Here is a 113,877-nt window from a genome sequence, read left to right on the forward strand (position 1 = left end):
CGGGCGCCGACCTGGCCAACGTCATCAACGAGGCCGCGCTGCTCACCGCCCGCCAGAACGGGCACGTGATCACCGACGCGGCGCTGGAGGAGTCGGTCGACCGCGTGATCGGCGGTCCGGCCCGCAAGAGCCGGATCATCTCCGAGCAGGAGAAGAAGATCACCGCCTACCACGAGGGCGGGCACGCGCTCGCCGCGTGGGCGATGCCGGATCTCGAGCCGGTGTACAAGCTGACGATCCTGCCGCGCGGCCGGACCGGTGGGCACGCGCTGGTCGTCCCCGAGGACGACAAGCAGCTGATGACCCGGTCCGAGATGATCGCCCGGCTGGTGTTCGCGATGGGTGGCCGCACGGCCGAGGAGCTGGTCTTCCACGAGCCGACCACCGGTGCGTCCTCCGACATCGAGCAGGCGACCAAGATCGCCAAGGCGATGGTCATGGAGTACGGCATGAGCGCCCGGCTGGGTGCCGTGAAGTACGGCCAGGACCAGGGCGACCCGTTCCTGGGCCGCTCCGCCGGGCGCCAGCCCGACTACTCGCTCGAGGTCGCGCACGAGATCGACGAAGAGGTCCGCAAGCTCATCGAGACCGCGCACACCGAGGCGTGGGAGGTGCTCAACACCTACCGCGACGTGCTCGACGACCTGGTGCTGGAGCTCCTGGAGAAGGAGACGCTGAACCGCAAGGACCTCGAGCGGATCTTCGCCACCGTCGAGAAGCGCCCGCACATCACGGTCTTCAACGAGTTCGGTGAGCGCACGCCGTCGGACAAGCCGCCGATCAAGACCCCGGGCGAGCTGGCGATGGAGCGCGGCGAGCCGTGGCCGCCCCCGGAGAAGAAGCCCGCGCCGCGTCAGGTGCCGACCCCGGTCGGGACCGCGCCCGGTGGCAGCGACCTCCCCGGTGGCCCGCCGTACGGCCAGCCGGAGCCGCCGTCGAACCCGTACGCGCCACCGCCGTCCAACGGCGGCCGGCCCTACGGTCCGAACGGCAGCGGTCAGTGGCCGCAGCCCTCCAACGGTGGCAACCAGTCCGGCCCGCCGAACTACGGTGCGCCTCCGGGCTGGACCCCGGCGACCCAGCCGGGTGGTCAGACGCCGTGGCGCCCTGGCCAGGGCGGCCAGCAGCGGCCGGGTGACTGGTTCGGCGGCCCGGAGGAGGGCCAGGGCCAGCACCGGCGGAATTCCGACGAGCAGGACGGTCAAGATCGACAGTGAGCTGACGCCCGACGAGGGGCCGGTCTTCGACCAGGCGCGGGCCGAGAAGGCGGTGCGCGAGCTGCTCGAGGCCGTGGGCGAGAACCCGGACCGGGAGGGTCTGCGTGACACCCCCGCCCGGGTCGCTCGCGCGTACCGGGAGATGTTCGCCGGGCTCTACACCGATCCCGCCGCGGTGCTGGAACGCACCTTCGACGAATCGCACGAAGAGCTCGTGCTGGTCACCGACATCCCGATGTACAGCACCTGCGAACACCACCTGGTGCCGTTCCACGGGGTCGCGCACGTGGGGTACATCCCGAACAGCCACGGCAAGGTCACCGGGTTGTCCAAGCTCGCCCGCCTGGTCGACCTCTACGCGAAGCGCCCGCAGGTGCAGGAGCGGCTGACGTCGCAGATCGCCGACGCGCTGGTGCGCAAGCTGCAGCCGCGCGGCGTGATCGTCGTGGTCGAGGCCGAGCACCTGTGCATGTCGATGCGTGGCATCCGCAAGCCGGGCGCGCGCACCACCACCTCGGCCGTGCGCGGCATGTTGCAGACGTCGGCGACCTCGCGTGCGGAGGCCCTGGAACTGATCAAGGGCCGTCGATGACGGACGGGGTGCCGGACCGCTGTCTGGTGATGGGCGTCCTGAACGTCACACCGGACTCCTTCTCCGACGGCGGCCGGTACCTCGACCTGGACGCGGCGCTGGCGCACGCCCACGAGATGTGGGAGCGCGGCGCGGACATCATCGACGTGGGCGGCGAGTCCACGCGGCCCGGTTCGTCCCGGGTGGACGCGGAGACCGAGATCGCCCGTGTGCTGCCCGTGGTGCGCACGCTGGCGGCCGACGGCCTGCGGCTCTCGGTGGACACCACGCGCGCCGCCGTCGCCGAGGCGGCGCTGGACGCGGGTGCCGCGATCATCAACGACGTGTCCGGCGGTCTGGCCGACCCGGACATGGCGAAGGTGGCCGCGACCAGCCAGGCGCCGTGGGTGCTGATGCACTGGCGCGGGCACAGCAAGGACATGAACGCGCTGGCCACCTACGACGACGTGGTGTCCGACGTGCGGGACGAGCTGCGGGCGCGGGTCGACGCGGCACTGGCGGCCGGTGTCGCGCCGGAGAAGATCATCCTCGACCCGGGGCTGGGGTTCGCCAAGCGCGGCGAGCACGACTGGGCGCTGCTGAACCGGCTGGAAGTCTTTCTGGACATGGGTTTCCCGGTGCTGGTGGGGGCTTCGCGGAAGCGGTTCCTGGGCACGCTGCTGGCCTCGGACGGTGTGCCGCGCCCACCCGCCGGACGCGAGGACGCGACGGCGGCGGTGACGGCGATCGCCGCGGTGAAGGGTGCGTGGGGCGTGCGGGTGCACAACGTGGGGGCGTCGCTGGACGCGGTTGCGGTCGCGGCGGCGTGGAGGCGCGGGCGTGCCTGACCGGATCACACTCACCGGGCTGCGGGTGTTCGGGCGCCACGGGGTGTTCGAGCACGAGAAGCGGGACGGGCAGGATTTCGTCGTCGACATCGTCGTGTGGCTGGACCTCGCGCCGGCCGCCGCGTCGGACGATTTGCGGGAAACCCTGCACTACGGCGAGCTGGCCCAGATGGCGGCGGAGATCGTCGGTGGGGAGCCGTACGACCTGATCGAGAGCGTGGCGGGCCGGATCGCCGATGAGGTGCTGAAGGATTCGCGGCTGTCAGCGGTGGAGGTGACCGTGCACAAGCCGTCCGCGCCGATCCCGTTGGATTTCGCGGACGTGGCGGTCACCGTTCACCGGGAGCGTTCGTGAGGGCGGTCCTGTCGCTCGGTTCGAACCTCGGTGACCGGCTGGGATACCTGAGGTCGGTCGTCGAGTTCTTCGGTCCGGCCGTGGTCGCGGTGTCCAGTGTGTACGAAACGGAACCGTGGGGCGTCGAGGACCAGCCGGATTTCCTGAACGCGGTGTGCATTGTGGACGATCCGGCGCGGGACGCGTGGGCGTGGCTGCGGGCGGGCCAGGCGCTGGAAGCCCGAGCCGGCCGCGTCCGGGAGTTGCGGTGGGGGCCGCGGACGCTGGACGTGGACGTCGTCACGGTGGACGGCGTCCGCTCCGACGATCCCGAGCTGCTGTTGCCCCACCCCGGAACCCCCGAGCGGGCGAGCGTGCTCATCCCGTGGCTGGAAATCGACCCGGACGCGGTGTTGCCGGGGCACGGCCCGGTCCGCGCGCTGCTGGAGGCACGCCCGGACTCGGACCGAGCCTCCGTCCGGCTCCTGCAGCCCTTCCCCCGCTGAGCACGGGCGCCCAGCGGGTTTCCCCCTGGGATGCCTGACTGTCTGGGCGGCTGGGGATCGGGGCGGGGGAGGTGTGGGTGAGGTGGCGGTCCGGTCGCCGTTGCCGGGCGCCGGTTCCGGGCGGCGGAATTCCTTCCCGTCCGATCAGTTCCGCAGGGTGGCGGTCATCCGCTGCACTGCCGGTAGCGGGCTGGGCGTGGGTGGCCAGCGGGTTTTCCCGTCCGATCACTTCCGCAGGGCGGCGGTCATCCACTGCACTGCCGGTACCCGGCTGGGCACGGGCGGCCAGTCGTTCATGATCGCCATCAGCTGCCAGTACCGTTCGGCCCGCACGTCGGTCCCGGCCGCGATCCGGTCGGCCACCGTGTCCCGGAAGGCGCGGTCATCCGGATCCTGCCCCGTCGTCGCCCAGCCGCGAGCGATGTCGTCCGCCAGTGCGCGGCCCTCCGCGGAATCCGGGGCGAGTCCGGCGTCCAGTGCCTTCTGGGCCCGCTCGCTCCAGGCGCACCACTCCTGCGACGGCGGGCTGACCTCCTCGCCGGCCGCGAGGGCGTCCGAGTGCCGCTCGCTCATGCGGCGGATCGCGGCGCGGAACCCGGGGTCCTGGATGAGCTCGGCGAACTCGATCCAGGCCTCCAGCTGCTCGGGCGTCGGGTCGTCCGGCAGCTGCGGCTTGGCCGAGCGCATCCGCTCGTAGAACTCCGGGTCGACGGCCAGCCCTTCGCTCACCTCCCGCCAGAACTCGTCGACCAGGCGGGCCCGTTCCTCGTCGGACATCGACGCGAGCTTGTTCATCAGCTTCACCTCCTCCGGTTCGGACTTCCGCTTCACGACCGCCCGGAGCACCGCGCGTCGCAGCCGCAGCCTGCGGATCTGCTCGTCGAGCGCGTCGATGTGCCGGTGCGCCAGCCGGGAAACGCTCGTCTCCCGCGACAGCACCGCGCCGACGTCGGCCAGGCCGAGGCCGAGCTCCCGCAACGTCTTGATCAGTTCGAGCCGGGCCATGGCCTTGACGTCGTAGAGCCGGTAGCCGGAGCGCGTGCGGTCGGCGGGCGGCAACAATCCCTCGTCGGAGTAGAACCGGATGGTCTTGACAGGCAACCCGGTCCGCCGGCTCAGCTCGCCGATGGTGAACATCCCGCCCACTCGCTCCATCGTCAACCCTCCAGTCGCTGGAGAGTCAACTCTCGCACGGGCCGCTCGGTACCGTGGCCGTATGCACTTCACCCGGCCCCGTGAACTGGTGATCGCCGGGCTGGTCGGGCTCGTGGTCGCCTACCTGCTGTTCGAGTTCGCCTACGGCGACCTGCCCCGGTTGCCGCGGCTGGCCGGCGTGTCGCTGGTGGCGCTCGCGGTGATCGAAGTCGCACTCGCCTTCTCGATGCGGTCGCGCGTCAGGTCCGGCCGGGTCGTCAACGCGGTCTCGGCGGCGCGCACCGTGGCGCTCGCGAAGGCCTCGTCGTTGCTCGGCGCGATCATGCTCGGTGCGTGGGTGGGCATCGCGGCCGCGTTGTTCCCGCGGGCGTCGGAGCTGGCCGCGGCGTCGAGCGACCTCCGCAGCGTCGCGATCGGCGGGGTGTGCGCGGCGGCGTTGATCGCCGCGGCGCTGTGGCTCGAGCACTGCTGCCGCACGCCGGAGGACGACGAACGTGATCCCGATCATCACCCGACCGGTTAACGCTGGGAACCGACCGCTCGAAGTACCAAACAGGTCTCAGACGGATAACTAGCGGGTACGGTGTGGTTCATGACTGGCGAGGGTGACGAGACGCGCGGCCGCGTCCTGGGCAGGCCGTGGTTTCTCATCGGCCTTGCCCTCGCGGTCGCCGCCACGATTCCCCTGGTGTTGGCGGACGACGTCCGGTACATGCGGCTGGGGATCGTCGCCGCGCTGTGGGCGGCGCTGATCGGCGCTTTCCTCGCGGTGCGGTACCGCAAGCAGGCGACCACCACCGAGGAGGCGGTCGCGCAGGCGCAGGAAGTGTACGAGCTGGAGCTCGAACGCGAGATCGCCGCGCGGCGCGAGTTCGAGCTCGAGGTGGAAGCCGAGACGCGGCAACGGGTCGAGGCCGAGTCCCGCACCGAACTGGACGCGCTGCGCGCGGAGATCGCGTCCCTGCGGGACAACCTGCAGGGCCTCTTCGGCGGTGAGGTGCTGCTCGAGCGCGTCGCGCTGACCGCGCAGGCCACCCGGATGCGCGCGCTGCGCGAGGAGCAGCGGGTCGTCGAGCCGGGTTCGGGCAAGCCGGCGCAGATCACCGCGGCGAAGAAGGAGAGCAGCGACCGGCCGACCGAGTTCATCGAGCGGGTGCGGGAGAAGGAGCCGGTGCGCACCGGCGGCCGCCCCACGGCGCCCGAACCGCGCCGCCCGGAACGGTCGATGGACCTCCCGGTGCGCCGCGTCGCGAAGGCCGAGCCGGTGGCCCCACCGGCCGACCTGGAGCGGACGCGCGTGCAGCCCGCCGCGAAGAAGCCGGAACGCCCGCAGGCGCGGCCGGTCGAGCCGAGCCGTCCCGCGCCCAGCCGCCCCGAGCGGGCCCGGCCGAACGCCGCGACCACGCCGGTCAAGCGCGAGCCGCCGCGCGAACCCGACCCCGTGGAGCAGCCGACCCAGGTCGCGAAGGCACTCGACCCGGACTGGACTCCGCGGGCCGAGCGCTCGGCGACGGACCTGTCCGCCGCGTTCCCGACGCGGATGACGCGACCGGTGCAGCCGGAGCCCCCGCGCGCCGAGGTCGCGCGCCCGGAGCCCGCGCGCGCCGAGCCGTCGTGGGTGGAGCCGGTGCAGCCGGAGCCCGCACGTGCGGAGCCGGAGAAGCAGTCGGCGGTCGTACCGGTGCCCGAGGACCACCCGGTGGTCAACGAGACGTTGCCGGTCGAGGTCCGGCGGCTGGCGCAGCAGGGCAGGCCGGGCGGTCGCCGTCGCCGCGCGGAGGACGACGAGGCGCCCGCCGGACGCCGTCGCCGTCCCGACGCGGACGAGGCCCAGCCCGGCGTGCCGGTGCCGGATGCGGACGTGGCGCCCGGGGGGCCGCGCCGGTCGGTCGCCGAGGCCGAGACCGCCGGACGACGCTCATCCGCGGGGGACGCGGTGAGCAGCCGCCGGCCCGCGGAGTCGAGCGGGTACCGGTCCGCGGACGCGATCAAGGGCCGCCGCTCCGCCGAGGCCGGCCGCCGTGCCGAGCCCGACGAGGCCCCGGCCGGACGACGGCACCGCGCCGAGGGCGAGCCGCCGTCGTGGGTGAGCACGGGCCGCCGCGCGAAGCCGGAGGCGGACACCCCGCGCTCCGGGCACCGCACCACAGCGGCCGAGGACACCGGCTCGCATTCCGCGGGGCGCTCGGTGAGCGAACTCCTCGCCGCGAACGGCAAAACAGCCACCCCGCGACGCCGCCGCCGCGCCGAGGACTGACGCCGCGCCGAGGACTGACGCCGCGCCGAGGGCCACCGGCCGTAGCGACCGGCAAGATCGCCGCTTCGCGACCGCCGTCGCCGGGGGGGTGCCGCGTCGGGGCTACTCGCGGAGTGACTGGCGAGTTCGCTGCTTCGCGACCGTCGCCGCTGGGAGTGGCGCGCCGAGCGCCACCCGCGGAGCGACCCGCGAGTTCGCTGCTTCGCGACCGCCGTCGCTGGGGAGTGACGCGTCGGGGCTACTCGCGGAGTGATCGGCGAGTTCGCTGCTTCGGGACGGTCGCTGCTGGGGGGTGCCGCATCGAGGGTCACCCACGGAGCGCAGGGCAGGTTCGCCGCTTCGCGACCGTCGCCGCGACCCAGAGGTGGGCGCGCCTCGCGGCGAGTGACAACGCCGCTGTCGCCGCCGCCCCTGCAGCCGCACGGCAGCCGCACCGTCGCCGTCGCGGCGGCCGCCGTGCGCGGCGCTGGAGGCAGCGAGGCGCCTCCGCCGGAGGGCGGACAGGGCGCCGCGGCGCAAAAGCAGTCACCGTAGAGTTCCGGGCTGTGACCGCACCTCCTCGCAGGCTCACCGTGCTCCTGCCCGTGCTCGGCCTCGTCGTCCTCGCCGTCTGCGGGCTGACCGTGCTCGGCCTGGTCACGGTGCGCGTCGGGCCCGTGGCGGTGGCCATCGGCGTCGCCGCGGCGCTCGTGCCCGTCGCGGTCGTCGTGGCGACCATCCTGTGGGTCGATCGCTGGGAACCGGAGCCGGCGAAGTTCCTGCTCGTCGCCTTCTTCTGGGGCGCCTGCGTCGCCGCGATCACCGCCCTGCTGATCAACAACACCGCCGAAACGGTGGGCGACCTGCTGCTCGGCGAGGGCCGCGGCAGCAAACTGTCCGCCCTCCTGTCCGCGCCGCTCGTCGAGGAAGCGGCGAAGGCCTCGTTCGTGCTCGCGATCCTCCTGCGCCGCTCCGACGAGTTCGACGGGATCATCGACGGCATCGTCTACGCCGGATTCACCGCGGCCGGCTTCGCGTTCACCGAGAACATCTACTACTTCGGCCGCGCCTTCAACGACTACGGCTTCGGCAACGCCACCAGCAGCGGGGTGATCGCCGCGTTCGTGCTGCGCGGTGTGATGTCCCCGTTCACGCACCCGTTGTTCGCCGCCCTCACCGGCATCGGCTTCGGCTACGCCTCCCGCGCCGACAGCAGATCCGTCAAGATCCTCGCCCCGCTCGGCGGCTACCTCGCCGCCGTCCTGTTGCACGCCCTGTGGAACGGCGCGGCGGTCCTCGGGGGCGCCCAGACCTTCCTCAACGTCTACTTCCTGATCATGGTGCCGATGTTCATCGCGGTCGTGCTGCTCGTCCTGCTGCAACGCCGCCGCGAACAGCGGATCGTCACCGCCGCCCTGCCCGCGATGGTGGAGGCCCGCCTGATCGCGCCGTCGGAGGTCGAACTGCTGTCGACCCTCGCCGGCCGCCGCGACTGGCGCCGCCAGGCCCGGCAGCAGTCCGGGCGGGACGCCGCGAAAGCCGTCGCACGCTACCAGGCGAGCGTGACCGAGCTCGCGTTCCTGCGCCGCCGCAAACCCACCCCCGAACACGAAAAGCGCAGGCGGGAACTGCTGACCGCGCTGCGCACCTCCCGCGCCGACGCGGTCCGGCTCGCGGGTGACGGCAGCCGAACCGGATGAACCGGGTCGGGTGAAGCTGGTCACCCGCGCCCGACTCGGCGCGTTCCGGCGAGCTACCCTCGCCCCGTCGTCCGGTACCCGCACCAAGAGCGGGACTGGAACGAGCTGAGGAGTTCTGCTGCCATGAGCGTCCACAGGGGCACGCCGTGAGTCGTCCCGCCAGGCTCGGCGTCGGGGTGATCTCCGCCGGGCGCGTGGGCAGCGTGGTCGGCGCCGCGCTCGCCCGCACCGGGCACACCGTGGTCGCCGCCGCCGGGATTTCGGCCGCCTCGCAGGCCCGCGCCGAACGCATGCTGCCCGGTGTCCCGCTGCAACCGCCGGACCAGGTCGCGGCCACCGCCGACCTGGTCCTGCTGGCCGTGCCCGACGACGAGCTCGCCGGCCTGGTCCGCGGCCTGGCCGCCACCGGGTCCTGGCGCCCCGGCCAGATCGTCATCCACACCTCCGGCGCGCACGGTCTGGACGTGCTGGCCCCGGCCGCCGAAGCCGGTGCCCTGCCGTTGGCGCTGCACCCGGTGATGACCTTCACCGGGCGCACCGAGGACCTCGACCGGCTCGCCGCGTGCAGCGTCGGCGTCACCGCCGCGGCCGACGACGAGATGGCGTGGAGCGTCGGCGAGGCGCTGACCGTCGAGATGGGCGCCGAACCGGTCCGGGTGCCGGAGGCGGCCCGCCCGCTGTACCACGCGGCGCTCGCGCACGGCGCCAACCACCTGATCACGCTCGTCGACGACTGCGTGGACCTGTTGCGCGGCGCGGGCATCGGGAACGCGGAGCGCATGCTCGGCCCGCTGCTGTCGGCCGCGCTGGACAACGCGCTGCGGCACGGGGATCGCGCGCTGACCGGTCCGGTCGCGCGCGGCGACACCGGTACGCTGCGCAAGCACCTCGCGGTGCTCGAAGCCACCGATCCCGCGATCGTGCCCGCCTACACCTCGCTCGCCCGGCGCACCGCGCGGCGAGCCGAATCGGCCGGCCTGCTTGAACCGCGCGCCGCCGCCGAGATCACCGAACTCCTGGAAGGGCCGGGAAACCCGTGACCACACCGAAATTCAGCCGCGGGCGGCTGAACACGTTCCAGACACCGGCCGACGTCCACCGGGTCACCGCGGCGCTGCGCTCGGTCGGCCGCAAGGTCGCGCTGGTGCCCACGATGGGCGCACTGCACGCCGGCCACCGTGAGCTGATCCGCCGCGCGAAGCGGCTGCCGAACACCGTCGTCGCCGTGTCGATCTTCGTGAACCCGTTGCAGTTCGGCGAGGGCGAGGACTTCGACGCCTACCCGCGCCCGCTGGAGCGGGACCTGGAGATCCTGGCCGAGGACGGCGTCGAGATCGCCTTCGTGCCCAAGGTGGGCGACCTCTACGCCGAGGGCCACGCCGTGACGTTGCACCCCGGCCCGCTCGGCGACGACCTGGAGGGCGCCCACCGGCCCGGCCACTTCGGCGGGGTGCTGACCGTCGTGGCGAAGCTGTTCAACATCGTCACCCCGGACTACGCGTTCTTCGGCGAGAAGGACTACCAGCAGCTGGTCCTGATCAAGCGGATGGTGCGGGACCTGAACCTGGACGTCCGCGTGATCGGTGTGCCGACGGTGCGCGAGCCGGACGGGCTGGCCCTGTCCTCGCGCAACGTCTACCTCTCGCCGGAGCAGCGGGAGTCGGCGATGGTGCTGTCCGCGGCGCTGGTGGCCGGCGCGCACTCCGGTCCGAAGGGGGCCGGCGCCGTGCTCGCGGCGGCGCGCGAAACGCTGGCCGCCCGTCCGGGTGTCGCAGTGGATTATCTCGAGTTGCGTGGAACCGATCTTGGTCCCGCGCCCGTCGATGGGGAAGCACGGTTGCTGGTCGCCGCCCGCGTGGGGCGGACCCGGCTGATCGACAACGTCCCGGTGGTGCTGGGCGCGTCGGAGGAAGAGAGATAACCATGTACCGCACGATGCTGAAGTCGAAGATCCATCGCGCGACGGTCACCCAGGCCAACCTGCACTACGTCGGGTCGGTCACGATCGACGAGACGCTGATGGAGGCGGCGGACCTGCTGCCGGGCGAGCTGGTGTCCATAGTGGACGTCACGAACGGCGCGCGGCTGGAGACCTACGTGATCCCCGGCGAGCGCGACAGCGGTGTCATCGGGATCAACGGCGCGGCCGCGCACCTGGTGCACCCGGGCGACCTGGTCATCCTGATCTCCTACGGGCAGATGGACAACGCCGAGGCGGCCTCGTTCAAGCCGCGGATCGTGTTCGTCGACGACGAGAACCGGATCAAGCACGAGGGCGCCGACCCCGGCCACGCGCCGGCCGGTTCCGGTCTGGTGAGCGGCAGCATCCCGATCGTGTCGCCGGACCGGGAGAACCCGTTCCCGGTCGCCGAGACCGTCGACGCGGCCAAGCTGGACGCGCTCCTGCACGCCGAGAGCTGACGACGTTGCTCCTGGCGATCGACGTCGGCAACACCAACATCGTGCTCGGCCTCTACGAGGGCCGCGGGGACGGCGCCCGGCTCGTCGGCGACTGGCGGATGCGGACCGACGCGCAGATGACCGCCGACGAGCTGGCCCTGACCATGCGCGGCCTGCTCGGCGAGCACGCCGACGCGATCACCGGGATCAGCGCGCTGTCGACCGTGCCCGCCGTGCTGCGCGAGATGCGGGTGATGCTCGGCCGGTACTACTCGCGCGTGCCGAAGGTCGTGGTCGAGCCCGGTGTGCGCACCGGTGTGCCGCTGCTGGTGGACAACCCGCGAGAGGTGGGCGCGGACCGGCTGGTCAACACGCTCGCCGCCCACCACCTGCACCGCACGGCGTGCGTGGTGGTCGACTTCGGCACCTCGACCAACGTCGACGTCATCTCGGCGAAGGGCGAGTTCCTCGGCGGCGCCTTCGCGCCGGGCATCGAGATCTCGGTCGACGCGCTGGCCTCGCGGGCGGCCGCGCTGCGCAAGGTCGAGCTGGCCCGGCCGCGGTCGGTGATCGGGAAGAACACCGTGGAGTGCCTGCAGTCGGGCATCGTGTTCGGGTTCGCCGGGCAGGTCGACGGGCTGGTGCGGCGGATCGTGCGCGAGCTGACCGAACGGACTCGCGAACCGGTGACCGTGCTGGCCACCGGCGGCCTCGCGCCGCTGGTGATCGGCGAATCTGAGACCATCACCGAGCACGTCCCCGATCTGACGCTGCTGGGCCTGCGCCTGGCCTTCGAGCGGCAGACGCGTTAGCGGCGTTCGCCGCGCAGCACGGTCGTCTCCAGCGGCAGGTCGAATTCGCCCGCCGCGGTGTCCGGGTGGGTGCCGAGGAATTCCCGCACGCGCTTCCGGATCTCGTCGCGCTCCGGCTCGGGCGCGACGAGCAGGGCGGAATGCGTGAACAGCGTTTCGACCAGGCTTTCGGCGGTCCGCCGGTGCGCGTGCCGGAATGTCCGCCGCTCGAACGGACCGAACGCGGGGTGGTCGGCGAGCCGGGCGTTCGTGCTGCCGCGCTGGACGAAGCCGGAAATCCGGGCGAATTCGGCGACCCACGGCACGGAACGGTCGTTGCTGTTCCACAGCCCGGCGACGAACCCGCCGGGACGCAGCACGCGCGCGATCTCGGTCAGCGCGGGGACCGGGTCGAACCAGTGGAACGCCTGTCCGGCGAGAACCGCGTCGGCGCTGCGGTCCGGGAGCGGAATGCGTTCCGCGGTGCCGTCGAGCACGGGCACGTCCGGGTGGTGCCGGGTGAACTCGGACCGCATTTCCGCGTCCGGCTCCACGGCCGTCACCTCGAGGCCGAGGGCGAGCAGACCGGTGGTGAGCTTCCCGGTGCCGGCGGCCAGGTCGATCACGCGGGTCGCCCCAGGCGGCAAGCACCATCGCAAACCGTCGAGCGGGTAGTCCGGCCGGTGCCGCGCGTACTCGGCGGCGCGTCCCCCGAATGAGCGGGACCGACGGGACCAGAGTTCACGCTCCGCAGGTGAGGTGGCTTCGCTCACTTGCGCGATGCTAACCACGAACACGCGCAGGTCGATACAGGTAATCCGGTTGGCCCAGCCGGAACGCGAGTTCGTACCCTATCCGCATGACGGATTCCCCCTCCCCGGATCGCCCGGTGCCCGCTGACGACCTGCCCGAACAAATGCGGGTCCGGCGTGCCAAGCGCGATCGGCTGCTCGCGGAGGGCGTGGAGCCGTACCCGGTCGAGGTGCCGCGCACCCACACGCTCGCGGAGGTGCGCGCCGCCCACCCGGACCTGCCCGCCGACACGGCCACCGGCGAGATCGTCGGCGTGACCGGTCGCGTCATGTTTTCGCGCATCGGCGGCAAGCTGTGCTTCGCGACGCTGCGCGAAGGCGACGGCACGGAACTGCAGGCGATGATCAGTCTCGCGAACGTCGGCGAAGAGGCGCTGGCCGCGTGGAAGGCGAACGTCGACCTCGGCGACCACGTGTTCGTGCACGGCGAGGTCATCACCTCCAAGCGCGGCGAACTTTCGATCATGGCCGACGAGTGGCGGCTCACCGCCAAGGCGCTGCGCCCGCTGCCGGTCGCGCACAAGGACCTGGCCGAGGAAACGCGCGTCCGTCAGCGCTACGTCGACCTGATCCTGCGCCGTCAGGCCCGCGACGTCGTGCGCACCCGCGCTGCCGTGATGCGGTCGCTGCGCGATTCGTTCCACCGCCGCGGTTTCACCGAGGTGGAAACGCCGATGCTGCAGACACTCCACGGTGGGGCCGCGGCCCGGCCGTTCGTCACCCATTCGAACGCGTTCGACATCGATCTGTACCTGCGGATCGCGCCGGAGCTGTTCCTCAAGCGGTGCGTGGTCGGCGGGATCGAGAAGGTCTTCGAGATCAACCGCAACTTCCGCAACGAGGGCAGCGACTCCTCGCATTCGCCGGAATTCGCGATGCTCGAGTACTACGAGGCCTACGCCACCTACGACACCAACGCGGCGATGACCCGCGAGCTGATCCAGGAAGCCGCGGAGGCGGTTTTCGGCGGTCTCGAGGTGACGCTCGCCGACGGTTCGCCCTACGACCTGTCCGGGGAATGGACCTCCCTGAGCATGTACGAGTCGTTGTCGGACGCGCTGGGCGAGGAAGTGACGCCGGAAACGTCGGTCGAGAAGCTGCGCGGGTTCGCCGCGGCGCGCGACCTGGAGGTCGATCCGAAACTCGGCCACGGAAAGCTCGTCGAGGAACTGTGGGAGCACCTCGTCGGTGATCACCTGCACGAACCCACTTTCGTTCGTGATTTCCCGATCGAGACCTCGCCGCTGACTCGCCAGCACCGCAGCAAGCCGGGCGTGGCCGAGAAGTGGGACCTCTACGTGCGCGGTTTCGAGTTGGCCACCGGATACTCCGAGCTGGTCGACCCGGTGATCGAGCGGGAACGATTGATGGATCAAGCCCGCCAGGCCGCCGCGGGTGATAGCGAAGCGATGCGCCTGGATGAGGATTTCCTGCGCGCGCTCGAGTACGGAATGCCACCCAGCGGCGGTGTGGGAATGGGCATCGATCGCTTGCTGATGGCGCTGACCGGGCTGGGCATCCGGGAGACCATCCTGTTCCCGCTGGTGCGACCCGAATAACTGGTACCCACTAGTCACGGTATCGGTAACGTGATTTGCGCGCGGCCGTGATTCCGGGTATTAATGTCCTAGTCAATGGCTTCTGGTCAGGGCGCCTGCCCCTGCCCGATCATTCGCGGCTGGCCTAAAACAGGAGGAAACACATGGCACAGAAGGTGCTGGTGTCGCTCATCGACGACATCGACGGCTCGGAGGCGGACGAGACCGTCGAGTTCGGACTGGACGGCATCTCGTACCAGATCGACCTGTCGGCGGAAAACGCCGAGGAGCTCCGTGACGCGCTGGCCCAGTACGTCGAGCACGCACGCCGTGCCGGTGGCCGCAAGCGGGGCACGCCGGGTCGCGCGCCAGCGGGCAAGGTGGCCGGCCGTTCCGCATCGGTGGACCGGGAGCAGAACCAGGCTATTCGCGCCTGGGCCCGCAAGAACGGCTACCAGGTTTCCGACCGCGGGCGTATCCCGTCGGAGGTCGTGGAGGCCTACCACAAGAAGAACTGAGCGCAGTTCGGGTAAAGCGGGGCGGAAGAGGCCGCCGGGGGATTCCCGGCGGCTTTTTTCATCGCCGCCGTAGGTTGAACGCAGTTCTGTCCCGGCCGGTGATTCGCGTGGCGCTGTCGCTTTTGTTCAAGACGACCGCGCCGTGATTCGGCTGAATGGACGCATGACCGACCTTCGACCCGTGCTGACCGCGGCGGCGGAGCAGTTCACCGGGCTCCTCCGTCAGATCGAACCCGCACAACTCGGCAACCGGACCCCGTGCACCGAATACGACGTCCGGACCCTGCTCAACCACCTCCTGTACTGGGGCCCGTGGCTCGAGGCGGCGCTCCGGCGGGAGCCGGCGCCGTCCGTGTCCGGCGGCGAGCGGGACGTGGATCTCACACAGGGTGACTGGCTGGGTGATCTGTGCACGCTTGTGGATGGACTTGTGGATGCCTGCTCGCGACCGGGCGCGCTCGAGGGGACCACGAAGTTCGGCGGTTCGGAGATGCCGGCGCGGATGATCGCCGAGATGGTGCTGACCGAATGGGTCGTGCACGGCTGGGACCTCTCGCGAGCGACCGGGCACCCGCTGGCGGTCGCCCCCGAGGTGGCGAAGGCGTTGTTCACCGCGGTTCAGGGGACGGCTGAGCAGGCGCGGGAGATGAAGGTCTTCGGCGCCGAGGTGCCGTGCGCCGAGGACGCCCCCGCGCTGGACCGCCTGCTGGCCCTCACCGGACGGGACCCGGCCTGGAGCCGCTGAGCCCGTGTGGTGAAAGTCACCGGCGGCAGGTTCGCGGGCAACCTTCGCACAGGGGCTGGTCCGGCAGCAGGTAGGAGAAGCAGCAGCTCTCCCGGCGCCGGGCCCAGCCCTCGCCCGTCCGGCGCAGCCGGGTCGAGGCCGTCAGGGGCGGGTGGCGCTCGTCGAGCACCAGGCCGGCGTCCGCGACACCGGCGTCCTCGTTTCCCGCGTACAACCCGGCCCACCACAGGGTGCTGTCGAGCGCGTCGGTCGCCGCGGCCCAGAGCATGCGGCGGCCGAGGCGGCTGAGCGGGGCGTAGGCCTGCACGAACTGGGCCGCGTGCGCGGTGTACCGGGCGCGCAGCACCGCGGCCAGCGCCTTCTCGTCGGCGACGACCGTCGCCTCCGGCAACCCGGCGCCCGGGTCGCCGGGCAGGCAGTAGAACTCCTCGCCCAGCACCGCCACCCCTTCCGGGTGCGGCCGGTCGGCGCACAGGCGGAAGGCGAGTTCGCCCGGCCGGAGCATCGGTACGCGCCGTTCGTGATGGAGCAGCAACGCACCGGTGAACGCCGGCACGTGCAGGTACCACGACATGACGAACCCGGCCGTCGTCCGTTCCGGTGCCTCGCCGAAGTGGTGCCGCAGCCATTCGGCGAGCAGCTTGCGCCACACGTCGAACCGCGCGGTGTCGGTCAGCAGGTCGCTGCAGCGCTGCCAGGTGCCCGTCGTGGGCACGTCGGTGCGCACCTCCATGCGGTTCTGCAGGCCCGCCACCCTGGTGACGGACGCCCCGAGGGTGCCCGGCGCGGTGTCGATGGGGACCTCCCTGCTGCTCCGTCCGAGTGGTTAGGTTGGCCTTACCTTACTCAATCCGGTGGGGAGCGCCAGTCCGGTCCCCGGAACGAGGTGTTCGCGGTGAGCGGACAAACCGGGGCTTGCGGAATCGCCGGGAGAAGTCCCGCGTTGCACAGTTACGTCAGCTACCAGCGCAGACGTCGAGCCGGGGTCGTCCGGCACCTACATCAGCTGTGACCCGATTCGCCCCTGTGGTAGTCCGGCGCGACCGCATGGCTACTACAGTGGACTCACGGTGCTGAATCCATCGCGACGATGGGTGCTCACCGCCGGCGCAGCAGTCGAGGGAGTGGGAATGTTCGAGAGGTTCACCGACCGCGCGAGGCGGGTGGTCGTCCTGGCCCAGGAAGAGGCCCGGATGCTCAACCACAACTACATCGGCACCGAGCACATCCTCCTGGGCCTGATCCACGAGGGTGAGGGTGTCGCCGCCAAGGCGCTCGAATCGTTGGGTATCGCGCTGGAGGGCGTGCGTCAGCAGGTCGAGGAGATCATCGGCCAGGGCCAGCAGGCCCCGAGCGGGCACATCCCGTTCACCCCGCGAGCCAAGAAGGTGCTCGAGCTGTCGCTGCGCGAGGCGCTGCAGCTCGGCCACAACTACATCGGCACCGAGCACATCCTGCTCGGCCTCATCCGCGAAGGCGAAGGCGTGGCCGCGCAGGTCCTCGTCAAGCTGGGCGCGGACCTCAACCGGGTGCGCCAGCAGGTGCTGCAGCTGCTGTCCGGTTACCAGGGCAAGGAGCCGGCCGAGGCCGGCGCCGGCCGCGGCGAGGGCGCCCCGTCCTCCTCGCTCGTGCTCGACCAGTTCGGCCGCAACCTCACCCAGTCGGCGCGTGAGGGCAAGCTGGACCCGGTCATCGGGCGCGGCAAGGAGATCGAGCGGGTCATGCAGGTGCTGTCCCGCCGCACCAAGAACAACCCGGTGCTGATCGGCGAGCCCGGCGTCGGCAAGACCGCCGTCGTCGAGGGCCTGGCCCAGAACATCGTCAAGGGCGAGGTGCCCGAGACGCTGAAGGACAAGCAGCTCTACACGCTGGACCTGGGCTCCCTGGTCGCCGGTTCCCGGTACCGCGGTGACTTCGAAGAGCGCCTGAAGAAGGTGCTCAAGGAGATCAAGACCCGCGGCGACATCATCCTGTTCATCGACGAGCTGCACACGCTCGTCGGCGCGGGTGCCGCCGAGGGCGCGATCGACGCCGCGTCGATCCTCAAGCCGATGCTGGCCCGTGGCGAGCTGCAGACCATCGGTGCCACCACGCTCGAGGAGTACCGCAAGTACATCGAGAAGGACGCCGCGCTGGAGCGCCGCTTCCAGCCGATCCAGGTCGGCGAGCCCTCGCTCGAGCACACCATCGAGATCCTCAAGGGCCTGCGGGACCGCTACGAGGCGCACCACCGCGTGTCGATCACCGACTCCGCGCTGGTCGCCGCGGCCACCCTGGCCGACCGGTACATCAACGACCGGTTCCTGCCGGACAAGGCGATCGACCTGATCGACGAGGCCGGTGCCCGCATGCGCATCCGCCGCATGACGGCTCCGCCGGACCTGCGCGAGTTCGACGAGAAGATCGCCAAGGTGCGCCGCGACAAGGAGTCCGCGATCGACGCGCAGGACTTCGAGCGCGCCGCCCGGCTGCGCGACGAGGAGAAGAACCTCCTCGCGCAGAAGTCCGAGCGGGAGAAGCAGTGGAAGGACGGTGACCTGGACGTCGTCGCCGAGGTCGACGACGAGCAGATCGCCGAGGTCCTGGCCAACTGGACCGGCATCCCGGTGTTCAAGCTCACCGAGGAGGAGACCACGCGTCTGCTCCGCATGGAGGACGAGCTGCACAAGCGGATCATCGGCCAGGAGGACGCCGTCAAGGCCGTCTCCCAGGCGATCCGACGCACCCGTGCCGGCCTGAAGGACCCGAAGCGCCCGTCCGGCTCGTTCATCTTCGCCGGCCCGTCCGGTGTCGGTAAGACCGAGCTGTCCAAGGCGCTGGCGGAGTTCCTGTTCGGCGAGGACGACGCGCTCATCCAGATCGACATGGGTGAGTTCCACGACCGCTACACCGCCTCGCGGCTGTTCGGTGCCCCTCCGGGGTACGTCGGCTACGAGGAGGGTGGCCAGCTGACCGAGAAGGTCCGCCGGAAGCCGTTCTCCGTGGTCCTGTTCGACGAGATCGAGAAGGCCCACCAGGAGATCTACAACACCCTCCTGCAGGTTCTGGAGGACGGCCGGCTCACCGACGGTCAGGGCCGCACGGTCGACTTCAAGAACACGGTGCTGATCTTCACCTCGAACCTGGGCACGTCGGACATCTCCAAGAGCGTCAGCCTGGGCTTCTCTTCCGGTAACGACGAGGGATCGCGTTACGAGAAGATGAAGCAGAAGGTCAACGAGGAGATGAAGAAGCACTTCCGGCCCGAGTTCCTCAACCGGATCGACGACATCATCGTCTTCCACCAGCTCACCCAGGAGCAGATCATCGAGATGGTCGACCTGATGGTGACGCGGGTGGAGACCCAGCTGAAGGCCAAGGACATGGCTCTCGAGCTGACCGACAAGGCGAAGGCGCTGCTGGCCAAGCGCGGCTTCGACCCGGTGCTCGGTGCCCGTCCGCTGCGCCGGACCATCCAGCGGGAGATCGAGGACCAGCTGTCCGAGAAGATCCTGTTCGGCGAGGTCGAGCCGGGTCAGATCGTGATCGTCGACGTCGAGGGCTGGAGCGGCAACCCCGAGGACCGCGACGAGGAGGCCCGCTTCGTCTTCCGCGGCGAGCCGAAGCCGTCCGACGTCCCCGACGCCCCGCCGGTGTCGATCGGCGCGGGCAGCCACGAGGACGACGCCGAAGGCGAGCGCTGACCTCGTAGCAGGCCGGGCGAGTGCCCCCAGGGAGCGATCCCTGGGGGCACTTCGCGTTTCCAGGGCCAGACGCGCCCGGTTTACGGCGCGTGCGGCTCCGTGCCGGCGCCGGCCCCGGCCGGCGGTTCTCCCCGAACCGTTTCACCAGGCCCTTCGCCTGGATCGCCAAGGTCATGAAATCCTCCTCCTGTGTCGGAACCGACTCTCCCGGGTGAACCTGACAGCGCGCGCGCAGACGACTGTCAGCCGCCGAAACGGCGTGACGGGAAAACTGGTCGTGTGGTCTTCTTCGCCGTTCTGGCCGCCGTGTTCGCGGTGTTCGCGGCGATGCGCCTGGCCGGTGTCGACGGCGGCCGGCTGACGTCGTCGCTGGTCGCGCTGACCCCGTACTGGGTCGTGTGCGGCCTGGTGCTGGCGGTCCTCACCCTCGCGCTCCGGCACTGGTGGATCGGCGGGATCGTGCTGGTGCTCGCCCTCGCCGTGGGTGGGGTGGTGCTGCCGCGCGCGTTCCCCGCGGCCCAGCCGCAGGTGCATGGCCGGACGCTGCGCGTGATGTCGTCGAACATGTATTTCGGCGAGGCCGATCCGCAGACCCTCGTCCGGCTCGTGCGGGACAACCAGGTCGACGTGCTGAACCTGCTGGAGCTGACGCCGCAGGCGGTGTCCGCGCTCGAGGCGGCCGGGTTGTTCGACGTGCTGCCCCACCGCGTGCTGGAGCCGGCCCCGCGTGGCGCGGGGTCCGGGCTCGTGTCGCGGTACCCGGTGACCGAGCTGTCACTGGCCGGTCCGTCGGGTTTCGCGCAGCCGAGCGCGCGCCTGGACCTCGGTGGTGGCGTGTCCATCGAGGTCGTCGCCGTGCACCCGACCGCGCCGGTCGCGGACGCGGGCGCCTGGAAGTCGGAGATCGCCGGCCTGCCGCATCCCGCCCCCCACGGCCCGGTGCGCGTTCTGGCCGGCGACTTCAACGCGACCCTGGACCACGTCGCGTTGCGGAACCTGATCTCGACCGGCTACGCGGACGCGGGCAGCGCGCGGGGTGACGGGTTCACCGCGACCTGGCCGTCGAAGCTGCTGCCGCCCCCGGTCACGATCGACCACGTCCTGGTGGACCGGCGCGCGGCGGTGACTGGCTACCGCGTCTTCCCGATGCCGGACTCCGATCACAAGGCCGTGTTCGCCGCGATCACGCTCCCGTGAGCGGCGCCGGTTCGGTCGCGTGCCGGACGAAGCGCGCCACGTCCGGCGAGGTCGTGGTGGACGGCCAGGCGATCCGCAGCTCGCTGGCGGACAGCCCGGTCACCGGCACCACGCTGACCCCGGTGAGCGGCAGTTCGGGCAGCAGCGTGATGGGCACGAAACCGACCGCCTGGCCGAGCCGGATCGCGCTGGTGTACTGGGCCGCGTCGCGCACGATCGGGCCCGCGCGCCAGTCGTGGTGGGCGAGGTCGGTGCCGGTCCAGTACGCGGTCTCGGCCGGGCCCACGTCCGCCCACTGCGGGAACGCCTCGCCCGCCAGTTCCGCGCGGTCGATCAGCTCGCGCCCGGCCAGCGGGTGGGACTGCGGCAGCAGGGCGACCCGCTCATCGCTGCGCACCGGATCGCTGTCCAGCCCGCGATCGTCGAACGGAGTGCGCAGCAGCGACACGTCGGCCGCGCCGGCGCGCAGCTCGTCGGCCTGGGTCGGCCAGTTGGCGACCGCGGCGCGGGCGGGCAGCCCGTTGCGGTACCGCACGTTGTAGGACTCCACGAGCCCCTGCAACACGTCGACGTCGCACGCTCGCGCGGTCACCCGCAGCTGGGGCCCTTCGCGGCCGAGCCGCGCCACCCGGGCGAGGGCGGCCCGCGCGTACTCGTCGACCCCGGGGGCGTCCTCGGCGAGCACTCGCCCGGCGGCGGTGAGTTCCGCGCCGTGGCGGCCTCGCACGAACAACGCGGTCCCCACCTCGTCCTCGAGGGCCCGGATCGCGCGGGACAGGGCCGGTTGCGTCATGCCCAGGCGCTGCGCCGCCGCGGTGAAGGTGCCTTCGGTGGCGCCGGCGAGGAAGTAGCGCAGGTGCTTGAGATCCACTCCGACAGGCTGCCATGCCGTGGCGGCATGGACCCATGTCAGCGGGGCTTTGGACGTTTTCCCGCTACTCGGCTGAGGTCGAGGTATGACACGCAAGGCGATCGTGACGGCAGGCACCCGGGGTCTCGGCTTCGAGGTGGCCGCGGAACTGTCACGGCGGGACCACGCCGTGACGATCATCGGACGGGACGTCGAACGCGGGAAGGAAGCGGCACAGGAGATCGGGGCGCGGTTCGTCCAGGCGGACCTGTCGGTGCTGGGTGAGGTGCGCGCGCTCGGGGCGCGGCTGGCCGAGGAGGGGCCGTGGCACCTCCTCGTCAACAACGTCGGCGGCATGTGGTCCACGCGGTGGGAGACGGCCGACGGCATCGAGGCGAGCTTCGCGGTGAACCACCTGTCGCCGCTGGTGCTCACCGAGGCGCTGCTGGACTCCCTGGTCGCGGGGAGCCGGATCGTCGACGTGACCTCGTCGTCCATCCAGGCCGCGCTGATGCTCGGCACGCCGGTCTACGACGACGTCGATCCCGGTGAGTACTACGGCATGGCCGCGTCCGGGCGGGCGAAGCTCGCGCACCTGGCGTACAACCGGGACCTGGCTTCCCGGTTGCGCGGCAGCGGCGTCTCGGTGTTCGCCGCCGATCCCGGTGCCGCGGCGACGCCCAACGCGGCCGCGATGACGCCCGAGATCCTGCCGCCCCCGCTGCGCCCGCAGTGGGACCAGATCCGGCAGGGCGTCCAGCGGCCGGCGGCGGAGGCGGCCCGGTCGATCGTGTTCGCGGCGACCGATCCGTCGCTCGAGGGCGAGACGGGCCTCGTGATCGACCCCGGGTGCCGGCCGTCGGAAGCACTGCGCTCGGCGCTCACCGGCGAGCTCGCGGCCGCGGCCACGTCATTGACCGAACGGGTTCTGAAGAGCTAGTGCAGTACCGGATCCGGCCGCTCGGGGGGCGTGACGGCCGGATCCGGTATGCCGACAGTTGCCATCGCACGGTGGCGCCCGTGCGGCCGCAACTGCTGGGTTAGAGGGGCGAACGGGCCGGGCGGGACGCGTGGGGCCCACGGTTCCACCCGATCGAGTGGTTGGATCAGTAGTCCTTGACCGCGTACGACCGCACGACCTGGTCGAACTGGTCGGCGCCGGCTTCGACGAGCACTTCGGCGGCCTCGCTGTCGCCCTCCGTCTGCGTCGTCTCCGCGCGGCGCATCCGCAGGTTCGCGACGGCCATGTCCTGGTTGGCCCGCACGTAGTCGCGGAGCTCGTTCTCGTAGGCGGGGAACGCGACGAGGTGGTCGCCGCCGCCGGCCTTGAGCTCCCCGGCCAGCACGTACGCGCCGACCAGCGCCATGCTGGTGCCCTGCCCGGACATCGGCGAACCGCAGTAACCGGCGTCACCGAGCAGCACGACCCGGCCGCGCGACCACGAGTCCAGGTGGATCTGCGCGGCGGAGTCGAAGTGGAAGTCGGTGGCCGTGCGCGCCAGCTCCAGCAGCCGGGGCATCACCCAGCTGTCGCCGGCCAGTTTCTCGGCCAGGAGCGCCTTCTGCCCCTCGATGTCGCGGTAGTCGTACTCGACCGGCTCGTCGGAGTCGAACATCAGGTAGGCGCGGGCCTCGGTGTTGCCGCGGGCGCTCATCACCATCCCGCCGCGCATCCCGTCGCCGGGCATCTGGTGCATGACCTGCCAGCGGTCGAGGCCGAGGAAGTTCGGCACCGTGTACACGGCCATGTAGGTGCCCAGGTGGCTGATGAACCGCTCGGTGGGGCCCCAGACCAGGCGGCGGGTGTTCGAGTGCAGCCCGTCCGCGCCGACCACCAGGTCGAACGTGCGCCGCAGCCCGCTGTCGAACACCACACGGACCTCGTCGTCGTCCTGCTCGAGCGCGGCGATCGAGTCATCGTAGAGGTATTCGATCCCGTCACCGGCCGCTTCGGTGACGATCGCGACCAGGTCGTCGCGGAGGACCTCGATGTCGGGGCTGTCCAGGTCGCCGCCGGTGGCCGTGCGCTCGGTGGTGCGGTAGATCTCGTTGCCGTCCGGGTCGACCACCGACATGCCGCGCATCTCGGTGGTGCAGGCGCGCATTTTCTCCAGCACGCCCATGCGCTCGGCGACGTCGAGCGCCGGTCCGCGCACGTCGAGCGCCTGGCCGCCGGGGCGCGCGCCCGGTGCGCGCTCGACGACGGTCACCTCGAAGCCGTAGCGGGAGAGCCAGTGGGCGAGGGCGGGTCCGGCGATGCTGGCGCCGGAGATGAGGACCTTGGTGTTGTTCATGCCGCAAGCGTGCTGGGCGCCGCTGACCACCCGCTGACAGCCGGCTGTCAGCTGCCGAGCAACGCCGTCAGCGCGGGCAGCGCGGCGTGGGGGAGCGAGATGCCGCGGTTGTGCCGGACCTCCGGCTCGCGCGGGTTGATGCGGATCAGGGCACCGGTCGCGGCGGAGGCCAGCTCGGCGTAGCGGCGCACGGTCGGCACCGCGCGCCCGGCGCCCACCTCGACGACGACGGCGTCCCGGTTCGCGCGCCGCCACTCGTCGAGCGCCCGCATCTGCGCGTCGGTGCGGTGGGAGATCCAGTCGAAGTCGCCGAACATCAGGATGTTCGGGCGAGCCGGCCCGCCGCAGTTCGGGCAGGACGGCAGTGGCGGCCGGGCCTTCATCGTCGACTCGTCGACGTGCAGCACCACGTCGTCCGCGGGCCAGATGTCCGGTCCACAGGGGACGGTGCACTGCAGGTGGTGGATCGACCCGTGAGCCTCGGCGACCAGCTCGAAACCGGCCCGCTGGAACTGCCCGTCCACATTGGAAGTGAACACGGCGGCGCCGCCGGGCAGGCGGGAGCCGTGCCGCAGCAGCAGACCGAAACCGGCGTGCGGCTCGGTGCGGCGGTACAGGTCGAGCCGGTGGCCGTAGAACCCCCACGCCAGCTCGGGGTCCTCGGCGAAGTGGCGGGGGTCGGCGATCTCGGCGAAGCTCAGCCCGAGCCGGGCGTACGGCGGGTAGGCGCGCCAGAAGCCCTCGTCGCCGCGGAAGTCCGGTAGCCCCGAATCGACGCCCATACCGGCGCCCGCGCAGACCAGGAGCGCGGAGGCGCCGGCGAGCAGCTCGGCGGCCTTCGCCAGACCGTCGTCGTTCATCGCCTCAGTCGAACGAGACGACCTCGAACTCCAGCAGGTTCGCCCCGCTGGCCACCGGCTTCGCGCGCTGGCCCGCGTGGGCCTCCTTCGCCGCGCCGTTAGCCCAGGCCTGGTAGGCCTCTTCGGACTCCCACTTCGTGTAGACGAAGTAGCGGTTCTCGCCGGCGACCGGGCGGAGCAGCTCGAAGCCGAGGAAGCCGGGCTGCCCGTCCACCGAGTGCGCCCGGTTGGCGAAGCGTTTCTCCAGCTCGGGGCCCGCGCCCTCGGGAACCTCGATCGCGTTGATCTTCACGACTGCCATACCGCCAGCCTACCGACGCCCCCACCGCGGACCGGGCCCCTCGGTATGGTGGAACGTAATGGGGATCACAGATGAAGAGCGGACACTGGCCCGGGGGCTCGCCGGGGACCTGCGGAAGATTGTCCGGGCGGCGGCCGTCGTGGTCGACGAGGACAGCCCGGCCGAGGAGCTGATCGGCAAGATCACCGGGCACCTCGGGGTCGAGTTCCGGCAGGTCGTGCTGGTCGCGCAGGAGTTCCCGCCGTGGGAGCACGGTTGCGTCCATCGGGGCGTCGAGGCCTACCTCGCCGAGCGCGGCGGGCGGGCGGAGTGGTTCGGCGCCACCGGCGCGAACCGCACGAACGAGGAACTGACGGGCATCCTGTCCGCGGCCCGGCGGCACGGCGGGTTCGAGCTGGGCGCGGTCGACATGGCGACCGTCGCGACCGGACCGGAGTCGGCCGAGGAGGTCATCCAGTTCGGGCTGGTGGCCACCACCGCCCCGGACGGCAGCCCGGCGATCGTCGCGGTGCGCGGGCCGATCGCGCAGCACGGGCCCAGCGCGGTGTCGCGGGTCGAGGTCCTGGCGGCCGACCGCGACACGGCCGGCGCGATCCGCGACCGCATCGACCACCTCGCCCGGGTGCACGACGTGCTGCGCGGGCAGGTCCTCGCGTTCGGCAGCAGCGAGTACCGCGGCAACGAGCTGCTCACGTTCCTGCCGCGCCCGGACCTGAGCGCGGAACAGGTGGTGCTGCCCGCCGGTGTGCTGCCGGCGATCGAGGACCACATCGTCGGCATCGCCGAGCACGCCGACCGGCTCCGGAGGGCGGGGCAGCACCTCAAACGCGGGCTGCTGCTGCACGGCCCGCCGGGCACCGGCAAGACCCACACGGTGCGGTACCTGATGAGCCGCCTGTCCGGCAGCACGGTGATCATCCTGACCGGCGCGGCGATGCGGTTCATCGGCAAGGCCGCGGAGCTGGCGCGGCGGCTGCAGCCGTCCATCCTGGCGGTGGAGGACGTCGACCTGGTCGCCGAGGACCGCACGATGCCCGGTGGCGGTGGGGCGCTGCTGTTCAGCCTGCTCGACGCGATGGACGGGATCGGCGCGGACGCCGACGTCACGTTCGTGCTCACCACGAACCGGCCGGAGGCGCTGGAGGCCGCGCTGCGGGACCGGCCGGGCCGGGTCGACCTGGCGGTGGAGATCCCGCGCCCGGACGCCGAGGGGCGGCGGAAGCTGATCGAGCTGTACGCCCGCGGGGTCGAGCTGCGGGCCGACCTCGAGCCGGTCGTCGCCGCGACCGACGGTGTGACGGCGTCGTTCATCAAGGAACTGCTGCGGCGGGCGGTGCTGCACGAGGTGCGGGCCGGTGCGGACGGCGACCGGGTACGGGTGGGCGACAAGGCGCTGACCACGGCGTTCCGCGACATGCAGGATTCGCGGAACTCACTGACCAGGTCGTTGCTCGGCAGCTGATTGAATGGCGCGGGTGAGGGTCGTGGACTTCGGCGGTGCGGGCCGGCCCATCGTGTTGCTGCACGGGCTGATGGGCCGGGCGCGCACCTGGTGGCGGGTGGCGCAGTGGCTGCGGCCGTACGGGCACGTCGTCGGGCTGGACGCGCGCGGGCACGGGCGGGCGCCGCGGGTCGGGCCGTGGACGACGGAACAGTTCGTCGCCGACGCCGCCGAGGCGGTGCGGTCGCTGGGTTCGCCCGCGGTGCTGATCGGGCACTCGATGGGCGGCCTGCACGCGTGGGCCCTGGCGGCGACGCACCCCGAGCTGGTGGACGCCGTGGTGGTCGAGGACATGGCGCCCGACCAGCGCGGCAAGACCGTCGAGACGTGGCGCGGATACTTCGAATCGTGGCCGGTGCCGTTCCAGTCGCTGGCGCACGTGCGGGACTTCTTCGGGGAAACCGGCGACTACTTCACCGAATGCATGGCGGAACGCGACGATGGCTGGCACCTGATGGCCTCGCTGGACGACCTGTACGAGATCGCCGCAGAATGGGGGCGGCGCGAGTACTGGTCCCTGGTGGAGGCCGTGAAGTGCCCATTGCTGGTCATCGAGGCCGAGCACACCCTGATGCCGCCGGGCCAGCAGGCGGAGATGGCGAAGCGGGCGGTGCGGGGACGGCACGTGGTGGCCCCCGGCGCGGGGCACGTGGTGCACGACTCGGCGCCCGACTTCTATCGCGGCGCGGTGGAGGCCTTCCTTTCCGAGGTCCTGGAGCGGTAGGTATCGGGAAAACCGCGCGCCGCACGAGACCCTCCCGCCGCCCGGCAACGCCAAGCGACGTGGGGCCACAACCCGAACCAGAACCCGGCAACGCGAGCCCTCAACCCGAACCGGAACCCGGCAACGCGAGCCCCCGACCCAAACCGGAACCCGGCAACGCATGCGGGGCGCGGCCTCCCCAGACGTCCCGGCGGCCGGCAACGCCAGGCGAGGTGCGGCCTCCCCAGACCTCCCCCGCCCCCGATCCCCAGCCCGCCTTTGGTCGCCGACCAGGCGTGTCAAGGTACTCTTTCCCGCCTTGACACGCCTGCTCGGCGACCGAAAACACTCCATCCGGAGGGGGCGGGGGAGGTCGGCACCCAAGGTGACCGTTCGGCGCCGTAGGCGCCCTCCGCCGCGAAGCGGCGGGAAAAGATCAAAAGAATGTCCTCGCCGGACGGGCAGGCTCCGGGATGACCGGGGAGCGTTGTCATCTCACCTCATGCAGTGGGTCGCTGGGTGGTCATCCCGTCGCCTGCATTGAGGCCTATCACTGTGAGCCAGGCCCGCACGCTTGACATGTCATCTCGCGCGGGTGCCGGGGGTGCGGGCCTGGCTCACAGTGATCGAGACGGCCTCAGGCGACGGGATGACCACCCAGCTCACTTTGGGGGCAGGGCGCTTCGCGCTGCGAAAGCGTCTGCGCGGCTAGTGTTCGCCGGGGAGGGCGAATCGTCCGTCTTGGGTTTGCTCCACCAGGCCGTCCACGAGCAGCGAGTCCAGGCACCGGTCGCGCTGGCCGGCGTCCGACCAGACCACGTCCAGGCTCGACTTCCACACCGGTTCCGGCGTCCCGCGCAGCACGTCCAGCAGCAGGCCCCGCACGTGCCGGTCCGTCCCGGCGTACTTCTGCGTCGCCTTCGCCGGGCCGCTGTAGGCGGGCCGGCCGGCCTTCTGCCAGGCGCAGTCGTCGTACACCGGGCAGTCCGCGCACCGCGGCGAGCGGGCCGTGCACACGACCGCGCCCAGCTCCATCAGCGCCGCCGAGAACCGCGCCGCTCGTGCCTCGTCGTCGGGCAGGATCGCGGCCACGTCGGCCATGTCGCGCGTGTTCGACGGCGGCCCCGCGTCACCCGCGCCGTGGACCGCCCGTGCCACCACGCGCCGCACGTTCGTGTCCACCACCGGCGCCCGCTTGCCGTACGCGAACGCCGCCACCGCCCGTGCCGTGTAGGACCCGATGCCGGGCAACGACAACAGCGTGTCCACATCGGACGGGACGACGTCGCCGTGCTCCTCGGCGATAGCCGAAGCGGCCGCGTGCAGGCGCAGCGCGCGCCGCGGGTAGCCGAGCTTGCCCCACGCCCGCAGCACCTCGCCGTGGCTCGCCGCCGCCAGCGCCGACGGCACCGGCCACCGCGCCAGCCACTCGTGCCAGACCGGCTCGACCCGTGCGACCGGCGTCTGCTGCAGCATGATCTCGCTGACCAGCACACCCCACGGGGTGCACTCCGGCCGCCGCCACGGCAGGTCACGGGCGCACGAGTCGAACCAGTCGATCAGCAGTTCGGAGTCGATGGGCACCGGCCCAGACTAGTTGTCCTGCACTTCGGTGACCTTGCCGGTGAACACGTCGTAGACGAACCCGCGCACCTTGTCCGTGTGCGGCAGGTACCGGCTGGTCCGCACGCGGCGCATCGACCGCCGCACGCTGTCCTCCACGTCCCGGAACGCCTCGACCGCCCACGTCGGCCGCACGCCGCCGGCCTCTTCCAGCTCGTCCTTGAAGCCGTCCTCGGTGACGGTCGACAGGCCGCACGCCGTGTGCTGCATGATCAGCACCTCTTCGGTGCCCAGCTTGCGCTGCGACAGCGACAGCGACCGCACCACGTCGTCGGTGACCACACCGCCGGCGTTGCGCAGGATGTGCGCTTCACCCTGGATCAGGCCGAAGATCTCGAACACCCGGATGCGGGCGTCCATGCAGGTCAGGATGGCGATCTTCATCGACGGGCTGGCCGTGGAACGGTCGCCCAGCACGGGGTCGGTCAGTTCGGTGTTGCGCTGCAGCAGGGTGTCGATCGCGGTCACAAGTGCCTCCCGGGTTCAGGTCCGGTAACAATTCCACCGGGTGCGCAGGCGGCCCGCAATGAGGCAGATCACGGCCCGAACCAGTGCTGCTCCATCGTGCGCGGCGGTGCGGACGTCGTGCCGATCCGCAGTTGCGTGTGGAGCGTGATGATCCGCGGCTTCACGTGGTCACCGGAGGACAGCAGCAGCTTGCCCGCGGCCCGGCCCTTCTCCAGGACCGGCTGGTGCACCGTCGTCAGCCCGGCCCGCTCGGCCTCGGCGATGCCGTCGAAACCGGTCACCGTCAGGTCCGCCGGCACCCGCAGACCGCGCCGGTTCGCCTCCGCGAGCGCGCCCAGCGCGAGGATGTCCGAGGTGCACAGCAGGGCGGTCACCTGCGGGTTGGCGTCGAGCAGCTGGCGGGCCGCGGCCGCGCCGTCGTCCATGGTGTGCTCGAACCGCTCGACCACCGGCACGGTCGACCAGTCGACACCGACCTTGGCGAACGCCTTCGACATCGCCTCCAGCCGGGCGCGCTGCACGTGGAAGTGCGCGCTCTGCTGCCGGTCCAGGTAGGCGAAGCCGTCGTTGCGGTCACGCGCCAGCCGCATGCACAGGACGCCGATCTGGCGGTGCCCGAGCCCGATGATGTGCTCGGCGAGCGCGGTCACGGCGGTGGTGTCGTCCGGGCCGACGCGGTCGACACCCTCGATGCGGGGCTGGTCGATGATCACCGTCGGCACCGGACGCGCCAGCACGGCGCCCAGGTGCGGGTCGTCGTCCGGCACCGAATAGACGACGAACCCGTCGACGCCCGCCCGGTGCACGGCGGCCACGTCGTCGCGGCCGGGGCTGGCCGGCACCAGGTGCAGGCCGACGCCGGCGTCCTCGCACGCCAACGCGAGACCTTCGAGCACGCCGATCGCGGCCGGGTCGCGGAAGGCGTAGGACAGGTTCTCGGTGAGCAGCAGTCCGACCGCGCCGGCCTTGCGGGTGCGCAGCGACCGCGCCACCGGGTCCGGGCCGGGGTAGCCCAGGCGCCGGGCCGTTTCCAGCACGCGCTTGCGCAGTTCGGGAGACAGCTGGTCCGGGCGGTTGTACGCGTTGGACACGGTGGTCCGCGACACGCCGAGCTCCGCGGCGAGCGACGCCAACGTCGCCTGTCGCCTCATGCGCATAGGACGCCCCATGAGGGAACCGTAACGGTTCAGAACGAAGTCGTGAAGTCGAACTCCGTCCGTGCGGCGTGCGCCACGGCGCAAGGTCCCGTTCAGGCGGGGGTAACCGACCCGGTCCGGGGCTCACCCGTTGGGGTAAGGTGAACTCGAAAACCGTTTCCAATAGCGCTGACGCCGCATCCCACCTCGGACTTCAGGAGTGCTCGCGATGAGTTTCCCCCGCCTGCTCGGTCTCGCGTCCGCTGCGACGGCCCTCGCCCTCGGCCTCACGGCCTGTGGCGGGGGTAACACCGGGAGCGACACCGGCGGCAGGATCGACGTCGTCGCCTCGACCAACGTCTGGGGCAGCGTGCTGTCCGCCGTCGGGGGCGACCAGGTGGCGGTCACCGCGATCATCGACGACCCGAGCGCCGACCCGCACTCCTACGAGACCACCCCCGAGGACGCCATCGCCGCCCAGAAGGCCCAGCTGACCCTGGCCAACGGCGGAGGCTACGACGACTTCTTCGGCAAGCTCGCCGACCAGGCCGCGAGCGCCCGCAAGCTCAACGCGTACGACATCGGCGCGACCGGCGACGAGAACGAGCACGTCTGGTACAGCTTCACCACCGTGGCCAAGGTCGCCGACCAGGTCGCCGCCGAGCTCGGCCGGATCAAGCCGGACGCCGCGCAGACCTTCACCGCCAACGCCACGAACTTCAAGGCCCAGCTCGACCAGCTGACCCGGAAGGCCGCCCAGATCGGCAGCAGCCACCCGGGCACGAAGATCCTGGTCACCGAGCCGGTCGCGCACTACCTGGTCCAGGAGGCCGGGATCACCGACGCGACCCCGGAGCGGTTCTCCGAGGCCGTCGAGGAGGAGACCGACGTCCCGCCCGCCGCGGTGGCCGAGGTGAACGACCTGATCACCGGCAAGCAGGTCCGCGCGCTGATCAACAACGAGCAGACGGTCACCCCGGTCACCGGGCAGGTCGTGGCCACGGCGAACGGGGCCGGTGTCCCCGTGGTGGGCGTGACCGAAACGCTGCCCGCCGGTACGACGGACTACATTGCCTGGATGACCGGCGAAGTCGACGACCTGGCGAAGGCGCTGAACTCTTGAGCCCCGCGGTGGAGATCTCCGGCGCGACCCTCGCGTTCGGTTCGCGCACCCTGTGGTCCGGTTTGGACCTCGCGGTCGAGCCCGGCGAGTTCGTCGCCGTGCTCGGCCCGAACGGGTCCGGCAAGACCAGCCTGCTGAAGGTGCTGCTCGGTCTGCAGCACCTGTCCCGCGGCAGCGTGCGCATCCACAGCGGCCGCCCGGTCGGGTACGTCCCGCAGCAGCGGGCGATGTCCGAGGCGCTGACGCTGCGCGGTGTGGACCTGGTCGGCCTCGGGCTCGACGGGCACCGCTGGGGCACCGGGCTGCGAGGTCTGGCCGAGCGACGGCGGCGCGTGTCGGCCGCCGTGGCGGCCGTCGGCGCCGAGTCCTACGCGAAGCAGCCGGTGGGCAAGCTGTCCGGCGGTGAGCAGCAGCGGCTGCGGGTGGCGCAGGCCCTCGTCGGCGAGCCGGACGTGCTGCTGTGCGACGAGCCGCTGCTGTCGCTGGACCTCGCGCACCAGCGGGCGGTGAGCGAGCTGATCGACGCCCGCCGCCGCGAGGCCGGCACCGCGGTGCTGTTCGTGACGCACGAGATCAACCCGATCCTGCCCTATGTGGACCGCGTGCTGTACCTGGTCGAGGGCCGGTTCCGGATCGGCAGGCCGGAGGTCGTGATGACCTCGGAGACCCTGTCCGAGCTGTACCGGGCGCGCGTGGAGGTGGTCCGCGTCGGCGGGCAGATCCACGTCGCCGGCGCGCGCAGCGCGGTCTGCGAGGACGAACCCCACCACCTGGACGAGCGCGTCTCGTGACCACCGAAGGTTTCCGCTGACCATGGACAAGCTCTTCGACTTCGGCCTGACCGCGCAGCTGCTGGGGCTGCCGTTCGTGCAGACCGCCCTGCTCGCCGCGGCCGTCCTCGGTCTCGTCGCGGGCGTCCTCGGCCCGCTGATCGTGACGCGGCGGATGTCCTTCGCCGTGCACGGCACCGCCGAACTGGCCTTCACCGGCGCCGCCGGTGCGCTGCTGCTCGGAGTCGGTGTCGAGTTCGGGGCGCTCGCCGGCGCGGTGATCGCCGCGCTGCTGCTCGGCCTGCTCGGCGGGCGGGAGTCCGATCGCGACTCGGTGATCGGCGCGATCCTGTCCTTCGGGCTCGGCCTCGGCGTGCTGTTCCTGTGGTTCTACCCGGGCCGCGCGGCCAACAAGTTCGGCATCCTGGTTGGCCAGATCGTGTCGATCGAGACGACCAACCTGATCGTGCTGGTCATCGCCGCGCTCGTGGTGCTGGCGATCCTCGCGTTCATCTACCGGCCGCTGTTGTTCGCCAGCGTCGACCCGCACGTCGCGGCCGCGCGCGGGGTTCCGGCGCGCACGCTGTCGGTCGTGTTCGCGGTGCTCGTCGGTGTCGCGACGGCGCTGGGTGTGCAGATCGTCGGCGCGCTGCTGGTGGTCGCGATGATGGTGACCCCGGCGGCCGCGGCCGCGCGGCTGACCGCCAACCCGTGGAAGGCGACCGTGCTGGCGATCGTGTTCGCCGAGACCGCGGCGCTCGGCGGTATCATCCTGTCGCTCGCGCCGGGTGCTCCGGTGAGCGCGTTCGTCACCGCGATCGCGTTCATCATCTACCTGGTGTGCCGGCTGGTCGCCCACCTCCGCGACCGGGCCGCCCGCGTCACCGAGGGTTCTGCTGCAGTTGCGCCTGCAGCGCCGTGAGGAACTTGTCGTCGAGGAAGGGCAGCTGACCGCTGGAGACGCTGCGCTCCACGGTCTCCAGCACGACCACGTCGGAGTTGACGAACATGCCGATCGCCTGGGCCTGGTCGGTCTTCGGCGTGAAGTAGGCGAGCATCGTCAGGTTCGCGAACCCGGCCGCCAGGTACCGCGAGGACGCCTTGGTGAACGAGTCGCCGTAGAACAGGGTCTTCTCGTTCACCGTGGAGGACATCGGTGACGCGAACCGGTAGGACGGTGTCTCGATGTCGGCGATGGTCTGCCCGGCCCGGTCGACCACACCGTCCGGACGCAGGTCGTAGAGCACGTTCGTCTTGTCGGCCTTCTTGCCCAGCAGGGGAGGCAGGTCGGCGGCCACCGTGTAGCTGCCGACCTTCTTGCTCTGCCAGGTGGCGGTGATGCCCGGCTGCACGGCTTCGGCGACCGCGCGGGTCATCACCAGCGACCCCTCGTCGGTCCAGTGGGTGTCGTTGGACGGGTAGACCGGGCGCCCGGCCCGCTGCGCCTCGGCGGTCAGCGCGGGCCGCAGGTCCACCGCGCCCGCGGCGTCGATCTGCTGCCACGTCGGCGCCTCCGCGGCCTGGTGGCAGTCCCGGCCGGGATAGCTGGCGGGCAGGTTCTCCGGCACCATCGTGGACTTGTCCGGCGCGACGACCCACACGAACTTGCGGCCGGACGCCTCGATCATCGTGCGGAGCCGCGTCATCCGGTCCAGCGTGTCCGGCAGCATCCGGACCGGATCGCACTTGGCCTCGGCGTCGTAGCCGAAGTAGAGCCAGCCGTTGCGGCCCTCGATCACCTGCCGGTAGCCGGCCTGGTCGAGCGGACCGGACGTGGTCGGCTGGTCGTTCTCGCCCTGCGTCTGGGTGGGCGGTGGGCTGCCCGGCAGCGGCCCGGTTCCGGTGGTGCCGCCCTGGTCGCGCGGCGGGGTCTCACCGAAGAACGTGCGGCTCACCCAGTCCGCGGCCTCGATCGCGGCACTGCGGAAACTCAGCTGGTCGGTGGCCCAGCCGGGCAGGCTGGTGAAGAACGCCCAGCCGTCGCCGAGGCTGGGGAACCCGGCGAGGTGCCGGTTCTCGATCTCCGCCGGCCGCGCGCCGAACACCCACAGCAGCGCCGGGGTCGTGAAGAACACGATCGCGCTGATCAACGCGGTGAGCTGGCGGCCGCCGTGCCGGGGCCGGTGCAGGGAGTGCTCGCGGGGAAGCCACGCCTCGTGCACCGCGGGGAGCTGCTGCGGTTCGTGCGCCACGGCGGACACGTTAACCGTTCACCTAGTGAAGCATCAGCAGAACCTGCAACTCACCGACCACGAACCCGATCACACCGCCAACCGCGATGAGCTTCCACTCCTCCTGGCGGAACGCCGGGCGCAGCAGGTTCTCGTACTCCTCGGGGGTGAGCGCCAGCATCCGCTGCTCGACCATGTTCGCCAGGTCCATCGCCTCGACCAGGTACGGCTCGGCGTTGCGGAGCAGGTGCGGCATCTGCGCCAGCGCGCCGGCGGACGCCGTCTCGGTCATCTCACGCAGCCGCTCGCCGCCGACGGTCGCGGACACCAGGGGCCGGATCAGGGCGACCTGCTCGTCGACCGCCCTGGCCACCACTCGCCGGACGATCGCGGTGAGCCGGTCGGCGCGCGGGCCGGTGAGCAGCTCGTCGAGGAGGTTCGGCACGGTCAGCACCTCGCGGGCGATGATCTCGCCGTACTGGCGGGCGACTTCGGCCTTGCGGCGCTGGAACTTGCCCTGCAGCGTGATCGGCCCGATCTTCACCGGCCGGCGCGGGAGGAAGATCATCTTGATCGCGAGCCAGTCGGTGAACAGCCCGATGCAGCCGCCGAAGACCGGCAGCACCCACGGGTTCTTCGTCAGCGCCCACACCACGGCCTGGACGATCCCGAGGACGAATCCGAAGTAGATCCCGCAGCGGGCGATGAAAGACATTTCCGGGCGGGAGGTCTCGCGGATCAGGCGCACCAGCAGGGCCCGGTCGCGGGTGAGCCGCTGGACGGTCATGTGCTTGACGTCGAGCACGCCGTCGAGGTTCGCGCGGATCTCCTCCAGCAGCTCGCGCACCAGCCTCGGCGAGCCGGCCTGCAGCTGTTTGACGATCAGGTCCTGCGCCATCGGCGGCAGCGACTCCCACAGGCGGGGGTGGTGCCGGGCCAGGACGTCGCGGGCGAGGTCGTCGATCGCTCGCAGCAGCGGCTGCTCGATCTCGCGGACGAGCCGTTCCGGCCGGATGCGGGCGAACACCTCGCCGAGGTCGATCAGGTTCGCGGTGAGCAGGTCGGTCGCGATCGCCGCCATCCGGCCGCCGTGCTTGGGCACCACGCCCTGCCAGCCGAACACCGGGCGGATGCCGACGAACTCCAGCGGCCGGAACATCATCTCGATCGCCACCCGCTTGGTGACGTACCCGATGAGCGCGGCGACGAACGGGATCGCGGTGTACAGCGGCCAGTGCCCGGCGAGATCGGCCAGAACCGCGTCCATCCGCCACCCCCTCCTGGCGCGAGATTAGTGGAGCAGCAGGATCGCCTGAAGCTCCCCCACGAGACCGCCGATGATCGCACCGACCGCGATCAGCTTCCACTCGTCCTGCCGGAACGCGGGCCGCAGCAGTTCCTCGAACTCGATCGAAGACAGCTGCCGCATCCGCTGCACGATGGTGTTGCGGACGTCCAGGGCGTTGACGGCGTAGTCCTCGGCGTAGCGGATGGTGTCCGGCACCCGCTCGGCCGCCTTCGCCGCGGCGGCCTGTTTCATCTCCTGCCACTTGCGCGTGCCCACGGCGGCCGCGACGAGCGGTTTCACCACGCCGGCCTGCGCGTCGATGGTGCGCTGCACCTCGCGGCTGATCAGGTGGAACAGCCGGTCGGCCTTCGGACCCTTGAGGATCGCCTCGAGCAGGTTCGGGATCGTGATGATCTCGCGCGCGATCATGTCGCCGTAGTCGGCGGCCACCTGGTCGCGGCGTTTCTGGAACACGCCCTGCCAGGTGTAGAGGCCGAAGAACTCGCGCGGCTCGCGCGGCAGGAAGATCATCTTCAGGGCGAGCCAGTCGGTGAACCAGCCGATGCCGAGGCCGAACAGCGGCATCACGATCGACGATTTGGTCAGCGCCCACACGAGGAGCTGGACGCAGCCGAGGGCGAAGCCGAACACCAGCCCGGAGTTGGCGATGAACCGCATTTCCGGGCGGGAGATGTCGCGGATGAGCCGGTTCAGCAGGCTCTTGTCGCGGACCAGGTTGGTCACGACCATGGTCTTGAGGTCGAGGACGTCCTCGATGTTGTCCGACAGCTCCCGCATGATCTTGGCGATCACCTTGGGCGCTTCGGCCCGGATGCGGCGCATGAGCAGTTCCTTGGCGCCGGTCGGCAGCGCTTCCCACAGCCGCGGCTGGTACTGCTCCATGACCTCCTCGGTGATCTCCTCGACCACCTGCAGGAGCGGTTGCTCGATCTCCTTGGCGATCTGGTCGGGGTCGAGGCGGGCGAAGATCTCCTTCGGGTCGACCAGGTTGGTGGTCAGCATCTCGGTGGCGGTGGCCGCCATTCGCTCGGCGTTCGCCGGGAGGACACCTTGCCAGCCGAAGATCGGCCGGATGCCGACGAACTCGATGGGCCGGAACATCATCTCGATCGCGACGCGTTTGGTGACGTAGCCGATGAGCGCGGCGATGAACGGCATCGAGACGTAGAGCGGCCAGTGTTCGGCCAGGTCGGCCACGATCTCCTGTAGTTGCACCGGCCCTCCCTCGCGACGTCCGCCGAACGGTATCCCAGCGGGTGGGGGCCGGGTGTGAGCCGGATCGGGATGATCTTGATAATGGGTCACCCGAAAGTATGGAAACCCAGGTCCAATCGCACTAAGGTGCCCGCATGCCTCCTGCCGAGTCCCAAGATCCCATCCACGGAAATCCGCTGTTCCCGCTCGTGTTCCGCGGCTACGACCGTCCGCCCGTGGACGAGAAGTTCGCCCAGATCACCGCCGAGCTCCGCGAGACGGCCGCTTCCCGCGACGACGCCTTGTCGTCGGTCGCGGAGCTGACCCGCGCGCTCAGCTACGCCCAGCAGGAGCTGAGTGAAGCCAAGCAGGCGCTGTCGCGGATGGCGAGCGACCCGTCTAGCGCCGCCACGATGACCGAGCGCGTCCGCACGATGATGACCCTCGCCGAAGAGGAGATCGCCGAGCTCCGCAACCGCGCCGAAGCGCAGGCCGACGACATCCGCGCGGCGGCCGACAAGTACGACCTCGACACCCGCAAGGCCGCCGACAAGATGGTCGCCGAGCGGGAGGCCGAGCTGGCCAAGCGGCGTGACGACCTGGAGCTGGAGTTCCAGGAGCGGCACACCGCGCTCACCACCGAGCACGAGAACCTGATGGCCGAGGGGCGTGCCGAGATCGCCCGCCTGAACGAAGAGGCGGCCCAGGAGCGTGCCCGGCTGGACGCCGAGGCCGCCGAGGCCCGCGCCAAGGCCGAGCAGGAGACCGAGGCCGAGCTGGCCCGCAAGACCGAAGAGGTCGAGGCCGCTCTGGCGGCGAAGACCGAGGAGGTCGAGACCGCGCTGGCCCGCAAGACGCGCGAGGTCGAGGAGCGCCTGGCGAAGGACACCCGGGAGACCGAGGAGCGTCTGGCGAAGCTCACCGCGGAGACCGAGGCGAAGATCGCCGAGGACACGGAGAAGACCGAGAGCCGCCTGGCGAAGCTGACCGCCGAGACCGAGGCGAAGATCGCCGCGGACACCGAGGAGACCGAGAGCCGCCTGGCGAAGCTCACCGCGGAGACCGAGGCCCGGCTGGCCAAGCAGACTTCGGAGGCGGAAAGCCGGGCGACCGCACTGGTCACCGACGCCGAGCGTCAGCTGGCCGAAGCGCAGCAGGCCCGCACCGAGGCGTTCGAGTTCCGCCGCGAGGTCACCGAGCGCCTCACGGCCACCCACTCGGCCCTCCAGGAAGCGCTGGAAACGCTCGTCCCGGCCGACGACCGCACCCCGGTCGCCTGACCGGTTCTTCGACAGCCAAGGCGCTGGCGCAACGGCGCGCCAGCGCCTTCAGCTATTGCGACTCGGCTCCTTTTCGGCGGACCGGCGCCGCCGTTCCGGCGGGCGCGCCAGCGCCCCGTGGTCCGAAAGAGCTGGGTGGTCATCCCGTCGCTTGAGGTCGTCGATCGACCTCGAGCAGGCGACGGGATGACCACCCAGCGACCCACTCGGAACGGCGACCCAGCCGGCTTCCCTGTCGTTCTTTTGATCTTTTTCGCCGATTCCCACGACGAAAAGAGACGGGGTGCTAAATCCAGCCCCGGGATTTCAGTTCTTCGGTGAAGCGCTGGTAGGAGTGTTCCAGGGCCTCCACCTCGCTGGGGTCTGGCTCGATCAGCTGTCCCTCATCGCTGATCATCCCGGCGGCCTCCGTGAGCCCGCCGGGCAGGACCGCCGCCGCGGCGAGCAGTGCCGCGCCGTAGCCGGTTTCGGCCTGGGGTGACACCCGCAGCTCCATCCCGGTCACGGTGGCCCGGATCCGGGTCCACAACGGACTCCGGCTGCCGCCGCCGGCCGCGACCAGCGGGCCGGTCACCGGCACGCCCAGCCCCTGCAGTCGTTCCAGCGCCAGGCGCTCCACGAACGCCACGCCCTCGAGCCGTGCGCGGTGCAGTTCGACCTCGTCGGCCGGCTCGCCGAGCACGAAGCCCCGGGCCTCGGGCGTCACGAACGGAAAGCGCTCTCCCGAGCGCTTCAACGGGTATGCCACCACCCGCGCCGGACCGCGCTTCGCCGCCGCGGAGTCCATCGCGGCCAGGCCGGCGACCCCGGACACGGCCTCGCCGCCGGTGTTCGACGCCCCGCCGGGCAGCCACCAGCCGTCGGGGTGCCGGTGGCTGTACAGGGCGCCCGACGTGTCCCGCACCAGCTGCTCGGTGACGCCCTTCAACACGTACGTCGTGCCGAGGATGCCGGCGAAACTGCCCGGCGTGACCGCGCCCGTCGCGAGCTGGCCCGCGCACCCGTCGGTCATGCCCGCGACCACCAGGCAGCCGGCGGGCAAACCGGCCACGGCACGGGGCAGCTCGCCGAGGACTGTCGTCGGGCGGACCACCTGCGGCAGCCACGCCACGTCGAAGTCGAAGACCTCGGCCGCCCACTCCTCGCGCAACGGGTCGTACCCGCTTTTCAGGGCGTGCGAGGAGTCGGTCGCCACCGGGCGGCCGAGGAGCTGTTCGCCGATGAGATCCGGCGTGTGCCGGATGCCCGCGGCGTCCGGGCAGGCCCGCCGCAACCAGGTGATCCGGCCGAGCGCCGCCGTCGGTGACACGCTCATCCCCAGCTCGCGCCACCGCGGCGCACCGGCCTCGGCCGCCTTCACGTTGTCGTCCGCCCCGCGGCGGTCGTCGTACATCAGGGCCGGGCCGAGCGGTTCGCCCCGGCGGTCGACCGCGACGATCGTGCCGGAGGTCGCCGACACCGCGACCGCCCGGACGGGCTCCGGCACCGACGCGGTGACCTCCTGCAACACCGCCTCGACCGCGGGCCACCACGACCGCGCGTCCTGCTCGCTCCGCCCGGACTCGTCCCGGACGGGGGCGGGCAACGGCCGCGAAGCCGTCGCCCGCACCGAACCGTCGTCGCCCACCGCGAAGGCACGCACCCCCGCGGTGGCGACGTCGACACCGACAACGGTCACGAGCGCGCCGCCGTCACGTCCTGCAAGCTCACGTCCTCCTTGATCGCCTTCTCGGTGGTCTCCGGCAGTTTGAGGAACCGGGTCAGCACCGCGGCCACGATGTACAGGGCGGCGAAGATGATCACCACGCCCGCCGCGCCGGCCGGTCCGAGGAACAGCGACACGATCGCGGGCCCGACGAACGCGGCGGCACCGGCGCCGAGGTTCAGCAACGCCATGGCACCACCCTTGTTCTCCGGGGCCAGCGACGGCAACAGCGCCGAGATCGGGACGAACCCGGCCAGCGTCGCGCCGTACAGCGCGCCGACGAGCAGCGCCACCCAGTAGTAGTCCGCGCCCAGTGCCGTCGGGACGAAGTACAGCAGCAGGATCGAGATCGCACAGCCGATCGCGCCGAACCAGAAGATCGTGCGCTGCCAGCCGATCTTGTCCGAGGCCACCCCGAAGATCAGGTTGAAGAAGATGTTCGTGCCGTAGATGACCGACACCAGCAGCAGCCACCGGCCCTCGCCGAACCCGATGTCGTCGGCGAAGATCGTCGGGAAGAACACCAGCATGCCGAACTCCGGCGCGGTGTTGATGACCCGCACGATCATGCCGATGCCCACCCGGGGCTTCTTCCAGGCGATCGACACGCTGGACACCAGGCTCTGCACCGGCTGGACGCCCTCCGGCGCGAGCCGGGTGAACCCGGTCCGCTCGCGCACCCCGAGCACGCACAGCAGGCCGCCGACGAGCAGGACGCCGACCGACAGCCACAGCGTGCCGTAGTGGCCGAGCACCGGGTTGGTGAAGCTCGCGACCAGCGACCCGAGCGTGGGCAGGCCGCCGGTGAACGCGAAGTAGAACCAGCCGACCGCGGCGCCGAGCCGGGCGACCGGCGCGACCGCGGTGATCCACACCAGGAACCCGAACGCGAACATCGGGTAGCCGAAGCCGCGGATGCCGTAGGTGATCAGCATCAGCGGGTAGTTCTCGCTGGGCACGGCCACCGCGAGGAACAACGCGTCGAAGACGACCCAGATCGTCAGGCCGATCCACATGACCCGGCGCGGTCCCCACAGCTCCGACAGCGCACCGGACAGCCAGGACGCGAGCATCACCGCCACGCCGTATGCGGTGATCACATAGGACGCGTGAATTTCGGTGCCCGCGCCGTTGTCGGCCATGAACGGGGCGATGAACCCGGACTCCACGCCGTCGCCGACCATGAACAGCAACAGGCCGACATAGCCGAGGAACAGCGGGGCAGGCAGCCCCCACTTCGCGAGGAGCCCGCCGAAACCCCTGCTCGGCTGGGACAACCTCGATGTTGCCGTGTGCGTCATCACGCCTCCATGAGTGTCAAGCTCGACTTATCATGGAGCATGTGAATTTCACACGCAAGTGTGTGAAGCGATCAGACCTCGGCCAGTGTCACGTTCGTCTGGTCCTCCAGCTCGCTGAGGATGTACTTGGACACGCCGGAGTCGATCACCAGGTGGTGGAAGTCCTCCACCTCGGCCAGCCGGTGCAGGGCCGTGCGCGGCACCTTGCTGGAGTCCATCAGCAGCACGCGGATCCCGGCGCTGGCGAGCATCGCGCGCTTGACCATGACGATCTCGGGCTCCTGGTGGAAGGTCATCTCCGCGTTCATCGCCGAGGTGGACACGAAGGTCGCGTCCACGGTCAGCCGCTCGACCGCCTCCAGGCACGGCATGCCGAGGAACGAGTCGTGGGTGGGCGAGTAGTCGCCGCCGAGGCCGATCAGGCGCAGGTCGTCGACGTTCTTCAGCACCTCGATCGTGCGCAGGTAGTTGGTCGCCACGGTCAGCGGCGTGACCTGCGGCAGCAGCCTGGCCAGCGCGAGCGCGGTGGTGGAGTCGTCGAGCAGGATCGACATCCCGGGTTCGACGAAGGCCAGCGCCTCCCTGGCGATCGCGGCCTTGGCCTCGACGTGCGCGCTCAGCCGGTACTCGGTGTTGCTCTCGAACACCGTGGAGGGCTGGGCCGACACCCCGCCGCGGTACTTGCGCAGCAGGCCGCGGCGGGCGAGTTCGTCCAGGTCGCGGTGCACCGTCATCACGCTCACGCCGGTCAGCTCGGCCAGTTCGGCGGCCGACGCCTGGCCCTTGTTCACAACGTAGTCGGTGATGCGCTGCTGCCGGATGTTACGAGACCGGGCGCTCCCGCTCGACTTGTCTTCCACGCCGTCCAGGCTAGGACGTGGGCAGGTTGAACCGGCGCAGGCTCGTCGCGTCGTCGTCGACGCCGATCTCGGTGATCGCCGCGTTCTCCAGCCGTGGGAAGACCCGGCGGTAGTCGCGGACCGGGATGCCGAGCAGCTCGCACAGGCTCAACCGGATCAGCGTGTTGTGGGCGACGACGAGGACGCGCCCGCCGTCCTCCCGCGCGGCGATGGTCCGCAGGGCCGCCGCACCACGCCGCGCCGCCTCGGCGGTCGGCTCGGCGCCGGGGAACGCGCCGGCCACGGGATCGGCCCGGAAAGCGGCCACGACCTGCGGATCCAGCTCGGACAGCACCCGTCCCTCGGCGATGCCGAAGTGCACCTCGCGCAGGTCGTCCAGGACCACGGGTTCGAGGCCGAGCGCCCGCGCGGACGGCTCGGCCGTCGCCGCGGCCCGGCCCTGCGGCGACCGGTACAGCGCGGTGATCCGCTCGCCGGTGGCGGTCAGGTGGGCGGCCAGCCCCTCGGCCTGGCGCCGTCCGCGGTCGGTGAGCCCGACCTCGCTGGTGCCGGCGTAGCGGTTCTCCGCGTGCCATTCGGTCTCGCCGTGGCGGACCAGCAGCAGCCGCGCTCCCATGCGTCCTCCCGTGACAAATCTCGGATCCGGTGTTAATTTAACACCAACGGCGTGAAAGGGGTTGTTGCATGGGTTTCGCCGCGGTGGTGTTCGACCTCGACGGGGTCCTGGTCGAGAGTGAACACCTCTGGGAGGAGAACTGGGTCGCGTACGCGGCCGCCCACGGTGTCGAGTGGACGGCCGCCGACACCGCCACCGTCCAGGGCATGAGCGCCCCGGAGTGGGCCGCGTACCTGGCCGAGCGCAGCGGCACCCCGGAAACCCCGGAGCAGGTCGAGAAGGCCGTGGTCGACGGGATGATCGCGTCGATCGCGAACGGCGAGGCCCCCCTGCTCGACGGCGCAGGCGCGATGGTGCGCGACGTCGCCGCCCGCGTGCCGGTCGCGCTCGCGTCCTCCGCCGCGCGCCGGGTCATCGACGCGGTGCTGGAGACGCACGGGCTGACCGGCGAGTTCGCGGCGACGGTGTCGAGTGCGGAGGTGCCGCGCGGCAAGCCCAGCCCGGACGTCTACGCCGAGGCCGCGTCCCGGCTCGGCTTCCGCGGCGAGGAGTGCCTGGGGGTCGAGGACTCCAGCAACGGCATCCGCGCCGCCGCGGCCGCCGGGCTGACCGTGATCGCCCTGCCCAACCCGACCTACCCGCCGAAGCCGGACGCGCTGGAGCTGGCCGCGCAGGTCGCCGAGTCCAACCACGACGTCCGCCGGCTGCTGCTCGCCTACCTCACCGGGGAGCTGGTGCGATCATGACGACGCTGGGAACGGCCGACACCTTCAAGCGGGACTGGCTGGACGGGTTCGTCACCGCGTACGGCCGCGAGGTCCGCAAGGTGCCCGACGCGTACGGCGTGCTGGGCCGCGGGGTGCCGAGGCAGGGCAAGGTCGCCGTGATCATCGGCGGCGGCTGCGGGCACTACCCGGCCTTCGCCGGGCTCGTCGGGCCCGGCCTGGCCGACGCGGCGGTGGTGGGGGACGTGTTCACCAGCCCGAGCGCCGAGCAGGTCTACCGCACCGCGCGCGCCGCCGAGGGCGGTGCCGGTGTGCTGTTCGCCTACGGCAACTACGCGGGGGACGTCCTGCACTTCGGACTCGCCGCGCGCCGGCTGGCGGCGGAGGGCATCGAGAGCCGCACCATCCTGGTCACCGACGACATCGCGAGCGGCCCGGCCGACGCCCCCGAGCGCCGCCGCGGGGTGGCCGGTGACTTCATCGTCTTCAAGGTCGCCGGTGCCGCGGCCGAGCGCGGCGACGACCTCGACGCGGTGCACGCGGCGGCGGTGAAGGCCAACGCGAACACGCGCACGTTCGGCGTCGCGTTCGGCGGCTGCACGCTGCCGGGCGCGGACCAGCCGCTGTTCACCGTCGGCGAGTCCGAGATGGAGCTGGGGCTGGGCATCCACGGCGAGCCCGGTGTCCGGACGGTCGGCCGCCTCGGTGCCGCGGAGCTGGCCGACGAACTGGTCGACGGCCTGCTGCCCGAGCTGCCGCCGGGTGACGGCCGGGTCGCGGTGCTCGTCAACGGCCTGGGCCGGACCAAGTACGAAGAGATGTTCGTGACCTACACGCGCATCCACGAGCGCCTGACCGCCGCCGGGCTGGACCCGGTGCACACCGAGGTCGGTGAGTTCGTCACCTCGCTGGACATGGCGGGTGTCTCGCTGTCGGTCCTGGTGCTGGACGACGAGCTCGCCGAGCTGTACGGCGCGCCGTGCGACACCCCCGGCTACCGCAGCGGCGGCGCGATCCTGCGGCCGGTCCCGCTTTCCTCCACTGTGGACAAGCAGCTGGACCGTCCCGAGGGCGAGGGCGCCGAGGTCGTCGACCGCGTGCTGACCGCGGCGATGCGCAGCATCGAGGAGAACGAGTCCGAGCTGGGCCGCCTCGACGCGGTGGCCGCCGACGGTGACCACGGACTCGGCATGACCCGCGGCATGCGGGCTGCCGTCTCGGCCGCGCGCGCCGCCGCCGGGTCGTCCGTCGCCGACACCCTGCTCGCCGCCGGCACCGCACTCGCCGACGCCGCCGGCGGTGCCTCCGGCGCGCTGTACGGCGTGCTGCTCGCCGAGACGGGCGCGGGCCTTCGCGTCGAGCGCATCACCACGACGGTGGTCGCGGACGCGGTCGACGGCGCGGTGCGCGCGTTCACCGAGCTGGGCAAGGCCGAGCTGGGTGAGAAGACCATGCTGGACGCGATCGAGCCGTTCCGGCGGGCGCTGCGCAGCCAGGCCGAGGCCGGCGCCGCGCTGCCGGACGCGTGGCGCAAGGCCGCCCAGGCGGCGACGCTCGCCGCCGAGGAGACCGCGAACCTGGTGCCCGCCAAGGGCCGCGCGGCCCGGCTGGCGCAACGCAGCAAGGGGCACGCCGACCCCGGCGCGACCTCGTTCGCCCTGATCGTCACGGCGATCGGGGAAGCTCTGAGCAAGGAGGGCAACTGATGCGGGTCGTCGTGGCCGCCGACAACGCGGGCGTGCTGCTGAAGAACGAGGTGCGGGATCTGCTGCGCGCCGACGAGCGGGTCACCGAGGTGATCGACCTGGGCGCCGACAGCCCGGAGGACGACCGCGCGTACCCCGTCTTCGGCCTGGCCGCCGCCGAGAAGATCGCGAACGGCGAGGCCGACCGCGGTGTCCTGGTCTGCGGGACCGGCATCGGCGTGGCGATCTCGGCGAACAAGGTACCGGGCGTCCGCGCCACCGTCGCGCACGATTCATACTCGGCCGAGCGGTCCGTGAAGTCGAACAACTGCCAGATCATCACGTTCGGTGCCCGCGTGATCGGGGCCGAGCTGGCGAAGAAGATCGTCACCGAGTGGCTGGGGTACACGTTCGACCCCGGCTCGCCCAGCGCGGCCAAGGTCGCGCACATCACCGAATACGAGCAGGTCCACGCGGCCAGTTGAGTCCGACCAGGTTCGAGGAGGAGCCAAGTGCGCGTTCTGTGCGCGGGAGATGAGTTCGTCGGCAACGACCTGCTGGCCGACGCGGTCCGGGCCGAGCTCGGCGCCGAGCCCGAGTTCACCGAGTTGTCACTGCCGTGGCCGGTCGAGCCGTTCGGCCCGGTAGGCGGCGTGCACGAGGCGAGCGGCACCGAGGAGCAGGTCATCGAGGCGCTGGCCGGGGCCGAGGTCGCGGTCACCCAGATGGCACCGTTCACCAAGAAGGTCTTCGCCGCCGCGCCCGAGCTGAAGCTGGTGTCGGTGTGCCGCGGCGGACCGGTGAACGTGGACCTGGCCGCCGCCACCGAGGCGGGCGTCGCCGTGACCTACGCGCCGGGCCGCAACGCGACCGCGGCCGCCGAGTTCGCGATCGGCATGATCCTCGCCGCCATGCGCCGCATCTCGACCTCCTCGGCCGAGCTGCTGGGCGGCACCTGGCGCGGTGACTACTACGCCTACCCGAACGCCGGTCTGGAGCTGGAGGGCACCACGGTCGGCCTGGTCGGCTACGGCGCCATCGGCTCGCGGGTGGCCAAGGTGCTCGTCGCGTTCGGATCCAAGGTGCTGGTCGCCGACCCGTACGCGAAGCCGGACCAGATCGCCGCGGATGGCGCGGAGCTGGTCGAGCTGGAGGACCTGCTGCGCCGCAGCGCGGTGGTGAGCCTGCACGCGCGGCTGACCGACGAAACGCGCCACCTGATCAATGCCGAGCGCCTGGCCCTCCTGCCGCACGGCGCGGTGCTGGTCAACTCGGCGCGCGGCGGGCTGCTGGACTACGCGCCGCTGCCGGATCTGCTGAAGTCCGGACGGCTGGGCGCGCTCGCGCTGGACGTGTACGACGTCGAGCCGCCGCCCGCGGACTGGGCGCTGCGCGACGCGCCGAACGTCATCGCGACACCGCACCTGGCGGGTGCCAGCCGCCAGACCGCGGAACGGGCCGCGCGGATCGTCGCCGCCGAGGTCGGCCGCTACGCCCGCGGGGAGAAGCCGGCCAACATCGCCAACCCGGATGTGCTGCGATGATCATCGGCGTCGACATCGGTACTTCACTGACGAAGGCCGTCGTCTTCGACGAGGCCGGGGTGTCGCTGCACCAGGCGTGCACGCCGTCCGAGGTGCACCACCTGCCCGGCGGCCGCGTCGAGCAGGACCTGGACCAGGTCGTCGGCACGGTCGCGACCGTCGTGCGCGAGGTCGCGGCGAAGCTGGACGCGCCGGTCACCGCGCTCGCGTTGACCGGCCAGGGCGACGGCGTGTGGCTGCGCGACGCGGACGGCAACGCCGTCCGTCCGGCCATTTCGTGGCTCGACGGCCGGGCCAACGCACTGCTCGCGAAGTGGCAGGCCGACGGCGTCGCCCGCGAGGTGTTCCGGCGCACCGGCTCCGGCATGTTCCCGGGCTGCGCCGCCGCCATCCTGTCCTATCTGGACACCCACGAGCCGGAGGTGCTGGACCGGGCCGTGGTCGCCGGGTACTGCGTCGACGCCGTGGTGCAGCGGCTCACCGGGAAGATCACGGTGGATGTGTCCGACGCGTCCCTGCCGTTCCTCGACCCCAAGACGCGGCGCTACGACGAGGACGCGATCGCCGCGGTCGGGTTGTCGCACCGCCGGAACCTGCTGGCCGAGCCGGCGGTGCCGAAAGCGGTGTTCTCGTTGAACCGCCGTGGCGCGGAGCTGCTGGGGCTGCCCGAGGGGTTGCCGGTCACCGCGGGCCCGTTCGACCTGCCCGCCAGCGCGATCGGCGCGGGTGTGCGCGAGCCGGGTGACGGCATCCTCACCGCGGGCACCACCCTGGCCTGCCAGGTGCTCACCGACAACGCCGAGTTCGACGGCGAGGGCGAGCCGGCCGGGATGTTCCTGTCCACGCCGAGGCCGGGCGAGTACCTGCACGCGATGCCGGCGATGGTCGGCACCGCGAGCATCGACTGGATCTGCCGCCTGCTCGGCATCGAGGTCACCGAGATCGGGTCGCTGCTCGCGCAGAGCCCGCCCGGCGCGGCCGGGGTGCGGGCGTTGCCGTTCCTGTCCGCGTCCGGCGAACGGGCGCCGTTCGTGGACGCGTCCGCGCGGGCGCAGTTCGCCGGGTTGAGCCTCGAGCACGGGCGGGCGGACGTGGTGCGGGCGCTGTGCGAGTCGATCGCCTACGCGGCGCGGCACTGTTTCGAGGCCGCCGGGCTGTCCGGCCGGCTGTACGCGTGCGGCGGCGGGGTGCGGTCCGCCGAGTGGACGCAGATCTTCGCCGACGTGCTCGGCCGCCCGATCGTGATCCCGAGCGATCCGGGTGTCGGGGCGCGGGGCGCCGTCCTGGTCGCGGCCGAGGCGCTGAACCAGCCGTACGACGCGGACCTGTGGGCGAGCAGCTCGCGGACCGTGACGCCGGTGTCCGAGAATGTCGAGTTCTACCAGCGTGGTTATGCGGACTACCAGGCGTCCCTGACCGCGGCACGAGGGTTGTGGCGACTGTGATCCTGGCCGACGAACGCCGAGCGGTGTGCGAGTACGCGCGACGGTTGTCCGCCGACGGTCTCGTGGTGGGCACCTCCGGCAACATCTCCGCCCGCTCGGGCGACCTGATCGCGGTGACGCCGACCGGGGTGGACTACGGCGTGCTGACGCCCGAGGACATCCCGGTGGTGTCGCTCGACGGGTCCATTGTGGACGGCACGCTGCGCCCGACGAGTGAGATGCCCATGCACCTGTCGGTGTACACCAAGGCCGCCGACCCCGACGGCGCCCCGATCACCGGGGTGGTGCACACGCACTCGGTGCACGCGACGGCGGTGTCCACTTTGGTCGACGAGGTGCCCGCGGTGCACTACATGCTGGCGACCGTCGGACCGTCGGTGCGGGTCGCGGGTTATGCGACGTACGGCACCGAGGAGCTGGCGGAGTCGATGCTCGCGGCGATGGAGGGCCGTCGCGGTTGCGTGCTGGCCAACCACGGCACGATCACCTACGGGGACGGCCTCGCGGCGGCGTACAGCAGGGCCGAGCAGCTGGAGTGGCTGTGCGAGGTGTGGCTGCTCGCCCGCTCGGCGGGCAACCCGCGGTTGCTGCCGCCCGAGGAGATCGCGCACGTGGTCGAGAAACTCAGGGGATACGGGCAGAAGTAGCTGGCATGCTGGGCCGGGTGGAAGAGACCGTCACCCACGTGGAGATGACCAGTCCCGACGACCTGTGCCCGGCAGCGCCCGTCCCCGGGGTGACGCTGGAGAACGTGCCGGCCGACTCGCCGCTGATCCGCCCCACGACGCTCCGGATCGGCGAGCGGTACCACTGGCCGAGCACCACCTGGTCCGAGGCCGAGTGGGCGGAGTACCTGGCCCGCCCCGGCCGGGCCTGCGTGCTGATCCGGTACGCCACGGAGGTCGCCGGCCTGGCCGATTTCCAGTGCTACGCCCTCGGTTCCGTGGAGATCACGACGTTCGGCGTCGTGCCGGAGTACGTGGGCAAGGGCATCGGCGGCTACGCGCTGACCCTGGCGGTGACGGAGGCCTGGAACCTCGCCCCGACCGTGCGGCGCGTCTGGTTGCACACCTCGACGCTCGACCACCCGCACGCCCTGCCGAACTACCAGCGCCGCGGATTCCGCACGTTCCGCACCACCACGGGCGAGCGTTGACGTCGGGGCCGGCTTCCCACTGCGCACGCGGTCCGCACACCACGGGGCGTTCGTCCGCGACGGCCCCAGGTCACGGAATCAGCACAGCGCGGTCGCGGATCCGGTCCCAGGCGCTCACGGGAAGATCGGCCACGACGAGCACTTCGTCCACGCTGGTGAACGGGGTGCCACGGCGGCTACGTGTGTCAACGATGGTGCCGGCCACGTCCAGCGGGATGCCACACACTTCGGCGATCACGGGGGCTGGAGCGCCGTTGAGGTCGACCAGGCCGCCGTCGTCGTAGGACCCGCCCAGGTCTGGTCGTCCAACGTGCAACTCGCGGGCGAGCAGCGGATCGTCCGCAGCCAGTTTCCGGGTTTCGTCGCGTCGAGCGCGCGCGGCCAGTGCGGCTCTGACCGCGGGATCGGTGTTCGCCAGTTGGCCCTGGTCATCGCCGGGCACGCCGTCGTAGACCATGCGGCGCAGGGGCGTGACCATGAGGCAGCCGACGATGACGACGCCCAGCGCCAGTAGTCCACCGACCGTGCTGATCGGACCGTCGACGGTCTGGCCCTGGTCGCTGCGGGGCGTGATCGCCAGAAGCACGTACATCAACGCGTCGAGGCCACCGAAGATCAGGGCGAACCGGCGCGCCTTGGCGGTCTTCAGCCTGAGGGCAGCGTGCAGGAAGGGCACCCACGCGAACGCGCCGGCGGTCGCGACCAGCACGAGGTAGTACCAGAAGCCGCGAACGCGGGCCTTCTGCTCCAGCGGACCCACGCCGTGGGAGGTCGAATGCGCGTGATGACCAGCCGGCTTGAACGACTTCTGGTCCTTGAACCCCATCCGTGCCTCCCCGTTCCATTGATCCTGAGATCGTCCACAGGGGATGACCGTTACAGCGACCCGACACTTCAAGGAAGCCCGGCGGAGCCACCAAGGCCGTCCTCAGGCCGTTCGGGAGACTGCGAAGACCTGATCGATAGCGAGTGCTGTGATCGTCTCTCCGGCGGGGCACCACTCGAGCAGCTCTACGGCCCACTCAGCCGCTGCCTCCACCAAGCTGCGCTGCCCCACGCACCGACACGCGCATTCGGGTCGGGCAGTGTCCGCCGCCGGAACTCGTCGTCAAGGTGCGCAACCACCCGGCGCAGCTCCCGGCCCGGTCCGCGGGGCAACACGCTCAGCGCGTGTTCCAACTCGTCTCGAGCCTCGATCGGACCGCAGCAAGGACGCCTGCGACCACACGCACCGATCGCTGTCTACGCGTACACACCCAACTTGCGCGTACGACACCCGGCCGCCTACGTGGCATTTTCCCCGTGAGTCGCAAGACACCAGCCGGGCGTCCACGGACAGCGGCCAGCCAGGGCCCTCAAGCGTCGGGCACGCGAGAATCCGTGAGAACTGTCGAGACCGGAACCAGCAGGCCAGAGGCGGCTTCGAGCCAACGAAGCCAGATTGCCGCCGACCGGGGATCAGAATTGGTAGTACAGGAACGGGCTGAAGGTCCCGTTCGCCACCAGGATCGCCGCGTACAGCGCGCCGGCTGTCATCACGCCGACGCGCAGGCCGACCGCCCCGCGCGTGCGGGCCGACTCGAGCAGCGGGCCGGTCACCGGGGTCGCCGGTAGCGCGAAGATCGCCAGCGCGCCCAGCAGGATCACCACCCGCTGGTTCGTCAGCGCGGCCCCGACGATGTCGGTCAGGCCGTCGAAGTCGGGGACGAACATGTGCCCGATCATCGTGAACGCGTGCCCGATGTCGGCCGACTTGAAGAACACCCAGCCGAACACCACGAGCACCAGCGTCAGGATCCGGCGACCCACCCGGGCGGCCACGGCCGGCGGCGTGCGGTCCCAGCCGAATCGGCGTTCGATGATCAGCAGCAGCCCGTGGTAGCAGCCCCACACCAGGAACGTCCAGTTCGCGCCGTGCCAGAAACCGGTCAGCACGAACACGATGCACAGGTTCCGGTACGTCTTCGCCGCACCCGCGCGGTTCCCGCCGAGCGGGATGTACACGTAGTCGCGGAACCAGCGGGACAACGACATGTGCCAGCGCCGCCAGAACTCGGTCACCGTCACCGACGAGTACGGCCGCGCGAAGTTCTCCGGCAGCCGGAACCCGAGCATCCGGCCCAGCCCGATCGCCATGTCGGAGTAGCCGGAGAAGTCGAAGTACAGCTGCAGCGTGTACCCGACCGCGCCGAGCCAGGCGATCGCGAACGTCATGTCCGCAGGCGACGTCGCGAAACACGCCTCCACCATCGGGCTCAGCGAGTCCGCGATGATGGCCTTCTTGCACAGGCCCAGCGCGAACCGCGGGAAGCCGGCCGCGATGTCGTCCAGGCGGTGCGAGCGCCGTTGCGGCAGCTGGTCGGCGATCTCCCGGTACCGCACGATCGGGCCGGCCACGAGCTGCGGGAACATCGCGATGTAGGTCACGAACGACACCGGGTCGCGCAGCGCCCGCCGCTCACCGCGGTAGATGTCGACGACGTACGAGATGTGGTGGAACGTGAAGAACGAGATGCCGATCGGCAGCGCCAGGTGCGCCACCGGGAACGAGCCGCCGAACAGCTGGGTGAAGTAGTCGATCTGCTGGGTGGCGAACCCGGCGTACTTCCAGACCACCAGGATCCCGACGTCGAAGCAGATCACCGCGATCAGCAGCCCGCGCTTCCCCGGCGAGCGCTGCTGCCACGGGTTCGGTTCGAGCACGGTGCCTGCCGCGAAGTTGACGACCATGCAGGCCAGGAGGAGCAGGGTGAACGCGCCCGCGCCGCTGGCGTAGAAGATCAGGCTCGCGACCGCGATGATGCCGTTCCGCCAGCTCCTCGGCAGCACCAGCACGGCGAGCAGCACCGCCGGCAGGAAGTACCAGAGGAACAACGGTGAAGCGAACGACATCGACCTGGAGTCCCCCTGTGCAACCGGACCAGCGTGCTGACCTTAGCCGACGAGGTTGGCCCGAAGGAGTGAAACTCACCGCTTCGCCGAGGTGTCAGGGACCACCACCGGCCGGGCCGGCGCTCCCGCTCCCTGGGGATGGTGGGGAATCCAGAGCGGTGGCGCTGCGGTGTTGCCTCGGTCGGAGGCGACGGGCCGCCGGCGAAAGGTCGCAGTGGGGCTCCGGCGAGAGGCCTCAGTCAGGGGACGGCGGGGCGCCAGCCAGCCCCCGGGCCGCCCGGACGCGAAACCCCCCGCCATCGGGCGCCAGCCGGCCACCCCAGCCGTCGAAGCCGCGCCTGCCGCGGGGCTCAGATGCGGCCCGCGACGCGGCGGCGCCGCGCGACTTCGGCCGGCCGCACCGCGGCCGCGACGGAGGCGTTCAGCGACTTCGTGCGGCCCGCGCATCGCTGGCGGCGTGCACAACGTCGGCGGCGCCGATACCTCCGAGCGCGATGGCGCCGCGCAAGGCAGGACCGCGGGGCTCAGATGCGGCCCGCGACGCGGCGCCGCCGCGCGACTTCGGCCAGCAGCACCGCGGCCGCGACGGAGGCGTTCAGCGACTCCGTGCGGCCCGGGCATCGCTGGCGGCGTGCACAACGTGGGTGGCGCCGATACGTCCGAGCGCGATGGTGCCGCGCAAGGCGAGGACCGCGGGGCTCAGATGCGGCCCGCGACGCGGCGGCGCCGCGCGACTTCGGCCAGCAGCACCGCGCCGCGACGAAGGCGTTCAGCGACTTCGTGCGGCCCGGGCATCGCTGGCGGCGTGCACAACATCGGCGGCGCCGATACCTCCGAGCGCGATGCTGCCGCGCGAGGCGATGACCTGGAGGCTCAGATGCGGCCCGCGACGCGGCGGCGCCGCGCGACTTCGGCCAGCAGCACCGCGGCCGCGACGGAGGCGTTCAGCGACTCGACCCCCGCGGCCATCGGGATGGACACCGTCTCGTCGCAGGTTTCGCGCACCAGCCGCGACAGGCCGCGGCCCTCGGAGCCCACCACGATCACCAGCGGGTCCGTCGCCAGCGACAGGTCGTCGATGCCCACCGACCCGTCCGCGTCGAGCCCGGCGATCATCAGGCCCTCCTCCGCCCACAGCTTCAGCTGCCGCGTCAGGTTGGTCGCGATCGCGATCGGCATCTTCGCCGCGGTGCCGGCACTGGTCCGCCACGCCACGGCCGTGACGCCCGCGCTGCGGCGCGCCGGCAGCAGCACCCCGTGCGCCCCGAACGCCGCCGCGGACCGCACGACGGCACCGAGGTTCCGCGGGTCCGTCACGCCGTCCAGCGCGACCAGCAGCGGCGGCTCACCGGAGTTCTTCGCGATGGCCAGCAGGTCGTCGGGGTGGCTGTACTCGAACGGCGGCACCTGCAGCCCGAGCCCCTGGTGCACCGCGCGGTTGGTCTTGCGGTCCAGCTCCTCGCGCGGGATCTCCAGGATCGAGATGCCCTTGTCCGCCGCCAGCCGCACCGCCTCGGTGACCCGGTCGTCCGCGTCGATGTTCAACGCCACGAACAACGTCGTGCCCGGCACACCCGCCCGCAGGGCCTCGACCACCGGGTTGCGGCCCGCGATGATCTCCGGACCTTCGCGACGGTCGCGGGCCTTCTCGGCGCGCGCGGCGGCCGCGGCGGCCTTGCGCTGCGCCGGGTGCCCGGGACGCATCTCCGCCCGCGGGGTCGGCCCCTTGCCCTCGAGACCACGGCGACGCTGGCCGCCGGAACCGACGACCGCGCCCTTCTTGGTGCCGGACTTGCGAACCGCACCCCGGCGCTTGGAATTGCCTGCCATTTAAGCTTCTTTCACGGTCCACACCGGACCATCGGGAGTGTCTTCGACCGTGATCCCCGCCTTGAGCAGGCGGTCGCGCACGGCATCGGCCCGGGCGAAGTCACGCGCGGCGCGCGCCTCCTGGCGCTCCACGAGCATCGCCTCGACCAGGTCCGCCAGTGCGGCCCTCGCCGGCGTCTCCGCCGCCGAGCTCTCCGCCCATTCGGGTGCCAGCGGGTCCAGCCCGAGCACACCCATCATCGCGCGCACCGAGCCGGCGGCCGCGCGCGCCTTGGCGTCATCGCCGGAGTCCAGCGCCGCGTTACCCTCGCGCACCAGGTTGTGCACGGCCGCGACCGCCGCCGGGGTGGACAGGTCGTCGTCCATCGCGCTGACGAACTCGGGCGCCAGTTCGCCGGGCTCGACCGTGCCGGTCCGCTGCGCCGCGCGGCGCAGGAACCCCTCGATCCGCCGGTAGCCCTGCGCGGCTTCGGACAGCGCCCCGTCGGAGTACTCGATCGTGGACCGGTAGTGCGGCTGCACCAGGTAGTAGCGCAGCTCGGCGGCCCGGTAGTTCCGCAGCATGGCCTCGATCGACACCACGTTGCCCAGCGACTTCGACATCTTCTCGCCGGACAACGTCACCCACGCGTTGTGCAGCCAGAACCGTGCGAACGGATCACCGGCCGCGTTCGACTGGGCGCGCTCGTTCTCGTGGTGCGGGAACACCAGGTCGACGCCGCCGCCGTGGATGTCGAACTCGGCGCCCAGGTAGGTGGTCGCCATCGCCGAGCACTCCAGGTGCCAGCCCGGCCGCCCATTGCCCCACGGTGTGGGCCACGACGGCTCGCCCGGCTTCGCGCTCTTCCACAGCGTGAAGTCCCGCGGGTCGCGCTTGCCCTCGGCCAGCGTCTCGCCCTGCTGCACCTCGTCCAGCTTCTGCCGGGACAGCGCGCCGTAGCCGGGGAAGGTCGACACTGCGAAGTAGACGTCCCCGCCCGCCGCGTAGGCGTGGCCGGCGTCGATCAGGCGCTGCATCAGCTCGACCATCTGCGTGACGTGCCCGGTCGCGCGGGGCGCGATGGACGGCGGCAGGCAGCCGAGGACCGCGTAGGCCTCCTCGAACGCCCGCTCGTGCGTCGCCGCCCACTCCCACCACGGCCGTCCGGCGTCGGCGGCCTTGGCGAGGATCTTGTCGTCGATGTCGGTGACGTTGCGCACGAACCGCACGTCGAGTCCACTGTGGATCAGCCAGCGACGCAGGACGTCGTAGTTCAGGGCGCCGCGGACGTGCCCGATGTGCGGGATGCCCTGGACGGTGGCACCACACACGTACATGGACGCCGTTCCGCTACGGGCGGGGTGGAACTCCCGCACGTTCCTGGTCGCGGTGTCGTATAGGTGTAGGGCCACCCTGAAATGGTACGGGTCACCTTGACGCCGGTCAGAGCACCCCGTGCGTGCGCAGCGCCGTGAGCAGGCCGTCCGGGCGCTCGGCGGTCGGCAGCGGGTCGACGAGGGCGAACTCGCACCCGAGCGCTTTCGCCCCGCCGTCGGCCTCTTCGCTGTCGCCGACCATCAGGGTGTTCTCCGGCGCCACGCCCAGCCGGTCGACGAGCAGCCGGAAGATCTCCGGCTGCGGCTTGATGAACCCCTCCTCGAAGGAGAGCAGGAAGGCGTCGACGAACTCGGCGTAGCCGCGCATGGCGAACGCGGGCCGGATGTCGAAGGCGATGTTGCTCAGCACGCCGACCTTGACGCCCTTGGCGGCGGTGTCCTTCAGCGCGGCCTCGGTGTCCGGGTAGGGCGTCCACTCCGCGGGATCGATCAGGCGGGAGTACAGCGCCTCGGCCTGGTCGGCGTGCGCGACGCCGGACTTGCGCAGCACCTCGAGGTAGATCTTGCGGTGCAGGGCCGGGTCGAGGTCCCGGTTCTCCCACGCGTACTGGTACTCCTCGGACAACTCGACGACCTGCCCGGTCGGGGCGGTCATGCGGCGCATCAGCTCGGTCTGCGCCTCGACGTCGAGCGGGGCGCCGTCGGGGGTCGTGAGATCGGAGAGCCAGCTGGAGTTCTGCTCCAGCCGGAACAGCGTGCCGGAAAAGTCGAACATCACCGCCTGAATCGTCACAGATGACAGGCTACCTGGGACGACGTGCGGGGAGCTGTGACTTAGTCCGCCGCCAGCAGCAGCGCGGTGGCGACCGCGGCGATGCCTTCGCCGCGGCCGGTGAGGCCCAGCCCGTCGGTGGTGGTGCCGCTCACGCTGACCGCGCCGCCCGCGGCCTTGCTCAGCACGTCCTGGGCCTCTTCGCGGCGCTTGCCGATGCGTGGCGCGTTGCCGATGACCTGCACCGACGCGTTCCCCAGCCGCCAGCCCGCGGCTTCGACGAGCCGGCGGGCCTCGGCCACGAACTCCGTGCCGTGCGCGCCCGCCCAGCGCGGGTCGCTGATGCCGAACACCGCGCCCAGGTCACCGAGCCCGGCCGCGGACAGCATCGCGTCGCACAGCGCGTGCGCGGCCACGTCACCGTCGGAGTGGCCGGCGCAACCGGAGACGCCCTCCCACAGCAGCCCGGCGATCCAGCACTCGCGGCCCGCCTCGATCGGATGGACGTCGACCCCGGTCCCGACCCTCAACCCTGCTCCTCGAGTAGTGATTCCGCCACGGCCGTGTCGAAGGCCGTGGTGAGCCGGAGCGCGGTGGGGTGCCCGGCCACGGTCCGCACCGTACCGGGCAGGTCGGACAGGGGGTCGGCGCCGTGCGCGCACAGCTTTTCCAGCACGTCGGGGCGGTAGCCGACGGGCGTCTGCACCACCTGCAGCCGATCCCGGTCCGTGGTGCCGGTGATCACGTCGCCGGAAACGAGTTTGATGGTGTCGGTCACGGGTAGCACCGGGACGATCGCCTCTGCCCCGGCGAACACGGCCTCGGCCACCGCGCGGACGGTGGCGCGCGGCACGAACGGACGTGCGACGTCGTGCACCAGGACGACGTCGGCGGGCGTGGCGGCCTCGACGGCCCGCCGGAGGTCCCCGGCACGATCGGGACCACAAGCCAGTACCCGGCACCGGGAACCGGCGCTGGGTACCGACCTGACGATGTGTTCACAATCCCCGCACAGGGGCTGGGGGACCGCCGTCACCAGGCGGTCCGCGGCCTCGAGCAGGCCGTGTACGGCGTGCCACAGAAGCGGCGCACCGTGCACGGACGCGCGCGGGTCCGGCCCCTTGGGGTCGGCGATGAGGAGCCCAACCACCTTCATCGCCGGGTACTCACTTCGCGGGACGAGCTGTGTCTCCGGAGACGAGTGCACATCTCGCGAGGTCAGCCTGGTGTTCTAGACGGCCGCTGTTTCCAGCACCTCGTCGAGCAGGGTCTCCGCCTTGCCCTCGTCGGTGCCCTCCGCCAGGGCGAGCTCGCTGACCAGTATCTGCCGGGCCTTGGCCAGCATCCGCTTCTCGCCGGCGGACAGGCCGCGATCCTTCTCGCGCCGCCAGAGGTCGCGCACCACTTCGGCCACCTTGTTCACATCGCCCGAGGCGAGCTTCTCGAGGTTGGCCTTGTACCGACGAGACCAGTTCGTGGGCTCCTCGGTGTGCGGCGCTCGCAGCACGTCGAAGACCCGGTTCAGACCATCCTGGCCCACGACGTCCCGAACGCCGACGATCTCGGCGTTGTCTGCGGGCACGCGAACCGTGAGGTCCCCTTGCGCGACTTTGAGGACGAGGTACTGCTTCTCCTCGCCCTTGATCACGCGGGTCTCGATCGCTTCGATGAGTGCGGCACCGTGGTGCGGGTAGACGACGGTCTCTCCGACCTTGAAAACCATGTGTCCTCTGCCCCTTTCGCTGCGTCCATCTTAGCACGCGGCGAGGGGGCCCACCTAGCGGGCCGAGATCGTCGTCGCAGGTCAGGGGCCGTCCGGGGGGTTGACAAACCGACAAAGTGCATGCTCATGCAGGTGATGGGGAAGCCCGTCGACAATGCCGAATTGATCTATTGTGGACGGTTTCCGGTCCCCTGGGCGCACCCTCGGTGGCGGCGTTCCGGGCCATAGCTAGGATCAGGCCGGTAACGCTTGAGGAGGGACTGAGACCGTGAGGCTGCAGAAACGTCGTGTGGTCGGCGCGAGCGTGGTCGCCGTCGGTGCCGCCCTGGCTCTGGCCGGGTGCGGGGCCGGGCAGATCACCCAGACCAGCACCATGCTGCCCGCGGTCAACGGCGCCATGGCCCAGGCGGGCAAGCTCGTCCTGCGCGACGCCGCACTGGTGAACCGCAACGAGTGCGAGCAGGCCTACGCCACCGGGTCGAGCGCCCCGGTCGCCCTGGTGATCGCCAACGACGGCACCGCCGACGACGAGCTGGTCAGCGTGAGCAGCGCGAACGCCGCGAGCGCCACCGTCGAGGGCGACAAGGCCATCGTGGCGGGCAGCAAGCTCCTCGTCGGCCCGGCGGACGAGAGCGAGTCCGGCCAGCAGCCGCAGACCAGCCCCACCTCGCCGGCGACCGCGGGCCCGACCGGGCAGCCGGCGCGGATCGGGCACGCCAGCGTCGTGCTGCAGGGCCTCAAGCAGGTCGTGTGGCCGGGCCAGACGATCCCGGTGACCTTCACCTTCCGCAGCGCCGGCGCGGTGACCGTGGAGCTGCCGATCCAGGCGCCCACGGTCGAGCTGAACTGCCAGCCGACGGAGACCGCGGCGGCCGAGGGTCACTAGAACTGTCGGTGCTGCCCGCTAACGTGACCGACCATGGTCAAGAAGGGCACCAGCTACCGCTGCGGTGAGTGCGGGTACCAGGCTCCCAAGTGGGTCGGCCGATGCCCGGAATGCCAGGCCTGGGGCACCATCGAGGAGCGCGGTGACGCGCGCCCGGCGATCGCGCGGGTGGCGGCCGGCGCGCCCAGCGCCCCGGCGCGGCCCATCGGCCAGGTCGACATCGAGGCCGCGCGGGCCCGTAGCACCGGCGTCGGCGAGCTGGACCGCGTGCTCGGCGGCGGTCTCGTGCCGGGGGCGGTCGTGCTGCTGGCCGGCGAACCCGGTGTCGGCAAGTCGACCCTGCTGCTCGAGGTGGCCTACCAGTGGGCGCTCGGCGGGTCCGGGCCCGCGCTGTACGTCACCGGTGAGGAGTCCGCGGGCCAGGTGCGCCTGCGGGCCGAGCGGACGAAGAACGTCCACGAGCGCATGTTCCTGGCCGCGGAAAGCGATCTCTCGGCGATCCTCGGGCACGTCGACGCGGTCAAGCCCGGCGTGCTGATCGTCGACTCGGTGCAGACGATGGCGTCGCCGCAGGTGGAGGGCTCGCCGGGCAACGTCACCCAGGTCCGCGCCGTCACGTCCGGGCTCGTTGCGCTCGCCAAGGAGCGCGGGCTGCCCGTGGTGCTGGTGGGGCACGTCACGAAGGACGGCTCGGTCGCCGGGCCGCGCGTGCTCGAGCACCTCGTCGACGTCGTGCTGCACTTCGAGGGCGACCGGCACTCCACACTGCGGATGGTGCGTGGCGTGAAGAACCGGTTCGGGCCCGCGGACGAGATCGGGTGCTTCGAGCTGCGCGAGGACGGCATCGTCGGCGTGCCCGACCCGTCCGGGCTGTTCCTGAACCGGCGCGAGGACGCGGTGCCGGGCACCGCGGTGACGGTGACGGTCGAGGGCAAGCGGCCGCTGCTGTGCGAGGTGCAGGCGCTCGTGTCCAGTCCCGGTGCGCCGCAGCCCAGGAGGGCCGTGAGCGGGCTGGACTCCGCGCGGGTGGCGATGATCCTCGCCGTGCTGGAGAAGCGCGGAGGGATCAAGCTGGGCGACCGGGACGTGTACTCGGCGACGGTCGGTGGGATGAAGGTGACCGAGCCCGCGGTGGACCTCGCGGTGATCCTGGCGCTGTGGTCGTCGGTGCGGGACGTGGCGCTGTCACCCCGGCTGGTGGTCATCGGGGAGGTCGGGCTGGCCGGGGAGATCCGCCGGGTGTCCGGCGCCGGGCGGCGGCTGGCGGAGGCTGCTCGCCTGGGGTTCACGCACGCCCTGGTGCCGCCGGACCCGGGGAAGCTGCCGGACGGGATCCGGGTGCTGGAGGTGGATTCCGTGGCGGCCGCCCTGCACGCGGCGAATTACGCCTGACGGTGCTGTTGGCGGGCCTGGGCCGGGTGACTCGGCTGGGCCGGGCTGGGGCGGCGCGGCCACGGGCTGGGTCTGGGTGGGCGGAGGGCCAGGTGGCTCGGCTGTGCGGGTTGTCGGAGGCCGGGCTGCCCGGCTGTCGCGGGTTAGGCGGAGGAGTGGCTGCCCGGCCGCGCCTGGGTAGGCGCAGGTTCGGCGAGTGGGCTGGGCTGGGGAGGTCGGGGCCCGGTCGCGCCGGGTCGGCGAAGGGCGGGCCCGGCTGCGTGCGCTGGGTGCGGGGCCCGGCGAGTGGGCTCTGGCTGGGAGGCCGGGGCACGCGGCTGCGCCCGGGATGCGCGGCGGCCCGGCCACCGGGCCACGCCGGGTGAGTGCGGCGGCCCGGCCGCCCGCTGGGCTGGGTGAGCGGAGGGCCGGGTGACTCGGTGCCATGCGGAGGCGGAGGCCACGCGAGCCGCCTGGGCGGGTAGCCAGAGGCCGGGCCGCCCGGCTGCGCCCGGACTGGGTGGCGGCCCAGCCACCGGGCCACGCCGGGTGAGTGCGAGGCCCGGCGAGCGGGCTGGGTCGGGTGCGCGGAGGGCCAGGTGGCTCGGCTGTGCGGGTAGGCGGAGGAGAGCTGCCCGGCTGCGCCGGGGGCGGAGGGCAGGCGAGCGGCCTGGGGCGGTTAGCCGGAGGCCGGGCCGCCCGGCCGCGACCGGGGTACGCCGAGGCCTCGGAGGCCCGGCGACCGGGCCGAGCCTGGTCGGAGAGGGTCGCGCGGCGCGGCTGTGCCGGGGTGGAGCTACGCCGCCCGGACGGCGCGGCGAACGAAAAGCCCCCTCCGCCCGGGGCGGAGGGGGCCGTCGAAAAGCGCGTCAGGCGGACAGCAGCTTGGCGCACCGGATCAGGCCCAGGTGCGAGTACGCCTGCGGGTGGTTGCCCAGCGAGCGCTCGGCGACCGGGTCGTACTGCTCCGGCAGCAGGCCCGTCGGGCCGGCCGCGTCGACCAGCTGCTCGAACAGTTCCTCCGCCTCGGTGCGGCGCCCGGTCAGCAGATAGGCCTCGATCAGCCACGCGGCGCACAGGTGGAACCCGCCTTCGCCGCCCGGCAGGCCGTCGTCGCGGCGGTAGCGGTACACCGTGGACCCGCTGCGCAGCTCGGCCTCGATCGCGGTCACCGTCGACTGGAAACGCTCGTCCGACGGGTCGATCAGCCCGGCCAGCCCGACGAACAGCGACGCCGCATCCAGGTCCGTGCCGTCGTAGGCCGTGGTGAACGCCTGAACCTCGTCGTTCCAGCCGTGGCTCAGCACGTCGGCCGCGATCTCCTCGCGCAGTTCGTGCCAGCCGGCCGGGATCTCGCGCCCGTACACCTCACCGAGGCGGATCGCGCGGTCCACCGTCACCCAGCACATCACCCGCGAGTACACCCGGTGCCGCGGCACGTGCCGCTCTTCCCAGATGCCGTGGTCCGGCTCCGACCAGCGCCGCGTCACGGCCTCGGCCATCGCCCGCACCAGCTGCCAGTCCTCGTCCCGCAGCTCGCCGCGCACCTGCGCCAGCTCGGCCACCAGCTCGACCACCGGACCGAACACGTCCAGCTGCACCTGGTGGTTCGCCAGGTTGCCGACCCGCACCGGCCGCGAACCGGCGTACCCCGGCAGCGAGTCGATCACAGCCTCGGCGCCGAGCTGGGTGCCGTTGATCGTGTACAGCGGGTGCAGCCGCTCCGGGCCGGCCAGCGTCGACAGCACCCCGTGCAGCCACCGCAGGTACCCCTCTGCCTCGGTCACCGACCCCAGCCCGACCAGCTCACGCACGGTGAACGCCGCGTCGCGGATCCAGCAGTAGCGGTAGTCCCAGTTCCGCACGCCGCCGATCTCCTCCGGCAGCGACGTCGTGGCCGCCGCCAGCACCGCACCGGTGTCGGCGTTGCACAACCCGCGCAACGTCAACGCCGAGCGCGCCACCAGCTCCGGCTCCACGTTCGGCAGCTTCAGCGTGGTCGCCCAGTCGCTCCAGTACGCGCCCGCCCGGGCGCGGCGGTCCGCTTCGGACAGCTCGTGCGCGGTCAGGTCCGTCGTGCCGCACCGCAGCTCCAGCACCACCGGCGCGTCCTGCGCCGGCTGGACCAGCGCGGTCGCGGTGTCATGCAGCCCGTCGCTGGTGATCTCCCACGCCACCCCCGGCGAGCGCAGCACGATCGGCTCGGACGTGCCCAGCACGCGCAGACCGTCGGGGTCCGGCACCAGCCGCACCGGCACGCCGCCGAACTCCGGCCGCGGCGCGAACACCACGGACGCGGCGGCCGTGCCGGAGATGACCCGCACCAGGTCGGTGCGGTGCGGCGGGCACTCGGGCTCCAGGTAGTCGGTGACCAGCAGCCGCGACCAGCGGGTCTCCACCGTCATCGTGTTCGGCAGGTACCGCTGGCCCAGCGGCAGCCCGTTGTGATGCGGCTTGATCGAGAAGTGGCCGGCGCCGGTGCCGCCGAGCAGGTCGGCGAACACGGCCGGGGCGTCCGGGCCGGGGTGGCACATCCAGGTCAGCCGGGCGTCCGGGGTGACCAGGGCGACCGCGCGCTCGTTCGACAGCATCGACAGCCGCTCGATCGGCGGCGCCTGCTCGCCGTAGAGCCAGTTGCGCCGCTCCTCCAGCATGAACGCCAGCACGGTCGCGACGTCCTCGGTGCCCGGCACCGTGTACGTCGCGAGGGTCTCGCCCTCGCCGACCCGCACGCCGACGTCCGGGCCGGACAGCCGCGCGAACGCCTTCTCGTCGGTGACGTCGTCACCGAGGAAGATCGCCGCGGTGGCCCCGACCTGGTGGCGCAGGGTGTCCAGGGCGCGGCCCTTGTCGGTCTGCACGACCGCCAGCTCGACGACCTCCTTGCCGTCGGTCGTGGTCACACCTTCCCAGGTGCACGGTCCACTGTGGACCTCGTCGAGCACGCGGCGGGCCGCGTCGCGGTCGGCGCGGCGGACGTGCACGGCGATGCTGGCGGGCTTGACCTCGAGCGACACGCCCGGCACGTCGCCGGCGATGCGCTCGAGTTCCTGCTCGACCCGCCGGTGCAGGTCGCGCGCCTGGGCGTCGAGCTCGTGCACGAAGCCGATGTCGAACTCGGAACCGTGGCTGCCCACGAGGTGCACCTCGTGCGGCAGTCGCGACAGGATGGCGAGGTCGCGCAGCGCGCGGCCGGAGATGACCGCGGTGGTCGTCTCGTGCAGCCCGGCCAGCGAGCGCAGCGCGCCCACCGACTCGGGCAGCGGTCGCGCCTCGTCCGGGTTGGTCACGATCGGAGCCAAGGTCCCGTCGTAGTCGCATGCGACCAGCAATCGCGGCGTGCGAGCGATCTGCACGATCGCACGGCGCAGCTCAGCGGGCAGGGACTCGGCGGTCACCACTCCTCCTTAAGGAGCTCAAGAACATGTTGGGCGCAGGTTGGCCACTCAGGCGGCCGGTTCGGACCCGAGCGCCTCGAGGAACGACCGTGCCCACCTGTCGACGTCGTGGGTGAGGACCTGACGCCGCAACGCGCGCATCCGGCGTCTGCCCTCGGCAGGGTCGAGCGTAATGGCCGCCTCCAGCGCGTTCTTCACCCCGTCGAGATCGTGCGGGTTGACGAGAAAAGCGCTGGTCAGCTCGGCGGCGGCACCGGCGAACTCGGACAGCACCAGCGAGCCGCCGAGGTCGTGACGGCACGCGACGTACTCCTTGCAGACGAGATTCATCCCATCGCGTAACGGCGTGACCACCATGATGTCCGCCGCGCTGTAGAACGCGGCGAGCTCCCGCCGGTCCACCGACTGGTGCAGGTAGTGCACCACCGGGTGCCCGACGCGGGCGAACTCGCCGTTGATCCGGCCCACCATCTGCTCGATCTCGGTGCGCATCCGCTGGTAGTGCTCGACGCGCTCCCGGCTCGGGGTCGCCAGCTGGACGAAGGTGACGTCCTCGGGCTGGACACGACCCTCCTGGAGCAGTTCGTGCAGGGCCTGCAGGCGCAGGTCGATGCCCTTGGTGTAGTCCAGGCGGTCGACCCCGAGCAGGACGGTCTTCGGGTTGCCCAGGTCGCGGCGGATCTGGGCGGCCCGCTCCGCGACCTCCTTGGTGCGGGCGAGCGTGTCCAGGCCGGCGGCGTCGATCGAGATCGGGAACGCGCCGACCCGGACCGTGCGGTTGCCGACCTGCATCATGCCCGGCCGGGACCGCACGCCGACCGCGCCGCGGCTCGGCTCCAGGCCGAGCAGCGTGCGGGCCAGCCACAGGAAGTTCTGCGCGCCGCCGGGCCGGTGGAAGCCGACCAGGTCGGCGCCGATCAGGCCGCGCACGATCTCCGCCCGCCACGGCAGCTGCATGAACAGCTCGACCGGCGGGAACGGGATGTGCAGGAAGAAGCCGATGCGCAGGTCGGGCCGCAGCTCGCGGAGCATGCTCGGCACGAGCTGCAGCTGGTAGTCCTGCACCCAGACCGTGGCGCCCTCGGCCGAGACCTCCGCGCTGGCCTCGGCGAAGCGGCGGTTGACCTGGACGTAGCTCTCCCACCAGCCACGGTCGAACACCGGCGGCGCGACCACGTCGTGGTAGAGCGGCCACAGCGTGGCGTTGGAGAAGCCCTCGTAGTAGTCGCGGACCTCTTCGGTGGACAGGGAGACCGGGTAGAGCACCATGCCCTCGTCGCTGAACGGGTCGACGTCGACACCAGGCACCCCGGGCCACCCGACCCAAGCGCCCTTGCGGGAACGCAGGAACGGCTCCAGCGCCGACACCAGACCACCCGGGCTCGCGGTCCAGCGCTGGTTGCCGTCGGCCGTCCGCTCGAGGTCGACGGGCAGCCGGTTGGCGACCACGACGAAGTCCGCCGAAGCCGTGCCGATCCCTGCTTCGCTCACCTAGCTACGCTCCCTTGCTCGCCTGAACACTATCCCGCGACGGCGAACCAAGATCCACCGCGCGGTGGGTCGAGGACGGCTACTCCAGTCTCCGCTCGGTCGTCCGCAGCGGGCCGGCCATGCGCGGGCCCGCGAGCTTCCGTTCGAGCCGGCCGAGACCGGTGCGAACCGGCTGTGCGAGGTACTCCCCGAGTACCACGCCGGCGGCCAGCGCAAGCCCGATCGCGGCCGCTTTGATCAGCGTCGACAGGTTGCCGTTGCTCTGGGTGGCCAGTTCATAGAGGCCACGGTACGTGGACAGACCGGGCAGCAGCGGGGTGATCCCGGACACCGCCACCACCAGCGGCGTCACCTTCAACCGGCGGGCGAGCACGCCACCGGAGAACCCGACCACGATGGCGGCGACGGCCGAGGAGGTGATGGCGTCGAACCGGCCCACGATCAGCAGTGCGCCGTACACGCCGGCGCCGATCGCGCCCGCGGCGGCGGCCACCAGCATCGACCGCAGGGTCGAGTAGCTCGCGATCGCGAAGCACGCCGCCGCCGCCGCGCCGGCGGGCGCGATGACCAGCAGGCTGTCGGCGGTCTGCGCGGGCAGGACGGGTTCGGCCGGGGTGAACCCGAGCGCCTTGGCGATGTTCAGCGCGAGCGCGACGCCGGTGATCAGGCCGGCACTCATCAGGACCGTTTCCATGGTCCGGCCGGCGGCGGTCACGTTGTACCCGGTGATGGCGTCCTGCACGGCCGAGACCGTGGAGAGGCCGGACAGCAACACGGTGATGGCCGCCGCGGCGACCAGTGTGGAGAACTTGGCCGGGACGAGGTCGGTGTTCACCGCGAACGTGGCCATGCTGGTGGCCAGCAGCCCGCCCACGACCTGCTGGAAGAAGAACGGCAGCGCGACGCGGTTCAGCACGCGGCCCAGGCGGTCGATGAGCGCGGAGATGATCAGCGCGCCGATCGCGACGTCCAGGGTGCCGCTGAGCAGCAGGGTGATGAAGAAGGCCATGCCGCCCCAAGCCAGCGTGGCGAACCAGCGCGGGTACGGGTGCGGCGCCGTGGTGATCTGGTGCAGCTCGGTGTAGGCCTCTTCGGCGCTGAGGTGCCCGCGCAGGCAGCGCTGGACGAGCATCTCGGTCTGCGACAGGCGGGTGTAGTCCAGGCTGCGGGAGCGCACCACGCGCAGCGCGGTGATCGGGTTCGCGTCGGTGCCCCGGTGGCACGTCACGGTGATGGACGTGAAGATGACGTCCACCTCGCAGTGCGGGAGACCGAACGCCTCGGTGAGGGACAGGATCGTCGCCGTCACGTCGGACGCGCCCGCGCCGCTGGCCATCTGCACCTCGCCGATGCGCAGGACCAGGTCGAGGACGAAGTTGACCGTCGCCTCGTCGGGCAGGGCCGGGCCGAGTTCCGTGGTCGCGTCCGGTGCCGGCTGCTCGCCGGTCGGCGCCTCCAGGATGTGCCAGGCCCGGCGACGCGGCTCGGTCGCCCGCCGCCGCCGATTGGCCTTGTCGACGTCCGGATCCGCCGGCGCCTCGAGAATGTGCCAGCCGCGCCTGCGGGTCACCGGGCCCCGGACGCGCTGGGTGCTGTTCATGCGGCCGTCACCTCCTTGATTGGCCTCCCGGCTACGCATCGCCTCGATCACGCCGGTCGTTGCAAAGGGGCAACCGTGGCGTGCGCCACTTCGACGATCATCCACGAATCCCAGGGGCCCGGCAGGGGTTGCTAGGATGACCGCGATCAGGCCGACTTAGCTCAGCTGGTAGAGCAGCTGTCTTGTAAACAGCAGGTCAGGGGTTCGAGCCCCCTAGTCGGCTCCCCTCCGGACCAGGGCGTTTCGGTGTGGCAGGAAACACCCTGGTCCGGCCTCGTCTCGATTGTTCGTTCAGCCCGGTACCGAAGCGGCTGCCGGCCCGTTGTCGTAGCTCGTCTCAGCGCCGCCCGGCTCGGGATTGGGGGCTCCACGACGACGAGGGCGCCGCTGTGTCGTGCTGGGCAGTCGGCGCCCCGCTTGCGACCACATTGCTCGTGCGGGTCGCAGCCGTGCTGCCATACCTGCCGTTGCAACGCTCGCGGTACCGTGAGCATTCCCGTGACCTGCGCAAACCGGCACAGCGCGGATCGGATTGCGCATGATCCGGGTTCCGTCGCTCGGTTTCGTTAAGAGACGCGCGTAGGGCATTGTGGACCTGTTGCAGCGTTGCCGAATTGGCGCCTTCCTTTCGGAGACGCGCAGAGAACCGTTCGATGTGTGTGCGCGCCGATTCCCGGAACGATGTCCTTGTCGACCGCCATTTCTCGACCGTCCACTCGTGACCGGTCGTGCGGACCATGCCTGTGTCGCGCTCTCGTTCGAGTTTCCGGACCTTGCGTGAAGGGCGGGCCAGGGACCGTGCGGATCCGTCGGCGGGTAACGCTGTTCGTCGTTCCGGCGACTTCGGTCACGGGCCATCCGACCGGGAGGGGCGTCAGCGATGCGGACCGAGAACCTCACCCGAACCGCCACCGGGCGTTGGGCCTGGGTGCTCGTCCTCGTCGTCGGGCTCGGGTTGTTCGAGTCGGTGCGCCGGGTGCTCCTGGACACCGAGAACCCGAACCTGGTGCCGTCCCTGATCCTGCTCGGTGCCGTCGTCGGGCCGGCGACGTTCGTCGCGTTCGTGTGGGGCCGGCGGTTGTCGTTCGGCGTCGATCCGGTTCTCGTGGGGCTCGTGGCGTGTGTCGGGGGCGTCGTCGGCGTCGTCACGGCCGGGTCGCTCGAGTACGACGTGCTCAAGGACCTCGGGCCGCTCCAGATGGTCGGCGTCGGCGTCATCGAGGAGACCTGCAAGCTCCTCGGGCCGGCCGTGCTGTTGTTGTTCGTCACCGACAAGCGGACCGCCACCGGCCTGCTGCTGGGCGTCGCGTCCGGGGCGGGCTTCGCGGCGCTCGAGACGATGGGCTACGCGCTCGTCGCGTTCCTCAAGTCCCAGGGGAACATCGGCGCCGTCGACCAGACGCTCCTGCTCCGCGGCGTGCTCAGCCCGGCCACGCACATGGCGTGGACCGGGCTGACCGCCGCCGCCCTGTGGGCCGCGGCCCGGCGCCGCGGTCGGTCCCGCGCGGTGGGCCGGTTCGTGGCCGTGTTCATCGTCGCCGTGGCCCTGCACGCCACCTGGGACAGCCTCGGCACCCCGATCGCCTACATCGTGCTCGCCGCCGTCAGCCTCGGGCTCCTCTGGTACACGGCGCACCGCATGGCCCGCTACCGCTCGGCGTACGGCCGCCGCGCCCGGGCGTTCTGAAGCGCCTCCGCCCACCACACCAGTTCGTCCAGCAACGTCTTCGCCGCGCCGTCCGGGCCCTCGGGGTCGAGCAGGCGGCCGTCGGTGCCGAACTTCGCCCAGTGCTGGTCGAAACTCACGCCGTCCCGCACGGTCACCGAATGCGTCTCCGCGAACACCTGCCGCAGGTGCTCCACCGCACGCAACCCGCCGCCGAGCCCGCCGTAGGACACGAACCCGACGGGCTTGGCGTGCCATTCGGTGTGGTGCCAGTCGATGAGGTGCTTCAGCGCGGCCGGGTAGCTGTGGTTGTACTCCGGCGTGACCACGACGAACGCGTCCGCCCGGTCCAGCCGCGCCGACACGTCGTGCAGTTCGGGCGGCACCGGCTCGCCGGGGCCTGCCGGCAGGGCGAGGGGGAGTGGGACGTCGGCCACGTCGATCAGGTCCACGGTGAACCGGCCGTGCCGGGCCGCCGCGTCGAGGAACCAGTTCGCGACCACCGGCCCGAACCGCTGCTGCCGGACGCTGCCGATGATCACCGCGAGGTGGAGTTCTGTCATGCCTTCGACGGTGCCGCCGCGCGGCGGCCGGAAAAAGGCCGCGCTGAGACTGGCCCTCGGAGGGCGACCCTCACGGCACGCGGCGCCGGTAACGTCGGTCCGGTGAGCGACAACGAGCTGGGCGAGTTCCTGCGCACCGCCCGGGAAGCGGTGACACCCGCCGAGGTCGGGCTGCCCACGGGCCCGCGCCGCCGCACGCCCGGCCTGCGCCGCGCCGAACTCGCGACCCTGGCCGGGGTGAGCATCGACTACCTGTCGCGGCTGGAACAGGGCCGCGACCGGCACCCGTCGCCGCAGGTGCTCGGCGCGCTCGCGGACGCGATGCGGCTGTCGCCGGAGGCGCGGGGGCAGTTGCGCCTGATCCTGACGCGCCACAAGGACCGCACCCTGTGCGAAGCCAGCCGTCCACCGGTCCGCGAGGTGCGTCCCCCGGTGCGCGCGATCCTGGACCGGCTCGAGCCCACGCCCGCGCACGTGGTCAACCGCATCGGCGAGGTCATCGCGTGGACCGACGGTTTCGACCGCCTCGCCCGCCCGGCCGGCCTGCTCGACGGTGAACCGCCGAACCTGGCCCGGTTCGTGTTCACCGACCGGCGGGCGCGCGCGGTGTTCCCGGACTGGGACGCCGTCGCCGACCGGCAGATCGCGAACCTGCGCGTGGAAACGCACCGCGATGATCCGCAACTGGCGTTGCTCACCGAGGAGCTGTCGGTGGCGGCCGGGGCGGCGTTCACGGAACGGCTGACGGCCAGGATTCCCTTGCGCGGCACCGGAGTGGACCGGTTCGCGCACCCGGTGGTGGGCGAGTTGCGGCTCACCTACGAAACCCTCGCCCTGCCCGACGCGGACGAGCAACGTCTGGTGGTCCAGCTCCCCGCCGACGAAGCGACGGCGGCCGCGGTGAACGAACTCGACGGACGGCGGCCGGGTTCGCTGCGTGCGGTGCGATAAAGAGCCGTAAGACCCTTGCCGCGCCCCGGTTCCCGGGCGTCCACTGCGGAACGCGGCCGCGGACGTCGTCAGCGGGCGCCGCCCGCCCCACCGCGGCCGAAGGAGGTGGACCATGACTCCGGACGAGCGGAGGGAGAAGCTGCGCCGCGGGATGGACCGGATGTGGAACCAGGGCGAGGCGGAGGTCTTCGGCGAACTGTTCGCCGAGCACTGTTCGTTCCACGACCCCACGTTCCCGACCTCCGGGCCCGGCGAACTCCGCCAGCAGATCAGCGAACTGCGCACGGCGTGCCCGGACCTGCACGTGGATGTGCACGACGTCGTCGTCGAGGGCGATCTGAGCGCGATGCGGTGGACCATGGGCGGCACCGCCCGGCACGACTTCCGCGGCATCCCCGGCACCGGCAAGTCCTGGGTGATGACCGGCATGGGCTGGGACAAGTGGGAGGACGACCGGATCGTCGAGAGCTGGGTCAACTACGACATGCTCGGCACCCTGCAGCAACTCGGCGTGATCCCCGAGACGGCGACGCAGGAGACAGCCGGCTGACGCTCCGCGCGCTCGCGCCACCCGCTGCCGCGGGGGTCGCGCGGTGGTGTGCTACACCGCTGCGGCTGCCCTCTCGCACCCGCGGCGAGCCGGCCGAGAGAGGCGGCCGCCGCACGGCGGACGGCGGCGACCCGCTCGCGTGACCCGCGTCCGCGGGCCGCCCGCTGGGCGCCGCAGCGCTTCCGGCGCGACGCGCTCGCGCTACGTGCTGCCTCGGGAGCTCGACCTGCGGGGGTCGCGCTTCCGCCGCGGTCGCGCGGTGGTGAGCCACGCCGGTCCGGCCGCGGGTGCGCTTGGTGATCGGGCCGCGGGAGGCAGCCGCACGGCCGCGCACAGTGGAAGGCGGCGATCCGCCCGCGCAACCCGCGATCCGCCCGCGCAACCCGCGCCCGCGGGTCGCAACGGCTGTCTGGTACCTGCGGGTCGCCCGCTGGGCGCCGTAGGGCCTCCGGCGGGACGCGCTCGCGCTACGTGCTGCCCCGTGGAGCCCGACCCGCGGGGTCGCGCTTTCGCGGTCGCACGGCCACGCCGGTCCGGCCGCGGGTGCGCTTGGTGATCGGGCCGCGGCAGGCGGCCGCCGCACGGCCGCACAACGTGGACGGCGGCGATCAGCCCGGGCAACCTGCGATCCGCCCGCGCAACCCGCGCCCGCGGGTCGCAACGGCTGTCCCGTACCTGCGGGTCGCCCACTGGGCGCCGCAGGGCCTCCGGCGCGACGCGCTCGCGCTACGTGCTGCCCGGGAGCCCGACCCGCGGGGTCGCGCTTTCGCGGTCGCACGGCCACGCCGGTCCGGCCGCGGGTGCGCTTGGTGATCGGGCCGCGGCAGGCGGCCGCCGCACGGCCGCACAAGGTGGACGGCGGCGAATCGGTCGCGCAACCCGCGCTTGTGGCTCGCCCCGGGGAGCCGTGTGGCCTCCGGCGCGCCTCTGGGAGCAGTCGGGGCGCGACCCCCAGCGTGACCCGCCGGTCGCGCTGAGGCGGTGATCAGACACCCCGGTCCCGGGCTTGCGCGCCCGCGGCGAGTCGGCCAGGCGCATCCCGACCCTCCACCGCCGGCGCGTCGGCTCAGCCGAGGTCGGCGAGGCGCGTGCGCAGGTGGGCGGCCTGCGGGTCGCTCAGTCCGAGCGCCAGCGCGCGCCGGTACGCGGTTCGTGCTTCGGCGGCCGCGCCCAGCCGGTTCAGCAGCTCCCCGCGCGTCGCGTGCCACCAGGGGTACTCGGTCAGCCCCGGGATGCCGTCGACCAGTGCCAGACCGGCCGCCGGGCCGTCGCGTTCGGCCACGGCGACCGCCCGGTTCAGGCGGGCCACCGGCGTGTCCGCCACCTCCAGCAGCACGTCGTACCACGAGATCAGCGCGTCCCAGTTCGTCTCGGCGTAGGACGGCGCCAGTGCGTGGCACGCGGCGATCGCGGCCTGCACCACGTACCGGTCGGGAACCGCCGCCCGCCGCAGCCCGCGGCCCAGCTGCGACACGCCCTCCTTGATCGCCGCCACGTCCCACCGCGACCGGTCCTGGTCCGGCAGCAGCACCGGCACCCCGGCCGCGTCCACCCGCGCGTCCCGCCGCGAGTTCTGCAGCAACAGCAACGCGAGCAGGCCCAGCACGGTCGGCTCGTCGGGCATCAGCCCGGCCAGCAGCCGCGCCAGCCGGACCGCCTCGTCGACCAGCTCGAGCCGCACCAGATCCGATCCGGCCGCCGCCGCGTAGCCCTCGTTGAAGATCAGGTACACCGTCGCGGCCACACCGGTCAGCCGGTCGGGCAACTCCGCGGCGTCCGGCACGCGGTACGGGATCCGCGCCTGCGCGATCTTCTGCTTCGCCCGCGTCAACCGCTTCGCCATCGTCGCCTCGGGCACCAGCAGCGCCCGCGCGACCTCCGCGGTCGACAACCCGCCGAGCGTCCGCAACGCCAGCGCCACCTGCGCCTCCAACGACAACGCCGGGTGGCAGCACGTGAACACCAGCCGCAGCAGGTCGTCCCGCACCACCTCGGCCGGTTCCGGCTCGGGGAACGGCATCGCCGCCGCCTCCTTCCCGGACCGGGCGGCCTCGCGGCGGAACAGGTCGACCGCCCGCCGCTTCGCGGTGACCAGCAGCCAGCCGCGCGGGTTGTCCGGCACGCCGTCACGCGGCCAGGTCTCCAGCGCCCGGACCACGGCGTCCTGCACCGCGTCCTCGGCGACGTCGACGCTGCCGGTGACGCGGATCAGCGTGGCCAGTACGCGAGTTCCCTCCTCCCGCACCAGCCTCGCGACCGCGTCACCGGTTTCCACCGTCAGAACTCGATCACCGGCCGGATCTCGACGACCCCGTTCCGGGCCGCCGGGAGCTTCGCCGAGACCCGCACGGCCTCGTCGAGGTCGGCGCATTCGAACAGGTAGAACCCGGTCAGCGCCTCCTTCGTCTCGGCGTAGGGGCCGTCGCTGGTCAGGACGTCGCCGCCGGAGACCCGCACGGTGGTCGCGGTCGAGGTCGGGTACAGCGCCTTGCCGCCCCTGATGACGGCGGCCGCGGCCTGGCCGAACTCCATGTACTGCTTGGTCGTCTCCGCGTGCTCGGGCTGCGACCAGTCGACGTCCTCGGTGTACAGCAGGGCGGCATAGGTGGGCATGGCTGCTCCTCCGTGGTGGGCACCGGCGCCGATCGCCGGTGTTCACGATAAGGACGAACAGCCTCCCACCGCTCTGGACAGCGCCGCCGATTTTTTTCGGCGGTCAGCCGAGGTCGCCGCCGCGGGTCTCGCGCAGGAACCAGACGCAGCCGGCGCAGATCACCGCGATCAGCGCGACGTACCCGGACACCGGCAGGGAGGAACCGGTCGCGGCGATGAGCTGCGTCGCCAGGATCGGGCTCACCCCACCGCCGATCACGCCACTGGCGTTGTACGCGATGGACGCGCCCGTGTAGCGGTAACGGGTCGCGAACAGCTCCGGCAGGAACGCGCCCATCGGGGCGAACAGCGCGGCGAACGCGATCATCCCGACCGCCATCGCGAGCGCGATCAGCACCGGGTTGCCCGTGTTGATCAGCGCGAACATCGGGAACGCCCACACCACCGCGAGCACCGCCGCGCCCAGGCAGACCCGTTTCCGGCCCACCCGGTCCGACCACGTGGCCAGCACCGGCGTCGCCAGGCCCATCACCAGGGCGCTGATCATCGCGCAGATCAGCAGCATGTTCTTGTCCAGCTTCAGCACGGTGGTGCCGTAGGACAGGGAGAACGTGGTGATCGTGTAGAAGAGCGTGTGCGCCAGGATGAACGCGCACGTCGACAGCAGCAGCGTCGCCGGCTGCCGCTTCACGACCTCGACGATCGGCACCTTCGCCTTGTCGTGCTCGGCCATCGCGCGCTCGAAGACCGGCGTCTCGGCGATCTTCATCCGGATGTAGTAGCCCAGCACGACGAGCAGGGCGCTGGCCAGGAACGGGATGCGCCAGCCCCAGTCGTCGAAGGACTGCTCCGACATCGTCCGGCCCAGCACCAGGAACGCGGCGCCGGCGATGATGAACCCGATCGCCGGGCCCATCTGCGGGAAGCTCGACCACAGCCCGCGCCGGTTCTTCGGCGCGTATTCGGTGGCCAGCAGCACCGCGCCGCCCCATTCGCCGCCGAGCCCGAACCCCTGCAGGAACCGGCACAGCACCAGCAGGATCGGCGCGCCGATGCCGATCGCGTGGTAGGTGGGCAGCACGCCGATCGCCACGGTGCCGGTGCCCATGACCAGCAGCGACGCCACGAGCATCGCCTTGCGGCCGACGCGGTCGCCGAAGTGCCCGAACACCACGGCGCCCATCGGGCGCGCGATGAACCCGACGCCGAACGTCGCGAAGGCGGCCAGCGTGCCGGCGAGCGCGGAGAACGTCGGGAAGAACTGGTGCCCGAACACCAGGGCCGCGGCCGTGCCGTAGAGGTAGAAGTCGTAGAACTCGATGGCCGTGCCGATGAAACTGGCGATCGCGATCCGCGAAGCCGACACCGGGGCGGCGGACGTCTGCGCGAGGGTGTTCAACGGCTGCTCCTTCGAGGCCTGGTGGTCCGGGTCGGAGTATCTGCGCACGCGTCGCCGGTCACGACCTACAACGGTCGGGTTTTCCCGCTCCCGATTCCTCATCCTGTCGAAAACGCCAGCTCACGCGACCAGGAGGGGGAGCAGCCGCAGACCCAGGTGCAGCGTGAGGCGATGCTCACCGTCGGCCAGGTCGAGCCCGGTGATCTCCTCGATGCGGTGCAGCCGGTAGTACAGCGAGGTCCGGTGGATGTGCAGCGCGGCCGCGGTGTCGAGGCTGGACCCGGCGTGGTCGAGGTAGGCGGTGAGGGTTTCGACGAGCCGCCCGTTGGTGTCCGACGCGAGCAGAGCCCGCAGGGGCTCGGGCAGGTGTTCGCGCTGCGGAGCGGGGATCCGCAGCAGGAGGGCGTAGGCGCCGAGGTCGTCCCAGTGCGCGATGCCGTCGAAGCGGGGCAGTGTCGCGGCGGCCCGCACGGCGATGGCGGCCCGGTCCCTGGCGATCCAGGCGTGGCCGTCGGGCTGGGTCCCGACGCCGACGACGCAACGGCCTCCGTCGCCCAGCACGTCCTCGACCTGCTTGACGATCGCGGCCGCGTCGGCGCCGCCGAGCAGCACTCCCTGGCGGTCGCGCACGGCGAAGGACGGCTCGCGGCCGCGAGTGGCGGCCTCCAGCGCGGTGCGCAAGGCGACCTCGGTCCGGGCGCTGTCGCCGGTGATCACCTCGGCTATCAGGACGGTGGTGGTGTCGGGGAAGTCGTGCGTGACGGTGCGGTCGCCGCCGAGCAGCTTGCGCAGGGTCTCCTCGCGGGCCGTGCGTTCTTCGTCGGCGACCAGGAAATCGCGGTACAGCAACGCCGCGAGCGGTTCGGCCGCCGTCCGGATGGTCTCCAGCTGGGTGCCGGTGAGTGAGCCGTCGGGGTCGATGACCATCAGCAGGCCGAGCAGGACGCCGCGCCAGCGCAACGGCATGCTCACGCGCGCCAGCATGTCGAGGTCGGGCCGGGGCGGGATGACACCGGGTCCGGACCAGCGGGTCACGCCCTGCGCGAGGATGTGCCCGATCGCTTCGCTGCCCGCGCTGCGCTGCAGCATCGCGCGCACCCGCACGGTGTCCTCGTCACCGAAGTGCCTGCTCGCGCACAGCAACCGGACCGACGGATCGTTGATCGCCACCGACCGGCCGAGCTCCTCCGCGAGTGCGTCGACCCTCCGCTGCAGTTCGCTGGTGACCATGGCCCCATCATCTACCAGGCCGTTTCTCGGGTTTTCGGAAAGCCCGCCGCGCGGTCTTCGACGCCGTGTGGTTCCCCGGCCGGGACGAGCGCGCCGATACTGCGCCGCATGGGGAGACTGGCCGGCAAGGTGGCGCTCGTCTTCGGCGCGGGGTCGAGCGGCGACGGGATGAGCAACGGGAAGGCGGCCGCGCTCGCCTACGCCCGGGAGGGGGCCCGGGTCGCCGCGATCGACGTGAACCCGGCGGAGGCGGAGCGCACCGCCGCGGCCATCGCCGACGCGGGCGGGAAGGCGCTGGCGATGACCGCGGACGTGACGGTCGAGTCGCAGGTCGCCGCGGTGGTGGCGGAGGCCGGGTCACGGCTCGGCGCGCCGACCGTGCTGCACAACAACGTCGGCGCGACCCGCGTCGGGGACGTGGTCGACCTCGCGCTGGCGGACTGGGATGCCGCCCTGGCGGTGAACCTGCGGCCGGTGTTCCTGACCTGCAAGCACGTCCTGCCGCGGATGCTCGCGGCCGGCGGCGGCGCGGTGGTGAACGTGTCGTCGATCGCGTCGATCCGGGACACCGGGTACGTCTACCCGGGGTACAGCGCGGCGAAGGCGGCGGTGAACCAGCTGACGGTGTCGCTGGCGCTGCGCTACGCGGGCGACGGCATCCGGGTGAACGCGATCCTGCCCGGCCTGATCGAGACGCCTCTGGTGACGCGGGGCATCGCGGCCGATCCGCGGGAGCTGGAGCGGCGGCACGCGGCGAGCCCGACCGGGCGGATGGGCAGCCCGTGGGACGTCGCCGCGGCCGCGGTGTTCCTGGCCTCCGACGAGGCGGCCTACGTCAACGGCGTGTGCCTGCCGGTGGACGGCGGCCTATCCGCCCGCTGCCCGTAGGCATCGGTCCACCGGGGCGGCCGCCCCGCACGCGGGCCTCGTCTAGTGCTTCGTGATCCGGCCCAGCGCGCGGACCACCGCGATGCACCGGTCCTCGACGTAGTCCAGTCCGCCCGCCTCGGCGATCCTGCGCGCCTCGGCCGAGGCGATCCCCTGCTGCAGCCACACCGCCTTCGCACCGATCGCCACCGCCTGTTCGGCGACTCCCGGCGCCTCGGGCGAGGGGCGGAACACGTCGACGATGTCGACCGGTTCGGGGATGTCCGCGAGCGACCGGTAGGCCTTCTCGCCGAGGATCTCGTCGGCGGACGGGTGTACGGGGATGATGCGGAACCCGGCGGCCTGCATCGCCGCCGGAACCGAGTGCGCGGCCTTCGCCGGGTTGCGGCTCAGGCCCACGACGGCGATCGTGTTCGCGGCTTTCAGGACTTCTTCGGCGTGGTCGGCCATACTCCGTGGAACCCCCGCCGAGCAGGCGCTATTCCACCGCCAGCCCGCGCGCGGCGCGGAAGGCGGTCAGCAGGTCCATCGACACCCGCGGGTCGAAGGCCATCTGCTGCCGGGCCAGCGCGAGCAGTTGCGGCTCGCCGCCGGGCACGCCGTACAGCGCATCGGTGGTGAGGTCGTCGGTGAAGACCTCGCGCAGCGTGACGCAGAACAGCAGGTACGCGGACGCCTGCGCGCGCAACGCGTCCAACCCGTCGCCGGAACGGATCTTCGCCGCCAGCGCGCGCAGTTCCTCGTGGCCGTGCGCCGCCGCGATCGCCACCAGGTCCGCGATCAGGCTCGACCGCTCCGGCGAGGGTTCGAGGCCGCGGGCGGCGCCGGTGAACGCGTGCGCCTTGCGGTCCAGCTCGCGCCGCACGAGCTGCTCGACGACCTCGCCGAGGGACTGCCCGCGGGGCAGGTCGAGCAGGTCGATCACGGTGCGCCGCAGGTCGCGGGGGAGCCCGCCGGACAGGCAGTGGCACAGGCACCCGAACTGTTCCGGCAACCCGGGCACGCGACGGCTGATCCACTCGCGGGTGTCGTCCGGCGTGAAGTTGTCCAGCCGCACCATCTCGGCGAACGCGCTGTCGAACGCGTCGCGCGCCGGGATGCCGCGGCGTTCGAACGAGACGATCGCGTCGTCGGACACCGACACCAGGAACAGGCAGCCGGGCACGTCGAAGATGCCCTTGACGTCGTTGACCAGCTCCTGCGCCTTCTCCGGCTCGGCGATCTTGTCCAGCTCGTCGATCGCGATCACCACGCGGTCGGCCACGCCCGCCGCCCGCAGCTCGTCGGCCGCGTACTCGGCGAAGGCGCGGAACTCGTCGACCACCTCCGGGTAGCTCAGTTGCTGTTCGGCGCTCTGCGTGGAGCGGGTCCAGCCGGCCTCGCTCTTCAGGGGCAGGGTCAGCTTGCCGGACCAGCCGGTCGTGTAGGTCTGCAGGAACCGGATGCGGCGCAGCTGCTGACCGGCCACCGCGCGCAGTTCGCGCAACCGGGGCGAGGTCCGCGGACGCCTCGCGCCGCGGATCCCGCGCCACAGCAGCGAACCGAGACCGAGCAGAACGGACAGGGCGAGGAGCCCGGCGAGCGCCAGCACCGCGACCCGCCACCCGTCGAGGTCCCGGAACGGGCTGGGCGGATCGGCCACGAACCCGGCCGGCGAGCGGCCCCACGCCCAGCTGCCCAGCAAGACCAGGACCACGGCCGCGGCGAGGTGCCACAGCAGCGACCGGAGCAGGCCCGCGACGCGTTCCCGGCGGCGGGCGGGGGCGACCAGGCGGGCGAACGTCGGCCACCGCTCCGGCCGGTCGCCGCCGTGGGTGCGGGTGATGACCTCCTTGGCCAGCAGGGCGTGCAGGTGGAGCACGAAGTCGCGGGCGTCGTACCGGGCGGGCGCGGAGGCGATCACGGCCAGCGGCGGCCGGTCCGGGTCACCGAGCACGCCGGTGGCGACGAACCGGATCGCGGTCGTCTTGCCGACCCCGCGGTGCCCGGCGAGCGCGATGGCACCGGTTTCGGAACGGGCGACGGCGGTGCGCAGCCGTTCGCCGGCGCCGGTGATGACGGCCGTGGCCGCCGGTGTTTCGGCGTAGAGGTCGCGGACGGCGCGGTAGGTGAACTCGGTGCTGTCCGGCGGTATCCGCCTGTCCTCGATGAAGCGCCGCAGGGCCGGCCACACGATCCGGTCCGCCGCGTACTCGCGCCACAGGTCGTCGACGGGCAGGGCGACCACGCGCGAGACCAGCCCCCGCAGCGGGGTCAGCCAGCGGGAGCCGAGGCGGCAGGCGGCCGCCAGCACGGCGAGGTACCCGGCCACGCCGAACACCGCGAACCCCCACGGCAGGTGCGGCCACGCGCGGACCAGCAGCAACTGGTAACCGAACAGCGCGGCGAACGCGGCGGCCAGCCGGAGCCGGACCGGGGCGTCCCCGCCGGGCAGCGCGGACGTGACCACCAGTTCGGCGCCGGGGTCGCGCAGGAAGCCGGCCCGGCCCTCGGTCAGCCGGTCGCGGAGGTGCCGGTCGCCGAGGAGCGCGGCTCGCGCCTCGCGGTGGGGGATCCGCTCCTCGGCGAGGATCCGGCGCGCTTCCGCGGTCGACACGACGGCCTCGATCAGCAGGTCGTCGTTCCCCAGCACGTCCACGGTCGATCACACTAGGACAGCGCGTGCCCGCCGGTCACCGCACCACGACGACGTGCTCCCCGCGCGGGACCAGCTCGCCGATCACCGGCGCGCCCGGGATCTCGCCGGCCAGCAGGAGGCCGCCGGAGGTCTGGGCGTCGGCGAGCAGCAGGGCCTCGTCCTCGCTCACCGCGGACAGGTCGGTGTGCGGGCGGACCCAGTCGAGGTTGCGCCGCGTGCCGCCGCTGACGTGACCGGCCGCCAGCGCCGCCCGCGCTCCCTCCACATAGGACACGGCGGCCGAGTCGACGACGGCGGTCACCCCGCTCGCGCGCGCCATCTTGTACAGGTGCCCGAGCAGGCCGAAGCCGGTCACGTCGGTGGCGGCGGTGATCCCCGCGTCGAGCGCGGCCCGCGCGGCACCGTCGTTCAACGTCGTCATCACCTCGATCGCCTCCGGAAAGCGTTCCCCGGTGGCCTTGTGACGCGAGTTGAGCACCCCGATGCCGAGCGGCTTGGTCAGCGACAACGGCAGGCCCGCGCGCGCGGAATCGTTGCGCAGCAGGCGATCCGGGTCGCCGGTGCCGGTGACCGCCAGGCCGTACTTGGGCTCGGGGTCGTCGACGCTGTGGCCACCGGCGAGGTGGCACCCCGCCGCCGCGCACACCTCGGCGCCACCGCGCAGCGCTTCCGCCGCCAGCTCGAACGGCAGCACCTCGCGCGGCCACCCGAGCAGGTTCACCGCCACGACCGGGCGGCCGCCCATCGCGTAGACGTCGGACAGCGCGTTGGCCGCCGCGATGCGGCCCCAGTCGTACGGATCGTCGACCACCGGGGTGAAGAAGTCCGTGGTGGCGATGAGGGCCAGCCCGTCCCGGATCCGCACGGCCGCGGCGTCGTCGCCGTCGTCCAGGCCCACCACCAGTTCGCCGGCCGGGTCCACCGGGGCCTGCCCGGCCAGGCCGCGCACCACGTCCTCCAGCTCGCCGGGCGGGATCTTGCACGCGCATCCGCCGCCGTGCGCGTACTGCGTCAGTCGGTATCCCATGCCGACATCGTGCCCCTCGCGCGCTGCGACGGCCCGGCGGAGTTGGGATCATGGTGTGGTGCCCGATCCCCGTCGCCGTGTGCCGCGAACCGACGTGCTGCTCGCGCACCCGCGTCTGGCCGACGCGGAGCGCGTGCTCGGCCGTGCCCTGGTCAAGGCCGCGGTGATCGCGGCGCAGGACCGCGCGCGGGCCGGCGAGATCGAGCCGGAGGAGGTCGCCGAGCACGCGATCGCGGCCCTGCCGCCCACCGCGACCAGCCTGCGCCCGGTGGTCAACGCGACGGGCGTCGTCGTGCACACCAACCTCGGCCGGGCGCCGCTGTCGCAGGCCGCGCTGGACGCGGTGGTCACCGCCGGGCGCAGCACCGACGTCGAGTTCGACCTCGCCACCGGCCGCCGTGCCCGGCGCGGCCGGGGTGCGCTCGCCGCGCTGGCCGGCGCGGTGCCCGCGGCGGGCGGAGTGCACGTGGTCAACAACAACGCCGCGGCCCTGCTGCTGGCCGCGCTCGCGCTCGCGCCCGGCAAGGAGATCGTGATCAGCCGCGGCGAGCTGGTCGAGATCGGGGACGGGTTCCGCATCCCCGAACTGCTGGAGTCCGCCGGCGCGCGGTTGCGGGAGGTCGGCACCACGAACCGGACCAGCCTGCGCGACTACTCCTCGGCGCTCGGGCCGGACACCGGGTTCGTGCTCAAGGTGCACCCGTCGAACTTCCGGGTCACCGGCTTCACCGCGGAGGTGCCGGTCCGCGAGCTGGCCACCCTCGACGTGCCGCTGGTGGTCGACATCGGGTCCGGGCTGCTGACCCCGCACCCGGCCCTGCCGGACGAACCGGACGCGACCACGGCGCTGCGCGACGGCGCCGACCTCGTGACCGCCAGCGGCGACAAGCTCCTGGGCGGTCCGCAGGCCGGGTTGCTGCTGGGAACGGCCGAGCTGGTGGAGCGGTTGCGGCGGCATCCGGCGGCGCGCGCGTTGCGGGTCGACAAGTTGACACTGGCCGCGCTGGAGGCGACGGTGCGCGGTCCGGAACCGCCGGTCGCGCGGGCGCTCGTCGCGGACGTGACGGAGCTGCGGCGGCGGGCGGAAGCGCTGGCCGCGCGGATACCGGACGCCTCGGTGGTGTCGTGTGCCGCGGCCGTCGGCGGTGGCGGCGCGCCGGGCGTGGAGCTGCCGTCGGTCGCGGTGAGCCTGCCGGAGTGGTGCGCGGAACCGCTGCGGACCGGGACGCCCTCGGTCGTGGGCCGGGTCGAGCACGGGCGCTGCCTGCTCGACCTGCGCACGGTCGATCCGGACGAGGACGAACTGCTGCTCGCGGCGGTGCGCGCATGCACGTCGTAGCGACCGCCGGGCACGTCGACCACGGCAAGTCCACCCTCGTCGAGCGGCTCACCGGCACCTGGCCGGACCGGCTCGCCGAGGAGCGGCGCCGCGGGCTGACCATCGAACTCAGCTTCGCGTGGACCGAGATCGACGGGCGGCTGCTGGCGTTCGTCGACGTGCCCGGGCACGAGCGGTTCGTGCCGAACATGCTCGCCGGGGTCGGCCCGGTGCCCGCCGTGGTGTTCGTCGTCGCCGCGGACGAGGGGTGGATGCCGCAGTCCGCCGAGCACCTGGCCGCGCTCGACGCGCTCGGCGTCCGGCACGCGCTGCTGGTCGTGACCAAGGCGGACCTGGCCGATCCGGGCCCGGCGGCGCGGTCGGCGCTGGACCGGATGGCCGCGACGTCCCTGGGGTCGCCCGAGGTGGTGCCCGTCGGCCGCGGATGGGACCTCGGCCCGCTGCGGCGCGCCCTGTGCGCGATGACCGACCGGCTGCCCTCGCCCGATCCGGCGGCGGACGTCCGGTTGTGGGTGGACCGGGCCTTCACCGTGCGCGGTGCGGGGACGGTGGTGACCGGAACCCTGGTCGGCGGCACGCTGCGCGCCGGGGACGAGCTGGAGCTGGCCGGGGAGCGCGTGAGCGTGCGCGGGCTGCAGTCGCTCGGCACCGACGAGACCGAGGTGAGCGCGGTGGCGCGGGTCGCCGTCAACCTCCGCGGGGTCGATCGGCAGCGGGTGCGGCGCGGGGATGCGCTGCTGACGCCCGGGGCGTGGATGCCCACGTCGGAGGTGGACGTCGCGGTGCGCGCCGACGGGGATCTGCACCGTGAGCTGGTGCTGCACCTCGGTGCGGCGGCGGTTCCGGTCCGGGTCCGTCCACTGGGGACGGATGCGGCGCGCCTGCGGTTGCGGTCGCCGCTGCCGCTGCGGATCGGTGACGTCGGGTTGCTGCGCGATCCGGGCGAGCACCGCATCGCGGCCGGGATCTCGGTGCTGGACGTGCGGCCACCGCGGCTGGATCGTCGCGGTGCGGCGCGGGCGAGAGCCGCGGAGCTGGCCGCCGGGCGGGTCGCGCCGCCGCCGTTCGCCCGGTTCTCGGAGCTGCGCGCGATGGGATTCCCGTTGGCGGGCAAGCGGATCGGCGAGTGGATCGTCGACGACGAGGCCCTCGCACGGGCGCGCGACGAGGCGTTGTCGCGCTTCGCCGAATGGTCCGGTCGTGATCCGGTGGCAGCGGGGATGCCGGTGGAGGCGCTGCGCCGCGTGCTGCGGCTGCCGGCGGCCGAGCTCGTACCGGCGGCACTGGACGGCACGGGTCTGGTGATCGCGGACGGCCTGGTGCGGCGGCCGGGCGCGTCGTTGCCGCCGCGGGTGCTCGCGGCCCTGAACCGGCTCGACGCGGGCTTCCGGGAGCACCCGTTCCGCGCGCCCGAGGCCGACGACCTCGCCCGGCTGGGACTGGGTTCGCGCGAGCTGGCGGCGGCCGTCCGGGCCGGGCGGCTGACGCGCCTCGCCGACGGCGTGTTCGTCGCCCCGGCCGCGGCGACCGCCGCCGCGGCCGAGCTGGCCAGGCTGCCGCAACCGTTCACGGTCAGCGAGGCCCGCCGCGCGTTGGACACCACCCGCCGGGTGGCGGTGCCGCTGCTGGAACTGCTGGACGCCCGCGGCCTGACGACGCGGGAGCCGGACACCCGCCGCCGGGTCGTCTGAGGGTGGTACTGCCGGGCCCAGGTCGAGCGGTGACTGGGTCAGCCGTGCGCGCCGGGGCACCGTTGGTCTCGTTCCGCCGAGAGAAGGAGACCCGATGAACTACGACAGCCTCGCCGGCCGCACCGCCGTCATCACCGGCGCGGCCAGCGGCATGGGCGCCGCCACCGCCGAGCTGCTCGCCGCCCAGGACGTGCGGGTCGCGTTGCTGGCCCGCCGCGCCGGACGGCTCACCGAGCTGGCCGAGAAGATCACCGCGAACGGCGGGCAGGCGCTCGCGGTCGCCGTCGACGTCACCGATCCGGCTTCCGTCGCGGCCGCCGCCGGCCGGGTGCACGACACCCTCGGGCGCGTCGACCTCGTGGTCAACAGCGCCGGTGTGATGCTGCCGAACCCGATCACCGACGGTCGCGAGGACGAGTGGGCCCGGATGATCGACACGAACGTCACCGGCGTGCTCCGCGTGATCCGGGCGTTCGTCGGCGACCTCGTCGAGGCCGCCGCCGCGGGCCGGACCGCCGACCTGGTCAACATCTCCTCGATCGGCGCGCACGTCCCCTTCCCCGGCTACGCCGTCTACAGCGCGACGAAGGCCGCGCTCACGCAGCTGTCCACGTCGCTGCGCACCGAGCTGGGGCCGAAGGACGTCCGGGTCACCAACATCGAGCCCGGCCTGACCGAGACCGAGCTCGGCGGGCACGTGGACTCCGCGGAGCACGCCGCGCAGCTGGACGAGATGGCGGCCGCCCTCGGCCCGCTCGCCGCGAGCGAGATCGCGGACCTCATCGCCTACACGACGAGCCGCCCGCGGCACCTCAACCTGCGGCAGATCATCGTGCTCCCGACCAGGCAGGCGTGACCGGTTCGCCTTGTTTCGCTCGGAAGCGTGACGGGTACTCGACTGTCGGTGAGGAGAGGAGCTCGTCATGGACACGAACGCCTACGTGGCCTTCCTGGTCGTAGGCGCGCTGATCGTGCTGATCGACGGTCAGTTCGTCTACCACAGCGGGAAGCGGTACCTGGCGAACGGGCAGTCCGAATCGGAATCAGGCGCGTCCATGGCCCGGCTCGTGGCGGTGCTGTTCCACATCGCCACGCTGGGTGTGCTCGCGCTCATCTCGACGATCGACTTCCCCGGTGGCACCACGCCGACGGCGATCGTGGGCCGGATCGGGGTGTTCCTGCTGGTGCTGGCGCTGGCGCACGGCATCACGATCGCGGTGCTCGCGCGGCAGCGCGAGGAGCAGGTCGTCGAGCAGATCAACACGCGGATGAACGCGCCGCGCCCGGTGGACCATTCGGTGAACGACCCGGTCGTCTCGCCGGTGCCGGGTCAGGAGGGCCGTGACCCGCGCGTCAGCCCGAGCCTCGAGCGCGGCACCCCCTACACGACCGACCAGTACTAGGAGTTCCGGGGGCGGGCGGTGAATCCGGTGGCTCCGGCGTCCACGTGGCGCCGGAGCCCCGTCAGGTGGCCCCAGCGCCCGTCCGCCGATGCCGCGGATCCGGCCGGCGCCGCTCGACGGTGCTGCGCCGACTCCCTGGCCGGGTGTAGTGCGTCAGGAGCAGATGGCGCCCTGCGCGGCGGAACCGACGAGCCGCGCGTACTTGGCCAGCACACCGGTGCGCCGCGGCGGTTCGGGCATCTGCCAGCCGTCCCGGCGGGCCGCCAGCTCCTCGGGTGGAATCGCCAGGTCGAGCGTGCGGGTCTGCATGTCGAGGACGATCGGGTCGCCGTCGCGGACGAACGCGATCGGCCCGCCGTGCGCGGCCTCCGGCGCGACGTGCCCGATGCACAGGCCGGTCGTCCCGCCGGAGAAGCGTCCGTCGGTGAGCAGCAGGACGTCCTTGCCCAGCCCGGCGCCCTTGATCGCGCCGGTCACGGCCAGCATTTCGCGCATCCCCGGCCCGCCGCGCGGCCCCTCGTAGCGGATCACCACGACGTCGCCGGGCTGCAACGTCGGCAGCGCGTCCATCGCCGCCTGCTCGCCGTCGAACACGCGCGCCGTGCCCTCGAACCGCGACGAGTCGAACCCGGCGCTCTTCACCACCGCACCTTCGGGCGCGAGGCTGCCGTGCAGGATCGTCAGCCCGCCGGTCGGGTGAATCGGGTTGGACAGCTTGCGCACGACCTCGCCGTCGAGTTCCGGGGGCGCCAGCTCGGCCAGGTTCTCCGCCAGCGTCTTGCCCGTGACGGTGAGGCAGTCACCGTTCAGCAGACCGGCGTCCAGCAGGGCCTTCATCACCACCGGCACGCCGCCCACCCGGTCGACGGCGGTCATCACGTGCCGCCCGAACGGCTTGACGTCGGCCAGGTGCGGCACCCGGTCACCGATCCGGGTGAAGTCGTCCAGGGTCAGTTCCACCTGCGCCTCGTGCGCGATCGCCAGCAGGTGTAGCACCGCGTTCGTCGACCCGCCCAGCGCCATCACGACGGCGATCGCGTTCTCGAACGCCTCGCGGGTCATCACGTCCCGCGCGGTGATCCCGGCGCCCAGCATCCCGACAACGGCCTCGCCGCTCTCCCGCGCGAACCGGTCGCGCCGCCGGTCCACCGACGGCGGGCTGGCCGACCCGGGCAGCGACATGCCCAGCGCCTCGGCCGCGCACGCCATCGTGTTCGCCGTGTACATGCCGCCGCACGCGCCCTCGCCCGGGCAGATCGCGCGCTCGATCTTGTCGACCTCGGCGCGCGAGATCAGCCCGCGCGCACACGCCCCGACCGCCTCGAACGCGTCGATGATCGTCACCTCGCGGCCGTCGACCGTGCCCGGCAGGATCGACCCGGCGTAGAGGAACACCGACGCGACGTCCAGGCGCGCGGCCGCCATCAGCATGCCGGGCAGGCTCTTGTCGCAGCCGGCCAGCAGCACCGCGCCGTCCAGCCGCTCGGCCTCCATGACGGTCTCCACCGAGTCGGCGATGATCTCGCGCGACACCAGCGAGAAGTGCATGCCCTCGTGGCCCATCGAGATGCCGTCGGACACCGAGATCGTGCCGAACTCCATCGGGTAGCCGCCGCCCGCGTGCACGCCCTGCTTGCTCGCCTGCGCCAGCCGTTGCAGGGACAGGTTGCACGGCGTGATCTCGTTCCACGACGAGGCGATGCCGATCTGCGGTTTGGTGAAGTCCTCGTCGCCCATTCCGACCGCGCGCAGCATGCCCCGCGCCGCCGCGCGTTCCAGCCCGTCCGTCACGTCCCGCGACCGGGGTTTGAGGTCAGCCATACCGGCGACTGTAGGCGCCCCGGAGGACCGGGCGGAACTCCTCGCCGTCGCCCATCCGGATGTCGGCGTCGTGAGCCGGTTCGGCGGCGGACACCGTGCACGGGCGTCGCGGGTTGCGGCGGCAGGGCGTGCAGGAGACGATCAACCGGCTGATCGAGGTCTGCGATCAACTTTCTACACAACATTGACGTTCGCCAAGCTGATGTAGAGAATTAAGGCATGACGACGGTGTCATTCGATCGGCGGCCCGAGGACTACCGGCACTGGCGGCTGCGGGTCGAGCCGCCGCTCGCGTGGCTGGAGATGGACGTCGACGAGAACGGCGGGCTCGTCGACGGTTACGAGCTCAAACTCAACTCCTACGACCTGGGCGTCGACATCGAGCTGTACGACGCCGTCCAGCGGCTGCGCTTCGAACACCCCGAGGTGCGCGCCGTGATCCTCACCAGCGCCAAGGACAAGGTCTTCTGCGCGGGCGCGAACATCCGGATGCTGGCCGGCTCGCCGCACGAGTGGAAGGTGAACTTCTGCAAGTTCACCAACGAGACGCGCAACGGCATCGAGGACGCCACCGAGAACTCCGGCCAGATCTACCTCGCCGCGGTCAACGGCACCTGCGCCGGCGGCGGCTACGAGATCGCACTGGCCTGCGAGAAGATCCTTCTGGTCGACGACAACTCCTCGACCGTCGCGCTGCCCGAGGTGCCACTGCTCGGCGTGCTGCCCGGCACCGGCGGGCTCACCCGGGTGACCGACAAGCGCCGCGTCCGCAAGGACCGCGCCGACGTGTTCGCCACCCGCCCGGACGGCGTCAAGGGCCGCACGGCCGTCGACTGGCGGCTGGTCGACGAGCTGGTCCCGCGCCAGGACTTCCGCCAGGTCGTCGAGCAGCGTGCGCGCGAACTCGCCGCCCGGAGCACCCGCCCGGAGGACGCGACCGGCATCACGCTCGAACCGCTCGACCGCGAGGTGACCGACGAGCGCATCACCTACCCGAACGTCACCGCGGAGCTGGACCGGGACACCGGCGTCGTCACCATCACCGTGCGCGGGCCGCGCGCGGACGGCTGGCTGCTGGCGATGACCCGCGAGCTGGACGACCTGATCCTGCGCCTGCGCACCAACGAACCCGAGCTGGGCACCTGGGTGTTGCGCACCGAGGGCGACCCGGACGCCGTGCTCGCCGCCGAACGGGAGGTGCTCACCGGGACCGACTGGCTGTCCAACGAAATCCTGCACTACTACAAGCGCACGCTCAAACGACTCGACGTCACGAGCCGCAGCCTGATCGCCCTGATCGAACCGGGCAGCTGCTTCGCCGGCGTGCTGCTGGAGCTGGCGCTGGCCTGCGACCGCCAGTACATGTTGGACGGTCCGCCGATCGACGACGAGGACAGCGACGAGCGCGCCTGCGTCGTGTTGTCCGACGCCAACTTCGGCGCGTTCCCGATGGGCAATGGACTGTCCAGACTGGAGTCCCGGTTCTACGGCGAGCACGACCACCTCGACTGGCTCAAGCGGGAACGCGACCGGCGCCTGTCCGCGGGGGAGGCCGTCGAGCTCGGCCTGGTCACCGAGGCCCCGGACGACATCGACTGGGAGGACGAGATCCGGATCGTGCTGGAGGGCCGCGCCGCGCTGTCGCCGGACGCGCTCACCGGCATGGAGGCCAACCACAGGTTCGTCGGGCCGGAGACGATCGAGACCAAGATCTTCGGCCGCCTGACGGCCTGGCAGAACTGGATCTTCACGAGACCGAACGCCTCCGGGCCGGACGGCGCGCTGCGCCGGTACGGCACCGGTCAGAAGGCGACCTTCGACCGCAAGCGGGTGTGAGATGCCGACCAGGATCGACTACGACGCCAAGATCCCGAACAACGTCGAGCTGTCGGACAACCGGCGCCTCCAGCGGGCACTGGAGGGCTGGCAGCCGAAGTTCATGAACTGGTGGGCCGAGATGGGCCCGGCCCTGGAGACGCAGGGCGTGTACCTGCGCACGGCGGTCAGCGTCGGCCGTGAGGGCTGGGCGCACTTCGACCACGTCGTGCCGCAGGACTACCGCTGGGGCATCTTCCTGTCCGAGCGTGACCCGGACCGCCGCATCGCGTTCGGTGAGCACCGGGGAGAGCCCGCGTGGCAGCAGGTGCCCGGCGAGTACCGCGCCGACCTGCAACGGCTGATCGTGATCCAGGGCGATACCGAACCGGCTTCGGTGGAACAGCAGAAGCTGCTCGGCCTGACCGCGCCCAGCCTGTACGACCTGCGCAACCTCTTCCAGGTCAACGTGGAGGAGGGCCGTCACCTGTGGGCGATGGTCTACCTGCTGCACGCCTACTTCGGCAAGGAGGGCCGCGAGGAGGCCGAGGCGCTGCTCTACCGCAACTCCGGCAGCCCCGACACGCCGCGCATCCTCGGCGCGTTCAACGAGGAGACCGCGGACTGGCTCGCGTTCTACATGTTCACCTACTTCACCGACCGCGACGGCAAGTACCAGCTGGGCACGCTCAAGGAGTCGGCGTTCGACCCGCTGTCGCGCACCTGCGAGTTCATGCTCAAGGAGGAGGCGCACCACATGTTCGTCGGCACCACCGGTGTCGACCGGGTGGTGACGCGCAGCGCCGAGCTGATCCGCGAGCACGACACGATGGACATCGCCTCGCACGGCGGCATCCCGCTGGACCTGATCCAGCGCTACCTCAACTTCCACTACACCGTGTCCCTGGACCTGTTCGGCAGCGAGACGTCGACCAACGCGGCCAACTACTACACCTCGGGCCTCAAGGGCCGCTGGATGGAGACCCGCCGCAAGGACGACCACCAGCTCACCGACGACGCCGCGACGCTGGAGAAGCCGCAGCCGGACGGCACCTGGACCACCGAGGAGATGCAGAAGATCCTGCTGCTCAACCTCGACCTGCGCGGCGAGTACATCGCGGACTGCGAGTCCGGGGTCAAGCGCTGGAACAAGATCCTCGGCGACGCCGGCATCGACTTCCGGTTCCGCCTGCCGCACCCTGGTTTCAACCGCAAAGTCGGCATAAACTCCGGCCACCACATCACACCGGACGGAACGATCGTGGACGAAGCGACCTGGGAGCGCGGCCGCAAGCACTGGCTGCCCTCCGACGAGGACCTGACCTTCGTCCGCTCCCTCATGCACCCCGTGTACGAGCGGGGCAAGATCGCGAGCTGGGTCGCCCCGCCTCGCCAGGGTATCAACGGCAAACCGTTCGACTACGAATACGTGTACCTGTAACCCCCGGGAGGGCGGGCGCGATGGTCGAGTTCAACGCGGTGGACTACCTGGTGGACCGGCACGTCCGGGACGGCGACGGCGCCCGCACCGCGGTCGTCACGGCCTCCCGCACGCTCACCTACGCCGAGCTGTCGGACGCGGTGCACCGCGTCGCCGGCGGGTTCACCGCGATCGGCGTGCGGCCCGAGGAACGGGTCATGCTGTGCATGGTCGACGGCGTCGAGCTGCTGACCGGCATCCTGGGCGCGATGTGCGCCGGTGCGGTGCCGGTGCCGGTCTCGACGATGGTCACCGGACCGGAGCTGGGCCGCGTGCTCGCCGACTCGCGGGCGCGGGTGCTGTGCGTGTCGGACGAGTTCACCGCGGCCGCGATGGAAGCGGTCGAGCTGGCGCCCGAGGTCACCGACGTCGTCCTCGACCGCGCGGACCCGGTGCACTTCGGGCGCACCAGCACGCACGACTGGACGGAACTGTCCACAGCGGACCCGCAGGCCACCTTCGCCACGTGGGAGGACTCGCCCGCGCTGTGGCTGTACACCTCCGGCACCACCGGTCAGCCGAAGGGTGCGATGCACCGGCACGCGAGCATCCGCGCCGTGTGCGAGACCTACGGCCGCCAGGTGCTCGGGATCCGGCCGGACGACAAGTGCTTCTCGGTCCCGAAGCTGTTCTTCGCCTACGGCATCGGCAATTCCGTGTTCTTCCCGTTGTCGGCGGGCGCGTGCACCGTGCTCGAACCGGGGCGTCCGACGCCGCGGCTGGTGGCCGAACGGGTGCGGGCGGAGCGGCCGACGCTGTTCTTCGGCGTGCCGACGTTCTACTCCGCGCTCCTGGCCACCGACCTGCCGTCGGACACGTTCTCCTCGGTGCGCCAGGCGGTCTCCGCGGGCGAACCGCTGCCCGCGGTGATCTACGAGCGGTTCCTGGCCAGGTTCGGGGTGGAGATCCTGGACGGCATCGGGTCGACCGAGGCGCTGCACATCTTCCTGTCCAACCGGCCGGGCCAGGTCGTGCCGGGCACCACCGGCGTGGCCGTGCCCGGGTACGAGGTGGAGATCCGCGACCCGCTCGGCGCGCTGATCGAGGCCACGGGCGAGCCGGGTGAGCTGTACGTGCGCGGGCCGTCGACGGCCTTCGGCTACTGGAGCCGGTACGAGACGTCCAAGCACGTGTTCCAGGGCGAGTGGCTGCGGACGGGGGACAGCTACGTGCGCAACCCCGACGGCACCTACACGTGCCTCGGTAGGTTCAACGACATGTTGAAGGCGGGCGGGATCTGGGTGTCGCCGTCGGAGGTCGAGCAGCGGTTGCTGCAGCACCCCGATGTGGCCGAGGTGGCGGTGGTGGCGGCGCCGGACTCCGACGGCATCGAGAAACCGGTGGCGTGCGTGGTGCCCGCCGCCGGGCGGGCGGTCGACCCGGACGCGCTGATCGACTTCTGCCGGGAGGGGCTGGCGTCGTTCAAGCGGCCGCGGGCCGTGGTCGGGGTCGAGGAGCTGCCGAAGACCGCGACGGGCAAGATCCGCCGGAACGTGATCCGCGAGCTGGTCCGGGACTCGCTGCGGCCGGGGGCGCTCGCGTGATCGATGGTTACACCGTGGTCGACGCGCACGTCCACGCGCCGCGGCTGAGCACGTTGAAACCGGCGTGGCTGGAGTGGGCGGAGCGTTTTTCGGGCCCGCACGACTGGCGCTCGGCCTACGACGCGGACGGCGATGTCGTGCCCGCGCGACTGGACGCCCTGTTCGAGTCCGAGGGCGTCGATCGCGTGCTGCTGTTCTGCGAGTACAGCCCGCGGGCGACCGGGATCCAGCCGATCGAGGACAACCTGCCGATCGTGGCGCGGAACCCGGCGCGGTTCCGGCTGGTCGCGAACGTGAACCCGTACCTGCACCACCCGGTGGCGACCGAAGTGGAGCGGCAGCTGGACCTGGGCGCGGTGGCGTTGAAGATCCACCCCGTGCACGGGGCGTTCTCGCCGGGTGACAAGGAGCTGTACGCGGCTTACCACGTCTGCGCCGAGCGCGGGGTGCCGGTGATCATCCACTCGGGCACGAGCAGCTTCCCCGGCGCCCGCGCGAGCTTCGGCAATCCGGAGCTGATGGCGGACGTCGTCGAGGACTTCCCGTCGGTGCAGTTCGTGTTCGCCCACGGGGGCCGCGGGTGGTGGTACGACGTGGCCGCGTTCCTGGCGCTGGCGCGCGACAACGTGTGGCTGGACCTGTCCGGGCTGCCGCCGAAGAAGCTGCCGGAGTACTACGCGCGGTTCGACTTCGTGCGGCTGGCGGGCCGGTTCGTGTTCGGCACCGACTGGCCGGGCGTCCCGGGTACGCGCCGGAACGTCCGGGCGCTGATCGAGCTGGGCCTGCCGGACCCCGTGGTGCGGGACGTGCTGTCCGGCAACGCGGCGAAGATCTATCCGGGCCTGGGGATCTAACGCGTCACCTGGTGCAGGCAGAGCACGTTGCCCTCGCTGTCGTTGAACCACGCGGCTTTCTCGTGGCCCATCGTGGCGATGTGGTTCTCCGTGCGGAGGTCGCCGGAGTCGAAGTCGGCGAAGTGCACTCCGCGGGCCTCGAGGTCGTGCACCTCGGACGAGATGTCCGCGACCTCGAAGCTCAGCGCCGTGTTCTCGCTCGGCTTGGTGTCCGGCAGCGGTCGCAGGCCGATCACGTGGCCCGAGCCCGCCTCGAAGAAGCAGGTCCCGTCCGGGCCGGTGTCGGTCTGGCGCAGGCCGAGCTGGTCACCGTAGAAGTGCCGGGCCCGGTCGGTGTCCTGCGCGGGAAGCATGTGCGTGATGGTGGACGTGGTGAGCATTGTCGCCTCCTACTCCAGCGACGGGGGAATGTTCCGTCAGCGGCTTGCGTGGCCGTGCGGGTGGCGGAACCTGAGGCGGCGCAAGCTGCGTACGTGGTGGCAAGCGGCCCGCCCGCGTCAATCGTGCGCCGGCAAACCGGGGGAGGCAACGGGGGTGTCAGCTGGTGCCGGGCAGCTCGCGCAGCGTGCTCACCCGCCCGCGGGCGGACCCGCGCCCGCGTCAGCCGCCGTTGACCTCGCGCAGGGTGCGCATCGCGTCGGCGAGGGCTTGTGATGCTTCCGGTCCCAGGGGTTCCAGCACGCGGCGCCGCAGGATCTCCGCGCACGCTTGCCGCGCCTTTTCCGCCACCTCGCGCCCGTGCTCGGTCAGGCACGCGAACGTCACGCGCCGGTCGTCGGGGCTCGGTTTGCGCGTGATCAGCCCGGCCGCCACCAGCCGGTCGGCCACCTTGGTGAACCCGCCGCTGGACAGCGCCGCCTCCGTCGCCAGCCGCGTCATCGGCATGCGGTGGCCGGGCGTGCGCACCAGCCGCAGCAGGATGTCGAACGGCGCCGGCGCGAGCCCGAACCGCTCGGCGATCTCACCCATGACCCGATCCTGCGTGGCAAGGTACCCCTCGATCACGAGGCCCCACCACGTCACGATCTCCTCATCACTGGGAGTGGTCACACCCACCACTATACCGGCCGTAACTCTTCCTGGAATATATCTTGCTAGCGAGAGGTTGTCGGGGTTAGTTTGGAGCCCCGGCAAAGGAGCAGACGATGTCCATCAAGACGAGCGGCTTGCACCACGTGACCGCGATCGGCGGCGACCCGCAGCGCAACGCCGACTTCTACCTGCGCACGCTCGGCCTGCGCCTGGTGAAGACGACGGTCAACTTCGACGATCCGGGCACGTACCACCTCTACTACGGCGACCAGTCCGGCAAGCCGGGCACGCTGATGACCTTCTTCCCGTGGCCGGACGCGCCCAGCGGCCGCATCGGCACCGGCCAGGCCACCACCACCGCGTTCTCCGTGCCGGAGAACTCCATCGGGTGGTGGAAGGACCACCTCGCCGACGCCGGCATCACCACCGGTCGCATCGCCAACCGCGAGGGTGAGGACGTTCTGACCTTCCGCGACCCGGACGGCCTGCAGCTCGCCCTGGTCGCGCATCCGCAGGGTGACCCCCGCGACCCGTGGGACAACGGCCACGTCCCGGCCGAGCACGCGATCCGCGGCCTGCACTCGGTGACCCTGTCGGTCGCCAAGGAGGACGCCACGTCCGAGATGTTCGGCGACCTGGGCCTGTCGTTCGCCGGCCAGGACAGCAACCGGCTGCGCTTCACCGCCGGCGAGGGCGGTCCGGGCGCGACGGTCGACGTCCTGGTCACGCCGGACGCGCCACGCGGTCTGGTCGCCGCCGGCACCGTCCACCACGTCGCGTGGCGCGCGCCGGACGAGAACAGCCAGGCCGCCTGGCGCGAGGAGCTGGTCGACCGCGGCGTGAACGTCACCTCGATCCTGGACCGGCAGTACTTCCGCTCGATCTACTTCCGCGAGCCGGGCGGCACCCTGCTGGAGATCGCCACCGACCAGCCCGGCTTCGCGATTGACGAGCCGCTGCTGGAGCTGGGCCGCGCCCTCAAGCTGCCGCCGTGGCTGGAGCCGGACCGCGAGCAGATCGAGCGCGCGCTGCCGAAGCTCGTGATCCCGAGCGAGAACAACCGATGACGCTCGAGCACAAGTTCGTCGAGGGTTCGCCGGACGCGCCGGTGCTGTTGCTGCTGCACGGCACCGGCGGCGGGCCCGACGACCTGCTGGGTCTGGGCCGCGAGTTGAGCCCGTCGTCGGCCCTGCTGGCCCCGGCCGGCCCGGTGTCCGAGCACGGCGCGGCGCGGTGGTTCCGGCGGCTCGCCGAGGGCGTCTTCGACTACGACGACGTCCGCGCCCGCACGGACCAGCTTGCGTCGTTCGTGCTGGAGGCGCGCCGGGAGTACCGGCTGGAGGGGCGCCGCCTGGTGGCGGTCGGCTTCTCCAACGGCGCCAACATCGGCGGCGCGCTCACCCTCCTGCGGCCGGATGTGGTCACGGAGGCGGCGCTGTTCGCGTCGATGCTGCCGGTGCCGGACCCGCCCGCGCACGACCTCAGCGGCACCCGGGTGTTCCTCTCCAACGGCGAACGCGACCCTATGGCGCCGCTGCCGTCGAACGAGCAGTTCATCCAGCTGCTGCGCGAGCGCTCGGCGGAGGTGACGGTGCACCGGCACCCCGGCGGGCACCAGATCACGCTGGACGCCCTCGAAGCCGCGAAGGCCTGGCTGAACGGCTAGATGGTCTCGGCTGCGGGGGCTTGAGGCGAGGGACGGGTCGTTCGGCCGCCGACGCGGTGGCCGGGATCGAGCAGTTACGCCGGCCCCGGAAATGGTCCGCCCGGCGGATCGCCACCGATGTCACCGCCGAAGGTGTGACAGCCACCAGCATCCCGGCTCCACACCGACGTCATGACCTCATGCGGCTAGAACTCGGTCGGCCGCATCAGGGCGTCCGATCCACCGTCGATCATGAACTGGGCCCCGTGGATGTATCCCGCGTCCGGGCCGAGCAGGTAGCGGATCAGCGACGCGATCTCCTCCGGCCGGCCCCGCCGCGGGATCGGTGCCTGGTAGCTGCGGATCGCGTCGCCGAACCGGGACTCCAGCCCCGCCTGCAGCAACGGGGTGTCCACGGCTCCGGGTGCGACGGTGTTCAGCCGTACGCCCGCCGCGCCCCATTCGGCAACCCGCCGGCGCACCGCCACCGTCAACGCGTTCTTCGACCACGAGTACGCCAGGTGGCCCGCGTACTCGCCCGCTTCGGCCAGTGCCGCGGCCTCCTCGCCGCGGGAAATGGGGTTGTCCGCCCACTTCGTCATCGTCAACGCCGACGACGACACAGCCACGGCCGCTCCGCGCAGTGCCGGGAAGAGCCCATCCAGCACCTCGACCGCGCCGCGGTAGTTCACCTCGATGATCTGCCGGGGATCCGGCACGTGCGGCCCGAGCCCGGCGCAGACCACCAGCCCGTCCAGCTCGCCGGCCAGGCCGAGCACCCCGTCCACCGCGGCCCGTCGGCCGTCCGCAGTGGACAGATCCGCGCACACCTCGGCGTCGCGCAGGTCGACGCCGACCACGTCGCGCCCGTCCGCCCGCAGCGCGGACACCACCGCGGCGCCGATCCCCGAAGCGGACCCCGTCACGGCGATCACGTCAGCACACATCGCGTCCCCCGGTAGATCGTCGGCATGCATTTGTTGCAGTGCACGCACAACGAGCGCGCACCGGAGCGCAACCTCGACGGCAGATCGGGTTCCCGCAGCAGCGCCCGCGCCATCGCGACGAACGCGAATCCCTCGGCCATCGCCAGTTCCATCGTCTCCAGCCGCGTGATGCCGCCGAGCAGGATCAGCGGCAGGTCCAGCGCGGCGCGGAACTGGCGCGCCCGGTCCAGCAGGTAGGCCTCCTGGAACGGGTAGCTCTTCAGGAACGCCCCGCCGCTCGCGCGGATGCCCCAGCTCATCGGCGGCGGGAACGCGGCGGCGAACTCCCGCAGCGGCGCGTCCCCGGTGAACAGGTACATCGGGTTCAACAGGGAACTGCCCGCGGTCAGCTCCAGGGCGTCGACGGCTCCCTCCGCCTCCAGCCACTGCGCGACCTGCACGCTCTCGTCGAGCCAGAACCCGCCCGGCACGCCGTCGTCCATGTTCAGCTTGGCCGTGACGGCGATCCGGTCGCCCACCGCGTCCCGCACCGCCCGCGCGATCTCCAGCGCCAGCCGCGCCCGGTTCGCCAGCGATCCGCCGTAGGAGTCCTTGCGCCGGTTGAGTTTCGGGCTCAGGAACGAGCTGACCAGGTAGTTGTGTCCGAAGTGGATCTCCACCGCGTCGAAGCCCGACTCGATCGCCAGGCGCGCGGCCGAGGCGTGCGCCCGCACCACCCGGGACAGATCGTCCACTGTGGCCGCGCGGGTCATCCGCATCCCCAGCGGGTTGGGGAACCGGCCCGGCGCGAGTGCGGGCAACCGGTTGGAGGCCGCGTTCGCGACCGGGCCGGCGTGCCCGATCTGCGCGCTCACCGCCGCACCCTCGGCGTGCACGGCGTCGGTGAGCCGGCGCAGCCCGGGCACCGCCTCGTCGCGCATCCAGATCTGGTGCCGGTCGGTGCGCCCGTCCGGCGAGACCGCGCAGTAGGCCACCGTCGTCATCCCGACGCCGCCCCGGGCGGGACGCCGGTGGAACTCGATCAGCCGGTCGGTGACCAGGGCGTCCGGGGTGGCCCCCTCGAACGTCGCGGCCTTGATGATGCGGTTGCGCAGCCGCACCGGCCCCAGCCGGGCCGGTGCGAGAACGTCCGTCATGACCCCGCCAATCCCGCGCTCACGAACGCGCGCAACGTCTCGACCGGGACCTCGCCCGGCATCCCGTCGGCGAAGAACTGCAGCACCAGCCCGAACGCGAGCAACCACCGCTGCGCGGCGGCCGCCGTCGACAGCTCCGGCCGCGCGTCCCGCAACAACTCGATCCACGGCCCCAGCCCGAACCAGCGCGAGGTCCACGCCGGCTCCCGCCGCCCCAGCACGAACCGCGCCAGCAGCCGCAACCGCAGCCGCCCGACCGGGTCGGCGGCCAGGTCGGCCAGCGGGGTCACGACGAGGTCGACCAGTTCCGGCACCGTCGGTACCCAGCCGCCGCGCCGCCGTTCCGCGACCTGGTCCAGCCGCCGCTGCCACACCGGCGCGAGCCGGGCCTCCAGCAGCGCGGCGATCAGCGCGTCCTTCGACCCGAAGTGGTAGTGCACGGCCGCCGGGTTCATGCCCGCAGCGCTGTTGATCGCCCGCACGGACACCGCGTCGTAACCGGACTCCAGCAGCAGCCGCTCGGCGACGGTGAGCAGTCGCTCCCGGGTGGTGGCGTCGGTGCTCGGCACCCGATCAGGAGACCACATTTCCATCACCGGATCAATCACTGATTGACGCGCACAATGGAGGCATGGCGGACGCGGTGGACCGATGGGCGGAGCAGCTGGCGGCCTGGGCGATCCCGGAGCACATCCTGGCCACGGCGGTGGAGTCGCCGTGGGTGTTGCCGCAGGGGGTGTTCACCCGCCGCGTCGACCGCCACCTCGCCGCACCCGCGACGCCGACCCACCGGGCCGTGCTGGCCGGGTTGCCCGGCAGCGTGCTGGACGTCGGCGCTGGTGCCGGCGCCGCGAGCCTGCCGTGCGCCGAGGCGATCACGCACGTCACCGCGGTGGACACGAGCGCAGGCCTGCTCGCCGAGTTCGGCCGGCGGGCGGAGGCGCTGTCCCTGCCGTTCCGGGTCGTCGAAGGCCGGTGGCCCGGCGTCGACGTGGAGCCGGCGGACGTGGTCGTCTGCGCGCACGTCCTCTACAACGCCCCCGACCTCGAGCCGTTCGTGACCGCGCTGACCGCGCACGCGCGCCGGAAGGTCGTCGTCGAACTGGCCGAGGCCCACCCGCTGACCACCCTCAACCCGCTGTGGCGGCACTTCCACCGTCTGGAGCGGCCGACCGGGCCGACGGCCGACGACGCGGTCGCGGCGTTGCGCGAGCTCGGCCTCGACCCGGCGGTCGAGCGCTGGCACAAGGCGGCCGAGCCGGAGTACGCGCACTTCGACGAGCTGGTCGACGTCACCCGCCGCCGGCTGTGCCTGCCCGCCGAGCGCGCCGGCGAGGTCGCCGAGGCGCTGCGCGGGCTCGGCGTGGACGAGGGGACCCCGCCCGACCTGGGCTCCTCCGGTCGCGATGTGGTCACCCTGAGCTGGGATCGTTAGCCGGAGCGAGTGAGTTGGACGCGCGAAATCGGGCTCATCCGCGCACAATCACTCACATGACTCACGCGCAGGGGGACGAGCCGGATACCGGCACCCCACCCCAGCAGCCCGTGACCGAACCCGCCGAGCCCGCGCAGCCGGTCAAGATCAAACGCACCCGGGTCAGCGGTACCTGGGTCGCGATCATCGTCGCGCTGATCATCCTGATCTTCCTGCTGATCTTCATCCTGCAGAACCTCGACTCGACCACGGTCACCTTCCTCGGGATGGAGGGCAGCCTGCCGCTCGCGGTGGCGATGCTGTTCTCGGCGATCGGCGGGGCCGTCCTCGTCGCCCTGGTCGGCGGGGCGCGCATCGTGCAGCTGCGCAAGGCGACCCGGAAGGCGAACAAGGCGCTGCGCTGAGGCGGCCGTAACATCGACTCCGGAAACGGGGTGATGTGGTTGACCAGCGAGAACCTGCCGGATTCGCCGGACGGTGGCGACGAGAACCTGCTGCGCCGGGCCGGACGGCTGGCCGGCTGGGCCGCGCGCACCGGGTTCACCATCGGGCGACGGCTGCCGCTGCCCGGTCTGGAACTGGCCGGTGAGGGCCTGCGGCAGGTCGAGCGGCAGGTCCTGACCGGCCTGCGCCGCCGCCTCGACGAGGTCGACGACCCGTACGTGGTGGCGCTCAGCGCGGCGGGCGCCGAGCACACTCCCAACGGCGCCGGTGAGCTGGTCCCGGCCCGGGAGCCCCTGCGCGCGGCGATGAAGGAGCTGCTCGACCGGTCCGTCGGCTTCGGTCGCGACCAGGCCCGCGAGTACCTCTACGCCACCGTGTTGCGCCAGCTCACCCCGGACGAGGCCCGCATCGTCGCGACCCTCGCCACCGGCACGGCCTTCCCTGTGATCGATGTCACGGAGCGCGGGTTCGGCGGCGGCCGGACGGTCCTGCGCAACGCCTCCACCGTGGGCAAGGTGGCCGGCGTGACCCTGCCCGACGAGGTGCCCGGCTACCTCACCCGGCTGGCCGGGTTCGGGCTGGTCGAGCTGGACGGGGAGAGCCCGGAGCTGGAGTCGCAGTACGAGATCCTGGCCACCGAGGACGTGGTCCGGACGGCCGCGAAGTCGGCCCGGCGGGCCCGGCTGGTCCGGCGCACCGTGCGCTTGTCGCGGTTCGGGGCGCGCTTCTGGGCGGCGTGCGATCCCGGCGAGTGGACTCGCGTCCTGTGAGCGCTGCCACTACCGTGTAACGCGCGGCCCGGTTCGGGCGCTCTAAGTGATAAGGCCCCTACTGGCCGGGGCCATAGCACATCCTGGCCCCTCGACGCCAGCTTTCTGTTGTCATTCTCACGTGTGTTTCGTCGTTGTTGCAGGTAGCTCGCCTGTGCCGATCGCGCTGCGCTGAACGACCTAATCATCTCTGTTAGGTTGTTTTGACATGTCCGGAAAGCACTTGATCGAAAATCCGACCAAGGCCGACGGGGCTGCGCTTTGGCGAATCGCGCGCGATTCGCAGAAGCTCGATCTCAACTCGCCTTACGCCTATCTGTTGTGGTGCCGCGATTTCGCCGACACCTCGGTGGTGGCGCGGGTGGACGGTAATGCGGTCGGATTCGTGATCGCATATCGCCGTCCAGCGGCGCCGGACACCGCGCTCGTCTGGCAGGTCGCCGTCGACGCATCGCAACGAGGGCAAGGGCTGGCCGGAGCCCTGCTCGACAACCTGTACACGCGTCTGGTGGCCGACGGCGTGCGCTACCTGGAGACCACCATCACGCCCGACAACAAAGCGTCGATCCGCCTGTTCACCTCCTTTGCCGAGCGGTGGGGAGCACAGCTGGAGAGCACCGAGCTGTTCAGCTCCGCGGACTTTCCGGACGACGACGCGCAGCACGAGCGGGAAGACCTTTACCGAATCGGCCCGCTCCATCCGCGATAACGCCGGAATGGGGCGAGGACGCCCGTGCGATTGGCTGTCGACAAGCACCAATGGAGGGGAAAACCCACAGTGAGCATCTTCGAAAAGCTCGAATCCGAAGTGCGCAGCTACAGCCGGGGCTGGCCGGTCGTGTTCGACCGCGCCCAGGGCAGCCGCCTGTACAGCGAGGACGGCCGCCCCTACCTCGACTACTTCGCCGGTGCCGGAGCGCTGAACTACGGCCACAACAACCCGGTGCTGAAGAAGGCGCTGATCGACTACATCGAGCGCGACGGCGTCACCCACGCGCTCGACATGTTCACCGTCGCCAAGCGCGACCTGCTGGAGACGCTCGACGAGAAGATCCTCAAGCCGCGCGAGCTGGACTACAAGGTCATCTTCCCCGGCCCCGGTGGCGCCAACGCCGTCGAGGCCGCGCTGAAGCTGGCCCGGAAGGTCACCGGCCGCGAGTCGGTCATCAACTTCACCAACGCCTTCCACGGCATGACGATCGGCGCGCTGTCGGTCACCGGCAACTCGATGAAGCGGCACGGCGCCGGCATCCCGCTGGTCCACGCCACGCCGATGCCCTACGACCAGTACTTCGACGGCGTCTACCCGGACTTCCTGTACTTCGAGCGGCTGCTCGAGGACTCCGGCAGCGGGCTCAACGAGCCGGCCGCGGTCATCGTCGAGACCGTGCAGGGCGAAGGTGGCATCAACGCCGCGGGCCTGGAGTGGCTGCGCGGCCTGTCCGACCTGTGCAAGCGGCACAACATCCTGCTGATCGTCGACGACGTGCAGATGGGCTGCGGCCGCACCGGCCCGTTCTTCAGCTTCGAGGACGCCGGCATCAAGCCCGACATGGTCTGCCTGTCCAAGTCGCTGTCCGGCTACGGCATCCCGATGGCGCTCACGCTCATCCGCCCCGACCTGGACGTCTGGGAGCCCGGCGAGCACAACGGCACCTTCCGCGGCATCAGCCCGGCGTTCATCACCGCGGCCGAGGCGATGCGCACCTACTGGAGCGACGACGAGCTGGAGAAGTCCGTCCGCGCGAAGGGCGAGCGCATCGGCGCCGCGCTGCAGGGCCTGGTCGACGCCTACCCGGAGGCCGAGCTCACCGCCAAGGGCCGCGGCCTGGCCCGCGGTTTGGAGTTCCAGAACGGGGAACTCGCCGGGAAGGTCTGCGCCGCGGCGTTCGAGCGCGGCCTGCTGATGGAGACCTCCGGGCCGGACAGCGAGGTGGTGAAGCTGCTGCCGCCGCTGACGCTCAGCGATGCCGAGGTCGGCGAGGGGCTGGAGATCATCGACGCCTCCGTCAAGGCCGTGCTCGGGAAGTAAGAGAACGAGAAGGGGAGAAGTTTTGATCGTCCGCACCCTCGACGAGATCACCGACACCGACGCTGACATCAAGACGCCGAATTGGCGCTCGAAGCGCATCATCCTCGCCAAGGAGGGTGTCGGCTTCTCGGTGCACGAGACCACGCTGTACGCGGGGACCGTCAACGACTTCTGGTACGCCAACCACATCGAGGCGGTCTTCGTCTTCGAGGGCGAAGGCGAGATCACCAACAAGGCGACCGGGGAGACCCACCAGCTCAAGCCCGGCTCGCTGTACCTGCTCAACGACCACGACAAGCACCAGGTCCGCCCCAAGACCGACATGCGGACCGTCTGCGTGTTCAACCCGCCCGTCACCGGCCGCGAGGTGCACGACGAGAACGGCGTGTACCCGCTGATCACCGAGGACGGCGCGGAGAAGACCGCCTGACCACCACGACCGAGGCCCCTACCGAAAGGCAAAACGCATAAAAGGAGGCGAACCGTTTTGACGATCATGGAAACCGGCCTGGAGGACAGTTACCCGACCAGGGTCCCGTCCCCGGCCGAACCCTTCGACCGTCAGGATCCGACCGTCTGGGGCGGTGAGGCCGACGGACCGATCGACGCCGCGACGCTGGCGGCGCACGACGCGAAGGGGTACCACATCGTCGAGGGCCTGCTCTCGCCCGCCGAGGTGCAGGGTTACTGGCAGGAACTGGTCCGGCTGTCCAGCGACGAGGCGCTGAAGGCCGACGAGCGGGTCATCACCGAGAAGGCCACCGGCAGCGTCCGGTCGATCTTCGAGGTGCACCGGATCAGTGAGCTGATCGCCGAACTCGTGCGCGATCCGCGCATCCTCGACCGTGCCCGGCAGATCCTCGGCTCCGAGGTGTACATCCACCAGAGCCGGGTGAACTACATGCCGGGGTTCAAGGGCACCGGGTTCTACTGGCACTCCGACTTCGAGACCTGGCACGCCGAGGACGGCATGCCGCGGCCTCGGGCGGTGAGCTGCTCGATCGCGCTGACCGACAACTACCCGTTCAACGGCGGCCTGATGGTCATGCCGGGCTCGCAGCGCACTTTCGTGCCGTGCGTCGGCGAGACCCCGGACGACTACTACAAGTCGTCGCTGAAGGAGCAGGAGATCGGCGTTCCCAGCGAGCACGACATCACCAAGCTCGCCGCGGAGCACGGGATCGACCAGTTCACCGGGCCCGCGGGCTCGGCCCTGTGGTTCGACTCCAACATCATGCACGGGTCCGGCAACAACATCACGCCGTACCCGAGGTCGAACATCTTCCTGGTGTTCAACAGCGTCGAGAACGCGCTCGTGGAGCCGTTCGCGGCGGCCAAGCCGCGGCCGACGTTCATCGGCAGCCGTGACTTCACGCCTGTGACGCGATAGACACCGGGAGAAGTGCGGGTCGGGTGTAGCCACTCCATCGCGCTTTGTTACAGTGCCGCCACTGCGAACGGCGGCAGCATGGGTCTTCCTTGCTCGGGGTGAATCCCGTGTGACGCCGGTAGCGATGGCGTGGCGAACCCGGCCCCGTCACTGTTTCACCGAGTGCGGCCCCGCACCATCAGATCGGGACTGATGGTGCGGGGCCGTACTCGTTCCATGGCGCGGCGCTCGGGGAGGGGCGTGTGCTCGAGGAACCACGCATCCAGCTGCTCGGGCCCGTGCAGCTCCACGTCGACGGCCGCCCCGCGCCGATCGGTGGTCCGGGTGTGCGCGGGCTGCTCGCGCTCCTGGCGCTGCGGCCGAACCGGATCGTCGCGCTCGACGACCTGATCGACGCCCTGTGGAACCACGACCCGCCGCCGACGGCGCGGACGATCGTGCACGGCAACATCTCCCAGCTGCGCCGCGCCCTGCGCCCGGCAGGCCCGGCGCGGGTGCGGATCGACACGGTCGCGCCCGGCTACCGGCTGAGCATCGACCCGATGCTCATCGACGTCCACCGGGCGCGCGCGCTGTTCGCGCGGGCCGGGGCCGCCCCGTTGACCGAACGTGCCGAGCTGCTGGCCGAGGCGTACTCGCTGTGGCAGGGGCGGGAGCTCGGCGGCGTGCCGGAGTCGCTGCGCGCGCCCGAGCTGGCCGACCTGCGGACCGCGGTGCACGGAGCGCGCGTCGATGCGGACCTGGCCCTGGGCCGGCACGGCGAGCTGATCGACGAGCTGACCGCGATCGTGCGGGAGGACCCGGGCCGCGAGCGGACGACCGGGCAGCTGATGCGCGCGCTCCACGCCTCGGGGCGGCGGGCGGACGCGCTGGAGGTCTACCGGAGTGCGGCGCGGTTCGCGTCGGAGCGGCTCGGTCTCGACCCCGGGCCCGAGCTGCGCGCGCTGCACCAGCAGGTGCTCGACGACGACCTGCCGCCGCCGGCGGTGACCGTGACCAGGATGGTGCCGCGTCAGCTGCCGCCCGCGACGCCGCTGGCCGGGCGGTCGGCGGATCTGGCGTGGCTGGACGGCGTGGACGGGGTCGCGGTGGTGACCGGGCCGCCGGGGATCGGCAAGAGCGCGCTCGCCGTCGCGTGGGCGCACCACGCGATCGCCCGGTTCCCGGACGGGATCCTGTTCGCCACGCTGCGCGGTTTCGACTCGCAGCGCGAGCCGGTGCCGGTGGCGGAGGTGCTGACCCAGTTCCTGCTCGGGCTCGGTGTGCCGCCGCCGGAGCTGCCGGAGTCCGAGGACGAGCGGCTGGCGTCGTACCGGTCGCTGGCGGGCGGGCGCCGGATGCTGGTCGTGCTGGACGACGCCCGGTCGGCCGAGCAGGTGCGGCCGTTGCTGCCCCCGGGGCCGGGTTCGATGGCGGTGGTGACGTCGCGGGCGCGGTTGGACGGGCTGGCGGTTTCACACGGGGCGCGGGTGCGGCCGCTGGAGCCGCTCGCGTCGCCGGACGCGGTGCGGCTGATCGCGGACGTCGCGGGCGCGGCGTTCGCCGAGCACCACGAGCAGCTGGCGCGGTTGTGCGAGGGCCTGCCGCTCGCGTTGCGGATCACCGGCGCGCGGCTGGCGGCGGGTCCGGCGTGGACGGTGCCGGAATTCGTGGCCGAGCTGGCGAGCGAGCGGACCCGCCTGGCGGCGCTCGACGTGGACGACGCCGGGGTGCGGGCCGCGTTGGACGTGTCGTTGCGCGGTCTGCCGCCCGAGGTGGGGTCGGTGTTCCGCGCGCTGGGCGCGTTTCCCGGAGCCACGGTCGGTCCGTTCGTGGTGGCCGCGTTGTGTTCGGTGCCGGTCTCCGAGGCGCGGCGCCGGTTGCGTGTGCTGGCGGCGCACCACCTGCTGGTGGAGAGCGGGCCGGGGGTGTTCACGCAGCACGATCTGGTGCGGCTGTACCAGCGTGAGCTGGCGGGTTCGCCGTCGCCGGGGTTGTCGCGCGTGGTGCGGTACTACCAGGCGGCGGCCGACCGGGCGCGGCGCCGGCTGCTGCGGATCGTGGACCCGCTGGACTTTTCGGACGTGCCGGTGGAGCTGCCGCGGGTGGACGGGTTCGACGAAGCGCTGGCGTGGTTCGTGGCCGAGTGGCCGAACCTCTTGGCCACTCTGGAGGCCGCGGCCGCGGCCGGTCTGCACGACGACGTGTGGCGGCTCGCGCGGGTGGTCCACACGTACCGGGTGGTGCGCCCGTTGTGGGACGAGTGGCGGCGGGTGGTTTCGCTGGGGATGGCGGCGGCGGAGGCGTGCGGGGATGCGGGGGCGCGGTTCTGGATGCTGATCTCGCGGTGCGCGTTGTCGCTGACGTTCGACCTGGGTGCGGCGAGCCTGGACGACGCCTCGGCGGCGTTGGCGATGGCCGGTGCGGATCCGCGGCGCCGGATCTGTGCGCTCATCCACGTGGGGTGCGCGTTGAACAGCTGCGGCCGGCACGAGGAGGCGGTGGACTGCCTGGTTCGGGCGATCTCGGCCGCGTCGGGCGATGACGAGCTGCGCGGCCAGGCGCTGGCGAACTGCGCGGAGGCGGAGAAGGCGGCGGGCCGGTACGCGTCCGCGATCGCCCACCAGCTGGAGTCGCTGGAGATCGACCGGCGCCTCGGGGACGAGAGCTATGTGGTCGTCTCGCTGAACAATCTGGCCGAGGCGTACTTCCGGTCGGGCGATGAGCAGCGGGCGTCGGCCTGCGCGACGGAGGCGGTGGAGCTGGCCGCGCGGCGGGGGTTCCTGCTGCAGGAGGCCGTGGGCCGCCTGTCGATCGGCCGGATACTCCGCCGCCGGGGCGACGCCGAGGGGGCCCGCCTGCAGCTCAGACTCGCCGCGGAGCTCCACAGCCGCGTGAGCCCCCGCCCGGCGCCGGAAATCCTGGCCGAGCTGGAGGCCCTCGGCGTGCCCGCGGAGGAGCTGGAGGAAGCCGCATCCGGCGGCGGCAGCGGGTTGCAGCCGGTCGAATCCGCCGAGGCCGATGGGGCGGGCGGTGGCGGTTGAGCTTCGTGGCTGCCTGAGGTTGGTGGCGGGTTGAGGGTGCCGGGTTGGGCGGTCGCGGGTTGGGTGGTGTTGCCCTGGGCGCGGAGCCTGGGGTGCTGCGTTGGGCGGTGGCTCCCGGGGGTGCTGCGACACGCGGTGCCGGACTGGACGGTGCTGCCCTGGGCGGTGGCGCGGGCGTGCCTGGGATGATCGTGCGGGTGATGCCTGGGCGGTGGCTGGACGGTGCTGCCCCGGGGGTGGCGCGGATGGCTCGGCTGGGGTGACCGTGCGGGTGATGCCTCGGGCCATGGCGGGCTGGACGGCGCTGCCCTGGGCGGTGGTGCGGGTGGCGCGCTTGGGGGTGATCGTGACTGCGGGTGCTGCCCTGGGCGGGTGGCGCGCATGGGGGCGACCGCGCGGGCCTGGGCGGGGTGCCGGCGCGGGTGATGCGGCACCGAATGACGCTTTCGAGTTAGTGGAGCTCGACGCTGACCGAATTCTTGGCGATGGATCTTGCCTTGGGCGTAGGGTGCCGCTTGGCCGTCTGGCGCGTGGGGGAGCGGCAGACGGCCCTCTTGTTCCAGGCCGTTCCCTCCGGGCGTCGTGGCACTTTCGACCCCGATTGAACGGACCGTTCAATCGGCCCCCGCCCTCGGCTGCGAGTGGCCCATTTGTCCACGTGCCCATGGCGAGCTCGTCGGCGGGCGGGCGGCACCCACAGTCGCACGAGTGGCCCGCTCGGAGCTGTATGAAGGGGTCCGTTCGTCGGTGCGCGGCTGGCGCGTTCGGCGGCGGGCGGGCGGTCCACACGCAGCCGCACGAGTGGCTCACCTATCGGCGCGCGAGTGGCTTGGTCGTGGCTGCGCGATGTGCGTGGAGCGTTCGCCTGGGTGCGAATGGCGCGCTTGGAGCTGCGTGAAGGGTCCGTTCATCGCCGTGCGAGGTGGCCGTCCGCCAGCCCGCCAGCTCAACCCCGCCAGCCCGCCCGCCACGTCCAGCCGGCTCGCCACATTCAGCGGCCCGCCAGCTCAAGCCCACCAGCCAGCCCGGCATCGCCAGCCGCCCTCGGCAAAGCCAGGCGCCCCCGGCAACGCCAGCCCGCCAGCCAGCCCGGCAAAGCCAGTTGACCGGCCGCAGCCGGCCAGCCCGTCCGCCAAAGCCCACCAGCCAATGCCGGCCAGATGCCAGCCAGCCGATGCCGGCCAGCCGATGCCGGCCAGCCGATGCCGGCCAGCCAATGCCGGCCAGCCAATGCTGCCAGCCAATGCTGCCAGCCGCGCCACGGAAAGTCTCACCCGAGAACCCCGCGCACCCGCCATCGCCCGAAAACCCCGCGCACGCGCCACCACCCGAGCCCCCCGCACCCGCCGCCGCACCGGCCCCGGCACCAGCACCCTCACTGGTCGAACAGGTTCACTTCCGGGGTGATTTCCAGCAGCTCGTGCACCGGCCGCCCGCGGCGTCCGTCGATCGTCGTCGTGCGGACCACTCGCAGCCGGGCCGTGACGGGGCGGTCCAGGTTCTCCTTGATCTGGTCCAGCAGGTCCGGCGCCACCGCCCCCTGGATCGTCCCGCCGGATTCGCGCTCCAGGTAGAAGATCCGGCGCCTCGTGCGGACCCCGTCGAGGCGCCCGGACACCGTCTCGTAGCCGACCTCTTCGCGCGACTCGCGCAGGCTGTTGTGCAACACCTTCGCCTGGTCGGTCGTCATGCTGCGCGTGACGTCCTCACCCGCCGTCGGCGTCAGCTGCAATCCGATCCCCGTGTTCTTCACGACCGCGCTGACGATGTCGCTCACCGCGTTGCGCACCGTGTCCCGCTGCAACAACACCGCGTCCAGGGCGCCGTCGTCGGAACCGTTGGCGGGCAGGAAGTCGCACAACTCCTTCACCGCTCGCTCCGACAAGGTCTCGATCCCGTCGTGGATCAACGCGTCGTCCGGCGCCGGCTCCGGGAACCCGAAGAATATCGTGTTGCCCGCCTGCCCGCGCTGGATCAGCGGCGCCTTGTCCCGGTCGGTCTGCTGGACGTACGTGATCTCGCCTTGCGGGTTCCGGATGATGTGCCCGACCTTCGCCGTCGCGTCCTGCAACGCCCGGCTGATGTCGGAGAACGTGTACGCGTCCAGGTTCGTCGACCCCAGCATCGACACCCGCAGCAACGGTGACCGCGCCGTGCGCTCGAACTTCGCGTGCGCCGCCATCGCCGACGCGCGCGCCAGATCGTCCAGCCACGTGCCGCCGGGGATCTCCTCGGCGATCCGCCGGAAGTCCATCATCACCACACCACCTCGGGAAACCCGCGGCGCCCTTCGTACGACCAGGTGTCCGCCCACGTCTCCTCGTCGCCGGGAAAACACAGGAACCCGTCCAGCAACCCGCCGACCGGTTGTACCTGATCGAGGTACATCGCGGGCTGCCCGACGATCACCCCGCGCAGCGTCACCAGCCCGTACAGCGAATCCCGCACCCGTCCGGTCATCCGCTTCAACCCACCCCAGTCGTCCGGCAGCAACACGACGTCGAGCCCGCTGGGCACGTCCGGGGTGCGCGTGATGAACTGCCCGCCGATCCAGGCGCGGCCGCTCGGAATGGTCCGGGCGACCGCGCCGAGATAGCTGTTCAGAGCGCTGAACAGGATCTCGCGGGCGTTCTGGTGCGGCGCGTCGAAGACGAGACGTTCGTAGATGTCGGCCACGTCCGCACGAAGCCGCCCAGGCGGAAGAACCCCCTCGGGGGTCCAATGGGGCAGCGGCATGTCATGAAGTTATCAGCGACGCGCGGCGTCGCCGTTGAGGGTGGTGGCGCCGACGGCCGGGGCCCCGCGACCGACCGGTGATGGTCAGCTCGCCGAGGCGCGCTCCTCCGACACCGGCGGACCGGCCACCACGAACGGCGTCAGCTGCGGCCGCTTCGGCGACAGCCCGTCGCCCATCGACTCGCCGCGCAGGTGGCGCCGGATCCACGGCAGCAGGTGCGTCCTGGTCCACGCCAGGTCCGACCGGCGATTGGCGATCCAGTCCGGCCGCACCTCGACCAGCGGCCACGGCTCGCGCCAGTCGTCGGCCGTCGGAACGCCCAGCACCTCGGCCGCGCGCAGCGCGATCCGACGGTGACCCTCCGCCGTGAAGTGCAGCCTGTCGTCGCTCCACGCGCGCGGGTCGTGCAGCACGTCCATCGCCCACAGGTCGACGATCTTCGCGCCGTGCCGGGCCGCGCTGGCCCACAGGTGCGCGTTGTAGATGCCGATCTTGCCGCGCAGCACGCTCATCACCGGCAGGTGCTTGGTGTCCGGCCCGTTGAACACGAGCACGTCGATCCCGGCCGCGCGCAGCTTGCCGATCACCTCGTCGAGCTGGGCCGCGATCTCGTCGACGTCCGAGCCGGGCACGATCACGTCGTTGCCGCCCGCGCACAACGTGACCAGGTCGGGTTTGAGCTCGAGGGCGATCGGCACCTGTTCCTCGACGATCTCCGCGAGCATCTTCCCGCGCAGGGCGAGGTTGGCGTACTGGAAGCCGGGCTGCCCTTCGGCCAGGATCTCGGCGAGCCGGTCGGCCCAGCCGCGGAAGGTCCCGTCCGGATTGAAGTCGTTGAGACCTTCGGTGAAGCTGTCACCCAGCGCGACATAGCTGTCGTACTCACGCACGCTGCCGTCCCCTTTCGCCAGCACCTGTTGATCGCCCCTCGAACAACTCAGCAGGATGCACCCGTAATCCCGACCTACGCCACCGTCGGTTCAGCGCAAGCTCACAGTCCCTTGTGTTGTCGGCCTCCTGAGCTTCTCCATTACCACCTCTTTGCCCGGACGCTGTGGTGAAGATCTCGATGGTAGCTGCCCGCACCGACGGTTTTGGGGCACGCTGTAGGGGTGACCGAGCAAGCTGTGCCCCGACGGGAGTCGCTGGGCAGCATCCTGGGTGGTCGCCAGGGGGCGGTCGACGCGAGCCTGCCGCCGCTGGCGTTCGTCGTCGGCTGGCTGGTCGCCGGTTCGTCGATCGCCTGGGGGTCGGTCGCGGCGATCGCGGTGGCCGTGGTGGTCGGTGTCGTCCGCCTGGTGCGGGGTGACAAGGCGCGCGCCGTCGTGGTGAGCCTGGCGGCGGTGATCGTGGCCGCGCTGATCGCGCTGCACACCGGGCGTGCGCAGGACTTCTTCCTCATCCAGGTGCTGTCCAACGTGGCGAGCGCGTTGCTGTGGGTGGCCAGCGTGGCCGTCCGGTGGCCGCTCCTGGGCGTCGTGGTCGGGGTGCTGCTCGGGCAGAAGACCCGCTGGCGCAGGGACCCGGAACTGCTGCGGGCCTACTCGCGGGCCAGCCTGGTGTGGTCGCTGCAGTACGTGCTGCGGGTGGTCGTCTACCTGCCGCTGTGGTGGGTGGGCGAGCTCGTGGCGCTGGGCGTGGCGCGCACGGTGCTGACCTGGCCGCTGCAGGCGGTGACGATCGCGGTGAGCGGCTGGGTGCTGTACCGGACGCTGCCGGAGGAACACCCGGGCCTGCGCGTCGTGCGGCAAGCTGCGGACAGGTAAGAGCCCCCGGCGAGGGGGAGGTCCGGGGGCCGTCCACACCGTACGCCCGTTGAGACGCCCGTCACTTGTGCTCCCGCCACGAAAAACGTCCGGTTCTTTGGTCGGTCAGCCCGCGCGACGGGCCGCTGCCTCGCCGAACGCCTCGACGGCGGCGAGCCAGGCCGCGCCGTACACGCCGTCGGAACTGGTCCGCACCTCGAGCCCGGACAGCTTCGCGCGCACCCGCTCGCCGACCTCGGTGCCGGGCCCGAGGACGCTGCCGACCAGCACGACCGGGGTGTCCTCACCCGGTTCGCGGGTCGCCAGGGCGGTGCGGACCAGCAGGTCGGCGCCGCGCTCGACGATGTCCGCGGCGGCCGGGTCGTCCACCGCGACCAGGGGTGCGAACCGGGCGAGGCGGATCGGTGGCTCGGCGTTGGTGACCGCGATGAGCCGCCGCCACGCCCACCGCCGGTCGGTGGCGTCGACGTCCGCCTCGGCGAGCACCGCCGTGGCCAGCGGGCCCAGTTCGCCGTCGTGGCCGAGCGCGGCCAGCGTGGCGCGCACGGCCTCCCGGCCCAGCCAGAACCCCGACCCTTCGTCGCCGAGCAGCCAGCCGTAACCGCCCTCGGTGGCGACCATGCGGCGCTTGCGGATCCGGCCCGCGATGGACCCGGTGCCGGCGATCAGGACCGTCCCGTCCGGGGCGTCGGTCGCGGAGGCGAACGCGACCTCGGCGTCGGTCAGGATCAGCACGCGGTCTAGGCCGACGTCCCGCAAGGTGCGGTCGAACAGGGCGGCGACCTCGGGGTCGGTCAGCTTCGCGGTGCCCGCCATCCCGATCACGCAAGCGCTTGCGCGCCCGGGGAACTCCGCCGCCGCGCGGATCGCCGCGGCGAGGTTCGCGACCGCTTCCGCGGGCGGGTGCGAGTTCGGGTTCGCGCCACCGGCCCGGCCGCTGCCCAGCACGCTGCCGTCCGCGCCGACGGCGAGTGCGCGGGTGGAGGTGCCGCCCGCGTCGACGCCGAGGACGAACGCCGTCATCGCGTCCTGGTCACCTTGTTCAGGCCGCGCGGGCGGTCCGGGTCGAAGCCGCGGGCGAGCGCGAGCCCGAGGGCGATCCGCTGCACCGGCAACACCTCCAGCACGGGAGCGAGTTCCTCGGTCACGGACGGTACCGGGATCCGCACCGCGGCGGGCACCTCGTCCGCGGAGGAGCCCAGCGCGAGCACGTCGGCGCCGCGTTCGGCGACGGCCGTCAGCACGTCCCGCAGCGCGGCCCCGCCGCGGCCGGCGCCGGTGATCGCCAGCACCGCGGTCTCTTCGTCGACCGCGGCCACCGGGCCGTGCAGCAGGTCGGCCCCGCTGTACGCGCGGGCGGCGAGGTAGCTGGTCTCGGCGAGCTTGAGCGCCGATTCCAGCGCGGTCGCGTAGGAGTAGCCGCGGCCGGTGGTGATGATCCGGTCGACGAAGCGGTAGCGGTCGACGGCGCGCTGCACGTCCACGTCGAGAGCCTGCCGGGCCAGCGGCTCGATCTCCGCGGCGGCTGAGGCGTCGCCGCCTCGCACGGCGTCGACGAGCAGGTACAACGCGAGCAGGGTGGCCGAGTACGTCTTGGTCGCGGCCACCGCCGTCTCGGTGCCGGCGCCGATGTCGACGGCCAGCTCGGCGGCGCCGCCCAGCGGGGAGGACGGCGTGTTCGTCACCGCGACGGTCAGCGCGCCCTGCTTGCGCGCGGTCTGCGTGAACTCGAGCAGGTCCGGTGAGCCGCCGCTCTGGCTGACCGACACCAGGAGCACGTCGCGCAGGTCCGGGCGTGCGCCGTACAGGGTCACCGTGGAGGGTGAGACGAGCCCGGCGGGCAGTCCGAGCAGGACTTCGATGAGGTACTTCGCGTACAACGCCGCGTGGTCGCTCGAGCCCCGGGCGGCCAGCAGGGCGAACCTCGGCGGGCGCCGGGCGATGGCCCCCGCGACCTCGGCGATCTCCCCGCGGCGGGCCACCAGTCCGCCGAGGACGGCGGGCTGTTCGGCGATTTCCGCGGCCATGTGCTGTCCGGGGTTGCTCATCGTTGATCCCTTCGAAGGTCTAGACCAATGCTACCCCGGGCGCGGTCCCATCGGGAAAGGGTAGTTTCATCCTGCGCCGCAGGCGCGGTTCGAGGAGGAGTCGGTCATGTTGGAGTCAGCCACGCGCGGTCAGCGCGAGCCGAAGTACTGGGCGTTGAAGCAGCACCTGCTCGATCTGCTCGAGACGATGCCGCCGGGGTCCCCGATCCCCACCGAACGCGCGCTGGCCACCGAGTTCGCGGTCTCCCGCACCACCGTGCGGCAGGCGCTCGCCGATCTGACCGCCGAGGGCCGGCTGCACCGGGTGCAGGGCAAGGGCACCTTCGCGGCCGAGCCGAAGCTGGCGCAACGGCTGCAGCTGTCGTCCTACACCGAGGACATGCGGGCGAAGGGGCGCGAACCGTCGTCGCGGTTGCTCGAGGTCGAGGAGCTGACGGCCGAGCCCGAGCTGGCGAAACTGCTCGGCATCCGCAACGGGGCGAAGGTGTTGCGGATGCGCCGCCTCCGGCTCGCCGACGGTGAGCCGATGGCTCTGGAGACCACGCACCTGCCGCTGGGCCGGTTTCGCGGGCTGCGCAAGCACGTGTCCGAGGGCGGTTCCCTGTACGCGGTGTTGCGGGAGCACTACGGCGTGGAGATGGACAGTGCCGAGGAGACGATCGAAACCGCGCTCGCCGGTCCCCAGGAGGCGGATCTGCTGGGCGCCGACGTCGGCACGCCCATGCTCCTGCTGTCCCGGCATTCGTTCGCCGCGGACGGGAAACCGGTCGAATTCGTGCGGTCGATCTACCGGGGTGACCGGTACAAGTTCGTGACCACGCTGTCGCGTCCGTAATCTCCCAAGATCCCTTGCGGTGTCAAGGGATTGTTAACCCCAGAGTGTCCACTGTAGACGTCGAGAGTGGCATGCGTCACCTTCCGGCAACGCTGGGAGCATCTCAATCGACAAACACGTTGGACACGATGGGGTTACACGAGAGGGAGAGCGAACACACCGCGATCATGACCGAGGAGAAGGAAGAGAGCAGCGAGAAGAAGGCTGGGCTGTCTCCGGCGCAGGTGGTGGCGTCGGCACTGGCCGCGGTGACGGCTGCCTTCCTGGGCTCCACCCTGGGCGTGGCGGGGACGGTCATCGGCGCCGGGATCGCGAGCATCGTGACGACCGTGGGCGGCGAGGTCTACCTCCGGTCGCTGCGGCGCACCCGCGCGGCGGCGCGCAAGACCGCCGAGCTGCTGGCCGTGTCGGAGATCCGCCAGCAGACGCGGGTCATCCCGCCGCCGGCCGCGCCGCGTTCGACGCACCCGCTCATCCGGCACCAGCAGAACGGGGCGGTGCAGCGCAGGCAGGCGGCGCAGCTGACGGACGTGCAGCGCACGCGGATCGTGCATCCGGTCGCGCCGTCGCTGTCGGGGCCGACACGGCGCATCCCGACGGCGGGGCAGGGCGGTTCCGGGGGTGGCGAGAAGACGGTCTTCATCCCGAAGGCGCCGGTGGCCGAGACCGCCGCCGAGGCGCCGCCCGCGGACGGGAAGAAGCCCTGGTGGAAGACGCGGTGGACGCTCGCGGCGGCCACCAGTATCGCCGCGTTCGTGGTCGGGATGCTGGCGATCACCGGCTTCGAGGCGGCCACCGGCAGCACCGTGTCCGGCGGGAACGGCACGACGCTGGGGCGGGTGGTCGGCGGCTCCGGCGGCGAGCACACGACGAAGCCCCAGGTCACGACGGTCACCGAGAGCTCCTCGCCGCACGACCAGAAGGCGCCGGCGAGCAGCAGTTCGAAGCCGGCGACGTCCCGCTCGCAGGAGCAGACCCAGTCGGCCGTCACGACGACCCCGAGCACCAGCGTGC

The 113,877-nt window shown here is 71.8% G+C and carries 106 protein-coding genes and 1 tRNA gene (2 of these 107 running past the window's edge); 59 read left to right on the forward strand and 48 right to left on the reverse strand.

The window, feature by feature from the left end; all coding sequences use genetic code 11:
• The 5 genes in view from ftsH to folK are tightly spaced (each overlapping or abutting the next) and all read left to right on the forward strand, a layout consistent with a single transcriptional unit that may run on beyond the window.
• A protein-coding gene (gene ftsH / locus FB470_RS13760; RefSeq protein WP_306991672.1) for an ATP-dependent zinc metalloprotease FtsH crosses the window boundary here: on the forward strand, window positions 1-1,217 show its 3' portion. Its footprint begins 1,114 nt before the window's first position; only the last 1,217 of its 2,331 coding nucleotides appear in the window; its start codon lies beyond the left edge, outside the window; the stop codon is at window positions 1,215-1,217.
• On the forward strand, window positions 1,207-1,809 hold the full coding sequence (gene folE / locus FB470_RS13765; RefSeq protein ID WP_306999252.1) for a GTP cyclohydrolase I FolE: 603 nt from the start codon (window positions 1,207-1,209) through the stop codon (window positions 1,807-1,809). The genes ftsH and folE overlap by 11 nt, the downstream gene beginning before the upstream one ends.
• Window positions 1,806-2,636 (forward strand): dihydropteroate synthase, encoded by an 831-nt coding sequence (folP, locus tag FB470_RS13770; RefSeq protein WP_306991673.1) that lies wholly within the window; start codon window positions 1,806-1,808, stop codon window positions 2,634-2,636. The genes folE and folP overlap by 4 nt, the downstream gene beginning before the upstream one ends.
• Window positions 2,629-2,991, forward strand: a complete 363-nt coding sequence (gene folB, locus FB470_RS13775; RefSeq protein ID WP_306991675.1) for a dihydroneopterin aldolase — start codon at window positions 2,629-2,631, stop codon at window positions 2,989-2,991. The genes folP and folB overlap by 8 nt, the downstream gene beginning before the upstream one ends.
• Window positions 2,988-3,476, forward strand: a complete 489-nt coding sequence (folK, locus tag FB470_RS13780; RefSeq protein ID WP_306991676.1) for a 2-amino-4-hydroxy-6-hydroxymethyldihydropteridine diphosphokinase — start codon at window positions 2,988-2,990, stop codon at window positions 3,474-3,476. Before folB ends, folK begins: the two co-directional genes overlap by 4 nt.
• A gap of 225 nt (window positions 3,477-3,701) precedes the next feature.
• Here folK and FB470_RS13785 read toward each other — a convergent pair whose 3' ends face one another.
• On the reverse strand, window positions 3,702-4,631 hold the full coding sequence (locus tag FB470_RS13785) for a helix-turn-helix domain-containing protein (RefSeq protein WP_306991678.1): 930 nt from the start codon (window positions 4,629-4,631) through the stop codon (window positions 3,702-3,704).
• A 61-nt stretch (window positions 4,632-4,692) separates the two neighbouring features.
• Here FB470_RS13785 and FB470_RS13790 point away from each other — a divergent pair, with 61 nt between their 5' ends.
• The 7 genes from FB470_RS13790 (at window position 4,693) to FB470_RS13820 (ending at window position 11,779) form a co-directional block, all read left to right on the forward strand.
• Window positions 4,693-5,154, forward strand: coding sequence for a DUF3180 domain-containing protein (locus tag FB470_RS13790; protein WP_306991680.1), 462 nt, complete (start codon window positions 4,693-4,695; stop codon window positions 5,152-5,154).
• A gap of 69 nt (window positions 5,155-5,223) precedes the next feature.
• Entirely contained in the window at window positions 5,224-6,888 is a 1,665-nt protein-coding gene (locus FB470_RS13795; RefSeq protein WP_306991682.1) for a DUF6779 domain-containing protein, read from the forward strand.
• Window positions 6,889-7,460: 572 nt separating this feature from the next.
• Entirely contained in the window at window positions 7,461-8,567 is a 1,107-nt protein-coding gene (locus FB470_RS13800) for a PrsW family intramembrane metalloprotease (RefSeq protein WP_306999255.1), read from the forward strand.
• A gap of 95 nt (window positions 8,568-8,662) precedes the next feature.
• Window positions 8,663-9,607: a Rossmann-like and DUF2520 domain-containing protein gene (locus tag FB470_RS13805; RefSeq protein ID WP_370876665.1), complete on the forward strand. Its 945-nt coding sequence runs from the start codon at window positions 8,663-8,665 to the stop codon at window positions 9,605-9,607.
• Window positions 9,604-10,488 (forward strand): pantoate--beta-alanine ligase, encoded by an 885-nt coding sequence (gene panC, locus FB470_RS13810; protein ID WP_306991686.1) that lies wholly within the window; start codon window positions 9,604-9,606, stop codon window positions 10,486-10,488. Before FB470_RS13805 ends, panC begins: the two co-directional genes overlap by 4 nt.
• 2 nt (window positions 10,489-10,490) lie before the next feature.
• Window positions 10,491-10,988: an aspartate 1-decarboxylase gene (gene panD, locus FB470_RS13815; protein WP_306991688.1), complete on the forward strand. Its 498-nt coding sequence runs from the start codon at window positions 10,491-10,493 to the stop codon at window positions 10,986-10,988.
• Between the two features lie 5 nt (window positions 10,989-10,993).
• A complete protein-coding gene (locus FB470_RS13820; protein ID WP_306991690.1) occupies window positions 10,994-11,779 on the forward strand; it encodes a type III pantothenate kinase in 786 nt (261 codons plus the stop codon).
• Here FB470_RS13820 and FB470_RS13825 read toward each other — a convergent pair.
• Entirely contained in the window at window positions 11,776-12,531 is a 756-nt protein-coding gene (locus tag FB470_RS13825) for a class I SAM-dependent methyltransferase (RefSeq protein ID WP_306991691.1), read from the reverse strand. The genes FB470_RS13820 and FB470_RS13825 overlap by 4 nt on opposite strands.
• Window positions 12,532-12,617: 86 nt before the next feature.
• On the opposite strand from FB470_RS13825, the gene lysS reads away from it, so the two are divergent.
• The 3 genes from lysS (at window position 12,618) to FB470_RS13840 (ending at window position 15,371) form a co-directional block, all read left to right on the forward strand.
• A complete protein-coding gene (gene lysS, locus FB470_RS13830) occupies window positions 12,618-14,129 on the forward strand; it encodes a lysine--tRNA ligase (protein ID WP_306991693.1) in 1,512 nt (503 codons plus the stop codon).
• 143 nt (window positions 14,130-14,272) lie between these two features.
• Window positions 14,273-14,626, forward strand: coding sequence for a histone-like nucleoid-structuring protein Lsr2 (locus FB470_RS13835; RefSeq protein ID WP_306991695.1), 354 nt, complete (start codon window positions 14,273-14,275; stop codon window positions 14,624-14,626).
• 163 nt (window positions 14,627-14,789) lie between these two features.
• The gene (locus tag FB470_RS13840) at window positions 14,790-15,371 is read left to right on the forward strand and encodes a TIGR03086 family metal-binding protein (RefSeq protein WP_306991698.1); all 582 of its coding nucleotides are present in this window, start codon (window positions 14,790-14,792) and stop codon (window positions 15,369-15,371) included.
• A 16-nt stretch (window positions 15,372-15,387) separates the two neighbouring features.
• On the opposite strand, the gene FB470_RS13845 is transcribed toward FB470_RS13840, so the two are convergent.
• A complete protein-coding gene (locus FB470_RS13845) occupies window positions 15,388-16,125 on the reverse strand; it encodes a (2Fe-2S)-binding protein (protein ID WP_306991701.1) in 738 nt (245 codons plus the stop codon).
• Window positions 16,126-16,501: 376 nt separating this feature from the next.
• On the opposite strand from FB470_RS13845, the gene FB470_RS13850 reads away from it, so the two are divergent.
• Window positions 16,502-19,054, forward strand: a complete 2,553-nt coding sequence (locus tag FB470_RS13850) for an ATP-dependent Clp protease ATP-binding subunit (RefSeq protein WP_306991703.1) — start codon at window positions 16,502-16,504, stop codon at window positions 19,052-19,054.
• Between the two features lie 279 nt (window positions 19,055-19,333).
• On the forward strand, window positions 19,334-20,251 hold the full coding sequence (locus FB470_RS13855; RefSeq protein ID WP_306991705.1) for an endonuclease/exonuclease/phosphatase family protein: 918 nt from the start codon (window positions 19,334-19,336) through the stop codon (window positions 20,249-20,251).
• Here the strand turns inward: FB470_RS13855 and FB470_RS13860 are convergent.
• Window positions 20,238-21,122, reverse strand: coding sequence for a LysR family transcriptional regulator (locus FB470_RS13860; protein ID WP_306991706.1), 885 nt, complete (start codon window positions 21,120-21,122; stop codon window positions 20,238-20,240). The genes FB470_RS13855 and FB470_RS13860 overlap by 14 nt on opposite strands.
• A gap of 85 nt (window positions 21,123-21,207) precedes the next feature.
• On the opposite strand from FB470_RS13860, the gene FB470_RS13865 reads away from it, so the two are divergent.
• Complete coding sequence (locus FB470_RS13865) at window positions 21,208-22,041, forward strand: SDR family NAD(P)-dependent oxidoreductase (RefSeq protein WP_306991708.1); 834 nt, start codon at window positions 21,208-21,210, stop codon at window positions 22,039-22,041.
• A 166-nt stretch (window positions 22,042-22,207) separates the two neighbouring features.
• Here the strand turns inward: FB470_RS13865 and FB470_RS13870 are convergent, their stop codons facing one another.
• From FB470_RS13870 to FB470_RS13880, 3 genes are read right to left on the reverse strand one after another with little or no spacing between them, the layout of a single operon-like run.
• Window positions 22,208-23,395, reverse strand: a complete 1,188-nt coding sequence (locus FB470_RS13870; RefSeq protein WP_306991710.1) for an FAD-dependent monooxygenase — start codon at window positions 23,393-23,395, stop codon at window positions 22,208-22,210.
• Window positions 23,396-23,442: 47 nt separating this feature from the next.
• On the reverse strand, window positions 23,443-24,255 hold the full coding sequence (locus tag FB470_RS13875; RefSeq protein WP_306991712.1) for an SIR2 family NAD-dependent protein deacylase: 813 nt from the start codon (window positions 24,253-24,255) through the stop codon (window positions 23,443-23,445).
• 4 nt (window positions 24,256-24,259) lie between these two features.
• Complete coding sequence (locus tag FB470_RS13880; protein ID WP_306991713.1) at window positions 24,260-24,556, reverse strand: antibiotic biosynthesis monooxygenase family protein; 297 nt, start codon at window positions 24,554-24,556, stop codon at window positions 24,260-24,262.
• 58 nt (window positions 24,557-24,614) lie between these two features.
• On the opposite strand from FB470_RS13880, the gene FB470_RS13885 reads away from it, so the two are divergent.
• A complete protein-coding gene (locus tag FB470_RS13885; protein ID WP_306991715.1) occupies window positions 24,615-26,018 on the forward strand; it encodes an AAA family ATPase in 1,404 nt (467 codons plus the stop codon).
• 4 nt (window positions 26,019-26,022) lie between these two features.
• A complete protein-coding gene (locus FB470_RS13890) occupies window positions 26,023-26,781 on the forward strand; it encodes an alpha/beta fold hydrolase (RefSeq protein ID WP_306991717.1) in 759 nt (252 codons plus the stop codon).
• Window positions 26,782-27,468: 687 nt separating this feature from the next.
• On the opposite strand, the gene FB470_RS13895 is transcribed toward FB470_RS13890, so the two are convergent.
• The 3 genes from FB470_RS13895 to FB470_RS13905 form a co-directional block, all read right to left on the reverse strand.
• The gene (locus tag FB470_RS13895; RefSeq protein WP_306991718.1) at window positions 27,469-28,344 is read right to left on the reverse strand and encodes an HhH-GPD family protein; all 876 of its coding nucleotides are present in this window, start codon (window positions 28,342-28,344) and stop codon (window positions 27,469-27,471) included.
• 9 nt (window positions 28,345-28,353) lie between these two features.
• Window positions 28,354-28,851, reverse strand: coding sequence for a beta-class carbonic anhydrase (locus tag FB470_RS13900; RefSeq protein ID WP_306991719.1), 498 nt, complete (start codon window positions 28,849-28,851; stop codon window positions 28,354-28,356).
• Window positions 28,852-28,919: 68 nt separating this feature from the next.
• Window positions 28,920-30,020, reverse strand: a complete 1,101-nt coding sequence (locus FB470_RS13905) for a LacI family DNA-binding transcriptional regulator (protein ID WP_306991720.1) — start codon at window positions 30,018-30,020, stop codon at window positions 28,920-28,922.
• A gap of 196 nt (window positions 30,021-30,216) precedes the next feature.
• Between FB470_RS13905 and FB470_RS13910 the strand changes: the two genes are divergently transcribed.
• The 3 genes from FB470_RS13910 to FB470_RS13920 are packed head-to-tail and all read left to right on the forward strand — an operon-like array spanning window position 30,217 to window position 32,802.
• The gene (locus tag FB470_RS13910; protein ID WP_306991722.1) at window positions 30,217-31,110 is read left to right on the forward strand and encodes a metal ABC transporter solute-binding protein, Zn/Mn family; all 894 of its coding nucleotides are present in this window, start codon (window positions 30,217-30,219) and stop codon (window positions 31,108-31,110) included.
• Window positions 31,107-31,901 (forward strand): metal ABC transporter ATP-binding protein, encoded by a 795-nt coding sequence (locus FB470_RS13915; protein ID WP_306991724.1) that lies wholly within the window; start codon window positions 31,107-31,109, stop codon window positions 31,899-31,901. Before FB470_RS13910 ends, FB470_RS13915 begins: the two co-directional genes overlap by 4 nt.
• Window positions 31,902-31,923: 22 nt before the next feature.
• Window positions 31,924-32,802 (forward strand): metal ABC transporter permease, encoded by an 879-nt coding sequence (locus FB470_RS13920; RefSeq protein ID WP_306991726.1) that lies wholly within the window; start codon window positions 31,924-31,926, stop codon window positions 32,800-32,802.
• Here the strand turns inward: FB470_RS13920 and FB470_RS13925 are convergent.
• The 3 genes from FB470_RS13925 to FB470_RS13935 are packed head-to-tail and all read right to left on the reverse strand — an operon-like array spanning window position 32,762 to window position 36,575.
• Window positions 32,762-34,072 (reverse strand): alginate O-acetyltransferase AlgX-related protein, encoded by a 1,311-nt coding sequence (locus FB470_RS13925; protein WP_306991727.1) that lies wholly within the window; start codon window positions 34,070-34,072, stop codon window positions 32,762-32,764. The two genes, FB470_RS13920 and FB470_RS13925, sit on opposite strands and share 41 nt — an antisense overlap.
• Window positions 34,073-34,094: 22 nt before the next feature.
• Window positions 34,095-35,318, reverse strand: a complete 1,224-nt coding sequence (locus tag FB470_RS13930; protein WP_306991729.1) for a DUF445 family protein — start codon at window positions 35,316-35,318, stop codon at window positions 34,095-34,097.
• Window positions 35,319-35,342: 24 nt separating this feature from the next.
• Window positions 35,343-36,575 (reverse strand): DUF445 domain-containing protein, encoded by a 1,233-nt coding sequence (locus tag FB470_RS13935; protein WP_306991731.1) that lies wholly within the window; start codon window positions 36,573-36,575, stop codon window positions 35,343-35,345.
• Between the two features lie 134 nt (window positions 36,576-36,709).
• On the opposite strand from FB470_RS13935, the gene FB470_RS13940 reads away from it, so the two are divergent.
• Window positions 36,710-37,834 carry a coiled-coil domain-containing protein gene (locus FB470_RS13940; RefSeq protein WP_306991733.1) on the forward strand — a complete coding sequence of 375 codons (1,125 nt, stop codon included), beginning with the start codon at window positions 36,710-36,712 and terminating at the stop codon, window positions 37,832-37,834.
• A 286-nt stretch (window positions 37,835-38,120) separates the two neighbouring features.
• On the opposite strand, the gene FB470_RS13945 is transcribed toward FB470_RS13940, so the two are convergent.
• The 4 genes from FB470_RS13945 to FB470_RS13960 all read right to left on the reverse strand — a co-directional run bounded on the left by FB470_RS13945 (window position 38,121) and on the right by FB470_RS13960 (window position 42,316).
• Complete coding sequence (locus tag FB470_RS13945) at window positions 38,121-39,512, reverse strand: FGGY-family carbohydrate kinase (protein ID WP_306991736.1); 1,392 nt, start codon at window positions 39,510-39,512, stop codon at window positions 38,121-38,123.
• The gene (locus FB470_RS13950) at window positions 39,509-40,840 is read right to left on the reverse strand and encodes an MFS transporter (RefSeq protein WP_306991737.1); all 1,332 of its coding nucleotides are present in this window, start codon (window positions 40,838-40,840) and stop codon (window positions 39,509-39,511) included. Before FB470_RS13950 ends, FB470_RS13945 begins: the two co-directional genes overlap by 4 nt.
• Window positions 40,841-40,911: 71 nt before the next feature.
• The gene (locus FB470_RS13955) at window positions 40,912-41,700 is read right to left on the reverse strand and encodes a DeoR/GlpR family DNA-binding transcription regulator (protein ID WP_306991739.1); all 789 of its coding nucleotides are present in this window, start codon (window positions 41,698-41,700) and stop codon (window positions 40,912-40,914) included.
• Between the two features lie 10 nt (window positions 41,701-41,710).
• Complete coding sequence (locus FB470_RS13960) at window positions 41,711-42,316, reverse strand: histidine phosphatase family protein (protein WP_306991741.1); 606 nt, start codon at window positions 42,314-42,316, stop codon at window positions 41,711-41,713.
• A gap of 68 nt (window positions 42,317-42,384) precedes the next feature.
• Here FB470_RS13960 and FB470_RS13965 point away from each other — a divergent pair, with 68 nt between their 5' ends.
• The 7 genes from FB470_RS13965 to FB470_RS13995 are packed head-to-tail and all read left to right on the forward strand — an operon-like array spanning window position 42,385 to window position 48,871.
• Window positions 42,385-43,062: an HAD family hydrolase gene (locus FB470_RS13965; RefSeq protein ID WP_306991742.1), complete on the forward strand. Its 678-nt coding sequence runs from the start codon at window positions 42,385-42,387 to the stop codon at window positions 43,060-43,062.
• A complete protein-coding gene (gene dhaL / locus FB470_RS13970) occupies window positions 43,059-44,747 on the forward strand; it encodes a dihydroxyacetone kinase subunit DhaL (protein ID WP_306991744.1) in 1,689 nt (562 codons plus the stop codon). The genes FB470_RS13965 and dhaL overlap by 4 nt, the downstream gene beginning before the upstream one ends.
• Complete coding sequence (locus tag FB470_RS13975) at window positions 44,747-45,211, forward strand: ribose-5-phosphate isomerase (protein WP_306991746.1); 465 nt, start codon at window positions 44,747-44,749, stop codon at window positions 45,209-45,211. Before dhaL ends, FB470_RS13975 begins: the two co-directional genes overlap by 1 nt.
• A gap of 27 nt (window positions 45,212-45,238) precedes the next feature.
• Window positions 45,239-46,270, forward strand: a complete 1,032-nt coding sequence (locus tag FB470_RS13980) for a 2-hydroxyacid dehydrogenase (RefSeq protein ID WP_306991748.1) — start codon at window positions 45,239-45,241, stop codon at window positions 46,268-46,270.
• A complete protein-coding gene (locus FB470_RS13985) occupies window positions 46,267-47,715 on the forward strand; it encodes an FGGY-family carbohydrate kinase (protein WP_306991750.1) in 1,449 nt (482 codons plus the stop codon). Before FB470_RS13980 ends, FB470_RS13985 begins: the two co-directional genes overlap by 4 nt.
• Window positions 47,712-48,362: a class II aldolase/adducin family protein gene (locus tag FB470_RS13990; protein WP_306999257.1), complete on the forward strand. Its 651-nt coding sequence runs from the start codon at window positions 47,712-47,714 to the stop codon at window positions 48,360-48,362. The genes FB470_RS13985 and FB470_RS13990 overlap by 4 nt, the downstream gene beginning before the upstream one ends.
• Window positions 48,363-48,367: 5 nt before the next feature.
• Window positions 48,368-48,871 (forward strand): GNAT family N-acetyltransferase, encoded by a 504-nt coding sequence (locus FB470_RS13995; RefSeq protein WP_306991752.1) that lies wholly within the window; start codon window positions 48,368-48,370, stop codon window positions 48,869-48,871.
• A 70-nt stretch (window positions 48,872-48,941) separates the two neighbouring features.
• Here the strand turns inward: FB470_RS13995 and FB470_RS14000 are convergent, their stop codons facing one another.
• The 8 genes from FB470_RS14000 to FB470_RS14035 form a co-directional block, all read right to left on the reverse strand.
• Window positions 48,942-49,697, reverse strand: coding sequence for a hypothetical protein (locus FB470_RS14000; protein ID WP_306991753.1), 756 nt, complete (start codon window positions 49,695-49,697; stop codon window positions 48,942-48,944).
• 632 nt (window positions 49,698-50,329) lie between these two features.
• Window positions 50,330-51,763: an MBOAT family O-acyltransferase gene (locus tag FB470_RS14005; RefSeq protein WP_306991755.1), complete on the reverse strand. Its 1,434-nt coding sequence runs from the start codon at window positions 51,761-51,763 to the stop codon at window positions 50,330-50,332.
• 873 nt (window positions 51,764-52,636) lie between these two features.
• Window positions 52,637-53,593 (reverse strand): 23S rRNA (guanosine(2251)-2'-O)-methyltransferase RlmB, encoded by a 957-nt coding sequence (gene rlmB / locus FB470_RS14010; RefSeq protein ID WP_306991757.1) that lies wholly within the window; start codon window positions 53,591-53,593, stop codon window positions 52,637-52,639.
• Complete coding sequence (cysS, locus tag FB470_RS14015) at window positions 53,594-54,985, reverse strand: cysteine--tRNA ligase (RefSeq protein ID WP_306991759.1); 1,392 nt, start codon at window positions 54,983-54,985, stop codon at window positions 53,594-53,596.
• Between the two features lie 31 nt (window positions 54,986-55,016).
• Complete coding sequence (locus tag FB470_RS14020) at window positions 55,017-55,703, reverse strand: HAD family hydrolase (RefSeq protein ID WP_306991762.1); 687 nt, start codon at window positions 55,701-55,703, stop codon at window positions 55,017-55,019.
• Window positions 55,704-55,744: 41 nt separating this feature from the next.
• Window positions 55,745-56,212 (reverse strand): 2-C-methyl-D-erythritol 2,4-cyclodiphosphate synthase, encoded by a 468-nt coding sequence (gene ispF, locus FB470_RS14025; RefSeq protein WP_306991766.1) that lies wholly within the window; start codon window positions 56,210-56,212, stop codon window positions 55,745-55,747.
• On the reverse strand, window positions 56,209-56,838 hold the full coding sequence (locus FB470_RS14030) for an IspD/TarI family cytidylyltransferase (protein ID WP_306991769.1): 630 nt from the start codon (window positions 56,836-56,838) through the stop codon (window positions 56,209-56,211). The genes ispF and FB470_RS14030 overlap by 4 nt, the downstream gene beginning before the upstream one ends.
• Window positions 56,839-56,913: 75 nt before the next feature.
• Window positions 56,914-57,405 (reverse strand): CarD family transcriptional regulator, encoded by a 492-nt coding sequence (locus FB470_RS14035; protein WP_020417039.1) that lies wholly within the window; start codon window positions 57,403-57,405, stop codon window positions 56,914-56,916.
• A gap of 268 nt (window positions 57,406-57,673) precedes the next feature.
• Between FB470_RS14035 and FB470_RS14040 the strand changes: the two genes are divergently transcribed.
• Both FB470_RS14040 and radA read left to right on the forward strand, forming a co-directional pair.
• Complete coding sequence (locus tag FB470_RS14040; RefSeq protein ID WP_306991774.1) at window positions 57,674-58,291, forward strand: copper chaperone PCu(A)C; 618 nt, start codon at window positions 57,674-57,676, stop codon at window positions 58,289-58,291.
• A 33-nt stretch (window positions 58,292-58,324) separates the two neighbouring features.
• On the forward strand, window positions 58,325-59,683 hold the full coding sequence (gene radA / locus FB470_RS14045; protein WP_306991778.1) for a DNA repair protein RadA: 1,359 nt from the start codon (window positions 58,325-58,327) through the stop codon (window positions 59,681-59,683).
• Between the two features lie 848 nt (window positions 59,684-60,531).
• Here radA and otsB read toward each other — a convergent pair.
• From otsB to FB470_RS14060, 3 genes are all read right to left on the reverse strand, one after another.
• The gene (gene otsB / locus FB470_RS14050) at window positions 60,532-63,060 is read right to left on the reverse strand and encodes a trehalose-phosphatase (RefSeq protein ID WP_442320132.1); all 2,529 of its coding nucleotides are present in this window, start codon (window positions 63,058-63,060) and stop codon (window positions 60,532-60,534) included.
• Window positions 63,061-63,108: 48 nt separating this feature from the next.
• Entirely contained in the window at window positions 63,109-64,551 is a 1,443-nt protein-coding gene (locus tag FB470_RS14055; RefSeq protein WP_306991783.1) for an alpha,alpha-trehalose-phosphate synthase (UDP-forming), read from the reverse strand.
• Between the two features lie 79 nt (window positions 64,552-64,630).
• Entirely contained in the window at window positions 64,631-66,151 is a 1,521-nt protein-coding gene (locus tag FB470_RS14060) for a threonine/serine exporter family protein (protein ID WP_306991785.1), read from the reverse strand.
• A gap of 150 nt (window positions 66,152-66,301) precedes the next feature.
• On the opposite strand from FB470_RS14060, the gene FB470_RS14065 reads away from it, so the two are divergent.
• Together FB470_RS14065 and FB470_RS14070 are read left to right on the forward strand one after the other, a co-directional pair.
• Window positions 66,302-66,374, forward strand: a tRNA-Thr gene (locus FB470_RS14065).
• A 657-nt stretch (window positions 66,375-67,031) separates the two neighbouring features.
• Window positions 67,032-67,838: a PrsW family glutamic-type intramembrane protease gene (locus tag FB470_RS14070; protein ID WP_306991786.1), complete on the forward strand. Its 807-nt coding sequence runs from the start codon at window positions 67,032-67,034 to the stop codon at window positions 67,836-67,838.
• On the opposite strand, the gene FB470_RS14075 is transcribed toward FB470_RS14070, so the two are convergent.
• Window positions 67,799-68,380, reverse strand: a complete 582-nt coding sequence (locus FB470_RS14075; protein ID WP_306991788.1) for an NADPH-dependent FMN reductase — start codon at window positions 68,378-68,380, stop codon at window positions 67,799-67,801. The two genes, FB470_RS14070 and FB470_RS14075, sit on opposite strands and share 40 nt — an antisense overlap.
• 102 nt (window positions 68,381-68,482) lie before the next feature.
• Here FB470_RS14075 and FB470_RS14080 point away from each other — a divergent pair, with 102 nt between their 5' ends.
• Both FB470_RS14080 and FB470_RS14085 read left to right on the forward strand, forming a co-directional pair.
• Window positions 68,483-69,331 (forward strand): helix-turn-helix domain-containing protein, encoded by an 849-nt coding sequence (locus tag FB470_RS14080; RefSeq protein ID WP_306991790.1) that lies wholly within the window; start codon window positions 68,483-68,485, stop codon window positions 69,329-69,331.
• 112 nt (window positions 69,332-69,443) lie between these two features.
• Window positions 69,444-69,881: an ester cyclase gene (locus FB470_RS14085; protein WP_306991792.1), complete on the forward strand. Its 438-nt coding sequence runs from the start codon at window positions 69,444-69,446 to the stop codon at window positions 69,879-69,881.
• Between the two features lie 1,066 nt (window positions 69,882-70,947).
• Here the strand turns inward: FB470_RS14085 and FB470_RS14090 are convergent.
• The 4 genes from FB470_RS14090 to FB470_RS14105 all read right to left on the reverse strand — a co-directional run bounded on the left by FB470_RS14090 (window position 70,948) and on the right by FB470_RS14105 (window position 75,123).
• Complete coding sequence (locus FB470_RS14090; protein ID WP_306991794.1) at window positions 70,948-72,156, reverse strand: RNA polymerase sigma factor; 1,209 nt, start codon at window positions 72,154-72,156, stop codon at window positions 70,948-70,950.
• 2 nt (window positions 72,157-72,158) lie between these two features.
• A complete protein-coding gene (locus FB470_RS14095) occupies window positions 72,159-72,494 on the reverse strand; it encodes a YciI family protein (protein ID WP_306991796.1) in 336 nt (111 codons plus the stop codon).
• Window positions 72,495-72,597: 103 nt separating this feature from the next.
• Entirely contained in the window at window positions 72,598-73,941 is a 1,344-nt protein-coding gene (locus FB470_RS14100; RefSeq protein WP_442320133.1) for an MFS transporter, read from the reverse strand.
• Between the two features lie 72 nt (window positions 73,942-74,013).
• Window positions 74,014-75,123, reverse strand: coding sequence for a PucR family transcriptional regulator (locus FB470_RS14105; RefSeq protein WP_306991798.1), 1,110 nt, complete (start codon window positions 75,121-75,123; stop codon window positions 74,014-74,016).
• Between the two features lie 108 nt (window positions 75,124-75,231).
• Here FB470_RS14105 and FB470_RS14110 point away from each other — a divergent pair, with 108 nt between their 5' ends.
• Window positions 75,232-76,011 (forward strand): SDR family NAD(P)-dependent oxidoreductase, encoded by a 780-nt coding sequence (locus FB470_RS14110; RefSeq protein WP_306991800.1) that lies wholly within the window; start codon window positions 75,232-75,234, stop codon window positions 76,009-76,011.
• 42 nt (window positions 76,012-76,053) lie between these two features.
• Here FB470_RS14110 and FB470_RS14115 read toward each other — a convergent pair whose 3' ends face one another.
• Genes FB470_RS14115 through selD form a run of 3 tightly spaced genes read right to left on the reverse strand, consistent with a single transcriptional unit; the run spans window position 76,054 to window position 79,676 of the window.
• Window positions 76,054-76,461, reverse strand: a complete 408-nt coding sequence (locus FB470_RS14115) for a CoA-binding protein (protein WP_306991802.1) — start codon at window positions 76,459-76,461, stop codon at window positions 76,054-76,056.
• Window positions 76,462-76,489: 28 nt separating this feature from the next.
• Window positions 76,490-78,649: a hypothetical protein gene (locus tag FB470_RS14120; RefSeq protein ID WP_306991804.1), complete on the reverse strand. Its 2,160-nt coding sequence runs from the start codon at window positions 78,647-78,649 to the stop codon at window positions 76,490-76,492.
• Between the two features lie 34 nt (window positions 78,650-78,683).
• On the reverse strand, window positions 78,684-79,676 hold the full coding sequence (selD, locus tag FB470_RS14125; protein WP_306991806.1) for a selenide, water dikinase SelD: 993 nt from the start codon (window positions 79,674-79,676) through the stop codon (window positions 78,684-78,686).
• A gap of 58 nt (window positions 79,677-79,734) precedes the next feature.
• Here selD and selA point away from each other — a divergent pair, with 58 nt between their 5' ends.
• The 4 genes from selA to FB470_RS14145 all read left to right on the forward strand — a co-directional run bounded on the left by selA (window position 79,735) and on the right by FB470_RS14145 (window position 84,109).
• A complete protein-coding gene (gene selA / locus FB470_RS14130) occupies window positions 79,735-81,015 on the forward strand; it encodes an L-seryl-tRNA(Sec) selenium transferase (protein WP_306991807.1) in 1,281 nt (426 codons plus the stop codon).
• The gene (locus tag FB470_RS14135) at window positions 81,003-82,706 is read left to right on the forward strand and encodes a selenocysteine-specific translation elongation factor (protein WP_306991809.1); all 1,704 of its coding nucleotides are present in this window, start codon (window positions 81,003-81,005) and stop codon (window positions 82,704-82,706) included. Before selA ends, FB470_RS14135 begins: the two co-directional genes overlap by 13 nt.
• Window positions 82,707-82,800: 94 nt before the next feature.
• Entirely contained in the window at window positions 82,801-83,562 is a 762-nt protein-coding gene (locus FB470_RS14140) for an SDR family oxidoreductase (protein WP_306991810.1), read from the forward strand.
• A 67-nt stretch (window positions 83,563-83,629) separates the two neighbouring features.
• Window positions 83,630-84,109, forward strand: a complete 480-nt coding sequence (locus tag FB470_RS14145; protein ID WP_306991812.1) for a hypothetical protein — start codon at window positions 83,630-83,632, stop codon at window positions 84,107-84,109.
• A 153-nt stretch (window positions 84,110-84,262) separates the two neighbouring features.
• Here FB470_RS14145 and ilvD read toward each other — a convergent pair whose 3' ends face one another.
• Window positions 84,263-85,930 carry a dihydroxy-acid dehydratase gene (ilvD, locus tag FB470_RS14150; protein ID WP_306991814.1) on the reverse strand — a complete coding sequence of 556 codons (1,668 nt, stop codon included), beginning with the start codon at window positions 85,928-85,930 and terminating at the stop codon, window positions 84,263-84,265.
• Between the two features lie 219 nt (window positions 85,931-86,149).
• Between ilvD and boxC the strand changes: the two genes are divergently transcribed.
• Genes boxC through FB470_RS14170 form a run of 4 tightly spaced genes read left to right on the forward strand, consistent with a single transcriptional unit; the run spans window position 86,150 to window position 91,623 of the window.
• Window positions 86,150-87,766: a 2,3-epoxybenzoyl-CoA dihydrolase gene (boxC, locus tag FB470_RS14155; RefSeq protein ID WP_306991816.1), complete on the forward strand. Its 1,617-nt coding sequence runs from the start codon at window positions 86,150-86,152 to the stop codon at window positions 87,764-87,766.
• Between the two features lies 1 nt (window position 87,767).
• The gene (gene boxB / locus FB470_RS14160; RefSeq protein WP_306991818.1) at window positions 87,768-89,186 is read left to right on the forward strand and encodes a benzoyl-CoA 2,3-epoxidase subunit BoxB; all 1,419 of its coding nucleotides are present in this window, start codon (window positions 87,768-87,770) and stop codon (window positions 89,184-89,186) included.
• Window positions 89,187-89,206: 20 nt separating this feature from the next.
• Window positions 89,207-90,769: a benzoate-CoA ligase family protein gene (locus FB470_RS14165; RefSeq protein ID WP_306991820.1), complete on the forward strand. Its 1,563-nt coding sequence runs from the start codon at window positions 89,207-89,209 to the stop codon at window positions 90,767-90,769.
• On the forward strand, window positions 90,766-91,623 hold the full coding sequence (locus FB470_RS14170) for an amidohydrolase family protein (protein WP_306991822.1): 858 nt from the start codon (window positions 90,766-90,768) through the stop codon (window positions 91,621-91,623). The genes FB470_RS14165 and FB470_RS14170 overlap by 4 nt, the downstream gene beginning before the upstream one ends.
• Here the strand turns inward: FB470_RS14170 and FB470_RS14175 are convergent.
• Window positions 91,620-92,003 carry a VOC family protein gene (locus tag FB470_RS14175; RefSeq protein ID WP_306991823.1) on the reverse strand — a complete coding sequence of 128 codons (384 nt, stop codon included), beginning with the start codon at window positions 92,001-92,003 and terminating at the stop codon, window positions 91,620-91,622. The genes FB470_RS14170 and FB470_RS14175 overlap by 4 nt on opposite strands.
• A 220-nt stretch (window positions 92,004-92,223) precedes the next feature.
• A complete protein-coding gene (locus FB470_RS14180; RefSeq protein ID WP_306991825.1) occupies window positions 92,224-92,673 on the reverse strand; it encodes a MarR family winged helix-turn-helix transcriptional regulator in 450 nt (149 codons plus the stop codon).
• A gap of 95 nt (window positions 92,674-92,768) precedes the next feature.
• Here FB470_RS14180 and FB470_RS14185 point away from each other — a divergent pair, with 95 nt between their 5' ends.
• Both FB470_RS14185 and FB470_RS14190 read left to right on the forward strand, forming a co-directional pair.
• Window positions 92,769-93,722: a ring-cleaving dioxygenase gene (locus tag FB470_RS14185; protein ID WP_306991827.1), complete on the forward strand. Its 954-nt coding sequence runs from the start codon at window positions 92,769-92,771 to the stop codon at window positions 93,720-93,722.
• A complete protein-coding gene (locus tag FB470_RS14190) occupies window positions 93,719-94,321 on the forward strand; it encodes an alpha/beta hydrolase (RefSeq protein ID WP_306991828.1) in 603 nt (200 codons plus the stop codon). Before FB470_RS14185 ends, FB470_RS14190 begins: the two co-directional genes overlap by 4 nt.
• A 185-nt stretch (window positions 94,322-94,506) precedes the next feature.
• Here the strand turns inward: FB470_RS14190 and FB470_RS14195 are convergent, their stop codons facing one another.
• Genes FB470_RS14195 through FB470_RS14205 form a run of 3 tightly spaced genes read right to left on the reverse strand, consistent with a single transcriptional unit; the run spans window position 94,507 to window position 96,952 of the window.
• Complete coding sequence (locus tag FB470_RS14195) at window positions 94,507-95,226, reverse strand: SDR family oxidoreductase (RefSeq protein ID WP_306991830.1); 720 nt, start codon at window positions 95,224-95,226, stop codon at window positions 94,507-94,509.
• A gap of 5 nt (window positions 95,227-95,231) precedes the next feature.
• Window positions 95,232-96,383, reverse strand: a complete 1,152-nt coding sequence (locus FB470_RS14200) for an NADH:flavin oxidoreductase (RefSeq protein ID WP_306991832.1) — start codon at window positions 96,381-96,383, stop codon at window positions 95,232-95,234.
• Window positions 96,380-96,952 (reverse strand): TetR/AcrR family transcriptional regulator, encoded by a 573-nt coding sequence (locus tag FB470_RS14205; RefSeq protein WP_306991833.1) that lies wholly within the window; start codon window positions 96,950-96,952, stop codon window positions 96,380-96,382. The genes FB470_RS14200 and FB470_RS14205 overlap by 4 nt, the downstream gene beginning before the upstream one ends.
• A gap of 62 nt (window positions 96,953-97,014) precedes the next feature.
• Between FB470_RS14205 and FB470_RS14210 the strand changes: the two genes are divergently transcribed.
• The 8 genes from FB470_RS14210 to FB470_RS14245 all read left to right on the forward strand — a co-directional run bounded on the left by FB470_RS14210 (window position 97,015) and on the right by FB470_RS14245 (window position 105,477).
• Entirely contained in the window at window positions 97,015-97,818 is an 804-nt protein-coding gene (locus FB470_RS14210) for a class I SAM-dependent methyltransferase (RefSeq protein ID WP_306991835.1), read from the forward strand.
• A gap of 56 nt (window positions 97,819-97,874) precedes the next feature.
• A complete protein-coding gene (locus FB470_RS14215) occupies window positions 97,875-98,222 on the forward strand; it encodes a LapA family protein (RefSeq protein WP_306991837.1) in 348 nt (115 codons plus the stop codon).
• A gap of 33 nt (window positions 98,223-98,255) precedes the next feature.
• On the forward strand, window positions 98,256-99,032 hold the full coding sequence (locus tag FB470_RS14220; protein ID WP_306999261.1) for an Abi-alpha family protein: 777 nt from the start codon (window positions 98,256-98,258) through the stop codon (window positions 99,030-99,032).
• Between the two features lie 208 nt (window positions 99,033-99,240).
• On the forward strand, window positions 99,241-99,741 hold the full coding sequence (gene ectA / locus FB470_RS14225) for a diaminobutyrate acetyltransferase (protein WP_306991839.1): 501 nt from the start codon (window positions 99,241-99,243) through the stop codon (window positions 99,739-99,741).
• 69 nt (window positions 99,742-99,810) lie between these two features.
• Window positions 99,811-101,064: a diaminobutyrate--2-oxoglutarate transaminase gene (gene ectB, locus FB470_RS14230; protein ID WP_306991840.1), complete on the forward strand. Its 1,254-nt coding sequence runs from the start codon at window positions 99,811-99,813 to the stop codon at window positions 101,062-101,064.
• 22 nt (window positions 101,065-101,086) lie between these two features.
• The gene (locus FB470_RS14235; protein WP_306991842.1) at window positions 101,087-101,494 is read left to right on the forward strand and encodes an ectoine synthase; all 408 of its coding nucleotides are present in this window, start codon (window positions 101,087-101,089) and stop codon (window positions 101,492-101,494) included.
• Between the two features lie 66 nt (window positions 101,495-101,560).
• Window positions 101,561-102,454 carry an ectoine hydroxylase gene (gene thpD, locus FB470_RS14240; RefSeq protein WP_370876666.1) on the forward strand — a complete coding sequence of 298 codons (894 nt, stop codon included), beginning with the start codon at window positions 101,561-101,563 and terminating at the stop codon, window positions 102,452-102,454.
• Between the two features lie 242 nt (window positions 102,455-102,696).
• The gene (locus FB470_RS14245; RefSeq protein ID WP_306991847.1) at window positions 102,697-105,477 is read left to right on the forward strand and encodes an AfsR/SARP family transcriptional regulator; all 2,781 of its coding nucleotides are present in this window, start codon (window positions 102,697-102,699) and stop codon (window positions 105,475-105,477) included.
• Between the two features lie 1,007 nt (window positions 105,478-106,484).
• Here the strand turns inward: FB470_RS14245 and FB470_RS14250 are convergent.
• From FB470_RS14250 to FB470_RS14265, 4 genes are all read right to left on the reverse strand, one after another.
• Window positions 106,485-106,751: a hypothetical protein gene (locus tag FB470_RS14250; RefSeq protein ID WP_306991849.1), complete on the reverse strand. Its 267-nt coding sequence runs from the start codon at window positions 106,749-106,751 to the stop codon at window positions 106,485-106,487.
• 101 nt (window positions 106,752-106,852) lie between these two features.
• A complete protein-coding gene (locus FB470_RS14255) occupies window positions 106,853-107,731 on the reverse strand; it encodes a hypothetical protein (RefSeq protein ID WP_306999263.1) in 879 nt (292 codons plus the stop codon).
• Window positions 107,732-107,733: 2 nt separating this feature from the next.
• On the reverse strand, window positions 107,734-108,213 hold the full coding sequence (locus FB470_RS14260) for a DUF6932 family protein (protein ID WP_306991850.1): 480 nt from the start codon (window positions 108,211-108,213) through the stop codon (window positions 107,734-107,736).
• A gap of 84 nt (window positions 108,214-108,297) precedes the next feature.
• A complete protein-coding gene (locus tag FB470_RS14265) occupies window positions 108,298-109,104 on the reverse strand; it encodes an SGNH/GDSL hydrolase family protein (protein ID WP_306991852.1) in 807 nt (268 codons plus the stop codon).
• 222 nt (window positions 109,105-109,326) lie between these two features.
• Between FB470_RS14265 and FB470_RS14270 the strand changes: the two genes are divergently transcribed.
• Window positions 109,327-109,980 carry a DUF3159 domain-containing protein gene (locus FB470_RS14270; RefSeq protein WP_306991854.1) on the forward strand — a complete coding sequence of 218 codons (654 nt, stop codon included), beginning with the start codon at window positions 109,327-109,329 and terminating at the stop codon, window positions 109,978-109,980.
• Window positions 109,981-110,085: 105 nt separating this feature from the next.
• Here the strand turns inward: FB470_RS14270 and FB470_RS14275 are convergent, their stop codons facing one another.
• Complete coding sequence (locus FB470_RS14275; protein ID WP_306991856.1) at window positions 110,086-111,003, reverse strand: N-acetylglucosamine kinase; 918 nt, start codon at window positions 111,001-111,003, stop codon at window positions 110,086-110,088.
• On the reverse strand, window positions 111,000-112,007 hold the full coding sequence (locus FB470_RS14280; RefSeq protein WP_306999265.1) for an SIS domain-containing protein: 1,008 nt from the start codon (window positions 112,005-112,007) through the stop codon (window positions 111,000-111,002). Before FB470_RS14280 ends, FB470_RS14275 begins: the two co-directional genes overlap by 4 nt.
• Window positions 112,008-112,134: 127 nt before the next feature.
• On the opposite strand from FB470_RS14280, the gene FB470_RS14285 reads away from it, so the two are divergent.
• Both FB470_RS14285 and FB470_RS14290 read left to right on the forward strand, forming a co-directional pair.
• Window positions 112,135-112,863, forward strand: a complete 729-nt coding sequence (locus FB470_RS14285) for a GntR family transcriptional regulator (RefSeq protein WP_306991858.1) — start codon at window positions 112,135-112,137, stop codon at window positions 112,861-112,863.
• A gap of 167 nt (window positions 112,864-113,030) precedes the next feature.
• A protein-coding gene (locus tag FB470_RS14290) for a hypothetical protein (RefSeq protein ID WP_306991859.1) crosses the window boundary here: on the forward strand, window positions 113,031-113,877 show its 5' portion. The gene runs 56 nt beyond the window's last position; only the first 847 of its 903 coding nucleotides appear in the window; it begins with the start codon at window positions 113,031-113,033; its stop codon lies off the right edge, out of view.

The organism is Amycolatopsis thermophila (genome assembly GCF_030814215.1).
In the GTDB taxonomy this organism is placed as follows: Bacteria; Actinomycetota; Actinomycetes; order Mycobacteriales; family Pseudonocardiaceae; genus Amycolatopsis_E; species Amycolatopsis_E thermophila.

Bases quoted from the DNA above. Each gene is read 5' to 3' on its own strand.
- folP (WP_306991673.1), top strand. From the start codon at position 1,806: ATGACGGACGGGGTGCCGGACCGCTGTCTGGTGATGGGCGTCCTGAAC.
- FB470_RS13785 (WP_306991678.1), bottom strand. From the start codon at position 4,631: ATGGAGCGAGTGGGCGGGATGTTCACCATCGGCGAGCTGAGCCGGCGG.
- FB470_RS13790 (WP_306991680.1), top strand. From the start codon at position 4,693: ATGCACTTCACCCGGCCCCGTGAACTGGTGATCGCCGGGCTGGTCGGG.
- FB470_RS13795 (WP_306991682.1), top strand. From the start codon at position 5,224: ATGACTGGCGAGGGTGACGAGACGCGCGGCCGCGTCCTGGGCAGGCCG.
- panD (WP_306991688.1), top strand. From the start codon at position 10,491: ATGTACCGCACGATGCTGAAGTCGAAGATCCATCGCGCGACGGTCACC.
- lysS (WP_306991693.1), top strand. From the start codon at position 12,618: ATGACGGATTCCCCCTCCCCGGATCGCCCGGTGCCCGCTGACGACCTG.
- FB470_RS13835 (WP_306991695.1), top strand. From the start codon at position 14,273: ATGGCACAGAAGGTGCTGGTGTCGCTCATCGACGACATCGACGGCTCG.
- FB470_RS13840 (WP_306991698.1), top strand. From the start codon at position 14,790: ATGACCGACCTTCGACCCGTGCTGACCGCGGCGGCGGAGCAGTTCACC.
- FB470_RS13850 (WP_306991703.1), top strand. From the start codon at position 16,502: ATGTTCGAGAGGTTCACCGACCGCGCGAGGCGGGTGGTCGTCCTGGCC.
- FB470_RS13865 (WP_306991708.1), top strand. From the start codon at position 21,208: ATGACACGCAAGGCGATCGTGACGGCAGGCACCCGGGGTCTCGGCTTC.
- FB470_RS13870 (WP_306991710.1), bottom strand. From the start codon at position 23,395: ATGAACAACACCAAGGTCCTCATCTCCGGCGCCAGCATCGCCGGACCC.
- FB470_RS13875 (WP_306991712.1), bottom strand. From the start codon at position 24,255: ATGAACGACGACGGTCTGGCGAAGGCCGCCGAGCTGCTCGCCGGCGCC.
- FB470_RS13880 (WP_306991713.1), bottom strand. From the start codon at position 24,556: ATGGCAGTCGTGAAGATCAACGCGATCGAGGTTCCCGAGGGCGCGGGC.
- FB470_RS13885 (WP_306991715.1), top strand. From the start codon at position 24,615: ATGGGGATCACAGATGAAGAGCGGACACTGGCCCGGGGGCTCGCCGGG.
- FB470_RS13890 (WP_306991717.1), top strand. From the start codon at position 26,023: ATGGCGCGGGTGAGGGTCGTGGACTTCGGCGGTGCGGGCCGGCCCATC.
- FB470_RS13905 (WP_306991720.1), bottom strand. From the start codon at position 30,020: ATGGGGCGTCCTATGCGCATGAGGCGACAGGCGACGTTGGCGTCGCTC.
- FB470_RS13910 (WP_306991722.1), top strand. From the start codon at position 30,217: ATGAGTTTCCCCCGCCTGCTCGGTCTCGCGTCCGCTGCGACGGCCCTC.
- FB470_RS13920 (WP_306991726.1), top strand. From the start codon at position 31,924: ATGGACAAGCTCTTCGACTTCGGCCTGACCGCGCAGCTGCTGGGGCTG.
- FB470_RS13930 (WP_306991729.1), bottom strand. From the start codon at position 35,318: ATGGACGCGGTTCTGGCCGATCTCGCCGGGCACTGGCCGCTGTACACC.
- FB470_RS13940 (WP_306991733.1), top strand. From the start codon at position 36,710: ATGCCTCCTGCCGAGTCCCAAGATCCCATCCACGGAAATCCGCTGTTC.
- FB470_RS13950 (WP_306991737.1), bottom strand. From the start codon at position 40,840: ATGACGCACACGGCAACATCGAGGTTGTCCCAGCCGAGCAGGGGTTTC.
- FB470_RS13960 (WP_306991741.1), bottom strand. From the start codon at position 42,316: ATGGGAGCGCGGCTGCTGCTGGTCCGCCACGGCGAGACCGAATGGCAC.
- FB470_RS13965 (WP_306991742.1), top strand. From the start codon at position 42,385: ATGGGTTTCGCCGCGGTGGTGTTCGACCTCGACGGGGTCCTGGTCGAG.
- dhaL (WP_306991744.1), top strand. From the start codon at position 43,059: ATGACGACGCTGGGAACGGCCGACACCTTCAAGCGGGACTGGCTGGAC.
- FB470_RS13975 (WP_306991746.1), top strand. From the start codon at position 44,747: ATGCGGGTCGTCGTGGCCGCCGACAACGCGGGCGTGCTGCTGAAGAAC.
- FB470_RS13985 (WP_306991750.1), top strand. From the start codon at position 46,267: ATGATCATCGGCGTCGACATCGGTACTTCACTGACGAAGGCCGTCGTC.
- FB470_RS13995 (WP_306991752.1), top strand. From the start codon at position 48,368: ATGCTGGGCCGGGTGGAAGAGACCGTCACCCACGTGGAGATGACCAGT.
- FB470_RS14000 (WP_306991753.1), bottom strand. From the start codon at position 49,697: ATGGGGTTCAAGGACCAGAAGTCGTTCAAGCCGGCTGGTCATCACGCG.
- FB470_RS14005 (WP_306991755.1), bottom strand. From the start codon at position 51,763: ATGTCGTTCGCTTCACCGTTGTTCCTCTGGTACTTCCTGCCGGCGGTG.
- rlmB (WP_306991757.1), bottom strand. From the start codon at position 53,593: ATGGCAGGCAATTCCAAGCGCCGGGGTGCGGTTCGCAAGTCCGGCACC.
- FB470_RS14030 (WP_306991769.1), bottom strand. From the start codon at position 56,838: ATGAAGGTGGTTGGGCTCCTCATCGCCGACCCCAAGGGGCCGGACCCG.
- FB470_RS14035 (WP_020417039.1), bottom strand. From the start codon at position 57,405: ATGGTTTTCAAGGTCGGAGAGACCGTCGTCTACCCGCACCACGGTGCC.
- radA (WP_306991778.1), top strand. From the start codon at position 58,325: ATGGTCAAGAAGGGCACCAGCTACCGCTGCGGTGAGTGCGGGTACCAG.
- FB470_RS14060 (WP_306991785.1), bottom strand. From the start codon at position 66,151: ATGAACAGCACCCAGCGCGTCCGGGGCCCGGTGACCCGCAGGCGCGGC.
- FB470_RS14070 (WP_306991786.1), top strand. From the start codon at position 67,032: ATGCGGACCGAGAACCTCACCCGAACCGCCACCGGGCGTTGGGCCTGG.
- FB470_RS14075 (WP_306991788.1), bottom strand. From the start codon at position 68,380: ATGACAGAACTCCACCTCGCGGTGATCATCGGCAGCGTCCGGCAGCAG.
- FB470_RS14085 (WP_306991792.1), top strand. From the start codon at position 69,444: ATGACTCCGGACGAGCGGAGGGAGAAGCTGCGCCGCGGGATGGACCGG.
- FB470_RS14095 (WP_306991796.1), bottom strand. From the start codon at position 72,494: ATGCCCACCTATGCCGCCCTGCTGTACACCGAGGACGTCGACTGGTCG.
- FB470_RS14105 (WP_306991798.1), bottom strand. From the start codon at position 75,123: ATGGTCACCAGCGAACTGCAGCGGAGGGTCGACGCACTCGCGGAGGAG.
- FB470_RS14110 (WP_306991800.1), top strand. From the start codon at position 75,232: ATGGGGAGACTGGCCGGCAAGGTGGCGCTCGTCTTCGGCGCGGGGTCG.
- FB470_RS14115 (WP_306991802.1), bottom strand. From the start codon at position 76,461: ATGGCCGACCACGCCGAAGAAGTCCTGAAAGCCGCGAACACGATCGCC.
- selD (WP_306991806.1), bottom strand. From the start codon at position 79,676: ATGGGATACCGACTGACGCAGTACGCGCACGGCGGCGGATGCGCGTGC.
- FB470_RS14135 (WP_306991809.1), top strand. From the start codon at position 81,003: ATGCACGTCGTAGCGACCGCCGGGCACGTCGACCACGGCAAGTCCACC.
- FB470_RS14140 (WP_306991810.1), top strand. From the start codon at position 82,801: ATGAACTACGACAGCCTCGCCGGCCGCACCGCCGTCATCACCGGCGCG.
- FB470_RS14145 (WP_306991812.1), top strand. From the start codon at position 83,630: ATGGACACGAACGCCTACGTGGCCTTCCTGGTCGTAGGCGCGCTGATC.
- ilvD (WP_306991814.1), bottom strand. From the start codon at position 85,930: ATGGCTGACCTCAAACCCCGGTCGCGGGACGTGACGGACGGGCTGGAA.
- boxC (WP_306991816.1), top strand. From the start codon at position 86,150: ATGACGACGGTGTCATTCGATCGGCGGCCCGAGGACTACCGGCACTGG.
- boxB (WP_306991818.1), top strand. From the start codon at position 87,768: ATGCCGACCAGGATCGACTACGACGCCAAGATCCCGAACAACGTCGAG.
- FB470_RS14165 (WP_306991820.1), top strand. From the start codon at position 89,207: ATGGTCGAGTTCAACGCGGTGGACTACCTGGTGGACCGGCACGTCCGG.
- FB470_RS14175 (WP_306991823.1), bottom strand. From the start codon at position 92,003: ATGCTCACCACGTCCACCATCACGCACATGCTTCCCGCGCAGGACACC.
- FB470_RS14185 (WP_306991827.1), top strand. From the start codon at position 92,769: ATGTCCATCAAGACGAGCGGCTTGCACCACGTGACCGCGATCGGCGGC.
- FB470_RS14190 (WP_306991828.1), top strand. From the start codon at position 93,719: ATGACGCTCGAGCACAAGTTCGTCGAGGGTTCGCCGGACGCGCCGGTG.
- FB470_RS14200 (WP_306991832.1), bottom strand. From the start codon at position 96,383: ATGACGGACGTTCTCGCACCGGCCCGGCTGGGGCCGGTGCGGCTGCGC.
- FB470_RS14210 (WP_306991835.1), top strand. From the start codon at position 97,015: ATGGCGGACGCGGTGGACCGATGGGCGGAGCAGCTGGCGGCCTGGGCG.
- FB470_RS14215 (WP_306991837.1), top strand. From the start codon at position 97,875: ATGACTCACGCGCAGGGGGACGAGCCGGATACCGGCACCCCACCCCAG.
- FB470_RS14220 (WP_306999261.1), top strand. From the start codon at position 98,256: ATGTGGTTGACCAGCGAGAACCTGCCGGATTCGCCGGACGGTGGCGAC.
- ectA (WP_306991839.1), top strand. From the start codon at position 99,241: ATGTCCGGAAAGCACTTGATCGAAAATCCGACCAAGGCCGACGGGGCT.
- thpD (WP_370876666.1), top strand. From the start codon at position 101,561: ATGGAAACCGGCCTGGAGGACAGTTACCCGACCAGGGTCCCGTCCCCG.
- FB470_RS14255 (WP_306999263.1), bottom strand. From the start codon at position 107,731: ATGGACTTCCGGCGGATCGCCGAGGAGATCCCCGGCGGCACGTGGCTG.
- FB470_RS14260 (WP_306991850.1), bottom strand. From the start codon at position 108,213: ATGCCGCTGCCCCATTGGACCCCCGAGGGGGTTCTTCCGCCTGGGCGG.
- FB470_RS14275 (WP_306991856.1), bottom strand. From the start codon at position 111,003: ATGACGGCGTTCGTCCTCGGCGTCGACGCGGGCGGCACCTCCACCCGC.
- FB470_RS14280 (WP_306999265.1), bottom strand. From the start codon at position 112,007: ATGGCCGCGGAAATCGCCGAACAGCCCGCCGTCCTCGGCGGACTGGTG.
- FB470_RS14285 (WP_306991858.1), top strand. From the start codon at position 112,135: ATGTTGGAGTCAGCCACGCGCGGTCAGCGCGAGCCGAAGTACTGGGCG.